Origin of the sequence: Algoriphagus sp. 4150, assembly GCF_031457395.1 — a bacterium.
Taxonomy (GTDB): Bacteria; Bacteroidota; Bacteroidia; order Cytophagales; family Cyclobacteriaceae; genus Algoriphagus.
On record NZ_JAVDWS010000005.1, the window covers coordinates 115343 to 230685 of the forward strand.

The 115343-nt window shown below is 42.5% G+C and carries 97 protein-coding genes, 2 pseudogenes and 1 riboswitch (2 of these 100 running past the window's edge); of the genes and pseudogenes, 55 read left to right on the forward strand and 44 right to left on the reverse strand.

The genetic code is table 11. The features are described 5' to 3' along the window. Together J2X69_RS09330 and J2X69_RS09335 are read left to right on the forward strand one after the other, a co-directional pair. Positions 1-1859: the 3' portion of a hypothetical protein gene (locus J2X69_RS09330; protein WP_310102006.1), read on the forward strand. Its footprint begins 2266 nt before the window's first position; only the last 1859 of its 4125 coding nucleotides appear in the window; its start codon lies beyond the left edge, outside the window; its stop codon occupies positions 1857-1859. A gap of 426 nt (positions 1860-2285) precedes the next feature. Continuing rightward, entirely contained in the window at positions 2286-2942 is a 657-nt protein-coding gene (locus J2X69_RS09335) for a Crp/Fnr family transcriptional regulator (protein WP_310102009.1), read from the forward strand. Here the strand turns inward: J2X69_RS09335 and J2X69_RS09340 are convergent, their stop codons facing one another. Continuing rightward, a complete protein-coding gene (locus J2X69_RS09340; RefSeq protein ID WP_310102012.1) occupies positions 2943-3746 on the reverse strand; it encodes a universal stress protein in 804 nt (267 codons plus the stop codon). 211 nt (positions 3747-3957) lie between these two features. On the opposite strand from J2X69_RS09340, the gene J2X69_RS09345 reads away from it, so the two are divergent. Then, a complete protein-coding gene (locus J2X69_RS09345; protein WP_310102016.1) occupies positions 3958-4764 on the forward strand; it encodes a sulfite exporter TauE/SafE family protein in 807 nt (268 codons plus the stop codon). Between the two features lie 142 nt (positions 4765-4906). Continuing rightward, on the forward strand, positions 4907-6430 hold the full coding sequence (locus J2X69_RS09350) for a DUF4394 domain-containing protein (RefSeq protein WP_310102020.1): 1524 nt from the start codon (positions 4907-4909) through the stop codon (positions 6428-6430). A 289-nt stretch (positions 6431-6719) separates the two neighbouring features. Here J2X69_RS09350 and J2X69_RS09355 read toward each other — a convergent pair whose 3' ends face one another. Beyond that, positions 6720-7370 (reverse strand): sulfate ABC transporter permease, encoded by a 651-nt coding sequence (locus J2X69_RS09355; RefSeq protein WP_310102024.1) that lies wholly within the window; start codon positions 7368-7370, stop codon positions 6720-6722. Between the two features lie 79 nt (positions 7371-7449). On the opposite strand from J2X69_RS09355, the gene J2X69_RS09360 reads away from it, so the two are divergent. From J2X69_RS09360 to J2X69_RS09380, 5 genes are all read left to right on the forward strand, one after another. Then, a complete protein-coding gene (locus tag J2X69_RS09360) occupies positions 7450-8643 on the forward strand; it encodes a tol-pal system protein YbgF (protein WP_310102026.1) in 1194 nt (397 codons plus the stop codon). A 209-nt stretch (positions 8644-8852) separates the two neighbouring features. Then, a complete protein-coding gene (locus J2X69_RS09365; RefSeq protein WP_057936775.1) occupies positions 8853-9335 on the forward strand; it encodes an Lrp/AsnC family transcriptional regulator in 483 nt (160 codons plus the stop codon). Between the two features lie 54 nt (positions 9336-9389). Continuing rightward, complete coding sequence (locus J2X69_RS09370; protein ID WP_310102030.1) at positions 9390-9932, forward strand: NUDIX hydrolase; 543 nt, start codon at positions 9390-9392, stop codon at positions 9930-9932. A 1-nt stretch (position 9933) separates the two neighbouring features. Then, positions 9934-11289: an MATE family efflux transporter gene (locus J2X69_RS09375; protein WP_310102033.1), complete on the forward strand. Its 1356-nt coding sequence runs from the start codon at positions 9934-9936 to the stop codon at positions 11287-11289. A 71-nt stretch (positions 11290-11360) separates the two neighbouring features. Further along, positions 11361-12713, forward strand: a complete 1353-nt coding sequence (locus J2X69_RS09380; protein WP_310102038.1) for a M24 family metallopeptidase — start codon at positions 11361-11363, stop codon at positions 12711-12713. A 129-nt stretch (positions 12714-12842) separates the two neighbouring features. Here the strand turns inward: J2X69_RS09380 and J2X69_RS09385 are convergent, their stop codons facing one another. The 3 genes from J2X69_RS09385 to J2X69_RS09395 all read right to left on the reverse strand — a co-directional run bounded on the left by J2X69_RS09385 (position 12843) and on the right by J2X69_RS09395 (position 15753). Next, positions 12843-14030, reverse strand: coding sequence for an MFS transporter (locus tag J2X69_RS09385; RefSeq protein WP_310102041.1), 1188 nt, complete (start codon positions 14028-14030; stop codon positions 12843-12845). A 48-nt stretch (positions 14031-14078) separates the two neighbouring features. Continuing rightward, positions 14079-15180, reverse strand: a protein-coding gene (prfB, locus tag J2X69_RS09390; RefSeq protein WP_310102044.1) for a peptide chain release factor 2 whose coding sequence is annotated in 2 segments (ribosomal slippage) — positions 14079-15119 and positions 15121-15180 — 1101 coding nt in all. Because the reading frame shifts where the segments join, the coding sequence is not laid out codon by codon here. Positions 15181-15246: 66 nt separating this feature from the next. Then, positions 15247-15753 carry a hypothetical protein gene (locus J2X69_RS09395; RefSeq protein WP_310102048.1) on the reverse strand — a complete coding sequence of 169 codons (507 nt, stop codon included), beginning with the start codon at positions 15751-15753 and terminating at the stop codon, positions 15247-15249. Between the two features lie 589 nt (positions 15754-16342). On the opposite strand from J2X69_RS09395, the gene J2X69_RS09400 reads away from it, so the two are divergent. Beyond that, positions 16343-16726 carry a GreA/GreB family elongation factor gene (locus J2X69_RS09400; protein ID WP_310102049.1) on the forward strand — a complete coding sequence of 128 codons (384 nt, stop codon included), beginning with the start codon at positions 16343-16345 and terminating at the stop codon, positions 16724-16726. Between the two features lie 56 nt (positions 16727-16782). Here J2X69_RS09400 and J2X69_RS09405 read toward each other — a convergent pair whose 3' ends face one another. From J2X69_RS09405 to J2X69_RS09440, 8 genes are all read right to left on the reverse strand, one after another. Continuing rightward, a complete protein-coding gene (locus tag J2X69_RS09405) occupies positions 16783-17850 on the reverse strand; it encodes a branched-chain amino acid aminotransferase (RefSeq protein ID WP_310102052.1) in 1068 nt (355 codons plus the stop codon). Between the two features lie 40 nt (positions 17851-17890). Beyond that, a complete protein-coding gene (locus J2X69_RS09410; protein ID WP_310102055.1) occupies positions 17891-18439 on the reverse strand; it encodes a cob(I)yrinic acid a,c-diamide adenosyltransferase in 549 nt (182 codons plus the stop codon). Positions 18440-18616: 177 nt separating this feature from the next. After that, on the reverse strand, positions 18617-19333 hold the full coding sequence (locus J2X69_RS09415) for an ABC transporter ATP-binding protein (RefSeq protein WP_310102058.1): 717 nt from the start codon (positions 19331-19333) through the stop codon (positions 18617-18619). 76 nt (positions 19334-19409) lie between these two features. Continuing rightward, the gene (locus tag J2X69_RS09420; RefSeq protein WP_310102061.1) at positions 19410-22154 is read right to left on the reverse strand and encodes a hypothetical protein; all 2745 of its coding nucleotides are present in this window, start codon (positions 22152-22154) and stop codon (positions 19410-19412) included. Positions 22155-22199: 45 nt separating this feature from the next. After that, positions 22200-22487: an Asp-tRNA(Asn)/Glu-tRNA(Gln) amidotransferase subunit GatC gene (gene gatC, locus J2X69_RS09425; protein ID WP_310102064.1), complete on the reverse strand. Its 288-nt coding sequence runs from the start codon at positions 22485-22487 to the stop codon at positions 22200-22202. Continuing rightward, positions 22484-23215, reverse strand: coding sequence for a lysophospholipid acyltransferase family protein (locus J2X69_RS09430; protein WP_310102067.1), 732 nt, complete (start codon positions 23213-23215; stop codon positions 22484-22486). The genes gatC and J2X69_RS09430 overlap by 4 nt, the downstream gene beginning before the upstream one ends. Beyond that, positions 23208-23582 carry a cyanoglobin gene (locus tag J2X69_RS09435; protein ID WP_310102072.1) on the reverse strand — a complete coding sequence of 125 codons (375 nt, stop codon included), beginning with the start codon at positions 23580-23582 and terminating at the stop codon, positions 23208-23210. Before J2X69_RS09435 ends, J2X69_RS09430 begins: the two co-directional genes overlap by 8 nt. Before the next feature lie 22 nt (positions 23583-23604). Next, a complete protein-coding gene (locus tag J2X69_RS09440; RefSeq protein ID WP_310102075.1) occupies positions 23605-24960 on the reverse strand; it encodes an NfeD family protein in 1356 nt (451 codons plus the stop codon). A 251-nt stretch (positions 24961-25211) separates the two neighbouring features. Here J2X69_RS09440 and J2X69_RS09445 point away from each other — a divergent pair, with 251 nt between their 5' ends. The 3 genes from J2X69_RS09445 to J2X69_RS09455 all read left to right on the forward strand — a co-directional run bounded on the left by J2X69_RS09445 (position 25212) and on the right by J2X69_RS09455 (position 27840). Further along, on the forward strand, positions 25212-26381 hold the full coding sequence (locus J2X69_RS09445; protein ID WP_310102078.1) for a LysM peptidoglycan-binding domain-containing protein: 1170 nt from the start codon (positions 25212-25214) through the stop codon (positions 26379-26381). A 137-nt stretch (positions 26382-26518) separates the two neighbouring features. Then, positions 26519-27073, forward strand: coding sequence for a hypothetical protein (locus J2X69_RS09450; protein WP_310102081.1), 555 nt, complete (start codon positions 26519-26521; stop codon positions 27071-27073). Further along, positions 27073-27840: a TIGR02757 family protein gene (locus tag J2X69_RS09455; protein ID WP_310102464.1), complete on the forward strand. Its 768-nt coding sequence runs from the start codon at positions 27073-27075 to the stop codon at positions 27838-27840. Before J2X69_RS09450 ends, J2X69_RS09455 begins: the two co-directional genes overlap by 1 nt. A gap of 10 nt (positions 27841-27850) precedes the next feature. Here J2X69_RS09455 and aceK read toward each other — a convergent pair whose 3' ends face one another. Next, complete coding sequence (gene aceK / locus J2X69_RS09460) at positions 27851-29578, reverse strand: bifunctional isocitrate dehydrogenase kinase/phosphatase (RefSeq protein ID WP_310102084.1); 1728 nt, start codon at positions 29576-29578, stop codon at positions 27851-27853. Positions 29579-29894: 316 nt separating this feature from the next. Here aceK and J2X69_RS09465 point away from each other — a divergent pair, with 316 nt between their 5' ends. Genes J2X69_RS09465 through J2X69_RS09480 form a run of 4 tightly spaced genes read left to right on the forward strand, consistent with a single transcriptional unit; the run spans position 29895 to position 32768 of the window. After that, a complete protein-coding gene (locus tag J2X69_RS09465; protein ID WP_310102087.1) occupies positions 29895-30578 on the forward strand; it encodes a hypothetical protein in 684 nt (227 codons plus the stop codon). A gap of 1 nt (position 30579) precedes the next feature. Next, on the forward strand, positions 30580-31218 hold the full coding sequence (locus J2X69_RS09470) for a CoA pyrophosphatase (RefSeq protein ID WP_310102090.1): 639 nt from the start codon (positions 30580-30582) through the stop codon (positions 31216-31218). A gap of 54 nt (positions 31219-31272) precedes the next feature. Next, positions 31273-32526, forward strand: a complete 1254-nt coding sequence (locus J2X69_RS09475) for a DUF819 family protein (protein WP_310102093.1) — start codon at positions 31273-31275, stop codon at positions 32524-32526. Next, positions 32526-32768, forward strand: a complete 243-nt coding sequence (locus J2X69_RS09480; protein ID WP_310102096.1) for a (2Fe-2S) ferredoxin domain-containing protein — start codon at positions 32526-32528, stop codon at positions 32766-32768. The genes J2X69_RS09475 and J2X69_RS09480 overlap by 1 nt, the downstream gene beginning before the upstream one ends. Positions 32769-32785: 17 nt before the next feature. On the opposite strand, the gene J2X69_RS09485 is transcribed toward J2X69_RS09480, so the two are convergent. Beyond that, positions 32786-33106, reverse strand: coding sequence for a YbjQ family protein (locus J2X69_RS09485; RefSeq protein ID WP_310102099.1), 321 nt, complete (start codon positions 33104-33106; stop codon positions 32786-32788). A gap of 322 nt (positions 33107-33428) precedes the next feature. Here J2X69_RS09485 and J2X69_RS09490 point away from each other — a divergent pair, with 322 nt between their 5' ends. The 5 genes from J2X69_RS09490 to metF all read left to right on the forward strand — a co-directional run bounded on the left by J2X69_RS09490 (position 33429) and on the right by metF (position 40169). After that, a complete protein-coding gene (locus J2X69_RS09490) occupies positions 33429-33830 on the forward strand; it encodes a response regulator (protein ID WP_310102102.1) in 402 nt (133 codons plus the stop codon). Between the two features lie 68 nt (positions 33831-33898). Continuing rightward, positions 33899-35215, forward strand: coding sequence for a hypothetical protein (locus J2X69_RS09495; RefSeq protein ID WP_310102105.1), 1317 nt, complete (start codon positions 33899-33901; stop codon positions 35213-35215). A 90-nt stretch (positions 35216-35305) separates the two neighbouring features. After that, positions 35306-35404, forward strand: a riboswitch (SAM riboswitch). 64 nt (positions 35405-35468) lie between these two features. Beyond that, positions 35469-36518 (forward strand): homocysteine S-methyltransferase family protein, encoded by a 1050-nt coding sequence (locus J2X69_RS09500; RefSeq protein ID WP_310102108.1) that lies wholly within the window; start codon positions 35469-35471, stop codon positions 36516-36518. A gap of 4 nt (positions 36519-36522) precedes the next feature. After that, positions 36523-39219 (forward strand): methionine synthase, encoded by a 2697-nt coding sequence (metH, locus tag J2X69_RS09505; RefSeq protein WP_310102111.1) that lies wholly within the window; start codon positions 36523-36525, stop codon positions 39217-39219. Then, complete coding sequence (gene metF, locus J2X69_RS09510; RefSeq protein WP_310102113.1) at positions 39216-40169, forward strand: methylenetetrahydrofolate reductase [NAD(P)H]; 954 nt, start codon at positions 39216-39218, stop codon at positions 40167-40169. Before metH ends, metF begins: the two co-directional genes overlap by 4 nt. Before the next feature lie 77 nt (positions 40170-40246). On the opposite strand, the gene J2X69_RS09515 is transcribed toward metF, so the two are convergent. Continuing rightward, positions 40247-40768 (reverse strand): hypothetical protein, encoded by a 522-nt coding sequence (locus J2X69_RS09515; protein ID WP_310102116.1) that lies wholly within the window; start codon positions 40766-40768, stop codon positions 40247-40249. A 335-nt stretch (positions 40769-41103) separates the two neighbouring features. Here J2X69_RS09515 and J2X69_RS09520 point away from each other — a divergent pair, with 335 nt between their 5' ends. Then, a complete protein-coding gene (locus J2X69_RS09520; protein WP_310102119.1) occupies positions 41104-41955 on the forward strand; it encodes a hydroxymethylglutaryl-CoA lyase in 852 nt (283 codons plus the stop codon). An 11-nt stretch (positions 41956-41966) separates the two neighbouring features. Here J2X69_RS09520 and dprA read toward each other — a convergent pair whose 3' ends face one another. The 9 genes from dprA to J2X69_RS09565 all read right to left on the reverse strand — a co-directional run bounded on the left by dprA (position 41967) and on the right by J2X69_RS09565 (position 50867). Beyond that, on the reverse strand, positions 41967-43085 hold the full coding sequence (gene dprA / locus J2X69_RS09525) for a DNA-processing protein DprA (protein WP_310102122.1): 1119 nt from the start codon (positions 43083-43085) through the stop codon (positions 41967-41969). Further along, positions 43066-43419: a MerR family transcriptional regulator gene (locus J2X69_RS09530; RefSeq protein WP_310102125.1), complete on the reverse strand. Its 354-nt coding sequence runs from the start codon at positions 43417-43419 to the stop codon at positions 43066-43068. The genes dprA and J2X69_RS09530 overlap by 20 nt, the downstream gene beginning before the upstream one ends. Positions 43420-43507: 88 nt before the next feature. Continuing rightward, complete coding sequence (locus J2X69_RS09535; RefSeq protein WP_310102128.1) at positions 43508-44212, reverse strand: RsmE family RNA methyltransferase; 705 nt, start codon at positions 44210-44212, stop codon at positions 43508-43510. Between the two features lie 77 nt (positions 44213-44289). Further along, positions 44290-46056 carry a DEAD/DEAH box helicase gene (locus tag J2X69_RS09540; RefSeq protein WP_310102131.1) on the reverse strand — a complete coding sequence of 589 codons (1767 nt, stop codon included), beginning with the start codon at positions 46054-46056 and terminating at the stop codon, positions 44290-44292. Between the two features lie 419 nt (positions 46057-46475). Beyond that, positions 46476-47267 (reverse strand): queuosine precursor transporter, encoded by a 792-nt coding sequence (locus J2X69_RS09545; RefSeq protein ID WP_310102134.1) that lies wholly within the window; start codon positions 47265-47267, stop codon positions 46476-46478. Continuing rightward, positions 47264-48181, reverse strand: a complete 918-nt coding sequence (locus J2X69_RS09550; RefSeq protein ID WP_310102137.1) for a ribonuclease Z — start codon at positions 48179-48181, stop codon at positions 47264-47266. The genes J2X69_RS09545 and J2X69_RS09550 overlap by 4 nt, the downstream gene beginning before the upstream one ends. Further along, on the reverse strand, positions 48178-48558 hold the full coding sequence (locus J2X69_RS09555) for an STAS domain-containing protein (RefSeq protein WP_310102141.1): 381 nt from the start codon (positions 48556-48558) through the stop codon (positions 48178-48180). Before J2X69_RS09555 ends, J2X69_RS09550 begins: the two co-directional genes overlap by 4 nt. 225 nt (positions 48559-48783) lie before the next feature. Continuing rightward, on the reverse strand, positions 48784-49722 hold the full coding sequence (locus tag J2X69_RS09560; RefSeq protein ID WP_310102146.1) for a phosphoribosylaminoimidazolesuccinocarboxamide synthase: 939 nt from the start codon (positions 49720-49722) through the stop codon (positions 48784-48786). Positions 49723-49781: 59 nt separating this feature from the next. Further along, positions 49782-50867, reverse strand: a complete 1086-nt coding sequence (locus J2X69_RS09565; protein ID WP_310102150.1) for a toxin-antitoxin system YwqK family antitoxin — start codon at positions 50865-50867, stop codon at positions 49782-49784. Between the two features lie 545 nt (positions 50868-51412). On the opposite strand from J2X69_RS09565, the gene J2X69_RS09570 reads away from it, so the two are divergent. The 3 genes from J2X69_RS09570 to J2X69_RS09580 are packed head-to-tail and all read left to right on the forward strand — an operon-like array spanning position 51413 to position 57257. Beyond that, on the forward strand, positions 51413-52807 hold the full coding sequence (locus J2X69_RS09570) for a TolC family protein (RefSeq protein ID WP_310102153.1): 1395 nt from the start codon (positions 51413-51415) through the stop codon (positions 52805-52807). 15 nt (positions 52808-52822) lie between these two features. After that, positions 52823-56092 carry an efflux RND transporter permease subunit gene (locus J2X69_RS09575; protein ID WP_310102156.1) on the forward strand — a complete coding sequence of 1090 codons (3270 nt, stop codon included), beginning with the start codon at positions 52823-52825 and terminating at the stop codon, positions 56090-56092. A gap of 46 nt (positions 56093-56138) precedes the next feature. Next, positions 56139-57257 carry an efflux RND transporter periplasmic adaptor subunit gene (locus J2X69_RS09580; RefSeq protein ID WP_310102159.1) on the forward strand — a complete coding sequence of 373 codons (1119 nt, stop codon included), beginning with the start codon at positions 56139-56141 and terminating at the stop codon, positions 57255-57257. 40 nt (positions 57258-57297) lie between these two features. On the opposite strand, the gene J2X69_RS09585 is transcribed toward J2X69_RS09580, so the two are convergent. From J2X69_RS09585 to J2X69_RS09600, 4 genes are all read right to left on the reverse strand, one after another. After that, complete coding sequence (locus J2X69_RS09585) at positions 57298-58476, reverse strand: acetyl-CoA C-acyltransferase (RefSeq protein WP_310102468.1); 1179 nt, start codon at positions 58474-58476, stop codon at positions 57298-57300. Positions 58477-58690: 214 nt separating this feature from the next. Continuing rightward, positions 58691-59311 (reverse strand): hypothetical protein, encoded by a 621-nt coding sequence (locus J2X69_RS09590; RefSeq protein ID WP_310102162.1) that lies wholly within the window; start codon positions 59309-59311, stop codon positions 58691-58693. Beyond that, positions 59301-59945 carry a hypothetical protein gene (locus J2X69_RS09595; protein WP_310102165.1) on the reverse strand — a complete coding sequence of 215 codons (645 nt, stop codon included), beginning with the start codon at positions 59943-59945 and terminating at the stop codon, positions 59301-59303. The genes J2X69_RS09590 and J2X69_RS09595 overlap by 11 nt, the downstream gene beginning before the upstream one ends. Beyond that, a complete protein-coding gene (locus tag J2X69_RS09600; RefSeq protein WP_310102166.1) occupies positions 59946-60911 on the reverse strand; it encodes a VWA domain-containing protein in 966 nt (321 codons plus the stop codon). It abuts the gene before it with no gap. Positions 60912-61054: 143 nt separating this feature from the next. On the opposite strand from J2X69_RS09600, the gene J2X69_RS09605 reads away from it, so the two are divergent. From J2X69_RS09605 to J2X69_RS09635, 8 genes and pseudogenes are all read left to right on the forward strand, one after another. Further along, entirely contained in the window at positions 61055-63457 is a 2403-nt protein-coding gene (locus J2X69_RS09605; protein WP_310102169.1) for a TonB-dependent receptor, read from the forward strand. Position 63458: 1 nt separating this feature from the next. Continuing rightward, positions 63459-64295, forward strand: coding sequence for a DUF4249 family protein (locus J2X69_RS09610; protein WP_310102174.1), 837 nt, complete (start codon positions 63459-63461; stop codon positions 64293-64295). 179 nt (positions 64296-64474) lie between these two features. Continuing rightward, positions 64475-64849 (forward strand): BlaI/MecI/CopY family transcriptional regulator, encoded by a 375-nt coding sequence (locus J2X69_RS09615; protein ID WP_310102176.1) that lies wholly within the window; start codon positions 64475-64477, stop codon positions 64847-64849. 359 nt (positions 64850-65208) lie between these two features. Next, positions 65209-65583, forward strand: a pseudogene (locus J2X69_RS24835) (M56 family metallopeptidase); the annotation flags it as partial. 210 nt (positions 65584-65793) lie between these two features. After that, positions 65794-66111: pseudogene (locus J2X69_RS24840) on the forward strand (energy transducer TonB); the annotation flags it as partial. A 165-nt stretch (positions 66112-66276) separates the two neighbouring features. Continuing rightward, positions 66277-66702: an energy transducer TonB gene (locus J2X69_RS09625; protein ID WP_310102182.1), complete on the forward strand. Its 426-nt coding sequence runs from the start codon at positions 66277-66279 to the stop codon at positions 66700-66702. 106 nt (positions 66703-66808) lie between these two features. Further along, positions 66809-67243 (forward strand): hypothetical protein, encoded by a 435-nt coding sequence (locus J2X69_RS09630; RefSeq protein ID WP_310102185.1) that lies wholly within the window; start codon positions 66809-66811, stop codon positions 67241-67243. Between the two features lie 78 nt (positions 67244-67321). Continuing rightward, positions 67322-68089 carry a DUF1080 domain-containing protein gene (locus J2X69_RS09635; protein ID WP_310102187.1) on the forward strand — a complete coding sequence of 256 codons (768 nt, stop codon included), beginning with the start codon at positions 67322-67324 and terminating at the stop codon, positions 68087-68089. 236 nt (positions 68090-68325) lie between these two features. Here J2X69_RS09635 and J2X69_RS09640 read toward each other — a convergent pair whose 3' ends face one another. The 3 genes from J2X69_RS09640 to J2X69_RS09650 all read right to left on the reverse strand — a co-directional run bounded on the left by J2X69_RS09640 (position 68326) and on the right by J2X69_RS09650 (position 70224). Beyond that, entirely contained in the window at positions 68326-68727 is a 402-nt protein-coding gene (locus tag J2X69_RS09640; RefSeq protein WP_310102191.1) for a hypothetical protein, read from the reverse strand. 56 nt (positions 68728-68783) lie between these two features. Next, positions 68784-69287 carry a DUF937 domain-containing protein gene (locus J2X69_RS09645; protein ID WP_310102194.1) on the reverse strand — a complete coding sequence of 168 codons (504 nt, stop codon included), beginning with the start codon at positions 69285-69287 and terminating at the stop codon, positions 68784-68786. 187 nt (positions 69288-69474) lie between these two features. Next, positions 69475-70224: a CAP domain-containing protein gene (locus J2X69_RS09650; RefSeq protein ID WP_310102197.1), complete on the reverse strand. Its 750-nt coding sequence runs from the start codon at positions 70222-70224 to the stop codon at positions 69475-69477. Between the two features lie 266 nt (positions 70225-70490). Between J2X69_RS09650 and J2X69_RS09655 the strand changes: the two genes are divergently transcribed. Continuing rightward, positions 70491-73733 carry a PDZ domain-containing protein gene (locus J2X69_RS09655; RefSeq protein WP_310102200.1) on the forward strand — a complete coding sequence of 1081 codons (3243 nt, stop codon included), beginning with the start codon at positions 70491-70493 and terminating at the stop codon, positions 73731-73733. 418 nt (positions 73734-74151) lie between these two features. After that, positions 74152-79536 (forward strand): CHAT domain-containing protein, encoded by a 5385-nt coding sequence (locus J2X69_RS09660; RefSeq protein ID WP_310102204.1) that lies wholly within the window; start codon positions 74152-74154, stop codon positions 79534-79536. A gap of 139 nt (positions 79537-79675) precedes the next feature. Here the strand turns inward: J2X69_RS09660 and J2X69_RS09665 are convergent, their stop codons facing one another. The 12 genes from J2X69_RS09665 to J2X69_RS09720 all read right to left on the reverse strand — a co-directional run bounded on the left by J2X69_RS09665 (position 79676) and on the right by J2X69_RS09720 (position 91170). Beyond that, on the reverse strand, positions 79676-80215 hold the full coding sequence (locus J2X69_RS09665; RefSeq protein WP_310102207.1) for a GNAT family N-acetyltransferase: 540 nt from the start codon (positions 80213-80215) through the stop codon (positions 79676-79678). Between the two features lie 225 nt (positions 80216-80440). Next, on the reverse strand, positions 80441-81409 hold the full coding sequence (locus tag J2X69_RS09670; protein WP_310102210.1) for a transketolase C-terminal domain-containing protein: 969 nt from the start codon (positions 81407-81409) through the stop codon (positions 80441-80443). 36 nt (positions 81410-81445) lie between these two features. Continuing rightward, on the reverse strand, positions 81446-82297 hold the full coding sequence (locus tag J2X69_RS09675; protein ID WP_310102215.1) for a transketolase: 852 nt from the start codon (positions 82295-82297) through the stop codon (positions 81446-81448). A 12-nt stretch (positions 82298-82309) separates the two neighbouring features. Next, a complete protein-coding gene (gene bcp / locus J2X69_RS09680) occupies positions 82310-82759 on the reverse strand; it encodes a thioredoxin-dependent thiol peroxidase (protein WP_310102218.1) in 450 nt (149 codons plus the stop codon). Between the two features lie 109 nt (positions 82760-82868). Then, positions 82869-84743 (reverse strand): M23 family metallopeptidase, encoded by a 1875-nt coding sequence (locus J2X69_RS09685; protein WP_310102222.1) that lies wholly within the window; start codon positions 84741-84743, stop codon positions 82869-82871. Then, entirely contained in the window at positions 84730-85341 is a 612-nt protein-coding gene (locus tag J2X69_RS09690) for a fumarylacetoacetate hydrolase family protein (protein ID WP_310102225.1), read from the reverse strand. Before J2X69_RS09690 ends, J2X69_RS09685 begins: the two co-directional genes overlap by 14 nt. A gap of 8 nt (positions 85342-85349) precedes the next feature. Beyond that, positions 85350-86033: a DUF4377 domain-containing protein gene (locus J2X69_RS09695; protein WP_310102228.1), complete on the reverse strand. Its 684-nt coding sequence runs from the start codon at positions 86031-86033 to the stop codon at positions 85350-85352. Positions 86034-86257: 224 nt separating this feature from the next. Then, on the reverse strand, positions 86258-86995 hold the full coding sequence (locus J2X69_RS09700; RefSeq protein WP_310102231.1) for an SGNH/GDSL hydrolase family protein: 738 nt from the start codon (positions 86993-86995) through the stop codon (positions 86258-86260). A 49-nt stretch (positions 86996-87044) separates the two neighbouring features. Continuing rightward, positions 87045-88085 (reverse strand): LD-carboxypeptidase, encoded by a 1041-nt coding sequence (locus J2X69_RS09705; RefSeq protein ID WP_310102236.1) that lies wholly within the window; start codon positions 88083-88085, stop codon positions 87045-87047. A 310-nt stretch (positions 88086-88395) separates the two neighbouring features. Further along, positions 88396-89688, reverse strand: coding sequence for a D-alanyl-D-alanine carboxypeptidase (locus J2X69_RS09710; RefSeq protein WP_310102239.1), 1293 nt, complete (start codon positions 89686-89688; stop codon positions 88396-88398). Between the two features lie 2 nt (positions 89689-89690). Beyond that, complete coding sequence (locus J2X69_RS09715; RefSeq protein ID WP_310102243.1) at positions 89691-90068, reverse strand: DUF423 domain-containing protein; 378 nt, start codon at positions 90066-90068, stop codon at positions 89691-89693. Between the two features lie 163 nt (positions 90069-90231). Continuing rightward, a complete protein-coding gene (locus tag J2X69_RS09720; protein ID WP_310102247.1) occupies positions 90232-91170 on the reverse strand; it encodes a GNAT family N-acetyltransferase in 939 nt (312 codons plus the stop codon). Positions 91171-91480: 310 nt separating this feature from the next. Between J2X69_RS09720 and J2X69_RS09725 the strand changes: the two genes are divergently transcribed. The 19 genes from J2X69_RS09725 to J2X69_RS09815 form a co-directional block, all read left to right on the forward strand. After that, a complete protein-coding gene (locus J2X69_RS09725; RefSeq protein ID WP_310102250.1) occupies positions 91481-92293 on the forward strand; it encodes a polysaccharide biosynthesis/export family protein in 813 nt (270 codons plus the stop codon). A gap of 5 nt (positions 92294-92298) precedes the next feature. Further along, positions 92299-94758 (forward strand): polysaccharide biosynthesis tyrosine autokinase, encoded by a 2460-nt coding sequence (locus tag J2X69_RS09730; protein ID WP_310102253.1) that lies wholly within the window; start codon positions 92299-92301, stop codon positions 94756-94758. 117 nt (positions 94759-94875) lie between these two features. Then, a complete protein-coding gene (kdsB, locus tag J2X69_RS09735; protein ID WP_310102257.1) occupies positions 94876-95595 on the forward strand; it encodes a 3-deoxy-manno-octulosonate cytidylyltransferase in 720 nt (239 codons plus the stop codon). A gap of 128 nt (positions 95596-95723) precedes the next feature. Further along, the gene (locus tag J2X69_RS09740; RefSeq protein WP_310102260.1) at positions 95724-96533 is read left to right on the forward strand and encodes a polysaccharide biosynthesis/export family protein; all 810 of its coding nucleotides are present in this window, start codon (positions 95724-95726) and stop codon (positions 96531-96533) included. A 9-nt stretch (positions 96534-96542) separates the two neighbouring features. Further along, positions 96543-98993 (forward strand): polysaccharide biosynthesis tyrosine autokinase, encoded by a 2451-nt coding sequence (locus tag J2X69_RS09745; RefSeq protein WP_310102264.1) that lies wholly within the window; start codon positions 96543-96545, stop codon positions 98991-98993. Between the two features lie 336 nt (positions 98994-99329). Beyond that, entirely contained in the window at positions 99330-99890 is a 561-nt protein-coding gene (locus J2X69_RS09750) for a helix-turn-helix domain-containing protein (RefSeq protein WP_310102267.1), read from the forward strand. Between the two features lie 469 nt (positions 99891-100359). After that, positions 100360-100710 carry a cupin domain-containing protein gene (locus J2X69_RS09755; RefSeq protein WP_310102271.1) on the forward strand — a complete coding sequence of 117 codons (351 nt, stop codon included), beginning with the start codon at positions 100360-100362 and terminating at the stop codon, positions 100708-100710. A 19-nt stretch (positions 100711-100729) separates the two neighbouring features. Then, on the forward strand, positions 100730-100909 hold the full coding sequence (locus tag J2X69_RS09760) for a hypothetical protein (protein WP_310102274.1): 180 nt from the start codon (positions 100730-100732) through the stop codon (positions 100907-100909). A gap of 231 nt (positions 100910-101140) precedes the next feature. Then, positions 101141-101326, forward strand: a complete 186-nt coding sequence (locus tag J2X69_RS09765; RefSeq protein WP_310102277.1) for a general stress protein CsbD — start codon at positions 101141-101143, stop codon at positions 101324-101326. Between the two features lie 67 nt (positions 101327-101393). After that, on the forward strand, positions 101394-102473 hold the full coding sequence (locus J2X69_RS09770) for an acyl-CoA desaturase (RefSeq protein ID WP_310102280.1): 1080 nt from the start codon (positions 101394-101396) through the stop codon (positions 102471-102473). A 172-nt stretch (positions 102474-102645) separates the two neighbouring features. Beyond that, positions 102646-103266, forward strand: coding sequence for a sigma-70 family RNA polymerase sigma factor (locus J2X69_RS09775; protein WP_310102283.1), 621 nt, complete (start codon positions 102646-102648; stop codon positions 103264-103266). Positions 103267-103366: 100 nt separating this feature from the next. Continuing rightward, positions 103367-104386, forward strand: coding sequence for a FecR domain-containing protein (locus tag J2X69_RS09780; RefSeq protein ID WP_310102285.1), 1020 nt, complete (start codon positions 103367-103369; stop codon positions 104384-104386). A 150-nt stretch (positions 104387-104536) separates the two neighbouring features. Further along, positions 104537-108016: a TonB-dependent receptor gene (locus J2X69_RS09785; protein WP_310102287.1), complete on the forward strand. Its 3480-nt coding sequence runs from the start codon at positions 104537-104539 to the stop codon at positions 108014-108016. Between the two features lie 10 nt (positions 108017-108026). Further along, positions 108027-109490 carry a RagB/SusD family nutrient uptake outer membrane protein gene (locus J2X69_RS09790; RefSeq protein WP_310102290.1) on the forward strand — a complete coding sequence of 488 codons (1464 nt, stop codon included), beginning with the start codon at positions 108027-108029 and terminating at the stop codon, positions 109488-109490. A gap of 415 nt (positions 109491-109905) precedes the next feature. Further along, positions 109906-111387, forward strand: a complete 1482-nt coding sequence (locus J2X69_RS09795) for a BNR-4 repeat-containing protein (RefSeq protein ID WP_310102294.1) — start codon at positions 109906-109908, stop codon at positions 111385-111387. Continuing rightward, the gene (locus J2X69_RS09800) at positions 111374-112873 is read left to right on the forward strand and encodes a PQQ-dependent sugar dehydrogenase (RefSeq protein WP_310102297.1); all 1500 of its coding nucleotides are present in this window, start codon (positions 111374-111376) and stop codon (positions 112871-112873) included. The genes J2X69_RS09795 and J2X69_RS09800 overlap by 14 nt, the downstream gene beginning before the upstream one ends. Then, a complete protein-coding gene (locus J2X69_RS09805; RefSeq protein ID WP_310102300.1) occupies positions 112870-114081 on the forward strand; it encodes an Nramp family divalent metal transporter in 1212 nt (403 codons plus the stop codon). Before J2X69_RS09800 ends, J2X69_RS09805 begins: the two co-directional genes overlap by 4 nt. 25 nt (positions 114082-114106) lie before the next feature. Then, a complete protein-coding gene (locus tag J2X69_RS09810) occupies positions 114107-115123 on the forward strand; it encodes an NAD-dependent epimerase/dehydratase family protein (protein WP_310102305.1) in 1017 nt (338 codons plus the stop codon). Continuing rightward, positions 115123-115343, forward strand: partial view of a dihydrodipicolinate synthase family protein gene (locus tag J2X69_RS09815; protein WP_310102308.1) — the 5' end (the start) only. Its footprint extends 844 nt past the window's final position; only the first 221 of its 1065 coding nucleotides appear in the window; its start codon is at positions 115123-115125; the stop codon falls past the right edge of the window. The genes J2X69_RS09810 and J2X69_RS09815 overlap by 1 nt, the downstream gene beginning before the upstream one ends.

The window sequence follows — 115343 nt, forward strand, 5'->3', positions numbered from 1 at the left end:
CATTGTTTCTAAAGCCTGACAGTGTTCCGACTATCAAGAAAAATATCTTTTCATCACTACTGCAAAGGGTTTCTGAAGAGCAGCAGTCGGGTGTAGTGGAGCGTCTGGCAAATGCCCTTGGACTGGAAGCCAAAGGGCTCACCCTTGTGGCTCCAAAAGGAGAGCGGGTCGCTATAGGTTGTAGCTCCAGGATCAGGCATACGCTGGCGCCGGACGGAAGTTCTATCACTTTTGCCACCAAGGCTGACCTGTACAATCACTGGCTTGCTACATTGAGCTACAAAGTAAACCGGGATTGGGCATGGGATACCTTACAGGATGTTGCGTTTGTAATTGAAAGAGAATATAAGTTCAGGAAGGATAAAAATACTGAAATCAGGAAAAATACCTACTTGGGAGACATAGAGTTAAAGCATACTGTTTCATTTGAAGCTTTACAGTCGGATCGCTTTGACCGGGTCAATAGAAATTACACTAGGATTGTTTACATAGATGCACTTGACCCAAAGAATGAACTGAAACAGAACAATGGAGATTTGAGGTTTCCTGATGAACTGTGGGCGGAATATAAAATAAAACCTAAAACCAAAGCGGGACATGCTTCGGCTGCAACTGTTGAAACCGAACGGTTAACACTACCTACAGTGCTACCTCCTGTGCAGATACCTAAGTTAGTCAGTGTGGGGATTGCTTTTTCTCCTTATGAGAGAACGGATGATTATAGCTCATCAGAGGCTAGAAAGAGATATTTATGGGTGGAATTTGATCAGCCGGTGGAGAATCCTGATGATACCTATTATTGTAGAATGCTTGGGAATGCCCCTGACCAGTTGATTGCAAGCAATGCCGGTGAGCAGCTTCTTCCTCCGGAGGAAGCCCCGATTAGTTTGGATCCTGAAATTACCCGACAGATCATTCCGGGTCAAAGTGATGATAAAGCCGGAATGGGAGCTATGCAGCCTATGATCCAAGCTACAGACAGTGATCGTCATTATATGATGCCCATACCGCCGGGCTATCATGCAGAAAGTGCAGAGATGTTTGGTTTCTTTACCTATGAATTTAGAGTGGGGCATGGTCATTGGCCTGATCGGGAAGATAATCTATGGTCCACCGCTCAGGGAAGATTCGGAAGACCGTTGAGAGTGACCGGGATTCAACATCCGGCTCCTACTTTGCTTTGCACTCTTAATAGAAATAAGAACCACTTGTATGTGAGCGCTTCTTTTGCAAAAGCAGTTCATAATGGTAAAAATGTAACAGCTAAACCTCCCAGAACAAGTCTTTGGACTATGGTATATGCCCAGGTTTTCCAAGCCGATGGAAGAGACCATAGAAATATTTTGCTTGGTGAGATTGAAATGAAAATAGGAGTGAGGGTCAATACAGATCCTAAGCGCCTAAAAGAAATAAATGAATTGACTCAGCAGGTATATTTCAAACCTACTATCGGAAATTATACTACGGGAAGTATCAAATTAAATGCTACTGCTTTGCAAAAAGGGAATCTTATTGCGAGTATTAAAGATGAGCAACCTGTAGCAACGGCGGTGGTGACTTCTGGGGATATTGCAGAGAAATTAAAATCTTACGGACTACCCGAAGATAGTCCGCTCAGTGTGTTGGTGGTAGAAGTGTTTGGGAATATTACCAATATTCATGACCACGTATCGGAGGTTAGGACTGCTTCTACTCCCGGGGCGTCAGAAAGGATGGCTGAAGGCTTACAGGCAAAAAGAGCAGAAGTGAATTTGATGTCTGAGATTCGTCCACTGAGTAAAGGGTTGGGGCATTTTAGGATTTTGAGAACCTCTCCACTTACTAAAGTTCCATTTGTCTGTTGCCCTACATGTGTGTGAATCGCTGCGGGTTAACTTTGAAAATGTGGTTGTTTCATAAGTAGGTTTTCTTGTCAGGCTGAGTAAGAAAAATTTAGAATTTACAAATGAATAATGACGGAAAGTGATGTAGAAATAAAGTTGTGTCACCCTGAGCGGAGTCGAAGGGTCCTCGACTCCGCTCGGACTGACACAACATTTGCACGCTTTTTTGAATTCCGTCATTGGTAGGGAAGTCGAAGCCTTTTATGCGCTAATTAAGCCCATTTCGACTTCCCGCCAAGGCGAGGCAAGCTGCTCAATGTGACAATTATGAGTTGTGAGACAACCTCATTTTTTAAGAAAATTAGTGTCTAACCACTTTGGACACAGAGATTCCATGAATGTGATGAAAATCACTTTTTAGAAGGCGATTGATGCTTAGCTTTAGCATTTCTTTAACATCATATGACTACAGAAGAATTAAAAGAAGCATTGCCTAATTTCACTGATCCTGCCTTACTGAAACAGCTTCTGACTCAAGGTCAAATCATGAATCTGAAAGCCGGAAAGGTTTTGATGGAGCCGGGCCAGTTTATCAAGATGGTTCCAATTATTCTCAGTGGATCAATCAAAATATCCAGGATGGATGATGAAGGCAGGGAGTTGTTTCTGTATTATTTGGATGCAGGGGAGACATGCGCATTATCTTTGACCTGCTGCTCATCTTCCAAACCCAGTGAGATTAAGGCAGTCGTGGAAGAAGATACTGTGCTTATCGGTATACCTATTACAGCTATTGACCATTTTTCAGATGAGTTCAAGCAATGGAAGGATTTTGTGGCAAATACCTATCAGAGTCGTTTCCAAGAAATGCTGGTTGCCCTGGATGCAGTAGCATTCAAGCGTATGGATGAGCGGCTGATGCAGTACATTGTCACCAAAATGAAGCAGCATAAGACGAATGAGCTTTCTACCACGCATCAGGAAATTGCAAACGAACTCACAACTTCCCGAGAAGTTGTATCCCGGCTTCTAAAGCAATTGGAGAAAAAGAAATGGATAGAGCTGGGTAGAAATGTGATCTATATCCGGGATGATTTTGAAGAATTGATAAGTAAATAGTCAGATCATCACAAGTAGGGGAACTTTGGAGTGGAATACCATTTGTATTGTTTGACTCCTGCTCAGAATCTGTTCCCAAAGATTTTTGTGTTCATGGCACATGACCAGAATCACATTTTCATTTTCTTCTAAAAACTGGTCTAGTCCTTCCACGGGAGTTGGGGCATAGAAAGTATGGATTTTCACCGGTAAACCGGGGTGATGAGAAGCTATGAAGTTTTCTAATTTTTTGATGCCAGGCTGCTCCTCCATGGCATGAGCTGTCTGAACATGGACGAATTCCAATCCCCGTTCCCACCTCTTACTCATATCAATGACCCAATCGATGAATTTCTCTTCATGATTGGCAAACTCTAAGGCCAAAGCTATTTTTTTTATGTATGAAGCATTTGATTCAGAAGGAACCACCAATATGGGAATAGATGATTCTTTGATCACGTTGATTGTAGTGGTGCCAATGAGCGCTGCTTTGATACCGCTTGCGCCTTGCGTGCCCATCACGATAAGAGTTGCCTCTGATTTTCTCGCATATCTCGCTATCGAAATAGATGCGGTTCCCTCCTCGATAATCGTAGTGAATTTTAGATTGGAATCCCGGTATTTTTCCACTGTCGTTTGCATCAGTACTTCAGCGTCCCGATGCATATTCTCCAATGCTACAGCTGCCTGGGAAGCAAAATCAAAAATGGCTTCTATTACATGAATCAAAATAATTTCACCTTCTTTTTTTCCCGCGAGGGCTACAGCAAAATCCAATGCGTTGAAAGAATTATCAGAAAAATCGAGCGGGAGAAGTATTTTCATAGTCTCTGGTTTACAGGCATTAATATAAACATTGCCGGCGAATAAATTAACTATTCTTTCTTCTTGTACTTAATAATTACGGAATCCTATGGTTCTTAATTTTCTAAAGTATTCTGGGGATATTTTACCTTAAAGCAATTAGTGTAACATTTGTCACTTCTTTGGCGAGTGGTCATTGGTACTTTTGTGAGATCAATCTGAGAATTATTTTATGGAGAGCGTAGTACTTATAGGATATTTGGCGGCTGTAATCATCGGGATTAGTTTGGGACTCATAGGGGGAGGCGGGTCTATTCTGACAGTTCCTGTACTGGTTTACATTTTGGGCATTGACCCGATTTTAGCAACGGCATATTCACTTTTTGTGGTAGGTAGTACTTCTTTGGTTGGCTCCCTTGCCTATATGAAAAAGCAGCTAGTAGACTATAAAACCGCATTGGTTTTTGCAGTTCCTTCGTTCATTACTGTTTTTCTGACCCGAAAATTCATCGTGCCGGTTTTGCCTGATCCTTTAATCGTATTGGAAGATGTGGTGATCACCAAAAGTATAGGCATTATGGTGTTTTTTGCTGTAGTGATGCTGGCTGCGTCTTATTCTATGATCAGGGGAAATGGCAAGAATACTCCTGACGAAGATACTATTGTACAATTTAATGTCCCTCTAATTGTAATAGAAGGAATCGTAGTAGGCTTAATAACGGGTTTGGTCGGAGCAGGTGGAGGCTTTTTGATTATTCCGGCACTTGTGCTTTTTGCCAAACTTCCCATGAAAATGGCTGTGGGAACTTCGTTATTGATCATTGCGGCAAAATCTTTAATCGGATTTTTGGGCGATGTGACAAATCAGGTAATTGATTGGAAAATGCTCTTGATTTTCACGGGTCTATCTATTTTAGGAATATTTATTGGGAGTTCCTTGTCCAAAAAAGTGAATGAAACGGTGCTCAAAAAGGGGTTTGGTTGGTTTATCCTGCTGATGGCTGTTTATATTATAGTCAAAGAGGTGACTTTAGTGTGAAAATTGATCCTGATCGATTTAGGAATTTCACCGTCTTGAGATCTGATTACTAAGATTTCTCTATTTTTTTAAAATTTGAGCATGTAAGATGATCCAGTTGAATTGTTGACTTCGTAAATGCGGAAAATCAACTATTCAACCAATGATTAAAACAAACAAATTCCCAGTACTTCTAGCCGGTATGATCTTTTCGCTGGCGATTATCTCCTGTGATGATAAAGATGATGATATGATGTCTGCTCCCGGTACACCGGGTGCAGCCCCTGATGTGAGCTTTACGGCGTTAACCGCAGACAATAAAATTCTCATGTACGACGCCCGAAACTTAACTTCGCCAACTGCCTCGATGGATATTACGGGTCTGGGCTCCGGGGAGATGATCTTATCCATTGATTACAGACCCGCGACCGGTCAGCTTTACGCACTAAGCTCGATGAGTAGGTTATATCATATCAATGAAAACTCAGGAGTAGCTACAGCTTTAGGCGCTGAATCTTTTACTCCCGCGACACAGGGAGCAAACCCTTCGCTGGATTTCAATCCCACAGTAGACAGAATTAGGCTAGTGACTGAGTCCGGTCAAAACCTACGACTGCATCCTGAATTGGGTACCATGGTGGCAACTGATGGATCTATCAATGGTGGCATGAATCCCCGTATAGGAGCAGTGGCGTATACAAACAGTTTTTCAGGAGCTACCTCGACCACTCTGTTTGATATAGATTTTGAGCAAGACAAACTTTACAAGCAAGTGCCTCCAAATGATGGGGGATTAGAAGAAGTGGGTGACTTGGGAGTGGATTTTGAAGGTTTGGGAGATATGGATATCAACCCGGATAACTCTGTTGCCTTAGCTGTCAATAGAAAGGATGATGAATCCAGACTATATACTATTGATTTGGATTCCGGCAAAGCAACATGGGTGGGTACTTTTTCGCAGCCTGTAGTTAGCTTGGCCTTTAAGACCAATCCAATTGCTTATGCAACTGATTCAGAAAATAAACTGTATCGTTTTGACCCTACCAATCCTAGTCCTATAGCTGTTGATATGACAGGGTTGCAAGAGGGAGAGATGATTGTTGGTCTTGATTTTCGCCCGCTAAACGGACAGCTTCTGGCAGTATCCAATATGAGCCGGTTATATAGTGTGAATCCTTCCAATGGAGCTGTTGCTGCTATCGGCGAGCCACTGATGCCTTCAGTGATGGGGGCGTTCGTAGGATTTGATTTTAATCCCACGGTAGATAGGATTCGGTTGGTTACTGATCAGGGTCAAAACCTAAGACTCCACCCTGATCTGGGAACTGTAGTCGCGGTAGATGGAAACCTCAATCCAGGTTCGCCAATAGCTAGCGGGGCAGCTTATTCTGAAAACTATGCCGGAACTACTTCTACAACTCTTTTTGTGATAGATGCCCAGAATAATATGCTGTACCAAGTTTCTCCGCCTAATGATGGTATGCTGGTAGAAATAGGGCCGCTGGGTATTAACCTGACAGATGATAATGGATTTGATATCGGCGGAATGTCAGATATGGCCTATGGCGTATTTACAGTAGATGGCTCTTCGGGAGTTTACTCTGTAAACTTAATGACCGGTGCCGCTTCTAAGGTTTCCGATATTAATTTCACTCCAACTTCCATGGCGCTAGGCTTAGGATTTTAATCCGGAAGTTTAAGATTTTTGAAGGGGTCAGAATTTTATCTGATCCCTTTTTTTTTGAAAATTTGTTTTACACGAATAATAGTAGTTAATGCATAATTCTGGTTTAAGCATACCGGGCACGGACTTTTATGGTAGGTATGGGTTAGAGACATACAGTTCTCAATTTTCAAGAAGAGTGTTGTCCTGCTTTTACAGAAATGGGGTCTAATCTGCACGTTTCGATTTCCGCTTGTGCAGGTAGCCCTGTCTCACCATGCATAAATCCGACCTTATAAAGATGTTCCGCCTATTAAGCTCTATACACCATTATATACCAACCAAGCCAAATGGCCAAAGGAATATAGTAGCTGAGAAAAACAACAATGGTACATTCTCCGAATGGCCTTCTACTGATCATGTGAAACCCATATAACCATACAATTCCATAGATTATCTCGAAGATATTGATGGTAGCCAAAGCATAGTGATACTGCGGGGTTACATTTTCGGAGCCCAGTAAAGACAAGAGTGAGAGAGCCCTGTACTCATCGATTTCCAGATAGGTTACCCCTGTCTGTGGTACAATGTAAACCAGTAGACGAATCAATTCAGGGAATATAAATACCATCTCGGCAATAAGTGCAAACTGCCATAATTCTTTGTAGGGGACTTTGTAGCCGATAAGAAAGGCTCCAAGCCAAAAAAGAAATGCGATTACGGTGAATTTCCAAAGTAGTGCAAAAGGGGTCCAGAGGTAATTAAGCGCATTGAAAATGTGGAAAATCATAAAATCACCCCGAGCCTCCAGATTAGTGTAATCCGGAATGGCTTCAAGAATAAGCGTATTGGTGAGATACCTGATCAGTAAAAACAGAAACACCAAGACTAAAAAATATATGCGCTTGTCGAAATCAATTAGTTCTTTCAGACGTTGTGCTTCTGGAGATAAAGTTTTAGCCATTTTTAAGATGAATCTTATTCAAATCTAAAATTTTGTTTGGGAATACCTCTAATTTTAAGGTCTAAAAAGGAAGAAATATATGTTGAGACGAATCGCTATGATTCTTGGTGTATGGTTAGCGGGATTTGGTATTGCTCAAGCTCAGGAAACGGAAGTTGACTCAATGATCTCTGTGCCCTCCAAGTATTTGTTGCTGGACAGAGGTCTCCAGTTCAGGATTACCAAGTCTATCAACAGCATGTACAATTTTGACTTTCCTGCTGCTGAGCGCGATTTTGCCGTACTTGCCCATCAATATCCGGATCATCCGTTGCCGGAATTTTTGGTCGCACTGGGTTATTGGTGGAGGATTGAAGTAGATGTGGCCAATGAAAAATATGATGCAACCTTCGTCAAGTACCTGGATCGGGCTATTGCAAAAGCAGAGGTAATGCTTAAAGAAGATCAGACAAATAAGGAAGCGGCTTTCTTTTTGGCTGCCGGATATGGATTTCAGTCTCGATTATATTCTGAGAGAAAGAGCTGGACAAAGGCGGCTTTCTCGGGGAAAAATGCACTTAAATATATGAATTTAAGTAGGGGTGAAGAAGAGTTTAATCCTGAATTGCTTCTGGGAGATGCTCTGTTTAATTATTTTTCGGAATGGATTCCTGAGAATTACCCACTTCTAAGACCTGTTATGGCGCTTTTTCCCAAAGGGAATAAAAAGCTGGGGTTGCAGCAGTTGGAGCAGGTGGCAAACAATGCTTTCTACACGCGGGTGGAAGCACAGTATTTTTTATTTAGGCTGTATGCATCTGAAGAGAAGGAGCCATTTAAAGCGCTTCAGATTTCAGATTATTTACATAATAAATTTCCAAATAATCCGTATTTCCATAGATCATATGCTCGACATCTTTATGCAGTGGGGCGATGGTCCGAGTCCGTACAACAATCCACGGAAATTCTGGAACGGATAGATTTAAAAATGCCGGGTTATGAATCTAACAGTGGGAGGTACGCGGCCTTTTTTATAGCCCAGTTCAATGAACGTACGGGGAATTGGGCCGAGGCTAAAAAATACTACCTGAAGACCCTGTCATTCGGCGAGGAATCCGAGTCGCAGGAAAGTGGGTATTACTTACATTCTTTGCTTCAGCTAGGAAAGATGGCGACAGATGAGAAAAACAAACCTTTAGCCAAGAAGTATTTCAAGGAAGTGAAGAAGTATGCCAAGCGTAAACACCCCGCCCATCAAGAAGCCCGGGAATTTATCAAAAAGAATAAACTTTAACTGAAAAAGAGACGTTGCATCAGTTAATAACAGGAGATAATTTGAATTTCGTAGGGAGTGCAAGGGTTTTTGGAAGAATTGTTTGTATAATGGGTAAGAATTATTAAGAAAATTCCGAATTTCCTCTGTAAAATTCTGATGAATGGTTTAAAACAATCATCATTTATATTAACTTTGCACGATATAAAATTTTGTAAATGCAAGAGATCATGGATCATAGCTTAAGAATAAAATTCGATAAAATCGACAGGAAGATTCTGGAAATCCTTCAGGCTAATGCCAAAATAACAAATGCTCAATTGTCAAAAGATATAGGTCTTTCTCCCGCTCCTACGTTGGAGCGTGTGAAGAAATTAGAGCAATCTGGAATCATAAAGAGTTATCACGCGAAGCTAGATCCGGAGAAGATCGGTCTGGGTGTCAGTACTTTTGTGTTGGTAAGCTTAATCGGTCACAATAAAGGCAATATTGATGCGTTTATGCGTGAAATCAATATAATTCCTGAAGTGATAGAATGCCATCACATCACAGGTACAGGTGATTTTATCTTAAAAATCATTGCAAAGGATATTACCTCATATCAGAATCTGATGCTTGAAAAAGTGTCAGAAATCAAAGAAGTAGATTCTATGCAATCCATGGTTATTTTGTCTACTTTCAAGGATTCTAAAGTAATGCCTATCCCGGCTTAATCAGCCTCAATAATTTCTAAAGGGTGGCGTGAGTCACCCTTTTTTTTTAAGCAAATGGAACAAAATCCCTGGACTACCAAAAGAATTAATCCGATTTATGAAAATCCCTGGATTAAGGTCGAGCACCACGATGTGTTAAATCCTGCCGGTAAGGAAGGAGTATACGGCAAAGTATTATTTAAAAATAGGGCGATGGGCATTATTCCCATTGACCAAGATGGTAATACATGGCTTATCGGTCAGTTTCGCTATACAGTGGATGAGTATGCCTGGGAGATTCCCATGGGTGGGGGACCGCTCGATGAGGATAAATTGGCTAGTGCTAAGCGTGAATTAAAGGAAGAAACAGGCTTGACAGCAGAGAAGTGGACAGAAATCATGAAAATCCATACCTCAAATTCAGTGACAGACGAAGTGGGGTATGTGTACTTAGCCGAGGAACTTACTCAGGGAGAAACTGAGTTTGAGGAAACAGAAGTATTGAAAATAAAGAAATTGCCATTCACCAAAGTTGTAGAAATGGTGATGAATGGAGAAATCACTGACGGAATCAGTATTGCAGGAATTCTTAAGGCTGCAAGGATTCTAAACTTATAGTATGACGATCAAGGATCATTTTAAAGTAACCACCAATCTGGCTTTTCCTGTAGTGTTAAGCCAGCTCGGGCAGGTTTTGGTAGGTGTAGCTGACAGTATGATGGTCGGCAGATTAGGAGCAGTACCTTTGGCTGCTGCGTCTTTGGGAAACAGTATATTTTTCGTAATACTGATGTTTGGAATGGGAATTTCCATGGGAATTACTCCTTTGGTTTCAGTGGCAGAAGGCAAAGGCAAATTCAAAAGGATTGGTCACCTTTTTCAGCATGGATTATGGATCAACATAGCCACCGCGTTGATTCTGACGGTGGTGGTAATCGGCTTATCTCAGGGACTTCACTTCTTGAATCAGCCGGAAGAGGTGGTGACTCTTACCATTCCTTACCTCTTCATTATTACCGCTTCACTCTTTCCTTTCATGATTTTCCAGTCGTTCAAGCAACTGGCCGAAGGTGTTTCGCAGACAAAGCAGGCGATGTATGTCACCATCTTTTGCAATCTGGTCAATGTATTCCTAAACTGGGTGCTGATCTATGGCAACCTAGGCGCTCCGGCAATGGGATTGAACGGTGCAGGGCTGGCTACGTTGATTTCCAGGATTTTGATGCCTATCATGATGGGGCTGTACGTGATGCGCTCCAAAAGATACGGAGTCTTCAATTTGCAAATGGGTATAGGCAAACTGAGGTTTCTATTGTTAAATAGAATCTTGAAAATCGGAATTCCCACAGGTTTCCAATACATTTTCGAAGTGAGTGCATTCAGTGCTGCTGCCATAATGATGGGCTGGATAGGGGTAAATGCTCTTGCAGCACATCAGATTGCCATCAATCTGGCGTCGGTAAGTTATATGATGGTGTCGGGCCTCAGCACAGCGGGTATGATTCGAGTCAGTAACCAGATCGGTCGGGGTAATTTCAGAGGCATGAGAGAGGCAGGAATGGTGGTTTTTGGGATGGTGTTGGTTTTTATGACAATTACAGGCATGATATTTATTCTCATGCGATTCTATCTTCCCACACTCTACATTGACAATGAGGAGGTAGTAGCCCTCTCTGCTTCATTACTGATCATAGCAGGTCTGTTCCAGCTTTCGGATGGTATCCAAGTTGCCGGTTTGGGAGTGCTGCGGGGTCTGGAAGATGTGAGGTTTCCTACCTTGATCACGTTGGTAGCTTACTGGGTGATCGGTTTACCGCTTGGATATTTCTTGGCTTTTGAGCTTGGGTTGGCTGAAAAGGGGATATGGTATGGTTTGCTGATAGGGTTAAGTATTACAGCTGTAGTTTTGTTTTACCGCTTTCATAAGTTGAGTAATCGGATGATTGCTGCCAATAAGCCGACTGTCACTACGTAGCTATTCTCAATACAAGTGCTGCTTTCTATTACTGCTTTTTGTCTTATATTCAGGATTAATCTTTCTCCTGTATGATCAAAAAGCTACTTCTCGTATTCTGTGTAATTCTTGTTTCTCCCCTTTGTTTTGGGCAGGAGATGGCTGTTCTGACCCAGCGTCAACAAGCAGATGTAATTGACAACTGGCTTCAGTACCGTATTCAGAACCTGCTTCCCGGCTTAATGACAGAGACAGGAATTGATATGTGGGTGGTGATCTCCAGAGAGTACAATGAGGATCCTGTGATACGGACTATGCTCCCCGCTACGTGGATGGCAGCGAGGAGGAGGACAATTCTGGTGATGTATCAGCCCTCGGCTAATGCCCCTGTGGAAACGTACGCTGTGGCTAGATATGATGTGGGTAGGTCATTCAAGAGGGCCTGGGATCCTGCAGTCCAGCCTGACCAATGGAAGGCCTTGATGGAGTTGATCTCATCAAAAAATCCAAAGAAAATAGGCTTGAATTATGCAAAAGACTATGGGCATGCGGATGGTTTGACTACCAATGAGCATCAGGTTTTCTTAGAATATTTACCTGAAGCACTTCATTCAAAAGTAGTTTCGGCACAGACACTGGCAGTTCGCTGGTTGGAAACTAGAACGGATCCTGAGATGGCCACTTACAAGCATATTCAGGAAATTGCGCATTCCATTGTATCAGAAGGACTTTCCGAAGCAGTGATTACGCCCGGCGTGACTACTACCGAAGACGTGGTCTGGTGGTACAGAGAGAAAATCAAAGAATTGAAATTGGATACTTGGTTTCATCCATCTGTAGATATTCAGCGTGCGGATCCTTCCAATACAGAGCAAAACAGAGACTTTGCTTCCAAATCTCCTGATTCGGTGATTATGCCCGGAGATTTACTCCATGTGGATTTTGGCATCACCTACCTGAGACTGAATACGGATACTCAGGAAATGGCCTATGTCTTGAAAGCCGGAGAAAGTGAAGTGCCGGGATATTTACAGGAAGCATTCAGTCAAGGAAATAGAGTTCAGGATATTCTGACTTCTAATTTTGTAACCCGCAAAAGTGGAAATGAGATTCTTCAAGCTTCCCGAAAAGTTATGGACACTGAAGGAATCAGGGGAAGTATCTATACCCACCCACTTGGCTTCTACGGACATTCTGCGGGTCCTACTATAGGAATGTGGGATAATCAGGAAGATACACCCGGAGCCGGTGATTTTCCGCTTCACTCCAATACCGGCTATGCTATAGAGTTGAATGCAGTGGTGTTTGTGCCGGAGTGGAACAAAGATGTGCGTATTATGCTGGAAGAGGGAGCTTTATTTGACGGGGAAAAAGTGACTTATTTCAATGGTCGCCAAAAGGAAATTTTCTCGATTCCACGAGTGAACGAGTACCTGGGGAATTAATTTTTTTTCCGCAGATTATCGCGGATTTTAAGGAGCAGATTCCCGCCGATTTTTTACGTAATAACTTTATGATCAGTGTAAATCAGCGAATTTATCAGCGGCAATCAGCGGGGAACTTATTAACACCCATTAAATCACCTCTTGATCTATCGCTATGCTCCGATTCTTTCTCACAAAAAGCAAAGCAACAAAAGCAAGCCCTGCAATGCCTGAACTGGTAAGAAATACCAACCTGAAGTTCTCGGGACTATTTGCAAACAAAAAACCTGAGACTAGCGCACCTATTCCTATACCGGCTTCCAAAGCGATATACATCGTCGCCAAGGCACGTCCCCTAAACTGATCCAGCGAAAGATCTACCACCCATGCAGCAGTGGTAGGACTGTACATGCCTACTGCGCATCCAAAAAGAATACCTGAGCCCAATAAAGCAAATTTGCTTTCTGAGAAGGCTATCAAAGCCATCGCGAAGACAAGCGTTGCACTTGCTGCCCGCATTACAGGAACCCGCCCGTATCTGTCGGATGTCTTTCCTGCCAAGAGTCTAATTCCCAATGAGGAAAGGGTAAATACGCCAAAGAAAAGGCCTTTATTTTCGATGCCCAAGTAAGTGGAGAAATCCGGAATAATTGTAAGTACCACTCCAAAAGAAAAAGCACATAGAAAAAAAATTCCAGCCGGCAGAAGCACCCTTTTTTCTATGATTTCATCCCTTTTCAACCGAAGCATGCTCAATGAAATCCGTTGTTTGTTTGGTAGCGTTTCTTTGAGCTTCAATAATATAAGTATTGAAAATATAGCGGTAAAGGCTGAGACATAGAAAACTGCTTCTATGGAAAGTACCGTAGCCAGCCACCCTCCAATAGCTGGTCCAGCAGCCATTCCCATAGAACCGAATAATGAAAATAAGCCCATCGCCTCGCCTCTTTTTTGATACGGGACAATATCTGCGACATATGCTGATGCCCCGGTAGGAGTGAAGCCGGTAGAGAATCCATGTGCGAACCTCAGAAATAGAAATCCGCCTACGAAACTGAGTAAGGGGTAGAGCATGCCAACAACAAAGCAAACACTGGCACCGATCATCATTACGGGGATTCTTCCGATTTTGTCAGCTAGCTTGCCACTGAAAGGTCTTGACAGTCCGGCTGAAAGCGTGAACAGGGCTATGATAAATCCTTTGTAATCTTCTCCACCCAACGAGGTCAGATACGCCGGAAGTTCTGGGATAATCATATTGAAAGAAGAGAAAAACAGAAAGGAGCTCAAACAGAGTATAGAAAAATCTACTGTGAAAAAAGAGGTCTTTGTCTTCATGGGGATCCTAAAAGGAAATGAGGCCAGGATTATAACCCCGGCCTCATCTTACTCTTTGCTTGCCTGCTCTTCACTTTGAGCTAGTAGGAAGGCTTTCATAAACTCATTCAATCCGCCGTCCAGAACATGCTGGGTGTCGGAGGTCTCATGTCCGGTCCGGTTGTCTTTTACCAACTTATACGGATGGAGGACATAATTTCGGATCTGTGATCCAAAATCCACACGCATCTTGGAAGATTCGATCTTTGCGATTTCCGCATTTCTCTTTTCCAATTCCATCTGAAATAAACGGGATTTCAGCATTTGCATTGCCTTTTCTCTATTGGCCAGCTGAGAACGTTCGATCTGACAAACCACCACAATTCCGGTAGGCTTATGAGTCAATTGAACTTTGGTTTCCACCTTGTTTACATTCTGTCCACCTGCTCCACCGGATCTGGAGGTATGCAATTCCACATCTGCCGGATTGATTTCGATCTCAATCGAATCATCCACTTCGGGATAGGCATAGACTGAGGCAAACGAGGTGTGTCTTCTCCCTCCGGAATCAAATGGAGAAATACGAACCAATCGGTGAACACCTGTCTCGGATTTCAAAAATCCATAGGCCAGTGGCCCTTCAAATTCCAGTGTACAGGATTTGATACCGGCTACTTCCCCGGGTTGCATGTCTACTTCCTTCACTTTGTAGCCGTTTTTCTCACCCCACATGATATACATTCTCATGAGGATCGAGGCCCAGTCATTGCTTTCTGTTCCTCCGGCTCCCGGATTGATTTCCAATACTGCATTCAGCTGATCCTCTTCCGAAGAGAGCATTTTCTTCAGTTCCAGCTCTTGCACCTCAGCCTCAGCCTTGATGTACTCAGCTTTGATTTCTTCCTCAGAAACCTCGTCCGCGCTGTAGAACTCAAACAAAACGTCGAGATCCTCGATGATTTTATTGAGAGATTCGAATGCACCGGTCCAAGCCTTACGGGCTTGAATCTGCTTCATGCTTTTTTCTGCCTCTTCCGGGTTGTTCCAAAAATCAGGCTGGGCCGATACGGCCTCTAGGTCTTCTATTTCTGCTTTCTTACGATCGTAGTCAAAGATACCTCCTCAAAGCCGATGTGCGGGCTTTCAAGTCTTTCAGTTGTTCTGAAGTCATCTGTCTAGGTTAAAATTTAAGGTGCAAAAGTCCGAAAAAATATCTGTTTATACCAATAATCCTCCATTATTCCATTCGCATTTGTATAAGCTGGATCTTGTTTCGTCCGGTATTTTTAAATGTTTTGTAGCGTATGGGAAGCATTGCTATTCCTGTTCCCAATATAATCCCTGAAGCAAGCCCCACTCCGCTACTTACCGAGAATTCATTGCCATGGTATATGCTGTTGATAGACTCAGCTCCCAGTAATATTACACCGGCACCAAGGGTTAAAACATTAAGAGCTCTCAAGGTGCCATTTCTACGGTCTTTATCCCGAATGTCTATCTCAGTAATACTCTCCGGAGAAAGGATGTTTTCACTGAGGTAGATGTAGTTCTGGTCTATGCTTTTGATAACATCCGTGACGAAGTAATCAATTTTTGTGCTTTTATAAGTTATTGTTTCTCCGGGGTAAAAGCGAATTTGGGACTTTTGTTTCGCCCCCCTTTTAAGAATGACAAAATCTGTTCCTTGTGCAAGAGAGGAGAATTGTGCGCTAAAAATCAGCAAAAGGGTTATAAGGCTTTTCATCTGTTTATATTTTGTCTTTCAAAGGCCATAACTTGTCCCGTGACGAAGGAAACGGGATGGAATCCCTGCCTGCGGCAGGCAGGTCGCATGCAGGATAATCATCCCAGTGTGCGTCGCCTTCGACATGCTCGATTTCATTAGGCTAAATAAAAACAAATTTGAAAGAATTTTTTCGTTCACTTGTTAAATTTTCAAAGAATACGTGATTTTCTACGCTGTTCCGACTATTGTTATAGATATCACGGGAAAATGGAGTTTAAGTTCCTTAAATCTAAACCATAAAGAACCTAGATGCGTAAAACCTATTTCAATATAAAGGTAAGTAGCAACAATAGCTATCAAGAGTACATTTGCGCAAATTTTTGTTAAATTGATTCTAACTCAATTCCATATCCTCCAGCCGATTTTTCCTGCAGCTCCTGCCGGTAGATTGGAGATATGTGCATTTTGCCAAAAGAATAAGGCCTTTATTTCATAGCCCTCAGTGATTTTTATTATTACGTAAGTAGGGCAATGTTTCCACACTTACTCATTTTCATTTTGCCTGAGCAGGATTTGCTCGGAATCACTTATTTATTTTATAACAACCATGAAGCCAATTCTCACAAAATCAGACTATGAAACAATCAAAGAACTGATTGTAAACACTCCTTCTCATTTAATAACCAAGGAGATTTCTATGCTGGCAAAAGAGATAGAACTAGCCAAAAAAGTACCTGATTCCAAAATTGAACCCCAGGTAATCCGCATTAATTCTCATTTTGAAGTACAGGATGTCGGTTCGGGTAAACTGTTGGATTTTCAGTTGACTTTGCCGATGCATGGTAATCTTGCTGAAAAGAAGCTCTCTATACTTTCCCCTTTAGGAGTTGCGCTTATAGGTTTTCAGGAAGGCATGGAAATAGAATGGGTTATGCCCGGAGGATTGAAAAAACTAAAAATTCTTCGGGTACGTGCTCATGAACATGCATGAAAAAAGGCTGTCTATTTTAAATAGACAGCCTTTTTTCAGTTCAGGTCGAGTGTTTTTTAGATTGAAATAATCCAATTATGAGGATCGACTACTTGACCGTATTTTATTCCATCTAATTCTGCGAGTACTCTGTGCGAGAATGCATCATCAGATTTCGCAGGTAGCATATAATCCTTACCGTTTACGTTGATTCGCTGTACATGGGCGATAGTGGCAGCTGTACCTGTCCCGAAGGCTTCATCAAGAGTTCCGTCTATCAGTGCTGTTTCAAGTTCTGAAACAGTCAGGAATCTTTCTTCCAGAGGTTCATTCCAGTCTTTTGCAAGTTGTATTACTGAATCTCGGGTGATCCCTTTCAATATCGTTCCCGTATTTGTGGGTGCTGTGATCAGTTTTCCGTTGATTTTGAACATGATGTTCATCGTTCCGCTTTCTTCGATTTTGCTGTGGGTCTTTCCATCAGTCCAGAGAAGCTGATCATACCCTGCTTTTTGGGCTTGCAGTGCAGGATAAAGTGAAGCGGCGTAATTGCCCGCAGTTTTTGCAGCTCCTGTTCCTCCTTCAGTCGCCCGCGTGAAGGTGGTCTCTACTTTCACACTGACAGGTTTATTGTAATAGTTGCCTACAGGGCAAGTGAGGATGATGAATTTGTATGTATCGGAAGGTTTTACACCAATGTAATCATCCGTGGCAAACATGTATGGTCTCACGTAAAGAGAAGCGCCCTTTGCCGTTGGTACCCAATCTCTGTCCAGATCAATTAATTGGGTAAGTCCATCCATAAAGATTTCTTCAGGAAGCTGAGGCATGCACATGCGATCGGCAGATTCATTTAGTCTTCTCCAGTTTGCATCAGCCCGAAAAACCAAGATTTTTCCGTCATCGTTTCGATAAGCCTTCATTCCTTCAAAAATTGACTGACCATAGTGCAACGTGGCATTGGCAGGATTTAGGCTCAGCGGACCATAAGGTTCGATCCTAAGGTCAGACCATTCCCCGTCTTTGTAATCCGCAACAAACATGTGATCGCTGATTGTGCGTCCAAAAACTAGGTTGGAAAAATCTGTTTCCGCTAATCTAGAGTTCTGAACTTTAGTTATCGGTAGGGCAAGTTGTGTCTTCATTGGTTTTGCCTTTAGTCTGGCTGAGCCAGGTAGCTAATTATTATTTTCTGGGGTTCCAGGTTACTTCATCCACTTTGAGTTCAAAAGCCATCATTCGGCCCAGTACAAAAAGAAAGTCGGAGAGACGATTTAGATACTGTATGACTAATGCAGATACAGGTTCTAAAGAAGTCAGTTCAACTGCGATTCGTTCTGCCCGACGGCAGACTGTACGCGCAATATGACAAAATGAAACGGATTGATGTCCACCTGGGAGGATAAAAGCCGTGAGAGGAGGGAGCAAGTCTTGCATTTGATCCATTTCCTGCTCCAGCATCTCTATATCTGCTTGGTGTAAATCCGGTTTTTTTACTTTGTCTTTACCCGGGGCAGTGGCCAAGTCTGCGCCAAGTGTAAATAACCTGTCCTGTATTTCTTTCAGGAAATCAGTTCTTTTGTCATTTACAGCCTGATCACGGAGTAAGCCAATATATGAGTTGAGCTCATCTACGGTTCCATAAGCGTCAATTCTCAAGTCAGATTTAGGGACACGTGTTCCTCCCAACAATGATGTGGTTCCTTGATCGCCTGTTTTGGTATAGATTTTCATGTGATTATAATTTGTTCTTCAATAGCCACATGGAATCTCGCATGCATTATAATCATCCCTCTCCCGAAGCAAGTTCGGGACAAGTTGTGTGTCGTATTCGACATGCTCGATTTCATCTCATTGCCCTTGATTCTCGTAGGACAAAAATAAGAATCTATTTGTAATTATAAGGTGTGATTAGACATGCAATGCAACACCGCGGGTAGGATTCGGATTTATTGTGTCCGTTTCCACCAATCCATCACGTAATCTTACGATTCTGTGAGCATAATGGGCGATGTCATCTTCGTGCGTGACCATGATTATGGTGTTGCCTTTGGAGTGTAGTTCATGAAAAAGCTCCATAATATCATAGGAGGTCTTTGAATCCAGATTACCCGTAGGCTCATCCGCAAGAATAATACTTGGCGTATTCACCAAAGCTCTGGCAATAGCAACACGCTGTCTCTGACCTCCGGAAAGCTCATTTGGACGGTGTTTCGTTCTGTCGCCAAGACCCACGTTAGTCAATGCCTGAAAAGCGATTTCCTCCCTATCAGACTTGCTCATGCCTGCATAGACCAATGGAAGTGCTACATTTTCTAAGCAACTTGCTCTAGGTAATAGGTTAAAAGTCTGAAAGACGAATCCGATTTCCTTGTTTCTGATTTCAGCCAACTCATTCTCGGTCATGTCGGAAACATCTTTGTTGTTCAATACATAAGTTCCCGAAGTAGGCGTATCCAGACAGCCGATGATATTCATCAAGGTAGATTTGCCCGAACCTGAAGGTCCCATAAAAGCAACATATTCCCCTTTGTTTACCGAAATGGACACAGACTTAAGAGCTTGAATAATTTCAGAGCCCATTCTGTAGGTTTTGTTGATCTCGTGGGTTTCTATGATTTTCGTCATGGCTGGGGGTTTTGTTAAAGTTACTGTTTTGGTGTGGAAAATTAATTTCCGCCCATACAAAAAACGTTAATGTAAGTCAATAGTTTGCGTTTTGAAGGCTTGTAAGCTCTTCCGGGCTTATCCATTGTTTTAAAAGTTCTAAGGATTCATTGGCATACCTATCGAGTCCACTTTCCCTTGCCGCCTTGATTTTCTTGGTCCATAAGATGGGGTCATGATTAAATTCAGTAGCGGAATTCAAGATTTCATATTGGTCCAATGGATCACTTTTTGTTTCTATTTCACTTATAATCAATGGGCTAAGGTATGGGTTTGCTGTCAGCTTATCACTAGCTTTGATCCAAGAAACAAAGGCGTCTACCGAATTTTTGTTCTTCAGATCAGGGTTGCTTATAAAGGCTTCAAGCTCTGGTTGAGAACCTATTTTATCGGAAATAAAGTTTCCCAATTCTTTCAGATCATCCTGATTCAACCCATGTGCCTTATGGGCTATGATACGGATTGCTATGTCCGTTTTCAGCGCAGATTCCTCAGTTGTACGCCATTGAGACAATAGATTTTGGGCAGAACTTTCGTGAAATCTGCTGATCATTTTCAGATATTCTGGTACAATCGGACCTTCGTCTGTTAGGTATGTTGGGTAGAGGACTTTGTGTTTTTCCCGGATCTCCACTGCTTTGTCTGGCATTCCGGCAAGTCCAAAAATACTCCAGTGATGGGTTTCGAATCCTTGAAAGCCTTTTTCCTCTGCCGCTATAAATTCATTGGCTGCTTTTTGGAAATCCAGATTTTGGGCTAAAATATTTCCGGAGAGTTGCAAATAGTAAGCCGCATCATTTGGGTTTCTAAAGGCCAATCCATTAAGGTTTTTTACTGCTTCAGTTACCCTGCCTGCTGACAAATTTCTAATTACGGCAGTTTCCTGAAGATCCATTAGATACTCTGCCATTTCGGATTTTTGCCCCAGACTATCCAACAGTTTCAAGTCCGCATCCGGGCTATCTCTTTTGATCTCAGACATTAGATTTCTCCATCCGGCATTGATCAGCATAGGGGAGTCTTCAGTCTGCATTTTTTTTCTTATGGATAGCACAAGCTCTTTAGAAGGGACATTGCCTAAAGCATTGGATGCAGAAAGCTCGTTGATCTGAGAGATCAAATCTGAAGGTTGGGTTGGGAATACTTCGGGTTGTCCCAGTTTGGTTTTTAGAGCTGTAAGGTTTGACCTCAAGACTTGGTTTACGCTTTGGGTAGTTTTCATCAGTTCCAATCCGTCCCCCGACTTGTTGGCTTTAACATAAAGCAAACTTAGATTATTGGCCAAATGCGGCTCGTTAGGGAAAATCGAAAGCCCTCTTTCCAAATAATAGATAGCTCCAAAAACGTCGTTTTCCTGATGTAATCTATCGCTTAGGAGTAGGATATTATCCACTTGCGGAGCTTCGGAAAAACTCTCTACCATATGCTGCTTAGCCAAAGTAGGCTGCTTGAGATCCAGCAATAGTTTGGCTGTAAGGAACTTGGCTTTGGGGTTTTTGCGATAGCGCATCCAGGCATTTTCATACAGAATGCTAGCCTCTAGTTTCTTGTCCGTTTGATAGTAATAGTCAGCAAGAATATTGCTGCTCATGGCATTGGCCTGCACTCCGACTATTCCGTCAGTATAGGTGGTGACGACTAGAATTACAATTAAGCCACCCAGTCTAATATGGTAATAGACTAGTGAATAGGGCTTGTAAAGGATTTTTTCTACAGCTTTGCCTGAGTTCATCACAGACATGAAATTCGCCAAAAGGTAAATGTAGAAAAATAAGGAGAAGCCAAGTTGGGAATAGATCAACATATGCTTGAAAAATTCCTCTGCCGGCTGATTTCCTGATAGCTTCAGTTTCCAGACTAACCATAATGCCAGCCCCCATCCAAGTAAATGGAGTGCTTTAAGGACTGTAGAATTTGCAACTAACCCATCGCTTTGTTCTATTTTTTCTCCAATGGAAATCCATCCAAACAATCCAAGAGGTAAAAGTAGGAATAGGGGAGAGAAAACAGGAAGTAGGGAACCTAGCTCCCCTTGTAAGTTTAGAAGGATACAAAAAAGAATCCCTAAGTAGAGGAAGACTAAAAGGCTTATTTGAACGGTGATGTTCAGAGTGAGATTTCGATTGGCTCGGGCAAGTAAAATATAAATTCCGGAAAGTATCCCATGCCCGTTCCAAAAGACCCAGGCAAGTGCAAGTCCAAAGCCAATTGTCAAAGAATGCTCAGCCAGATACATCTCCGGAGCTGGTATTGGACTCTGTGTAATAAGTAGCGCTAAAGCCGAGAATATGACAGCACAGGAAATTAGCCATCTGATCATTAACGGAATTCGCTGGCCCCAGAGGTGAAAATAGATCATGGGGACCAATGTTGCTCCCAATAAAATTAGCAAGGGGTAGTTGGCATTTAAGCCTCCTATATTTAGCCCGTTGAAATTACTAAAGGTGAGCAGCGCAATCCAGACTATACCTCCGACGGTGAAGTACACTTTTTTGAATTCGGTAAGCAAAGTCAGAACAGATACGACCCCTAGCCATACAATAAGGGCATAGATTAGCGATTCGCTCCGGTGAATTTGCGGTGCCAGCGCTTTGAATTCCTGAAAAATGAGGTAATTGTCTACCCGAATCGGAAAAGAAATAGGGCCTATCTGAACCCAGTCAAACGGAATCGGAACAGTGTCCAGAAACGATCCCGCCTTGATATTTACATAGGGCTGAGGATCAAAAATCAGATAATATAGTGCAAAAAGCCCCCCTGAAATGATAAATAGGAGGGGCAAAATTTTTAAAAGGGTTGAGTTGTTCAAAATGTTTTTCAACTAAGTTTACTCCATTACTTTTGGTACACGGAAGTAGTCTGAGTCCCTTTTGGGAGCATTTTTCAGTCCGGATTCATGATCCAGCTGATGTCCTATTTTATCTTCACGCATTACATTTACTTCTGAAGACATGGTGGTTAGCGGTTCTACATGCTCAGTGTCAATTTCATTTAATTGCTCGACCCAGTCGAGGATTTGACTCATGTCCTTTGACATTTTTTCGGCACTGCTTTCGTCAAATTCCAATCTAGCCAAGTGAGCAATTTTTTTGATTGAATTGGTGTCTATTTTCATGTGTTTGAGTTGTCTAGGTCGAGTTGAGACTGAATTACTTGAAAGCACTTTTCTTTCAGTGCTTTTTCAGAATCCCAATCCTCGGGAAGTAGGGGCTCATGGAGAACCATCTTGGCTGATCTCCAGTGAAGCAACAACTTCCCGTCGTCCGGCAAAATTAGATGATTATAGGATAAAGTGACAGGTATAATCGGGATTTGTTTGTCCTTCGCCAGACGGAAAGCTCCATTTTTGAAAGGGATCATCTCAGGGGGACTTTTGGTAAAGATTCCTCCTTCAGGGAAAATGATCACACTGCTACCCGAATTAAGCGCTTCATCAGTGCGTTTCATCGTCTCTGCTCTACTTTTCAGTCTGTCCCGATCCACGGCTATATGAAGGTTTTTGAAGTAATAACCGAACAACGGGGCTTTGCGGATGGAAGCTTTGCCTACAAAAAGCACGTCACCCGGGATCAATCCCATCATGGCGATGTCTAGGTAACTAAAATGATTTGCCAGATAAATATAGGGTTTGTCTTTTTCTATCTTTTCGCTTTTCCTGATTTTTACAGGTAGGAAAATGCAGACGAAGTATCCCTTGGCCCAATATCGGTTGATTTTTCGCCCATATTTTTTCCATCCGGGAATCCAAATACAAATCAGGATAAAGGGGAAAATGACCAGAAAACTTAAAACAAAAATCAGGGCTGCATAGATAGAATACAGTCTGGCAAGGAGGTTAACCATGGTTAATCATGTGATTTGCAGCTTGTACAAAGTATCTTATCATAGCCTCAGAGACAGAAGTCTCAAGATCTAGCTGATCCATGGCTGTTAGCATCGCATTCATCCAATGGTCACGCATAGTTGCATCTATTTTCCACTTGGCATGTCTCATCCTCAGTCTTGGATGACCCCGGTGCTCAGAATAGGTCTGAGGTCCTCCGAATACTTGCAATAAAAATAGGAACAGGCGCTCTTCTGCAGGCTGTAAATCCTCGGGATACAGTTTTTTGAGAGACTCATTTTTTGCCACTTCCTGATAGAAAAACTTAGCGAGTAAGCGGATTTGTTCTTCGCCGACTAGGTCGTATATCGTCTGAGCCGTATTCATGGCGCAAACATACCAAATTCTATCAAGCCTCCCATTTTTTTACTTTCAGCGAAGTACCTTCAGTGGAAATGACGATGATTTTTTCTCCCTGATCAATAAATTCACCTCTGGAATAGGCGTCATAGATGTCTCCGTCTATTTCGATTTTCCCACTGGGTCTGAGTCGTGAATGTACCAGTCCGATTTTGCCTTTGAGCGAATCTGCATAGAAAGAAGACGTATAGCCCTCGCTTCTCTGCTGGGTTGAAGCGAGTGTGATCGTTTTGAACGCCCCCCATTCATTGACTTTTGGCGTTAGCCAGAAGACCAGCCCGACGGAGGCAATAGCAGCCAATATTACCGTGAGCAAGGCCGTAAAGAGATCGGCAGCAGGTACAAAATCAAAGTTGAAATTTTGATTTGGGATCATTCCGAGAACTAAACCTGTGAGAATCCCTATAATTCCCAAGACTCCAAATATTCCAAATCCAGGGATAATAAATAGCTCCACAGCTAACAGAACCACTCCTATCACGAAGACCAAAATTTCCCAGTTGGAAGCAAGTCCATTGAGATAGTATGGGATAAAATAAAGTAGGGCAGCGATCACAGAGGCGAGAATAGGGAATCCGACACCGGGAGTTTGCAATTCAAAATACAGGCCTCCAATAATGATCAGTATTAAAAAACCGCTTACAGCAGGATTTAGGAAGAATGCGATTATCTGTTCTATTTGATCAGGTTCATACACAATAACCTGAGCATCTGCAAGATTTTGAGCGGCTAGAATAGCTTGAATCGAAGCATATTGCCCATCACAAAAGCCATGTTTTATTGCTTCGGTAACAGAAAATGTGATCACAGAGCCGGCTTCAGATACACCCTCAATCTCTATTTTTTCGTCAACCATTGCTTCAGCTATTTTAGGATCTCTTCCTTTGGCTTCGGCTGTACTTCTCATCATGGAGCGCATGTAGGATTGATACTTGTCAGGTGCTGCCGCTCCGTCTGTACCATTTACTACTGTTGCCGCTCCTATGCTGGCACCCGGAGCCATATAGATGCTGTCTGTAGCTATGGAAATCAGTGCACCCGCAGATGCGGCATCCTTATTTATAAAGACATATATGGGAGTTGTTGAATTGAGAATTATTGTCCGTATTTCATCGGCATCATTTACAGCCCCACCATACGTGTCCATTTCAATTATAATCAAATCCACTTTGTCTTGTTCGGCTTTCTCCAGTGCCAATTTTACCCTGCGGGTCATCGCCGGATCAATATCCGTATCGATTTTGAAAGTGAAAACCTTCTTGTCAATTCCGGTATCAGTTTGTCCCAGAACAAGTTGACTGGAAAATAAAAGAAAGATGAGTAGTGTGCTGAAATAGATTTTCATTTGGGATAGCAGATTCGAATGATAAAAGATACGAAATACCTCTAAAAACCGGCTCTTTTCTTTAGATAGCTGTGAATACCGTACGTATTTTTGCAGCGTAAATTCCGATTAGTGGACTATTCCCACGATCTTTGCAGAGATTATATGATCTCCGCTATTCTGTTTCTTTTCTAGCATAATTCTTGCGTCCTAGGACAATGGAAATTAACCTTGTATTTCTAATTCGTTTACTCCCAACTCAGTACATTCCTATGAATAACAGATCACAGTTTTTCTGGTTCTTCCTTGTTTTTGTTCTTTCTTCTTCGTTATCAATGGCTTCAGAGCTTGCTTCTCTCGATTCGGTTGGGGTTCAGCGAATAGGAGATCAGTCGTATATATTACATGAGGTTGATCCGAAAGAGACACTTTTTGGAATTTCCCGTCGGTATAAATCTCCCGTCAGTGATATTATAGAAGCAAACCCGGTGTTGAAGCAAGGACTGAAAATCGGTCAGACGATCAAAGTTCCTTTTGTATCAATGGCTGAACTGCCGGCAGGTTCTGTCCTGCATAATGTAGTTCCCGGAGAAACTCTTTTCTCTATTTCAAAAAAATACGGGGTGGCGGTAGAGCGTGTGATGAAAGACAATGGTTTGAAAGGCAATGACCTGAGCGTAGGCCAGTCCTTGATTATTGAACCTGCTATACCGGTAACTGTGGCAAAAGAGCCGGAGCCCGCAGTTGCAGTTGGTACTACTGAGTCAGCAAGCAAGTCAGCAAATAAAGAGAAGGAAAAAACAGCCAAAAAAGCGGAAGAGGCACCTAAGGTAAGTGAGAAATCAGCAACTGCTTCAAATCCTGAAGCAGCTAAGCAGCCGAACCCTAAGGCAGCTGGAGAAAATAGTAAACCAATGGTGCCGGGTGAATGGAAATCACATTCTGTTCAAGATGGAGAGACACTTTTCTCTATCGCCAGTCAATATTCTGCACGTGTGGAAGATTTGATCACATGGAATGCGCTAACTTCCAATAACCTCCAGAAAGGACAAGTTCTCAAGGTAGGGCGGGGTGCTATGCAGGAATCCACTGTCCCTGTAATAGGGAATCCCAGAGTCGTTTCCAGTGCAGATGAAATGATGGTGGAACCTGCAGATTCAAGTACTTCGGGTGGTTTTAAGAATATAAAGGAAACAGGCCAAGCCGAGTTAATTGAAGGCACGGGCGGACATAAAAAATACTTGGTACTACATAGAACTGCTCCGGTCGGTACAATCATGCGTGTGAAAAACGAAGAAAATGATATAACGATTTTCGCCAGGGTAGTGGGTACACTCCCTGAAACGGGAGACAACAGTAAGTTGGTAATTAAGCTTTCCCAGGCAGCATTCGATCAGCTGAAAGCTGTTAATGGCAGATTTCCGGTGGAAGTGATGTATTGATAGCGCACTATACTCAAGATAAGGGAAGACCGTCAGTGATGACGGTCTTCTTTCGTTATGAACCTATAGCTTGATCCTGAGGTTTTAGAAGCGAATTTTGGTTTCCGCTGAGCCACTGCTAATTTTGCATTCGAGCTATGAATAAAGTCCAACTCATATTCCATCATATTTTCAGGTTCATTTGGAATCTGATATTTATTGTTTCTTATCCGATTTTGGCGAGTTTTGGCTTGCTGTTTATCGGCGTTACCTATGTGTTTTCATTGCTTTCCAGATTTCTGAATAGACTTCGTCCGGAAGGCAAAAAGGTTGTTTTGAAAGAGTCCGAATGGGAAGATTTGCCTTATTCCGGAGAATTGCTGGAAGCCAAATTGGTCAAACATATTGTGTTTGGGCCGTCAGGATATAAGTTTAGAAGGAAAGATGGTGTGCCATCCGTACTTTCTGATTATGTGTTCGGCAAAAAGGTAAGAGTACTCGAAGAAGGTTATATTCTGGAAAAATGGAACAGTACAGAATCCAAAGATTTACCCGATTTTGATATTTGTCTATATAACCCTGATGAAGACTCACTCCGCTCACTTACAAATATCAAATGCTTTGACTGGCATGTCTCTGAGATAGTGGACAATGAGCTTTGCTTCAAATGGTTTGACGGTACGCAGGGCGGTGAGGTTAAAGTTGCGCTATGATGCATAATCTCAAGGACTTTTTAGATGAAAAGGTTGATCAGTATAATCGCCCAGGCTTTATTACACTTGATCCCATTTCTATCCCACATCGATTTTCCAAAAAAGAAGACATAGAGATTTCGGGCTTTTTCGCAGCTATTTTGGCTTGGGGTCAGCGTAAGACTATTATTAACAAATGCGTAGAACTGTTTCAGATGATGGACAATTCCCCGCATGATTTTTTGCTGAATCATCAAGAGGATGATTTGAAGCCTTTCCTGACCTTCAAGCACAGAACCTTCAATGATGTGGATACACTGTATTTTGTCCACTTTTTGAGTTGGTTTTACAAAAAACACACTTCTCTTGAGGAGGCATTTCTTATAGGCCAAACAGGCACGGTGGATGCGATGGAATCGATTTTGACGAAGTTTCAGGAGTTTTTCTTTTCCCTGTCGGATGCTCCTCACCGTACCCGGAAGCATATCGCCACGCCCAGTCGAAAGGCCGCCTGTAAGCGTATCAATATGTACCTGCGATGGATGGTCCGAGAAGATGATAGGGGAGTTGATTTTGGGCTTTGGAAGAAAATCTCGCCTTCTCAGTTGATATGTCCGTGTGATCTGCATGTGGATCGGGTGGGAAGAAAGCTGGGTATAATTACCCGAAAGCAGACTGATTGGCTGACAGCATTGGAATTGACCCAAAAGCTCAGGGAATTTGATTCGGAAGATCCTGTTAAGTATGACTTTGCGTTATTCGGTTTGGGAGTAGAAGAGAAGTTCTGATTAGTTCTCCTTAAATTTTTTCATGAGGCCGAAACCTGATCTCATCGGGATAGGGAAAGGCGTGGATCAGTTCGCCGGATACAATTCTTTGCTGGATTTCCTGCCAATATATAGGGTCAAAAAGATTTTGGTGATAGGAAAGAAAATGTTCTTTGAGATCCTTTCTTCCTATCATCCATCGCTTGAAGTCTTCCGGGAAAACGTCATTTTTAGCAATAGAATACCATGGCTCAGGAGCATAAATCTGCTCGTAAGTTTCCGCTTTTGGTTTGATGCGGAAATTCATATCGGTCAAGAATTCAATTTCATCGTAATCGTAAAAAATTACCCGCTTTTGCCGCGTAAGACCAAAGTTTTTGGTCATCATATCGCCGGGAAAAATATTCGCCTGTGCCAATTGGAGAATTGCTCTTCCATAATCTTCTGTAGCCCTCATTCCTTCCTCTGTACTACAGTGTTCCAAAAACAGATTTAAAGGTTCCATTCTTCTTTCTGTATACAGGTGCTTGACAATTAGGTGAGAATCGGTAATGTTCAAAAGTGAATTGACCGTCTTCCGGAGTTCTATCATCAATGCAGGGCTAATCCGGTCAATCGGAATTTTAAAGTACTCAAATTCATGCGTATCCGCCATTCTGCCCACACGGTCATGAAGAGACACCAGTTTATACTTACCTCTTACTTCTTGTCTGGTCATGGTTTTTGGCGGTTCAAAATGGTCTTTGATCATCTTGAACACGATGTTCAATGACGGCAAAGTGAATACAGTCATCACCATTCCTTTGATCCCTGCGGCCACTTCGAATTGATCTTCACTGGCATCCAAATGGTAAAGAAAGTCCCGATAAAAGAGCGTTTTGCCATGCTTGTTAAAACCTATGGCATTGTAAAGTTCATGGATTTTTTTGTGTGGAATAACAGAGTTGAGAAAGCCCACCACCTGGGAGGGCACTTCTGCTTCGACCATAAAATATGATCGTGTAAAGCTGAACATGCTACTCATTAGATTGGGATCGAAAATCAGGGTATCCACAAATACTCCTTTTTCTCCGTGCAGGACAGGGATAATAAAAGGCATCCACTTATGTCCCAAAAATGTCCTTCCGATCAGATACGCAGCTTTATTTCGATAGAAAACAGATTTTAAGATCTGGGTTTTCGTATCCGGACCTACCCGGTATCTTGTCAAAATCACCTTTCGGACACCCGCTATCAGAAATTTGATGTCTTGCTCTTTGTCCATAAAAGGCGCGCCAAAGTCATAATCATCGAGAATCTGTCGAATGTTTTTTTCCAAACCAAAAAATGAGGGATAGGTTCTTAGGAGGTCATCCGACTCCCTGACCGTGCATGAATCGAACCCTTCCATCACGAACATCAATTCTTCATCGATGGTCAATTTTGGGTAGCTTTTTCGAATGACGGAGTTGAAAAATGTTTCAGCCAATTCGAGATCAGGTCTATTTGCAATCAGTAATTGGTATGCTGACTTTATCTCTTTCCAACTTGAGGAGTCAGTGGCTTTGCTACCCAGCATTTCCGAGCATTCTGCTGCCAGTGGAAAGAGCAGATCTTTGTATAGACGTAGTCGCTGTTTGCTATTGAGGTGAGTGGCATGCCAAGCTTTTTCACTGAAATATTTTGGTGCAAGTCTGGTATAGGTATTGAAAAGCTCCATGTAGGTAATGAAGCCGTTTTCTATTTTATGTGCGAGTTGATATGCGAGTGTAGAAGTCATAAAAGTTTATTCACTCAAACTTAATGAAAAGCTAAAATTTGAACATAAATTTTTTTTGCACTTACTCAAATATAATTTCATTGATTTATAGGGGTTTATCGCGAAAATTCTATGGGGAAATAAAATTTTGAAAATCTTTCGCAATCGATTGTTTGGAGTATATGAAAACATTTTCTAATTTTCGCAGGTATTCATAAAACGAATATCTACAATAGGTTTAATAGGTTTGAGAGCAGGAAAAGGTTGGGTCAATGTCCCAACCTTTTTTGTTTTTTAGTCGTCCTGACTTAGCTTAACCTTCTCAATTAAAATTTCCATGAGGAGTCCGAAAATCATATTTACTTACTTGGCCATCTTTGGCATTGCTTTTTTGGTGTTTTTTTCCTGCGACAGCAAAGAGAAACAGGAAGCTGAACATTCAGGAGATATTTTGGTGGATGAGGAAGAGTTAAGCCGAAATAGAGCCCAGATAGATGCGGCATTAGCTCAAAATGAGCTCTGGTACTCCCACTGGAGCAGTGAAGTTGGGATGTTTGAAGCTTCCCATTTCGAATTGACTATGACGGATTCCATAGATCCTATGGAGATGCCCGAGAAAAACCCCATATTAAAGGGAGATCCCCTCTATCCATACCAATTTCCGCACCCGGAAGGGAATGGCACCATGGATATTTATAGCAGTAAAGTAGAAGCCCATGAAAGTATCGATTCACCTTATTTGAACCCGGACGCGGAGGTTATTTGGTATAGACAGGATGGAATGAAGGAGCGCTTACTATTTATGGGACCTTCAGGAATGTTTGAAGATGGGATGTGGTTAAATGAAAGTGAATTCTTGGTATTGGGATATTTTCAGGGAATAAGTGGTTATAGACCCATGACCTGGCTGATAAATGTGGAAACTCATGTTTTAAAGCAGTTTCAGCTGGCAAAGGAGTCCGAATCCTATGTACCCCAGTCCTATATCAATTCTAAAATCAAACCCTTAGATTTGGTTTAATATGGATTTTGAGAGCGTTTTGAATTTGTTGGAGAAAGGGATGAGGTATCCACTTCCCGGAAAAGAAGCGCAGCTCTTTATGTCTCCAAATCCTGTGGATATGCGAAGATTTGATCCGAAACTTCCGGATAATTATCGCAAAGGCGCCGTCCTGATACTTCTTTATCCCAATGAAAAAAAGGCATTTTTCCCTCTGATCAAAAGGCCTGATTATGAGGGTGTTCATAGTGGACAGATTGCTTTTCCGGGCGGCAAAATGGAAGAAGAAGATGAAGACGAAATAGAAACGGCACTTCGGGAAGCTTGGGAAGAAGTAGGGATTCTTCCAGAGCAGGTTAATCTGATTGGACGGATGAGCACGTTGTTTATCCCTACGAGTAATTTTTTGGTAACACCCATTTTGGGCTATTCGGAAGATATTCCGGAGTTTGTACCCGAAGAAAAAGAAGTAGCTAGAATCATCCAGACTTCTGTCAGTACGCTGTACGAACCTAATTTTCGAAAACAAAAAATATTAGAGTTCAGTGATAATTTCCGTTTGGACACTCCTTATTTTGAGGTAGATAAGGAGATGGTATGGGGAGCGACAGCGATGATTCTCAGTGAATTGCTTCAGATACTAGAAAACGGGAAGAGGTAGACTTTGGGCTTTTGGCCAATTGTTGGTATTGTTGCAATTGATTACCCAAATATAATGAAAGACAATACCCCCTTGCTTACAAATGATGCTGTAGTGTTTGGATTGCTTATGGCCATCCTGGCACTCATTTTTGCCACTTCGGCCAGCGAGAAACCATTTTGGAAGAAATTCTATGGTGTTGTTCCTACGGTTTTACTCTGTTATTTTATTCCGGCACTTGCCAATTCTTTTGGGATTATTTCCGGAGAGACCTCCAATTTATATAGTGTGGCTAGTAGATACCTACTTCCCGCGTCCTTGGTTTTATTTACCATTAGTATTGACATCAAAGGTATCTCGAGATTGGGACCAAAGGCAATCGTAATGTTTCTGTCAGGGACAGTTGGGATTATGCTCGGAGGACCATTGGCCTTGTTTACTGTCGGATTTTTCTTTCCGGAATTGTTGGGTGGAAATGGCCCTGATGAAATATGGAGAGGCTTGTCCACTATCGCAGGATCTTGGATAGGGGGAGGGGCAAATCAGACGGCAATGCTGAGAGTGTTTGAGCCTAGTCCTATATTGTTTAGCCAAATGATCGCAGTGGATGTTTTGGTTGCTAACCTATGGTTGGCGGTACTGTTATATTGGGCTGCCAAGCCTGCTAAAATAGATAAGCTATTCAAAGCAGATAGCACCGCTATTTATGCGTTGAGAGACAAAATCGAAAAATTCAGGGCAGGAATCATGCGAATCCCCAGTTTGACAGATACGATGCTTATTTTGGGGGTAGGGTTTGGGGTTACCGGGGCTGCGCATTTGATTGCTGATTTTGTGGCACCTTACATTGGAGAAAATTATCCGGAATTAGAACAGTATTCCCTTAATTCCACTTTTTTCTGGATAGTGGTAGTAGCGACTACGTTAGGATTAGTACTATCTTTTACCAGAGCCCGGAATCTTGAGGGCGCGGGGGCTTCTCGAATGGGAAGTGTTTTACTTTATGTCTTAATAGCCACGGTAGGTATGCAAATGGATTTGGGAGCTGTATTGGATAATCCTGTGCTGTTTCTAATCGGTATTGTATGGATGTTCTTCCATATTTTGATTATGCTTATCGTAGCCTTTATTATCAAAGCTCCGTTCTTCTATGTGGCAGTAGGATCTCAGGCTAATGTGGGGGGGGCAGCATCAGCTCCGATTGTAGCAGCAGCTTTTGATGCATCACTGGCACCTGTTGGCGTGCTTTTGGCAGTGTTGGGGTATGCGGCAGGTACGTATGGTGCGTACCTTTGTGGATTGATGATGCAGGCTATTTCAGTAGGATAATGAAACACTCCCGAAAACTAATCTTTATATGTAATGGCTCCGATTGTAAAAAAGACGGAGCCAAAAAGCTATTCAAAGAGCTAAAAGACATAGCCGCCGAGGCTCCACTCAGAGGCAGCTGCAAATTCATAAAAACCAAGTGCATGGATATGTGCAAAACAGCTCCAAATGTAATTGTGGGCGATCATTTTTGTAAAAAGACTACCGTTGAAAAAGTCTTGGTGCAATTAAAGAAGTCCTGAAGGTTCAGGACCTCGTTTTAAGTTTTTAGTACTTTTACTGCAGTTCCGCTTGCGGTGACCATCAGCATTCCATCACGGATAGTTTCGTAGTCCAGGTCGATGCCGAGTATCGCATTTGCACCGAAAGCCCGAGCTTGCATTTCCATCTCTGTCATGGCTGTGGCTTTTGCCTCTCTTAGTACACGCTCATAGGAAGAAGACCGTCCGCCGACTATGTCGGTAATGCTTGCCAAGAAATCCTTGAATAAATTGGCTCCAATAATGGTTTCACCTGATACAATTCCCAGGTATTGCTCTACACTGTAGCCATCAAGTGAGTTGGTGGTAGTTACTATCATCGTGTCGATTTAATTAGATTTAGAATGTGAGTTGTTTTCGGAATTCACGAATATATATGGAAAAAGATTTGTGGGGAAAATTTGTATTATTTTCTTTCAATCCATCAAATTGCTGCAGGGAATGTGTTTCACTAAGAACGTGATACTTAAAAAGTATGGAACTGAACTAGGATTAGCAATTGTAAAAAGATTAATAGAACTTCACTGTGCAAAAATTAGGTGACCGAACCCCGAAAGTTGGGCCTTTTTTGATTTTACATTGAAACACTGTATTAGTTTGGAAGAAGACTTTTATACCCATACTCATCACCTTGGATGCAAGATGAATTTTTTGCAAGATGCATCGATTTTGGTGGCTGAGGATAATTTGGTAAATCAAATCCTGATAAAAAAAATCCTGAAAAAATGGCACGTAAGAAACCTTGTGATCGCCTCAGACGGGCAAGAGGCAATTGACGAGTTTGAGCGTGGTGAGTTTGATGTAGTGCTTATAGATATCCAAATGCCGGTGTTCGATGGTTTTACAGTGGCAAAATATATACGCTCGAACAAAGATCCGCACAAAAGAGAAATTCCCATTTTAATTTTTTCTGCCAGTTCTTATCATGAGATCAAGAATGAGATGGATCAAATTGGCATTAATGATTTTGTGGAAAAGCCATTCACACCCGAGGCACTTATTGGGAAATTAACAGAATATCTTAATTCGAAAGATATCAGTTAATACAGGTTTAGCATTAATTTTGCCTATCAGGTCTAAGTCTGCCCAGCTTAATACAAATCCACTATTCAATGCCCCTTTTTAATAGATTCTTACTATTGCTATTTGTTTTTTTCTGTTTTGTTGATGCCCAGGCGCAGCAGTTGATGACAAAACGCTCTACTTTCTATGCGGTGGCGGGTACTTCAGGGGGGCGTCTTAATCAGTTCAACCAAATGTTGGAAGATAGGGGCTTGTCAGGTTTGAGAAATAAGTATCAGACAATAGGACTGGGCTATCAGGCTAGAATCAATGATTTCGTAGTTGGAATGGATGTGCTACACAATAGAGGGGGGGTAAGTGAGTTCGATGATTTTTCAATGAATTACAGGACTTCAAGAGCATTGTTAAATGTGGGCTACGCATTTACCGAAGAGTCAAGATTTCAATTAATCCACTACATGTCCATTGGTGTTGGTTTCCTTAATTTTCAAATGTTGCCCACAGAGCGTACTAGGGATTTGGACGCATTTTTGGCCAAACCGGAGGAGGGATATGTACTTAGAGAAAAAGATATCCAAAAGGGGACTTTACATTACGGGAATTTCCTGACAGAAATCGGTTTTCAGCTCAGCTACGATTTTGACTTACCCGGAAGACGGGAAGCGCTACAGATCATAACCAAAATGGGTTATTCCTTCAGTCCTCTGGAAGGCAAGTGGAATATGCACGGAATCTCCTTTGACAATGCCCAAAGCGGAGCATTTATACGGGTAGGGGCTGGGATTACGCTCCCTGATAGGAATTTCTTTTACAAGGACGCAAGTATCGGTATCTCGATAATTAGAGGTATCCATTTCACCAATGCCAAAGAATTCAATTCCAAGTTGAAAGAAGCGGGTCTAAACCCTTTGAATGGTACTCCGTCTAACTGGGGCTTGCGGATTTTGGGCGACACCGAGCGTATGCTGTATGGAGCAGAACTCTACAACCTTGCCTTGAATGGTAATGCAAACAGCGAGAAGGAACATTCCCTGAACAGTTTGAGGGTTTATGGAAATGTAGGATATAATTTGATTGAATACAGAAATTTTGGTGTGGGAGCATTGGCAGGGCTAGGTTACGGTAATATTCGCTATACACTTATGACAAAGGATAAGCCTGATTTTCCTGAACTATTCGAGCAAAGGGAGTTTGACGGGTATTTGAGAAATAGTGGGTTGATGCTGAAGCCTGAGGTCTTTGCAGAATACGGGATTCCGATGACCAAGCGTAAAATGTTTGACTTGGTATTTACTGCCTCGGCAGGTTATGAGATTCCTTTGGCAAATTATAGACTGGGCAATTTAAGTATGTCAAGTTTTATGGCAGGACCATATTTGAGTTTCGGAGTAGGAGTAAGACCGTAATTTTGCTCTTTTCACAATGTTATTCTGTTTTTAGTGGGGCCTTTTTAGTGATTCTCCTGTTTTATTATCAAAATGCTATTAACTTTGGGTTGCTTATCGAGAAAGACCGAGGGAAGGGCCCAACGACGTCTTAGCAACCTAGAATTAAGGTGCTAACTCCCATCCCGATTTATCGGGAACAGATGAGCGGACTAGTACGCTGTACTTCTATCCGTGTTTTGCTCGACAAGCTTTTTGATTAACAAAAAACAGTATGCAAAACAGAACGGAATCCCTGCTTCAACAACTTTCTCAGCGAATTTTGATACTCGATGGAGCCATGGGAACCATGATTCAACGATATACCTTGACTGAGGAGGATTTTCGAACTCCTGAGCTCGCATCACATCCCAAATCCCTTAAGGGAAACAATGATCTATTGTCTCTAAGCAAACCGCAAATAATCAGGGATATCCATGCTGAATATTTCAAGGCTGGAGCAGATATTATAGAAACCAACACATTTTCTGCCACCACTATTGCCCAGGCGGATTATGAGCTTTCACATTTGGCATACGCCATCAATTTAGAATCCGCAAAGCTCGCCCGAGAGGTAGCAGACGAATATACCGCCAAGAATCCGGATAAACCCCGCTTCGTGGCAGGAGCTATAGGCCCGACCAATAGAACAGCTTCACTGTCACCGGATGTAAATGACCCCGGATATCGTGCAATCACTTTTGATCAACTGGCAGAAGCCTATGCAGAGCAAGTTCGGGGGTTGTTGGATGGTGGAGCAGATATCATATTGGTAGAGACGATTTTTGACACATTAAATGCCAAAGCAGCTCTATATGCGATACAGGATGTGTTTGAAGAAAGAGATATTCCGTTGGATCCGAAAGACGGAGGTGTACCGATCATGGTTTCCGGTACTATTACCGATGCTTCCGGACGTACCCTTTCGGGGCAGACTACAGAAGCGTTTTTGATTTCCATATCGCATGTTCCGCTGCTATCGGTTGGATTGAATTGTGCGTTGGGAGCAAAGGAATTGAGGCCCTATTTGAAAGTACTGGCGCAGGAATCGCCGTTCTATGTGAGTGCTTATCCGAATGCCGGCTTGCCAAATGAATTTGGACAATATGATCAGGGAGCCGGTGAAATGGCGGATCAGATAAGGGACTTTTTGAAAGAAGGAATGCTGAATATTTTGGGAGGTTGCTGCGGCAGCACTCCTGAGCATATTTCAGCTTTGGCACAGATGGCTGCAGGTTTTCAGCCTAGAAAATTACAAGAAGAATTAGAGGAAACGTTGGACTGAGAAGATGGCAAGAAATAATTACATGAAACTATCCGGCTTAGAGCCGCTGGTTTTTACACCCGAAATCAATTTTGTCAATATAGGCGAACGGACGAATATTACCGGCTCGAAGAAATTTGCCCGGTTGATATTGAACGGGAACTATGATGAGGCACTGGAAGTGGCCTTGGATCAGGTACGTGGAGGAGCCCAAGTACTGGATGTCTGTATGGACGAAGGCATGCTTGATGGGGAATTTGCCATGGTCAAATTCCTAAATCTGATTGCTTCAGAACCGGAGATCTCAAGAATCCCGATCATGATCGATAGTTCCAAATGGAAGATTATCGTGGCGGGATTGAAGTGCGTCCAGGGAAAAGGCATTGTCAATTCTATTTCCCTGAAAAACGGGGAAGAAGAATTTATCCAACAAGCCAAAACGGTGAAAAAATTCGGTGCGGCAGTGGTGGTGATGGCTTTCGATGAGTATGGACAGGCCGATACTTATGATAGAAGAGTGGAAATCTGTGGGAGGAGCTATAGGATCCTTGTGGATCAAGTGAAGTTTAATCCCCAGGATATCATTTTTGACCCCAATATTTTCCCGGTCGCCACGGGGATGGATGAGCACCGTAAGAATGCATTAGACTTCTTTAATGCGACCAAATGGATTAAGGAAAATCTTCCAGGGGCCAAGGTAAGTGGTGGAGTCAGTAATGTCAGTTTCTCTTTCAGAGGTAATAATCCCGTGAGAGAAGCTATGCATGCGGCTTTCTTATACCATGCCATCAAGAGCGGGATGGATATGGGGATAGTGAATCCCACTATGCTGGAGATCTATGATGACATTCCGAAGGATTTACTGGAGCGGGTCGAAGACGTACTTTTCGATCGGAGAGAAGATGCTACAGAGCGTATGCTTGATTTTGCGGAAACGGTAAAGTCAGCAGATAAAAAGGCGGTAGTCAATGAAGCTTGGCGCTCTGATTCAGTTTCCAAGCGAATGGAGCATGCACTGGTGAAGGGGATATTGGATTTTATAATAGAAGATACAGAGGAAGCCAGAATTGAGCTTAAAAGCCCGCTGAAGGTGATAGAAGGGCCATTGATGGATGGTATGAACGTGGTGGGAGACCTCTTTGGTGAAGGGAAAATGTTCCTTCCCCAGGTAGTGAAATCTGCCCGTGTGATGAAAAAGGCTGTGGCCTATTTGGAGCCGTTTATGCCACTGCCTGAAGAAGGGCAGGAAGAATCTTCCTTGAAGAAGATACTTTTGGCAACTGTAAAAGGGGATGTGCACGATATAGGCAAGAATATAGTAGGAGTGGTGCTGGCATGCAATAGTTACCAAATCATCGATTTGGGAGTGATGGTGGATGCTCAGAAAATCATAGACGAAGCGGTTAAAAATAAAGTCGATATCATAGGGTTGAGTGGTCTGATTACACCTTCTTTGGACGAGATGGTAAATGTGGCCTCGGAGATGGAACGTCAGGGAATCAAGATCCCTCTACTCATAGGAGGTGCGACTACCTCCAGAATCCATACAGCAGTGAAGATTGATCCTGTTTATAGCGGAACCGTAATCCATGTGATGGATGCAAGTAAGTCTGTGCCGATTGCAGGAGAGGCAATTTCTGAGGAAACAAAAGATGCTTATAGAGTAAAATACAAGGAAATATATCAGCAGCTAAGAGTAGAGCATGAAGCCAAGCAGTCTGTGAAGCAATTGATTTCTTACGAAGAGGCGAAAGCCAATCCTGTAGAGATTGATTGGGATTCATTTGTGCCTGTGGTTCCAAACAAACTTGGTAGGACTGTCCTCAAAGATCTGGATTTGACTGTGGTCCGCAAGTACATTGATTGGACACCCTTCTTCAGTACCTGGATGCTCAGCGGGAAATTTCCCAAGATATTTTCCGATCCCGTAGTTGGGGTTGAGGCAAAGAAAGTCTATGATGAGGCGAATGAAATGCTGGATAAAGCAATAGCTGAGAAGTGGCTTTCTGCCAATGCGGTATTTGGACTGTATCCTGTACAGCGAAAAGACGATGATGCAGTTGTGCTTGATGTAGATGGTAATCATGCTGCATCCTTTCATTTTTTGCGTCAGCAAGGAAGAAAAGGCAAAGGCATTCCAAACCGTTCTTTGGCTGACTATTTACATCCTGACAAAACAGATTATATAGGATGCTTTGCGGTGACTTCAGGCATCGGTATGGAGACCAAACTTGCCGAATTCCAAAAAGCCGGAGATGATTACAATGATATCTTGTTTAAATCTATTGCAGACAGACTTGCAGAAGCTGCTGCAGAATATATCCATGAACTCGTGCGAAAGGAGTATTGGGGCTATTCCAAGGATGAAAACTTGGAAAATGACTCTTTGATACGGGAAGAATATCCCGGTATCAGGCCTGCTCCCGGCTATCCGGCTTGTCCTGAGCATTCGGAGAAGGTCACCATTTCACAACTATTGGATATGGAGCATGAGATCGGAATCGAATTGACTTCAAGCTTTGCGATGTATCCCACTTCCTCCGTATCAGGGTATTTCTTTGGCAATCCCGAAAGTAAATATTTTGGGCTTGGCAAAATAGGAGAGGATCAGGTAGCCAGTTACGCAGAGCGTAAGGGGATTCCTGTTCGGGATGCAGAGCGATTACTTTCTCCTAACCTAGCTTATCAACCTAATTTAACCTTAGTAGAACCTACTTCATGAAAATAACCGAACACTTGGGAAACGCTAAAAGCACCTTGTTTTCCTTTGAAATACTGCCTCCGCTGAAAGGCCAAAGTCTTAAAGAATTACTTGAAGGTATAGCGCCTTTGATGGATTTCAATCCTCCGTTTGTAGATGTGACATATCACCGTGAAGAGTTTATCTATAAGAAGCACCCAAATGGATTACTGGAAAAAATCAGCACTAAAAAGCGGCCGGGAACAGTGGGGATTTGTGCGGCGATCATGAATCGTTTTCAGATTGACGCGGTTCCACATTTGCTTTGTGGTGGATTTACCAGAGAAGAGACAGAAAATGCGCTGATTGATTTGAACTTCATCGGAGTAGAAAATGTACTTGCTCTTCGCGGGGATGCTCCGAAGACTGAAGGAAAGTTCATACCTGAGGCAGAAGGCCATGGCTATGCCAGCGAATTGGTAGAGCAGATTATGAGAATGAATCAGGGGCGTTATTTGCATGAAGAAACTGAAATCGGCTTTCAGACAGATTTTTGTGTGGGAGTAGCCGGTTATCCTGAGAAGCACTTTGAAGCTCCTTCCATGAAATTTGATCTGAAATTCCTGAAGGAAAAAGTAGAGAAAGGAGCGGAGTATATTGTGACCCAGATGTTTTTTGACAACGAAAAATATTTTGAATTTGTAGATCAGGTACGGGCAGCAGGGATTACTATTCCTATCATTCCCGGTATTAAGCCAATCACTACGATGGGTCAAATCACAATGCTTCCCCGTACATTCTTTTTGGACTTACCGGATGCGTTAATGGATGAATTGGAGAAGTGTAAGACCAATGCGGAAGTCAAAGAAGTGGGAATAGAATGGGCTATCCAGCAGTCTAAAGAACTGGTGAAAAAGAATGTACCTTCATTACATTTCTATACGATGAGTAAAGCGGATACAACCTATAAGATTGCCAAAGAAATATTCTAGTTCATCATAGTGTCGTAAAACCAAAAAAGCCTTCTGAATACAAATCAGAAGGCTTTTTTGGTTGATTGGTGGTTTGTTTAATCTCTATGAAGTTCTTTTGTGATTTCTTCATACTTCTTTTTGGATTCGTCTCCTAGTTTGTCAAAGTTTTGCTCCAACCAGGTTAAACTTTCTTGAGTTGCTTCTTCGATATCTTTAGATGTGTTTTTAGCACCTTTTTCCGCATCATCAGTAGTTTTTTTCCACCAAGACTCTACATTTTCCATATGCATGCTTGCTGTCCGTTCGAAATTCTCTGACTCTGCTTTGGCATTTTTCACTACAGTTTCATAACGTTCTTCTATCATTTCAAGGTTGCCATCCTCGATCTGAAGATCTTTGTACACTTTCTCAGCTCTTGAATCCAAGCTGTCATACCGCTCTTCGATTACACTCCAGTTGTGAACAGGCACAATTTTAACTACATTTTCTACACTGTCCACAAAATTTTCCAGATTCTCTGTTACCTGTATTCGATCTTCTTCAGTGTAGTTTTTAGTATCACATGAATACATTGCGACTACTGCTGCTCCAATAATTAAAGTTGCTTTAGTTTTCATTTTCTATATTGATTTGTTTTCAAAAAGGTTTTTTGATGGTTTAATTCCAATCATTCTCTTGCAATACTCTTTCCAAGCTGTCGTTTGTCTAGAACAGTAGGCTTAAAAAGGCCCTATTGCCTTAGATCAACATTCTTGAACAATTTTTTACAACTTTTTTAGATTTAGGTTTTTCCCCGGTTTAGGATAATTATTACCCAATTTTTCCATAATCTGTGCATAATTGGTAAAAATATAGAGAGGACGTTTGTCAGCAAACGGACAAGTTTGGCGTTAGAAACTGTTCTTGCCTGAAAAATCAGTGGTGGAGTAAATGATCTTTGATAACTTGTGACATGATTAAATTGATAGAATGCCCGCGGGATGCGATGCAGGGAATTTCCGGATTTATTGATACCGCTATCAAAGCTGCGTATATCAATCAATTGTTGGAAGTTGGTTTTGATACGATAGATTTCGGGAGTTTTGTAAATCCTAAAGCGATTCCTCAGATGCGTGACACTGCCGAGGTTCTGAGCTTATTGGATTTACATCATGCCAAGAGTAAACTTCTGGCGATAGTAGCCAATGTACGCGGAGCCGAGGATGCGATGGATTTTCCAGAGATCGATTACCTGGGATTCCCACTTTCAGTATCTGAGACTTTTCAGAAGCGCAATACCAATGTCAGCATCAAGCAGGCTTTGAATACGGTAGAAGCGATCCAGAACTTATGTGAAGTTAAGGGCAAGACCCTAGTCACCTACCTCAGTATGGGATTTGGAAATCCCTATGGAGATCCCTATTCACCGGAACTGGTAGCAGGTTTGGTGGAAAAGTTGGATCAGCTGGGAGTGAAAATAATCTCGCTATCAGATACTATTGGAGCAGCGGATCCTGAGTTGATCGGAAGTTTGCTGAGCTTGCAGATCTCTGCTTTCCCCCACATCGAGTTTGGTGCGCATCTACATAGTAGACCGGAGACTATCGCTTCGAAAATACGAGCTGGGGCAAAAGCGGGCTGCAGGCGCTTTGACGGTGCGCTTAAAGGCTTCGGAGGCTGTCCTATGGCTGATGATGAATTGGTCGGAAATATGGCCACTGAGGTAATAATTGACACCTTGGAATCTGCAGGTTTTGATCTCGGAATCAACAAAACAGAGTTTGGGGAGGCTATGAAGCTGGCAAATTTTGTGTTTAATCCTTGAAAAGGGAGTGACTATGCTAGGAGCTTATATTTCTTCCCGGGAAGTGACTTCACTATGCCCTCAAATTCCAATGCCAGCAATTTAGACGAAAGCATACCGAGGGGTATCTCTGTGGCAACACTAAGCGAATCAATTTCTACTTCCTCTTTTTCCATCAAAAGTCCAAGAATAGCCTGATCTTCTTTATCCCGATTGGTCAAATCAAGTTGAGGTTTGTTAGCTTTTACTTCACCGGGTTTGCTCCAAAAAAGTGCTTCCGCTATATCATTTGGACCGGTGTAGATATTAGCCTTCATTTTCTTGATAAGTAGATTGCAACCTTCACTATACTGTGATTGCAGGTTGCCGGGTACGGCAAAAACATCTTTGTCGTAGCTGTAGGCAATTTCCGCGGTGATCAATGCACCTCCTTTTTCAGCTGCTTCCACTACGATCAGTGCGTCTGAGAGGCTCGCTATAATACGGTTTCTTGCGGGGAAATTACCCGGTACCATGGTGCTTCCGGGAGCATATTCACTGACCAAAGTGCCGTTTTTCATAATTGTCTCCGCCGTTTTTTTGTGAACAGCGGGATAAATATGGCCAATAGGAGATCCCATCACGGCGATAGTAGGCAATCCTACTGCTAAGGCTGCCCGGTGCGCTTCAATATCAATTCCATAAGCCAAACCTGAAATAATTGCGGGCTGATAAATGGCTAAGTCTTCTATAATCTTTCGGGTGGCAGATTTCCCGTAAGCAGTCGCACTTCGGGTTCCCACTATTCCTACTGTGCGCTCTAGGTTGAGCAGGTTTTTGCCTTGTGTGAAAATTACAACAGGGCTATCCTCCTGCATTTTGAAACGCTGCGGGAAATCAGGGTGAAGAGGAGTGAGGATCTGAAAATGCTTTTTTTCACATTCATCGATTAGCTCATCGGCTTTGCGAAGCAGTTCTATTTCTTGATTTCGAAGGGCCAGTAATTTCTCACCGACTTTGGGAGTCTTAGCTACCTTTCCTTTAGGTAGTTTGAAAAAATTGTAGGCAGAACCTGAATAAGCCATAATGGCTTTGAAAACTCCAGGCCCAATTTTGGGAGCTAGAGATAGTGCCAAAAGGTATCTTAGATCATCATGCGTCTGATTTTGCATTGAATTCGTCCCTGATATTTATTAAAAAATCTCTGATTTCCTGAAGCTTTTGAACCGCCTCCACCTTGTCAAATCCTTGTTCCTTGCCGGATTTTATCACTTCTTGGGCTCCTTGGAGTGTATACCCTTTTTCCTTAACCAAATGGTAGATGTATTTGATTTTTTGGATATCTACCTTGGTATAACGTCTGTTTCCTTTTCTGTCTTTCTTTGGACGAATGATATCAAACTCACCCTCCCAGTATCTAATCAAGGAAGGCGCCACCTTGAACATCAGGGCTACTTCACCAATGGAATGATATTTCTTTTCTATTTCTCGCTCTTTGTACGGCACGGTAAAAATTTTCTTTGACTCTAAATTAAGGAAAATGCAATAGTTTATTCAACAAGAACTTTAACACATTGTGAAAAAAACGATTATTTTATCGATTTAGTGTTTGTAGCATTTGTATAACTGCCAGACCTGCTGTTTCTGTGCGTAGCCTTGCCTTGCCCAATGATACAGGTTTGAAACCCATATCCAATGCTTTTTGGATTTCGACCGGATCAAAATCGCCTTCCGGGCCTATCAGAACCAGGTACTTTCCCCGTGATTCAGCTATGTCAAACAAATGTTGCTCATGATGCTCATCCACATAAGCGATAAACTTCTGATAATCTTCAAATTCTCCCGAGCCCAGAATTTCATCCAATTTTGCAATTGGATGCAGGGTAGGGATTCGGTACTTCAGGCTTTGCTTACAGGCAGAGATAATTTTTTTCTCCAGGCGATCAGTTTTTAGATAGCTTCTTTCTGAATTCACGGTTTGTAGAAGAGTAAGTTCATGAAAGCCGATTTCAGTGATTTTCTCCACCATCCACTCCATTCTATCGGGGCTTTTGGTAGGAGCGATGGCGAGGTGAATATGAAAGCTGTCTTCTTCCACTTCGGTAGTGTTCAGCACTTTCAGGCTTGTCTTTTTGGGGTTTGCTTCCAGTATCACGCATTCAAAAAGAAGACCTGCTCCATTTGTCACAAATACATGATCCCCTTGCTTTTTGCGAAGCACCCGACATAGATGCTTGGATTCATCCGGTTCCAGTGTGATAAGAGGAGGGGTGATGTTTTCTTGAAAAAAGAGCTGCATATGCAATTTAATAAGACACAAAAAAAGCACATTTCAATGAAGAAATGTGCTTTGAACCATATAAACCTTAAAATCTATTAACCTTTAGAGACTTCCATGCTGACACTCTTGCCTTTGATGGTGTTATTTTTCATTCCTTGGATCACCTGATCAGCGTCTTTGGAAGGAACATCCACGAAAGAGAAGTTGTCATAGATATCGATGCCGCCAATGCTGCGTCCCGGTACTCCGGTTTCACCTGCAATCGCACCTACAATATCATTTGGACGGATTCTGTCTTTTGCACCAAGGTTCAAAAACAGACGGGTCATGTTTGCTTCACGAGCTCTTTCAGGTCTTTTACCACCATCTCTTGATCCACCTTCACGGTTTCCGAATTCTCTTCTTCTCTCACCGCCTCTTTCGTTTCTTCCGCCTCTTTCGCTACGTTCTCCTCTTTCACCGCGTCCACCTCTTTCGAATCTTCCGCCGTCACGTCCACCATCTCTTCTTCTGTCTCCACCGCTGGCATCAATGCTAAAGTTCTGTTCGCTCATTTCTTTCACTGAGTCGCCCATTACGATTTTGATAAGGCCTACTGCCACTTGATCAAGTGTAAGACCTTCAGCAAGCATCTGGCCTATAGTTGCTTCGAAGATTTGGTTGTCTTCTTCTTTCTGAACCTGCTCTGTTACTTTTTGGATGAACTGAGCTTTTTTCAATTCAATCAATTCGGCAGCAGAAGGAGGGGACATCTTCGTGATAGTAGCTTTGGTATATCTTTCCAAATCTCTCATCTTGAAGCTATCTCTTCTACCTGTCACAAAGTTGATCGCTTTACCGTTTTTGCCGGCACGACCTGTACGGCCGATTCGGTGTACGTAATATTCTTCGTCTAATGGAAGGTCGTAATTGAATACAGCCTCTACATTGTCTACGTCAATTCCTCTAGCTGCCACATCTGTAGCAACCAATACTTTGCAATGTCCTTTACGGAATTTGCCCATTACTTTGTCCCGCTGAGCTTGGGATAAGTCTCCGTGAAGTGCATCCGCGGCGATTCCTCTTGCGACTAATCCTTCAGTCACTTCATCCACCATTCTTTTGGTATTACAGAATACCACACTTAGGTTGATGTTGTGAACGTTCATCAAACGAGCCATCAATTCCAATTTCAATGGATTTTTGACTTCGTAATAGGTTTGTTCAATATTGGATACAGTCAATTCCTTTTTGTCAATTTTGACAATTTCTGGATTTGTCTGATATTTTCTGGTCAAGTCCATGATAGGCTTGGCCATAGTAGCGGAGAAGAAGACTGTCTGTCTTTCATCCGGCATTTCCTGAAGGATAGCTTCGATATCATCCCTGAAGCCCATGTCCAGCATCTCATCAGCCTCATCCAATACAAGGATGCCTACTGAATCAAGCTTTAATGTGCCACGGTTGATGTGATCTTGTACACGGCCTGGAGTACCTACTACGATCTGAACGCCTTTACGGAGAACTCTGATCTGACGATCAATAGATTCACCACCGTAGATAGCTACAGAATTGATTGCCCTGTGATATTTGGCAAGTTTTTGAATTTCGCCTTCTACCTGAACAGCAAGTTCACGGGTAGGGCAAAGAATGATTGCTTGCGGCTTGTTGAGATCTGCATCGACCAAATCGATGATTGGGATAGCAAAAGCTGCTGTTTTACCCGTACCTGTTTGAGCTTGTCCTATGACATCTCTTCCTTGCAGGATAAAAGGGATTGATTGAATTTGAATTGGGGAAGGTTGGGTATAGCCCATCTCTTCCACTGACTTAAGAATTTCTGAAGAAATTCCCAAGTCTGAGAACTTGAGTGTTTGATCCATGATGTTTCCTTAATTTCCCTGCCATTCGGTCCTAGTAAATATCCCGACAAGCGACAGTAAGGAATTCACGGCACGAAAAATTTTGTTCTATGTCTTATTGACGGCACAAAAGTAGGATTAATATTTTGTAATACCAAACAGTGGTCGAAAGTTTTTAGAATAATCGTGAAAAAATGACTGCTTTTGGAGATAAATATTTGGTTGGACTAGTGGAATAATGGTTTTACAGGGGATTGTATGGGGTGAAATCAAATTTATAAGTTTCGCCTTTTTTATTCTCACCTTTTAAATATCACCTTTCAGCTTGAGATTTCTCTGAAAAATAATGAATTAGCCTATTTTCCTGCAATTAATCACTTGCTAACTTTTCCTTAATAATAAGTTGAATTTTTTCTTTCCTTCCCTCGATGAGGCAACTATCAAAGGAAGGATTTATCCTCACTCGCTTCCGCTATCATTTCTTCAGCCAGTTTTTTGCCTAGGTAGCGGTCAATCAGCCCATGACCTAGGTAAAGTAACGGTGTAAGCGCAATAGCAACGACCATTTTATAGATGTAATTCATTATTCCCACTGCGATGATCTGGCTTACACTCCAGTTTCCAAACACGTAGAAAGCGATTCCCAGCACTACAAATGAATCGATAAACTGACTGACCAAGGTGGATCCGGTGGCTCTTAGCCAGATTTTGCTTTCACCTGTGATAGCTCTCAACTTTTGAAACACATACACATCGATCAATTGACCTATTAGGAACGCCGTGAGTGAACCGATGATGATACCAAGTCCTTGTCGGAAGATTGTGTTGAAAGCATAGCTGATATTAAAACTATCACCTGTAGGTGTAGTGGCATTCACATCCAGCCAGAAATCCGCCGGTGTCAAAGCGGTGACCACACTGATTACTACAAATGAATAGGCAATCAATCCGGCAGTCAGAAATGAGATTTTTTTTACGCCTTTTTTACCAAAGTACTCATTGATAATATCGGTCGTGATAAAGACCACAGGCCATATTATGGCACCGGCCGTTAGGTTGAAATCCAATAAATATACTTCAAAAAAAGTCCAGTTTACGGGAGCAAACCCCAAGGTTTTCTCTGCGGAAAATATCTTTACACCTATGATCTCCGCAAGAATTGCATTGGTCAGAAAGATGCTGCCCAGAATGATGAAAAGATTGGTCTTGCGGGAATTTTGTGCTTTGTTCATATAGCGTATGTCTGACCTTCCTCACTTAAAATACTAGAAGGAAACACACTTTTTGCTTCCCCTAACATAAGCTCCAGATCCGTATATCGTGAAGAGAAATGACCGAGAAGCAACTTTTTCACGCCACTTATTTTTGCAATTTCTGCGGCTTGCTTTGCGGTGCTGTGAAAAGTCACTGCTGCCCGCTCCCGATTGTCTTCCATAAAAGTGGATTCATGGTAAAGCAGATCTACATTCTCTAGGTATGGTTTCAAATCAGGATTATATATAGTGTCTGAGCAGTAGGCATAGGAGCGAAGCGGAGGCAAAGGATGCGTATAGGCGTTGACTTTGTACTTTTTGCCATTTTCATCTTTATAATCGATTCCCTTGCGAAGGGATTGTATAGCAGCAAAAGATAGATTGTCTTGCTGCAATTTTTCCTTGATCATACTCCTAAGCCCATGTTTTTCTTTGATCAGAAAACCGGTCGTCGGTAATCTATGTTTTAAAGGGAAACTATACACCTGATATCTAGGAGTGTCCAGAAGTAGGTTCAATCCATCGTCATGGGTTTGTACAAAAGTGAGGGGATAACTCAGTTTTGTATTGCTCCAGCGAAAATGCGTAGTGATGATTTCGTCTAGTCCCTGGGGACCAAAGAGGGTTAGCGGACTTGTTCTTTTGGCTAAGTGATAGCTCGAAAGAAGTCCAACCAATCCCAAATAGTGATCTCCGTGAAGATGAGAAATGAAAATAGTATTGATTTTGGAGACTCTGATCTTGAAGGCACGAGCTTGCAACTGCATGGCCTCTCCACAGTCAAGCAGTAAAAAATCCTGCCCAAATCTAACGACTTGGGCAGTATGATGTCTTCCATGCACAGGGATAGAAGAAGTGTTTCCTAATATGGTGACTTCAAACTCCGGTATCAACCTTCCTCCTCCTCTTCTTCTCCGCTTTCAATGGCATGCATGAAGATAGCTTCGCTAGCTTCTTCAAGAGAGTTCACCAGGTTTAATTTTTTGTCCAGCATGGAGATTTTCAAAAGCTTCATCACATGATCCTGAACTCCGGAAATGATGAAAACACCGCCGTTTTTGCCAAATTCTCTATCTCCAACCAGCAAAGCGCTTAGTCCTGATGAATCCACATATTTTACCTCGCTCATGTCCAAAACCAGATTTTCGAAGCCTTCAGCATGAATCGTCAATAATTCAGATTTCATAACCGGGGCAAGCAATGAATCCAATTTCTCTTCCTGTGGAGTGAAGATGACGTACTGTTCTTTTTTATCTATTGAATATTTCATATGATTATAATTGTTTTTCAGTGGTCATATGGAATCTCGCATGTATTATAATCATCCCGGTGTGTGGTCCCGTAGGTACGGGATCATGCTCGATTTCATGTGTTTGTTTTTTAAAGGTAATAACTTGTCCGTGACGAAGGAAACGGGATGTCCGCCTGTTGTCGGACGGGGAATCCCTGCCTACCGCAGGCAAACTCGATTTCATAATATAAGTTAATTGGTCTTTTAGCCTAGATGCGAAAGAATTGCTTTTTCGATTCTAGACTCGATTTCTGTTGTGTTAGCTTTTTGGAATTTCTCTCCTGTTATTTTTTCGAAGAGCTCAATATAGCGATCAGAGATGCTTTCTACAATTTCGTCTGTCATTTCAGGCACAGATTGTCCATCCTTGCCCTGAAAACCATTCGAAATTAACCATTGTCTCACAAATTCTTTGGAAAGTTGCTTTTGAGCGATCCCCTTGGCCTGATTTTCTTCATATCCATCTGCATAGAAATAGCGGGAAGAATCAGGCGTATGGATTTCGTCAATCAGGAGGATTTTATCGCCTACCTTTCCGAATTCATATTTGGTGTCGACCAAGATTAGTCCCATTTCATTGGCCATTTCCTGACCGCGCCGGAACAATGCTCTGGTGTACTTTTCCAGTTGCTCGTAATCTGCAGCACTTACTATTCCCTGTTTCAGAATTTCTTCTCTGGAAATATCTTCGTCATGTCCTTCGTCAGCCTTAGTAGTAGGTGTAATGATTGGCTCAGGGAAAGGGTCATTTTCACGCATGTGCTCAGGCATCGCTACTCCACAGATAGTACGCTTTCCTGCTTTATACTCTCTGGCCGCATGACCGGACATGTATCCCCGAATCACCATTTCTACTTTGAAAGGCTCACACCGGATACCTATAGTTACATTGGGATCGGGGGTGGAAGTGACCCAGTTCGGCACAATATCGGATGTAGCAGCCAAGAATTTGGCGGCGATCTGGTTCAGCACCTGCCCCTTGTAAGGAATCGGTTTGGGCAAAACCACGTCAAATGCTGAAATTCTGTCGGATGCGACTACAACCAATTCTTTGTCAAACATATAGACATCACGAACTTTACCTTTGTAAAATCCCTGTTGTCCCGGAAACTGGAAATGGGTTTCTTTGATTGCGTTACTCATCCTTTTATTGTTTGGGCAAAAATAGAAAAAGCTTTGCCTTTCTTCTCTAGCCTGATCTATTATTTATTGATTTTGTTACCCATTTCGTAGATCTCGGTAGTGATGAGGGCTTCCTTTTCATCAAAAAAATCCCGATTTCCATCCAGTTTTCCGGCTTTAAATCTTCTTATTTCTTCAAGAGATCCGTCTTCTCTGTAGACTCTTACTTCTCCTTCAGGTTTGTTGTCCTGGTAATTGACAGCAAAATTAACTTGGCCATTTTCAAAGTAGTTTATTTCCAATACAGGATTACCCAGCTTGTCAAAGCTCTTTTTTTGCTCAATTGCACCGGAAGGGTAATATTTTTCAGTTGGCTGGGTCGGTATTCCCTTTTTAAAAATTCCCCTTTCTCTGATTTCTCCATTTTGGTAATAGGAAACCAATTCTCCTTCCTCATATCCTTTCTTATAGCTCCCTCTTCGTTTCGGTGATCCATCGGGATAATTGAGCTCATAGATTCCATCCAAAAGCCCTTTTGAGAAGTCAATCACGGAAAGTACCTGTCCATCTTCATAGAATTGAGTTTCTCTGCCGTCCAGTTCTCCGTCTGAATAGATGGCAGAAATGAGAATTTGGCCACTTTCTGTAAATTCTTCGAAAAGACCATCGTATTTACCTTCGAAGAAATGAACTTTGGAAGCTTGTTTTCCCGATTCATAGAATGTTTCGCTCACACCATTTGGCTTGTTGTTTTTGAAGTTGGTTTTATCGCTAATCTGACCGGATTCATAATAGGTGATCACTTCTCCTTCGATCCGGTTAGCTATATAAATGGATGTTTGCTTAAGTTTGCCACCGGGGAAATAGCTTCTGGATTCTCCCGACCGGACATTTTCTACAAAAGGAATGGTTCTCACGGTATCTCCTGTGTCAGGGTCCAAATCCACAAACAGCCCATTTCTTTGGTCATCTTTCAGTTGTCCGATAAGAACAAGGTTTCCCTCTCCGTCAAAGCGCTTGATTTCACCGTTGGCTTTCCCATTCACCACAAAAAACAATTCCTTGATGAGGGTTTCCTCCTCGTCATAGTAGGTACGGATAGTGTCCTGAGCGTAGGAATACTGAGCTAAAATTGTCAAAAGGATAAAGGCAATTGTTTTTCTCACAGTTTTTGGGTTTTGGGAAGATGACCTTGACAAGTTGTCAAATCTCTGGTAAATATTCCATTCATTGGTAAGAGTATAAAAAAATCTTATTCCTGATTGTGTTTTTTTTAGTTGGTTGAATCTATTTCAAGGAGTAATAGAAATATTCGGGCTTACTTTTTTTCGTGTATCCCATTTTCCATTTGTAAAAAAGATTTAAGGAGTCATCAATGAGTCCGCGGTATACTAAGGCCACTGTATTATCATGCAGGAAAATCAGATGTATATACACTAATCGGAAGTAGCACGAAAGTCACCGACCAAGTTAGCGCAATACATCTTGCCGGAATGAGGGACTTTTTTTAAGTCTTGCAAGCGCAATAAACCCACTATGTATTGAATCTGAAGATTTAAAATTCCTGTAATTAACCGGTTGGTAAAGGTTCGGTTAAAAAAAAATGCTTGATCAGGATATTGTCCAATCGAATCACTTTTGAAAAATAAGACAAGGAGTTTGTAAAGAATGCTAGACTGGCTTTTGCCATTAGATGAATAAAATTGGGTTTATGAACAAATCAAAAAGTGAGCTTTTATGCATTTTACTGCTGCTGTTGATATCTGTAGGCAATGTCTATGGTCAGGAAACGCTCACAATCAAAGAGGCTGTGGATATGGCGGTAACCAATTATGGAACCATTCAGGCAAAGGGATATTATGCGGCATCCTCCATTGCGCTGGCAGACAAAGCCAAACGGGAATATCTGCCTGATTTTACACTTTCTGCCCAGCAGGATTACGGAACTGTGAATGGGATAATCAGTCCATTATGGGGATTTGGCGGCTATGGAGTAGCTTCTTCCGGTCTTCCCCGAAGTGAGCAAAACTGGGATGCGGCATTTGGCGCTTCCTACGTTGCCAACATCAACTGGGAGGTTTTTTCGTTTGGAAGGGCTTCCAGAAAAATACTAACTGCTGAGGCTGTTGCTGATCAGGACCAAAAAGACCTGACTCAAGAAATATTCCAGCATCAAGTAAAGGTAGCTAGTGCCTATCTAGACGGAGTAGCTGCACATAAGCTCACGGTTACTTTTGAGAAAAACATGGAAAGAGCAGCGACTTTCCAGCAGATCGTAAAAGCTAAAGCCAGAAACGGTTTGATCGCCGGAGTGGATTCTTCTCAGGCCGATGCGGAGTTTTCCAATGCTAAAATCGCTTACCTGAAATCTCTGGATAGAGAATTGGAAGCTCAAAATACCCTGATGAACCTGATTGGTGTCGACAGCAAGGAATACACACTGGACACCCTGTTTCTCTCTAGGGTTCCGCAAGAATTTGTAGCCGACACGGGCATTTCGAATCACCCACTATTGGAATGGTACCGGGCTAGGGTCAATGTGAATGAGCAGCAGACTGCCTATTTCCGCACCTTCAATTATCCTTCGATTGCTTTGATCGGGATTGTCCAGACGCGTGCTTCCGGTTTTGGGCCTACCTACAATTTGGATGATACGGACTTTTCACATTCCTACTGGGATGGCATCAATCCTACCAGATCAAACTACCTAGTAGGAGTAGGGCTCACGTGGAACCTTTCCCAGATTCTAAGGACTTCCAAGCAGGTTCAGTCTCAGAAATTTATCAATGCCGCGCTTTTGGAAGAATACCGGCAAGCAGAGCTTCAGATTCGTTTACAGGGAAATTTGTCAGATAAAAAGCTGCAAAATGCTTTGGAAAGTGTAAATGAAGCGCCCATTCAGGTCACGGCTGCTTCACAGGCCTACCAGAGACAGCTTGCTTTGTATGAAAACGGCCTGACTGATTTGGTAAATGTCACCCAAACCCTTTACCTCTTAATCAGGGCTGAAACTGATATGGCCATTGCCAATAACAATGTATGGCAAGCTTTGCTCTTTAAGGCTGCTGCAGCCGGAGATTACAGCTTATTCGAAGACCAACTTTAAACCACAGCGATTGAAATGGAATTGATACGTTTTGCATTAAGAAAACCAATTACAATTTTAGTGTTGGTAGTGGGTCTTTTGTTCTTTGGAATAAAGGCTGTGGATACCATCAAAATTGACATTTTTCCCCAATTAGACCTTCCTGTACTTTACTTGTCTCATCCACACGGAGGTTATATGCCTGAGCAGATGGAAGCATTCTATGGGAAAACTTATGTCAATATTTTTCTCTTTGTCAATGGAATAAAGCAGATTACCACAAAAAACATTCAAGGCTTGACCTTGATGAAGATAGAGTTTTATCCGGGTACAGACATGGCTCAGGCAGCTGCAGAGATCAGTGCCTTTTCCAATAGAATTCAGGCCGTATTTCCACCGGGCTCAAATCCACCCTTTATAATCCGCTTTGATGCGTCTACATTGCCTGTAGGACAATTGGTTTTAAGCTCGGATACCAGAGCGAATAATGAGCTTCTCGATATCGCAAATATAAATGTACGCTCGACCTTCACTTCAATTCCCGGATTGGTTTCTTCACCTCCTTTTGGCGGGAGTTCCAGAACTGTAGTGATCAAAGTGGATCCGAAAAAGCTCCGTGACCACAATCTTACCCCTGATCAGCTTGTAGAGGCCATGCGGGTAAATAACATCACTACACCTTCCGGAAATGTACGGATCGGAGATGTAAACTATTTAACTCCTGCTAACACGATTTTAAGTACAGTTCAGGAGTTTGAAGATATTCCGCTGTTCAAAGAAGATGTCCATAATCTCTACATGAAGGATGTGGCTACTGTGGTAGACGGATCGGACATTGCATCTGGTTATGCCTTGGTGAATGGAAGGAGATCTGTTTACTTAAGTATTGCCAAAAGTGCGGATGCATCCACTTGGGAGGTAGTTCAAAACCTAAAGAAATCCATTCCCGATATTCAAAGCCAATTGCCAGAGGATGTCAAACTTACTTTTGAGTTTGACCAGTCCCAGTACGTGATTAATTCAGTGGACAGCTTGATGCATGAGGGGATTATTGGTGCGGTTCTTACAGGTTTGATGGTTTTACTTTTTTTGGGTGATGCCCGCGGAGCTTTGATTGTGATTTTGACTATTCCTGCTTCAATTATTACGTCTGTTTTATTCTTGAATTTGTTTGGTCAGACAATAAACATTATGACTCTGAGCGGTTTGGCTTTGGCGATAGGGATTTTGGTGGATGAGAGCACAGTGACTATAGAAAATATTCACCAGCATTTTGATATGGGCAAACCCAAAGCACTTGCAATTTGGCATGCCTGTGCGGAAATCGCCTACCCTAAATTACTCATTTTGCTTTGTATTTTGGCGGTGTTTGCCCCCGCATTTACCATGGGAGGCATTCCCGGTTCGCTTTTCCTTCCTTTGGCTTTAGCGATTGGATTCAGTATGATCGCATCCTATTTTCTTTCTCAAACCTTCGTCCCTGTCTTGGCAAATTGGCTGATGAAAGTAAAGCATCACACGAAGACGGACGGTAGCCAAATGAATGAACAGGAAGAGCTTAGGTCGGCGGGTGTAGACAGTTCTTTAGAAAGTAGCCATGGACAAAAAGTATTATTGGCACAGCGGGTTGATATCAATCGGGATGGTAAAATCAGTCTATTTGAACGATTCCGTAGACGTTATTTAAACTTGATAGAATCGCTGCTTCCCTACAGTAAACCTGTATTGATCATTTATTTGATCGTCAGTGTAGGGCTGGTGGCATTGATGGTGAACGGGATCGGTAGAGATGTTTTACCCCGGGTAGATGGTAGGCAGTTTCAGTTGAGGATGAAATTACCTGACGGTACCAGGATGGAAACGACCGAGGCGGAAACTATCAAGCTGCTGGCCGGGATTGACGAGATCGTAGGAAAGGAGAATATCTCTGTGACATCCGCTTATGTAGGGCTGCATCCCCAGCTTTATTCCATCAATCCTGTTTTTCTCTGGATGTCGGGTCCGCATGAGGCAGTGCTTCAGGTTGCTTTGAACAGTGATTACGAGGTGAATTTGGATGAACTCAAAGATGCTATCCGTGAGAAAGCCGGCGTAATCAACCCTAGGATGAGTCTGTCCTTTGAACCTATAGAACTGACTGATAAAATCCTCAGTCAAGGCTCTCCTACACCGATTGAAGTTCGTTTTGTAGGCCGTAATAAAGAGTTGAATAGGGAATACGCAAGGAAACTGATCGATAAACTGAAAACAATTGATTACCTCAGAGATATACAGATAGGACAGTCTGTGAATTATCCGACCATAAATATTTCCATCGACAGACTCAGAGCTGCGCAGCTTGGGGTGGATATCAGTGACGTGTCCCGGTCTCTTATTGCATCGACCTCTTCCTCTAGGTTTACCGAGAAAAATGTTTGGGTAGATCAAGCAAACAGTAACAGCTATAGTGTGCAGATCCAAGTACCGGAAGGGCAGATGAACAGTATTGAGGAAATTGGACAAATTCCCATTAAAAGAAATTCTGCAAGGCCTGTGCTTAGTGATATAGCGACGTTTGTGGAAGGCAGGACTGAAGGCGAGATTGACAACTTGGGTGCAAACCCAATGCAAACCGTCACAGCGAATCTAAATGATATGGATTTGGCGACAGCGGCAGCTGATGTAAATGCTGCTATAGCTTCACTTGGCGAACTGCCTAGGGGATTGAAAGTAGAGCTGATAGGCATGAGTGCCACACTTATCGAAACGCTGGATAGCCTAGAGGGAGGCTTATTGGTCGCAATAGTGGTGATTTTTCTGATGCTTGCGGCAAACTTCCAATCGTTCAAAGTATCGGGTGTGGTATTGGTGACCGTACCTGCCGTCTTGATGGGGGCATTGTTGTTACTGATTGCGAGTGGGTCTACACTTAATCTTCAATCTTACATGGGAATCATCATGTCAGTAGGGGTTTCTATTTCCAATGCTGTTCTTCTCATTACCAATGCCGAAGAACTCCGCTTGAAAAATGGAGATGCTACCAAATCTGCGATAGAAGCCGCTTCTCTGCGGGTACGACCGATCGTGATGACTGCGATGGCCATGGTGGTGGGAATGATTCCCATCGCAATCGGAATGGGAGAAGGTTCCGAACAAACATCTCCGCTGGGAAGAGCTGTAATTGGAGGGTTGATTGCCTCTACCATTGCCGCACTTATCATTCTTCCCTTAGCATTCTCTTGGGCCCAGGCCAAAACTACCACGCAAAGTGTCTCTCTTGATCCTGAAGATGAACATAGCATCCATTATATCCCACAATCCAATTAAGCTGTTCACCCAATTGATTATGAGTGATTACCTAACTAGGCAAAAAATGAAAATCAGAGAATATTCAAAGTTTACAATACCTCTTTGTATTGCGGTTGGCATGGCTTTTCAAAGCTGTAAATCTGAAGGAAAGAAATTTTCGGATACCACTGCGGAATCTGTGGTGTTGACCCACGAAGGTTTTCGGTTAAAGAAAGGGGCCGTGTCATCCTCTTTCAGAATTCCGGGTGAACTTATAGCAAATCAGCAGGTGGATATCTATGCCAAGGTGAGCAGTTTTGTGCAGAAACTGCTCGTAGATGTAGGGACGGAAGTGAAGCAGGGACAATTGCTGGTCACGCTGGAAGCTCCGGAAATCAGTTCCCAACTGGCAGGTGCAGAATCCAGACTCAAGTCATTTGAAGCGGTTTATCTGGCAAGTAAATCTCGGTATGACCGGGTTTTGAAAACCAGTGAAACCCCGGGTACCATCTCTCAAAATGATTTGGATATGGCTTTTGCAGCTCAGCAATCAGATCTTGCCAAATGGGAATCTGCCAAAGCGGCTTATCAGGAAGTGATGGATGCCAAGAATTACCTGGAAATAAGGGCTCCGTTTTCAGGAGTAATTACTTCGCGAAATGTGAGCACGGGAGCCTATGTAGGGCCCTCCGGAAGAGGATCGGAGCAACCGCTCTTCACATTGCAGGAACAGAAGAAGCTGAGACTTGTAGTTAACGTGCCTGAATTGTACGCTTATACTATGAAGAAAAGTAATGTCGTAGAATTTACCGTTCGTTCGTTTCCGGGAAAAGTATTCAAAGCGGAGGTTTCCCGATTGGCAGGAGCACTGGATGATCGCTTGCGGGCTGAGCGGGTGGAGATGGATGTGACTAATCCTGATGGTGAATTACTCCCAAAGATGATAGCGGAAGTGACGATTCCGATCAATACTGATGGCAACAGTTATGCAATACCTCAGTCAGCAATTCTGAATTCGACCTTGGGCACATTTGTAATCAAGATGGAAAATGATAGGACACTATGGGTTCCTGTCAATGTGGGAAGAAGCGGTGGAGACATTATTGAAGTTTTCGGAGATCTGAATGATAGCGATATTTTGCTGAAAAGTGTGTCAGAAGAAATAAGAGACAAGTCTCCTGTAAAAGTAGAAATCACTGAATAGATAGTCAGTGATTTCTGCATATTTTATAATTTGATTCTGATTACATTTTCTCAATAACTATCGCCGAGGCTCCACCGCCTCCGTTGCAAATGCCTGCAACACCGATTTTACCATTCCTCTGATGTAGTACAGAGTTCAAGGTGCTGATGATTCTGGCACCCGAAGCTCCAAGCGGATGCCCCAAAGAAACAGCTCCACCAAAGACATTGATTTTGTCATTGTCCAGGTTCAACTCTTTTTGATTGGCTAGTGCCACAGCAGAAAAGGCTTCGTTGATTTCGTAGAAATCAATGTCTTCTGCAGTCAATCCTGCATGCTTTATTGCTTTTGGTATCGCTAGGGCAGGGGCAGTGGTAAACCAAAGCGGATCGGTGGCGGCATCGGCAAATCCCCTGATTTTTGCCAGAGGTGTTAATCCCAATTCCTCCGCTTTTTCCTTGCTGACTAATACCAAAGCTGATGCTCCGTCATTCATAGTGGAAGCATTCGCAGCTGTGACTGTTCCTTCCTTGTCAAATACCGGTCGAAGTGAAGGGATTTTGTCAAACATCACATTCTTATATTCCTCGTCCTCATCGATGAGGATAGTTTCGCCTTTTCTACCTTTGATTTCTACCGGGATGACTTCATCTTTGAAGTAGCCTTTGGCCCAAGAATCAGCCGAGCGTTGGTAGGATTGGATGGCATAGGCATCCTGAGCTTCCCGGGAAATATTCATTTCTTTGGCCGTATTATCTGCACAATTTCCCATCGGGAATTTATAATACACTTCGAAAAGCCCGTCTTTTACCAAGCCGTCTATAAATTCTGCATTACCGTATTTATAGCCAAACCTTGCCTGTGGTACATAGAACGGCACATTTGACATGCTTTCCATTCCTCCTGCCACCACTACATCATTGATCCCAAGCATGATAGACTGTGCGCCAAACATAACGGCCTTCATACCGGAAGCACAGACTTTGTTCACTGTGGTACAAGGAACGTTGTAGCCAATTCCTGCCCCGATAGAAGCCTGTCTGGCCGGAGCTTGCCCCAGGTTAGCGGAAATCACATTTCCCATAAAAACTTCCTGAACCTCCTCCGATTTAACACCGGCTTTGGTGAGCGCTCCCTTAATGGCTGCACTTCCGAGCTCCACTGCTGTAAGTCCGGCTAGCTTACCTCCAAAACTCCCCAAAGGAGTTCTCACGGCTGAAACGATGTATACTTCTTTGATCATGTTTATTTGGGTTTAAAATGAGACGCTAGATTTTAGATACTAGACATTAGATCTAAGAGCCAAGGAACTGAAACATAGAGCCAAGAACTTAGAATCAAGAAATTAGAATAAGATGACCAATTGCATAAATTAAATTCATTGGGTTACAAGACGTTAAATACTCCGGATTTACCAGTCTTGAATCTTGTGTCTAAAATCTTATATCTATCTATTACCAATCAGGAATCCCTCTTTTAGGCCTTTCAGTGGCTTTTTTCTTGTTTTGCTGAATGTAGCGTAGCTCTGCAGCGTTCATGCTTTCGAGTATTTGTGCGGCTTGCTCAGGAGTGAGATTCATTGCTTTTAGCTTTTCTTTAAACTCCTCCATAGCCTTTTGCTTGTCAGCTAGATTGGCATCCATTTGGTCATTGGCATTTTCGCCGGGCTTATCATCACTCTTCTCAGATGGATCGCCGGATTGGGATTCTTTGGCTTTATCCTCATCGGTTTTGTCGCCGTCTTCCTTGGATTCTTGCTGCTCCCCATCTTCACCCTGACTCTGTTGATCTTCCTGCTGTTGCTTCTGTTGTTGATCTTGATTCTGCTGGTTTTGTTGGTCCTGCTTGTCTTGTTCTTCCTGCTCTTTTTCCAGCTTTTCTTTCAAAGCCTGAAGTTTGGCATCACTTGGATATTTGGACAACCCATCATTGACTGTAGCTAAAGCTTGATCCTTTTCAGTTTTTACATAAGAACGGGCAGCACGGTTAAAGTATTCTCCGGAAGTTTGGGCAATACTAGACGCAATGCTAAGAGTAAAAGCCAATCCCAGAAGTATTAGAATTTTATTTTTCATCGATCTCTGTGATTTCTTGAAGACTACTGATAAACTGCTGGTAAGCCGCAACGGTTTCATCTTGTTGCAAAGCTTCATTCATTAGGTTAAACGCATCTTTGAAGCGGAATTGTTCCACCATTCTGTCTGCTTCAGCTTTTTTGCGCTTGGCAAACTCAGAAGGATCAGGCTTGTTTTCATCTTGGTCTTTGCGTTCTTGATCACGTTGTAACCATCTTGCCAGCAATTCATAATTGTGTCGGGCTACCTCATTATTAGGATCTTGGATCAAGGCAGATTTAAATTTGCTCAGTGCTGGTTCGTATTCTTTTTTATTTCCCAGTAATACTCCTCCCTGATTGAAAGCAAAGGAGGCAAGCATCTTGTTTGAGGATACAGAAGCCTTGTCATAAAAAGCACCGGCCTCTTCCGGCTTCTCAGCATATTGATTGCTGAGTCCCAGATTATAATCCAGTTCAGGTGAAGAATATCCGAATTCATCAATTAGAATCTGATGGTTTGTGATTGACTGTTCGTATTCAGCTTTGGCGTAGCTTTCTCCTGCCAGATTTATGGCAGAATTCAATCGGGAAACCCGAGTCCAGGATGCGGGAATCAGAAGAAAAACAGCCAATATTAGCTTACTCCAGCTCATTTACAATTTGATAGTTTTGATTGGTAACATCATGTCCAGCAAAGAAAGGACTAAGCCGGCCAAAAGAAAATAAAAATACTTATTTGCGGAAGCTTCCACAATTCTAGATCCGGTGACTCCGCCCTCTAGCCGTTCTAATGCAGAAATTAAATTTCCGATTTCCTGAACTTCATCAGAAATCTCAAAGTATTGTCCATCTGTCTCGGCAGCGATTTTCTGAAGGGATGAGCGATCAAGAGCAGTTTGTGCAGGTTTGCCTGTCTGAGGATCAATCACCAGACCGTTTCCTCTGGGGATACTGCTTCCACTTGTCGTTCCTATTCCTAATGAGAACACTTTTATTCCTTCATTATTCAATTTGGAGCCAATTTCCCCTAGATCATCGCCGAAATTTTCTCCGTCAGAAATTAGAATGATTGACTTGGCTTTCACTTCCTGGCTTTCATCGTTGAGAAATTTTTGTTCAGCCATTCTCAGTGGTCCATTGAGGTCTGTACCGGAATTGGGAACCAATCCTGTATTCAAACCATCGATATGCAATTGAAGCACACTTTGATCAAAGGTAAGAGGGCACTGAAGAAATGCTTCAGAACTGAAAATAATCAATCCTATTCTATCCGAAGGAAAACTTTTTGTTAGGTTTTTCAACTCAAACTTAATACGCTGAAGCCGGCTAGGTCCTACATCCGTGGCATTCATAGACTGAGATAAATCTATTGCTATAAAGATGTCTTTGCCCTCTTCCTGAATTTCTTTCAGGGTCGTACCTATGGATGGTCCGGCAAATGCAATGAGAAACAGCACAAAATAAACCGTTCTGATTACCACTTTGGTGAACAGTCTGCGCTTTTGTACTTCGAGTCTACTATTGATTTTCCAGTAGCGAAATAGATAAATAAAATACAGCAAGCCGAAAATGCCGGCTAGCAAGAGGGTGAGTTTTACGTCCGGATATGCCCAAATCATGACCTGAAATTATAAAATAAAGATTACTTTGAAAGGAAGAATGGCGTAACTGGCGACCATAAATTCAAATGTTATTAATAATTAACAAACATTAATTTTTTTGAATCGTGTAGCTTTGAATATAGTTTTCAAAAAAACGCAGCATGAAGGCAACTGCCAAACGGAGTAATTTCATTTTCTTTTTCATTTTCTTTTTATCTTTTTTTGAGGTTAACGCTCAAAAAAACGGTTTTTTCACCGCACAAGTACTTGATTCGGGCAACTCCTCTCCACTTCCGGGGGCAAGCGTTTACTGGGAAGGGGATATCTCCACCGGAGTGATTTCTGAAGAGGATGGGACTTTTCGGATAGAAATCAAATCGCTTCCTGCCCGCTTGGTAGTTTCTTTTGTGGGGTTTGAAAGTTCTACACGGGTAATTACAGCAAAAGACCTTGATAAAGCACAGCGTTTTTTCTTAAAAGCTGAAGAAATGTCTCTGGATGAAATTATTATTCAGGAGAGAAGACCGGATGAGCAGGTTCGCAATATTGAAACCGGCAAAGCAACAATTCCCATCGCTACCATTAAAAATATTCCGGCACTGTTTGGTGAAGTAGATCTGCTTAGAAGTTTGCAGCTGCTCCCTGGTGTTCAGACCGCAGGAGAGGGGACTACAGGCCTTTTTGTCCGTGGAGGCTCCGCTGATCAGAATTTGGTGCAGCTGGACGGTGCGCCTGTTTATAATCCTTCACATTTCTTTGGATTTTTCTCTGTGTTCAATCCCGATGCGCTGGCTCAGGTGGAGCTTTACAAGGGTAATATGCCAGCTTCTTTTGGAGGAAGATTATCGTCTTTGATTGATGTTTCATTGCGTGAAGGAAATAACCAACAAATTCACGGAGAGGGAGGGATAGGAACCATTTCGTCCAGATTGACTTTGGATGGACCGTTATTTTCTGACAAATCAACTTTTGTGATTTCTGCACGAAGAACTTACGCAGACCTCTTTCTGAAGCTATCAAACGATAAGGATGTCAATAACAATAAGCTGAACTTTTATGATCTCAGTGGGAAACTGTCTTTTATTCTGGGTGAAAAAGATAAGCTGACTGTTTCAAGTTACCGGGGAAGTGATTTCCTTGGTCTGGATGACCAATTCGGATTAGGTTGGACCAATTGGGTGTCTTCTGCTCAATGGAATAGAAATATCTCGGATAAGCTGTTCTTTGATTTACAAGGATATCATTCCAGGTATGATTACAGTGTGGAATTTGACGAGTCAAGCGCTGGCTTTGAGTGGAAAAATAACCTTTCCGAATCAGGCATGAAAGGCATCTGGACCTACGTTAAAGGTGAATCTTTTCAGACTTATTGGGGTTTTCACAGCCAGTATTACCATTTCGCACCCATAGCCCTGAATCCTGGCAGGGATAGTAATATCCAGCAAATCGATACAAACCCGAAAAATGGATTGCTTAATAATCTGTTTGCGGGACTTACCTATGAGGTTACGCCCAAATTGAGCGCAGAAGCAGGACTTAGATGGGGTTTTTACAATCAAGTAGGCAAAGGAGTGGATTATGCCTATGAAGGTGGTGTACCTACACCCAATGCGCAGATTATAGATACCCTAAATTATAAGAAATTTGAACAGATTAAGTTCTATCAAGGGTTGGAGCCGAGAGTTGCATTTAGATATTTAATCAACGATGAATTTTCTCTCAAGACAGCCTATAACAGAAACTTCCAATACGTTCAGATCGCATCCAATAGCTCTGCAGGATTGCCTATAGACCGATGGATGCTGGCGGGGACATATGTTCCTCCGATAAGGTCGGACCAAGTTTCACTTGGGCTATTTCGGAATTTTGATAATAATCGATGGGAATTCTCTGTAGAAGGATATTATAAGGATTTTAAAAATATAATTGATTTGAGAAATGGTGCCCAAATTCTATTTACTGATCAAATTGAGACAGAAATACTTTCCGGAAACGGTTGGGCTTATGGGGCTGAATTTTTGTTGAGAAAAAATGTAGGAAAAACCACGGGATGGCTGGCCTATACTTGGTCCCGCTCCTGGCGTAAAACCCCCGGAGTCTCTGAAGGATTGAAATACAATCCCCGATATGATCGACCTCATGATATTACTTTAGTTTTAAATCATGAGTTTTCGCCTTCCTGGTCGGCAGGAATGACATTCATATATACCACAGGTCAGGCGGTTTCATTTCCGGTGGGAATTTATTCAGTTGATTTGCAGGCAGTACCGCTTTATTCTAAGTATAGAAATCAAGACAGGTTTCCTGATTACCATAGAATGGATGCATCTGTCACGTGGAAAAATGCCGATAAAGGAAGAAAATGGAGAGGAAGCTGGAATTTTAGCATTTACAACCTATATGGACGAAAAAATCCTTTCTCTTATGAGTTCAGAGAAATCTATAATGATGATATCAAGTATAGCAGAACCGACGATGGTCCTATAGAATCAGTGAGGCAAGGAATTGTGATGACTTACCTATTCACATTTTTGCCTTCTATTACGTATAATTTTGAGTTTTAACATGAAGAAAATTAGCATAGTACTCCTTGCAAGTTTAGCTTTTTCCTGCCAGGAGGAAGTTGAACTGCCTTTGCGTTCAGCTGATTCCAGAATACCTGTGATTGAGGCGACATGGTCAGATAGGCCTTTTTATAATGAGGTGAAGGTGACACTGTCACAGAATTACTTTGATGGTGGAGCGGTGGACGTGATACGGGATGCTCAGGTTTATGTCCTCAATTCAGGAACTAAAGAAACCATCCCTTTTTCTTTTGACCCCCAATCTTCCAGTTATAGACCTGCATCACCTAGCCATGTAGCTCAAATAGGAGAAATGTATCAGTTGTTTGTGAAATGGGAAGAGAACGAATACACCGCAGCTGGTGAGATGCTGGAACCGCCAATTGTAGATAGCGTGACTTACGAATACCAACCGGAAAGACTTTTTAGAGATGAGGGGTATTATATTAAAGTGTATGGGAAAATACCTTTTGAAGATGATAATTACTACAGAATTCGTGTGATACAGAATGATACACTAAAGAATGATCGGGAAGATTACCTGCTTTTTGATGATACATTTGGCCTTACTATTTTTGAAAAGGGACTTGAGTTGGGATACGACTTTGAAGTGGGGGATCAAGTAAGACTGGAGCTGTATAGATTAAACAAGGAACCCTACGATTACCTAGTGCAGTTAGTCAATCTTCTTTACAGTGATGGCGGATTATTTAGCCCTCCTCCTCAGAATCCCGATACGAATATTAGCGTACTAGCCGGGAGTACGGATGTATTGGGTTATTTCAGTGTAACGCCGATTTTAACATCCATAGTGATCATTGAGCCGGAAGATAACTGAGAGAAGATAGAGAACTTCGGGCAATTCATAGTGTATGATTTTACTTAAAGGAGTGCAGACAATGAATTTAAACATGTCTGTGCTCCTGTTTTTTTTAGTCGATTTCTCGGCTTAAGGATTTTTCGTTTTAATACGAAAAAATCGTAGGTTTCTTAAAAAATCGTTTGTACATTAGGGGTATGAACGAATTGAATAACAACGAAGAAAGGATAATGCGGATTTTTTGGAAACTCGAAAAAGCGCTTGTCCGGGATGTACTTGAAGAGCTTCCAGATCCAAAGCCCCCTTACACCACCTTGGCATCTTCTATCAAGCTGCTTGAGAAGAAGGGATATCTGGATCACAAAGCTTACGGCACCACTCACCTTTATTTCCCTCTGATCACACAGGCTGACTACAGCAAAAAAAGTGTGAATCAATTGGTGAAGCATTATTTTGAAGGTTCGGTGGGGAACTTCCTCTCTTTTATGGTGAAGGAAAATAAGATTTCTGACAAGGAAATTGAAGACCTACAGAAGATGATCGATGATATGGACAAACCTACTGAGTCATGAATTCAATCCTAATCTATCTAGCCGAGGCGAGCATCTGTGTTGCCATCACCGTACTTTTCTATCGATTCGTATTGAGTGAATTGACTTTTTTTACACTGAATCGGGTGATTTTACTCAGTATGTTGATGCTGTCGTTTATTATTCCCATGCTGTCTTTTAAGTTGGGAATGGTATCAATTGGGACAGCTGAAGTTTTACTTCCTGAATTTTTGGTAGGTAAGGAAGTCACTCAGCAGGCGGTAAGTTTCTCTTGGCAGCAAATCGTTTTCTACACTTATCTGGCCGGTGTGGTCGTGATGACGGTTCACTTGATCTTGGGATTTTTCACTTCGCAGCGCTTGCTAGGTAAGTCGAAGTTGATGCATTACCAGGATTATTGGATAGCGGTGCATCCCAAGTTTATTCCTGCGTCTTTTTTCAGCTACATATTGCTGCCTGACTTCGATCCAAATAGATCTGAACAGAAGCAGATAGTGCTGCATGAGTCGGTTCATGTGCGCTTGAAGCATAGTTGGGATTTGCTGCTGGTACAGTTCGCCAAAATTATTTTTTGGTTTAATCCACTGATCTATCAGTTTGAGAAATCTCTTCGGGAAGTGCATGAATATCAGGCTGATCAGGGAGTAACTTCCACTTACTCCAAGAAAGAGTATTCCGGGCTTTTACTACAGATGATCACCGGGGGACAAGGCTGGCACTTCATGAACAACTTCAACCAATTTCAAACCAAAAAGCGAATTATTATGATGAGTAAACCACAATCCCAAAAGAGGGAAATGCGTAGATTTCTGCTTGCAATTCCCGTGTTGGCAGCCCTGTTTTTCGTGTTTTCTTGCGAAATGACTCCGGAAGAAGATATAGAAGCACCGACTATGGCCGGAGAATCCTCAACAGTCAAAATAGGTCCTTCTGATATGGCAGCTAGGGTATTAGCTAAGGATGGAGAAGAAATTTTTGATGTAGTACAAGTGCAACCAAATCCTCCTGGAGGTATGGAGAGTTGGAATAATTATCTGGGTAATAATTTGAACTATCCTGCTCAGGCTAGGAGAATGGGAATCGAAGGGACTGTGATTGTAGTCTTTGTGGTCAATGCGGATGGAAGTATTTCAGACGTGGATGTGCTTAGAGGTATTGGGGGTGGTGCTGATGAAGAGGCCATCCGTGTGATAGAAAACGCGCCTGACTGGACACCTGGATCTCAGAGTGGGGTGGCCGTTAATACCCGAATGAGACTTCCAGTACGATTTAAGCTGGGATGAAAAGGAAATGAGGGGTAGATGTCAATGTATCGGCAACAGATGATTTTTCTTTCATCATTGAGATTCCGGCATCCTATTAATCTACCCGGTCAAAAAAGTGACTTCAATACTTCTGAGCACACCGCATTATTGATGCGAATAAAAAATATATCTAAACAACAAACCATGAAACTAACAATCCAAAATCCCCCTATAAAAGCAGCTTCACTTATTCTGATGGCTATGCTTTTAGTTTTTGCTCTGCCTAATCAATCATCTTTTGCCCAGACAGAATCTGGGGAAATCCATCAGGAAGTAGATGAAATGCCCATGCCTTCTGACGGAATTGATGGGTGGAATGACTACTTGGCTAAAAACATGAAGTATCCCAAAGCTGCAAGAAAAGCTAATGTGGAAGGGAGGGTTTTGATCTCTTTTGTAGTGCAGACAACCGGTGAGATCTCCAATGCCGAGATTGTCAGCGGGATAGGCGGAGGCTGTGACGAAGAAGTTCTGCGATTGGTAAAAGAATCTCCTAAATGGAAACCCGGGAAAAAAGACGGGCAAGTAGTGAACACTCAGATGATGCTTCCCGTAAATTTTAGATTATAAGTACGTTAAGTTTATGTTTTAAAAAACACCCGGAGATTCTTCAGGTGTTTTTTTTGTTTCTAGCCAAATGATCTAGTTTAGCAAAATTTATTTAGTAATTCTATCAATGAACAAAACCAATTCAATTTGGACTTTCTCAGTAATGGGGGCTTTACTGATTTTACTGACCTGTTTCTCCTGTTCGGGCAGCATAGAAAAAAAGCTAATCGGGACTTGGGAAGGATCTGATCATTTATTCATTAGAACGGCAGGGCCGGATCTTGTTATTACGGTCAATGGAGGAATACAGCAACATCTTAACAGTAAATTGATTCTAAATGAAGATGGAACTTACGAGAAGTTGGTAGGTGAATATGACAACGGGAAAGGTACGTGGAAGCTGGAAGACGGTCAATTGATCACTCAGGTAGCAGATGGAAATGAGGTGGTTTACAAACTGCTTAAAATCACAGAAAGAGAGTTGATTATTCAGGAAGATGTCACCTTAGAAACTCCAAAAGGAGAGTTGGTGGGTAAAATTACTTTAACCTATTCCAAGTAAAATCCACCAATGGTTTTTTGATTGAGGGCAAATTGGAGTAATTTCCCCCGTAGTTCTTTTCCCTAAATAATCTAATGTATGAAAAAGAGAATCTTCACACTTGCTGTTGTAGCTAGTGCATTGACTTTGAGTTCTGTCGCAAGTGCTCAAGAAAAAACTCCTCCGGCAATGAATCCCGAAGCAACGGAATTTTATACTCCCGTTCCTCCAAAAGTTACTCCCGGAGCTAACAATACCGCTCCTCCTTCAGATGCTATTGTACTTTTTGACGGTACTAGCCTGAATGGATTCGTCAGTGCAAAAGACGGCTCAAGCCCGGCAGAATGGACTATAGAAAATGGTGAATTGGTAGTAGCCAAAGGAAAAGGAGATATACAATCCAAACTGCCTTTTGGAGATGCACAGTATCACGTGGAGTGGTCCGCACCGACTGAAATTGTGGGTGAAGGCCAGGGAAGAGGCAACTCCGGGTTCTTCTTGATGGGTATGTATGAAGTGCAGGTATTGGACAGCTACGAAAGCAAAACCTATACAAATGGACAGGCTGGAAGTATCTACAAGCAGTTTCCTCCATTGGCAATGGCGCTAAGGCCTGCGGGAGAGTGGAATTATTACGACATCATCTTCAAGGCTCCACGCTTCAACAAGGATGGGATTTTAACTTCTCCTGCTACCGTGACAGTCTTGATGAATGGCGTGTTGGTTCAGAATCATGTGATCCTAAAGGGGCCAACTGAATACATCGGCATACCAAATTATAAGGCACATCCTGAGAAATTGCCAATCAAACTTCAGGATCACGGAAACCCTGTAAGATTCAGAAATATCTGGGTGAGGGAGCTTTAATTTTAAAGTCAACAAAAAAAAATAGGCTTGGAAAAACTCCAAGCCTATTTTTTTTATAGAATATGTTTGTATCCGCTTTTCTGCCAGTAAAGAATTTAAAACATTATAGGATTTAGCCAACAACATCAAGGTCACTTCGGCCTGCCCGCTGCGGCGGGTCATCCGTCATCCAGCTTTAAACTAAAGAAAACATGGCTTCCGGCACTATTCCGTCTAATCCCAATAGAGTATTTATCCTAGAATGCCAATGCTGCAAGACCTAATTTGCTTTTCATTGGATTAATGGATTTCAGGATTTGACCTGAATATTTTTTGAACATATCATTTCCCAATAACCCTGTCAAAAACTTGGCTCTGTTATTCTTCAATCCAAGGAAGGCAGTCTTTTTTTCGTCATCAGATTTTCCGCTTTTGTTGATATCCATGAGTTGATTTACAAAACTGGAATTTTCCTGGGTAAGTTTTTCTTTTTGATCGGAGTTCAAATCCAATCCACCGGTAGTATTAAGAATACCCAACAATTGGGTGGAAAGATCCATCTCAGGAAGGTTCATTTTAGACTTGACTGTCTGGGCATTGACAGTTGCCGATAGGACAAGGAGAAGAGCAAAGCTTAAGATAAATTTCAATTTGTTCATAGTAAGTTGAAATTGGTTTGTATGATTAATGTTTTGGTGTCCGGAGTTTGCCCTGATTATTTGAATAGTCCTTTGCCCATACTCATCAAGCCACCCAGATCCATACCTCCATTTCCACCTCCATTCCGCAGAAGAGATCCCAGCAAATCTGAAGTGGCAACTTTTCCCTGACCTCCCTGAAGAGATGAAATGATGGAGGACATGATGTCATTATTGTCCTGCGGGGCATCATTCACCCGTTTATTGAAAAAATTCATAACCATTGGAAGTGCTGCGGCAGCTATACCCATCGCTTGTTCCTTGGTGATCCCCAGTTTGTCCATTAGTCCCTCGGATACATCGCCTTGCAGGTTTTTTATCACAGAACTGGCAGGTGAGGTTTCACTACCGGAAAACATCTCCTTGATTGCAGTCAGGTCTCCTGAGGCTACCTGTTTTTGTACAATTGATAGTATTGTCTCCTTTAATACCGAGGCAGATGCTCCAGCCTGATTCTGATTCATTCCGGCAAGCATTTCCTGAAGAGGTAATTCCGCCATGTTTAACAATTGATCTAGCATGATTTTAAAAATTTGGTTGATCTAATTTCTTCAAATTGATAAAGGAATCCAATTAAAAATCCGGAAAATACGCGGTTGTCCGGTAGGAAGTGAGCCACTTAATCAAAAGAACCTCAGACTTACAATTTCCTGATGGAAGCATACTGAATGATAAACTAATTGGACATCATCATTACAGGTACTTTTACTATTCCTTACTGCCAAAGCATTGGACTCCCATCAAGTAGGGGATATTTTGAGATTCACGGTTGTTGTATACCTGAGAACCGCATCCCAGTTGCTCGAAGTGAGGATTAAGAATACTCTTTCTGTGAGGTGGTGATCCCATCCATAGCTGAACTACTTCTCTCGCATAGCTAAGGTATGTGTGGGGCAGAATTACTTCGCGCCGGTCATTGGCATAGGTGTACATTCCACCGCTATGTGGAATATTTATTTTCCTGCCCGTCTGATATTGCAATCCTATGGATGAACTTATATTTTCCCCTATCAGCATTCGCTTAATTCCTTCATTGGCAAAGCGGTCGCCTATGGTTTTTTTTCCTTTCACTCTACTTACATGGGAATAGAAATTATAATTGACCATGTCATTTGCATGATCGGAAGCCACTTTCTCGATCTGATCAGAATGCTCGAAGGGAGGCAAACCGTATTTGATCCGTTCTTCATTGGTGGCATAGAACATAGCGGCCTGTAGCAGCCCCCTATCTATCTTCTTATAATTGATTGTTTGGTTTACTGCGGCAAGCTCAAAAAACTGTTCAGGTGTGAAGCGGTTGTAGTCTGAGGGAATCCAAGTTTGGGCCGGTAAGGTATGGGTGAAAAGAAATAGGGTAATGGAGAGAAATCGTAAAGTCAATTTGATGATTTTTTTTAAAAGGGTCTCGGAATTAAATCTTTTTTCAAGACGAAAAATCGGCCCAAATATTTTATTCATGCAATAGATTTGTGTGTTATTGAACAAAAATATTGTACGGTTTTGAGACAGTGTTTTTGAATGAAATTATTTAGTATACTTAAGATCAATCACTTAAATTGTGCATTTCGAAATGGTACTGTTTTTTCTGTCTACAGGTAAATACTCCTTGCTATCCATTAATTCTTTAGCAAATATCCCTGTGCTTTTGCAAACTTTGAGCAGAGGATATTAAAGTCCAATTGTAATTTAAACTAGAATATTAAATCCAACTTAGTTACGTAATTATGAGAAAATTCATTTTAGGCTTATCGATTTTGACGGCCCCATTGCTGAGTCAGGCGCAGACAGATGCCAGACTAATGCAGCTGCCTGATGTGTCCGACACGCAGATTACTTTTACATTCGGTGATGATATTTGGGTAGTGCCAAAGCAGGGAGGTGTAGCCCAGCGCCTGACTTCTCCTGCAGGTCCGGAGATGTATCCCCGGTTTTCTCCTGATGGAAAGCAGATCGCATTTTCCGCCAATTACAACGGCAATGTCGATGTGTACGTGATGCCCACCGAGGGAGGAGTTCCAACGCGTCTGACTTATCATGGGATGCCTGATTATGTGCAAGGCTGGTCACCTGATGGCAAATCTGTATTATTTACTTCAGGGAGGGAAAGTGGCAAAGAGCGTTTTTCCCAGTTTTATACTATACCGGCTACAGGAGGTTCTCCTACCAAATTGCCGGTGCCTTATGGGGAATTTGCATCCTATTCTCCTGATGGAAAAACTATTGCTTATACTGATAAAAGTAGGGTAAACAGAAACTGGAAAAGATATAGAGGTGGCACAGCTCCTGATATTTTACTCTTTAACCTGACTGACTTCAAGACAGAAAACATTACCAGTAATGACGCAAATGACGAACTGCCGATGTGGATCGGTGAGGCGGTGTACTACATGTCTGACAATGGCCCGGAGAAACGCAATAACCTCTGGAAATATGACCTAAAAACTAAACAGAATACGCAGCTGACGGAATTCAAAGACTTTGACATCACCTTTCCTTCCAATAGCGAAAAGGAAATAGTTTTCGAAGCAGGAGGAAGTTTATACCTCTACGAAATAGTCTCAGGTGAGACTAAGCGGGTAGAAATTCAGATTATTTCTGATCAAAAGACAATGATTCCCAAAATCGTAAAAGCTGAATCGGACTTGATGTCTGCAAGTATATCTCCGGATGGAAATCGTGTGATGGCAAATGCACGGGGGGAGATTTTTAATTTGCCTGCGAAAAAGGGATTTGTTTCAAATATGACCAATACTTCGGGAGTAGCAGAACGCTATCCGGAGTTTGCCCCGGATGGAAAAAAAATAGCCTACTGGTCTGATGAAACCGGAGAATATCAACTCACAATCAAAAACCTGGATTCTAATTCCCAAACCAAAACACTCACCAAATTCGAGAACGGATTTGGTTACAACATTTTTTGGTCTCCTGACAGCAAATACCTTGTGAGTGTGAATCAGGCAATGGACGTAATGCTGATAAATGCGACCTCGGGTGAAGTAAAGATAATTGATAAGGGAAAGTACATGTTTGAAGGCAATTTGCAGGGTTTTGAAGTAAGTTGGTCTCCTGATAGCAGGTACATTTCTTATAGCCTCTCAAAGAATAACCGTGCCACCTCAGCACTCTATGTGTACGATACTAAGACAAGCAAGTCTTCGCAGATTACTTCAGGTTTTTATACTGATCAGAGACCAACCTTCAGCGAAGATGGAAAATATCTCTTCTTTAAAACGGATCGGAATTTTGACCCTCAATATTCCGATATCGATAATACGTTCATCTACTCCAATACTACCGGTGTAGCAGTAGGTACGCTCAATCCAACAATCACTTCACTTATTTCTCTCAAAAATGATGAGATAAAAGTAGAAGAGGAGAAGCCGGAAAAGGAAGATGACAAAAAAGCGGATAAGAAAGAAGAACCAAAAGGAGTGGATTTCGAATTTTCTTCTTTCGAAAACAGAATCGAAATGCTTGATATTCCGAGCGGGAACATAGGAGGGCTTGCTTCATTGGAAGGAAAGCTTCTCTACGTCCGCCATCCAAATACGGGGGCAAGTGATGATTCCAAGAGTAGTTTGGAATTGTTTGATTTTGAGGAGAAAGAATCCAAGACAGTGATCGAAGGAGTAGGTGGTTTTTCTCTTTCTGCTGATCGCAAAAAAGTAATGGTTTTCTCCAATGGGAAACTAGCTGTAATTGACCCTTCTCCCGGACAGAAAATCGAAGAAACTGTTCCGCTGGGGGATATGCAGATGACCGTAGTGCCCGCTGAAGAGTGGAAACAGATCTTCAACGATGTATGGAGATTTGAACGTGATTATTTCTACGATCCCAATATGCATGGGGTAGACTGGGATCTGATGCGTAAGCGCTATGGAGATTTGGTCGCCCAGGCTGGATCGAGACGGGATGTGAACATCATCATAGGAGATCTAATTGCGGAGTTAAATGCTTCTCACACGTACAATGGCGGAGGAGACATGGAGTCAGGGCCTACTATATCTGTAGGGTATTTGGGAGCCAATTTCAAACTGGAGAATGGTGCCTATAAAATTGAAAAAATAATACAGGGAGCTCCTTGGGATGTTGAGGTCCGTTCTCCTTTGCTCCGAGCAGGTGTGGAAGTGAAAGAGGGAGATTATATTCTGGCTATCAATGGTCAGCCTATTGATGCGGATAAATCAATTTACGCAGCACTTCAGGGGCTGGCAGGCAAGACAGTTCAGCTTACGGTAAATAGCTCCGCTTCAATGACCGGTTCCAAAACGGTTTTGGTGGAACCTCTGGAATCAGAAGCCAGACTGCGGAATCTTGCGTGGATAAATGAATTCCGCAAAAGAGTGGAGGAAGCTACTGATGGACGCATCGGATATATTTTCGTGCCTAGTACAGGAGTAGATGGGCAAAATGAGCTTTTCCGTCAGTTCTATGGGCAGATGGAAAAAGAAGGGATGATTATCGATGAGCGTTTTAACAACGGTGGACAGATTCCTGACCGATTTGTAGAATTGTTGGACCGCAAACCTTTGGCATTCTGGGCAGTCCGTGACGGACAGGACTGGGCTTGGCCTCCCTCAGGCAATTTTGGACCCAAGGTGATGCTGATCAACGGCTTCTCAGGCTCCGGTGGAGATGCTTTTCCTGATTACTTCCGCAAGCGTGAGATAGGTCCGCTGATCGGTACACGTACCTGGGGTGGTTTGATCGGTATATCCGGTGCACCTTCCCTGATAGATGGAGGTTCTGTGACGGTACCGACCTTTAGAATGTATGATCCGGATGGGACTTGGTTCAAGGAAGGATATGGCGTGGATCCGGACATCGAAGTAGTGGAAGACTTCGAAAGTCTTGCAAAAGGCACAGATGCACAGCTGGAGGCGGCTATCAAGGAAGTGATGCGCCTGCTGAACAGCAGTGATAAATTCAATGCTCCTGCACGTCCTGCTTATGAGAATAGATATTAGTCGGCAGCTTTGATTAGACCTCCCAAAAAGGGTCTATTTTATCGGATAGTTTTGATAGCACGGGGAATTTTCCCTGTGCTATTTTTATTTCAGGACATCACAGTTTTAGTCCAAGAAGACAGAATTTAAAGTAAGAACTTAGAAAAACTAGAACAAGTCAAGACGTTAACTTGCATGAATTAGTATCTATGTGTCAGATTTTATGGTGTTTATGACTTTTTTTATCCAATAAATTCTAATTTGTATAGAGTTTTCATATTGCGCAGGATGGCACTTTCATCCTGTTTAACAATCAATTTTTGAAAACCTCAAGATGATTTTTTTTCATCTGTTGCTTATCTATTGGGCTAATTACTTACCAAGTATTGCCTTCGATTGTTGAAAGTGAATTTTACCATTAACCTTATAATTTTTACCTATGGCTATTTTGAAAATCAAGCTTAAAGGACAGGATCATCTACCCTTTGTCGTTGGGGAAGATCAAGGGTTTGACCTGTATCAGCTGGACAGGGCTTATACTGTGCTGAGTCCCACCCGTGGAGACGTGCCTGAGCAAACCGTTGAAGTCGATGAACTGACCGTTATTGAATTGGAATTTGAGGACAGCACGGTTTGGCTTGGAGACAGTGAGTCTCTCCATATACTTTTCCCCAATAGACTAAAAAGATCTGCGGGTGGGGATGAACTTTACCTTCCGGATGAATTGGAGTCTGATCAGCAGGATAGAGGAGTTTTTAAGAAAGTAGCCGTTAAGCTGGTGAAATTTTTTGTCAAGAAAAAAATCATCCAGCCCAAAATGAGGGACATGGCGACCAACCTTGAAAATAAACAGTTGGCTTTTCAGGGTGAACCATACAAGGATGTGAAGTTTGGGGTTTTGGCAAAGTGCTCTACGAATATAGAACTAAGCCCGCTGGAGTTTGATGAATCCTCAGTTGCCAAGATTCAGGTCGATTCTCCCTACTTACTTCTGCTGCATGGAACTGCTTCATCCACCCAGAATTCCTTTGGAGACCTGAAAGATTCAGATAAATGGAAAGCTCTTTTTAATGAATCAAGCAACTCGAAAAAATATAAAGAAGGGAATATTCTGGCTTTCCAGCATAGATCTTTGACGGCAAGTCCCTTGGAAAATATTCTGGACTTAGTGAAAAGCTTACCTGCAAATATTGAATTGGATCTTTTGAGCCAATCCAGAGGTGGGCTTTTGGCTGAGCTTCTTGTGAGGTTTTGTGTCAATCCCGCAGGTTTTGACTCTACTGAAAAGGCGCTTTTACTTAAATCCGACCGGGATCGTGATTTGGAAGTGATCACGCAGATAAAGACTGAAGTAGAGAAGAAAAAAATCACAGTCAGATCAATGGTTCGTGTAGCCGGTCCTGCAAATGGTACAACGTTGGCATCCAGCCGATTGAATATTTATCTGAATGTCATGTTCAATTTGATTGGTTTGGCAGTCGGACATGTGGGCAACCCGATTTTTGTGGCTTTCAAAGAATTCATCATGGAGGCTGTAGCCTGCAAAGATGATGTGGATGTGCTGCCTGGTTTGGAAGCGATGAATCCTAAATCGCCGTTTGTCAAAGTGTTGAATAACCAAGGGTCAGAGATAAAAATTAATTTCCCCCTGCTGGTGGTAGGCGGAAGCGCCGAATTGAGTGTAAGTTTTAAGACTTTGGTGGTGTTGTTGGGTAAGTTTTTCTTCAGAGGAAAAAATGATCTGGTGGTCGATACTGAAAGTATGAAGTGGGGCTCGCGTAGGGATTCAGACCAAGTAGGGATTTATATTGAGCAAAGTGGTAAAATTGATCACTTCAAATATTTTGCTACCGAGAATACGTTAAACGCGGTCATCGCCGGGTTATCTGCCAGCCCAAATGTAATTCCTGCTGTATTTACCTTGAGGAGTAAATCCGGTAAACGTGGAATAGTCGGCATCGAACACGGAACTTATGTGGAAGATAATGTCAGTGGTAAGAAGGCTATCCTGATTCTCATTCCGGGAATCATGGGCTCGAACATCGGCAAGCAAGCACTTGACCCGAAGAAATCAGATGAGTTGGTTTGGATAAATTACCTGGGTTTTTTCAAGGGGAAATTGGCAGAACTGGAACTTGACACAGCGAGTGATGATAAATTGGCAGCCCTTTCTTTGATCAAAACTTCTTATAAAAATTTAGGCGAAAGGCTTTCCAATACCTACGACATAGTTACATTTTATTTTGATTGGAGAAAACCTTTGAAAGATGCAGCAGTAACTTTTGAGGTGAAGATTCGGCAACTTTTGGCCAAAAACCAACCCATCAAAATCGTGGCACATAGCATGGGGGGAGTTTTGGTACGGGATTTTATGGTGTATCATGATACCACTTGGCAAAAGCTGAATAATTCAGTTGGATTCCGCGGCATCTTTTTAGGGTCTCCCTTAGGTGGATCTTTCCGGATTCCGTATGTTCTTTTCGGCAAAGACAGTATTATCAAACTGCTTGGAAAAATTGACATCAAACACTCTACGAAGGAATTGCTGCGGATTTTCTGCAATTTTCCCGGTATTTTGAATTTACTTCCTATTGATCCTGAAGGGAGATATGATTTCGCTGATAGGAAACTCTGGGAGAGAATGAGAACGGCCTTTGGTGATGAGGATTGGCCGATTCCTTCCAAAGAAATACTGGAGGAATTCGGTTCTCATCGACAAAGGATTTGGGAAGCTTCTAGATCTATTGATTTTTCAAATTTCACTTATATCGCAGGACAAAGCGGAAAAAAAAGCTTTACCATTTCCAACATGGAAATAGAGAATGGGGAACTCGTCTTCTATGCGACCAATCAGGGCGATGAAAGCGTGACCTGGGCATCAGGTATTCCAAAAGTGATGGAGGACCGGAATCAAGTGTATTATGCCAATGTCACCCATGGAAGCCTGTCCAAGGAAAAGGATCTCTTCACCGCGATGGAAGAATTGCTGATCTATGGAAGTACCAAGAGGCTGCAAAACAGTCTACCCAAAACTCGGGGGGATGAGAAGGAATTTGAACCTGTAGAGGCTGAAATCTTCGACATCAGTGAGGAAAATCTGCTCACTACCCTCTTGGGAATTGATGAACAGGAGGAAGTTTGGCATAACGAAACACCTATCAGCGTGGTGGTGACTCATGGGGATTTGAAATATGCCAAATATCCGGTACTGGCAGGGCATTTTGAGCAAGATGTTATCTTGAATGCCGAGGCTGCGATAGACAGACAATTGGGAGGAGAATTGAGTCGATTGTATTCGCTTGGATTGTATCCGGGGAAGATAGGTTCTAACCAGATAGTGCTGAATGAATCCAAATCGGATTCATCCTTCAAGGGGGGGATTATTGTAGGCTTGGGTGTGCAGGGAGAATTGTCCGGATATTACCTAATCAATTCGGTGGAAAAGGGAGTCGCCCGCTACCTGACTATCAAAAAAGAGCATGAGTCTGGAGCGACTTCCGGCAAGGAGTTTATGCTCAATGGTATTTCAGTCATTGCAATAGCCAACAACTATGGAGGGCTTTCTACAGATAACTCTATTCGGGCGATTATCGCAGGAGTGCAGCGTGCCAATCGAAATGTGCAGCTCACTTACAAGGGTACGATTAGGGGAATTGAGGAAATAGAAATCATTGAGATTTACAATGACCGTGCACTCTCTATATTGAAAACTGTGCAGCGTCTGAATTCTGATGATCAGAAAGATTTTAATATTCATTTCCAAGGAAATGGGTTGGAATACTGCTTGGGTAAGTTAAAGCGGGTTCCATTTGACTTTTCTTCCGATTGGTGGACTAGAATCAATGTCACTCAGTATAATAAATACACAGAAGAAGAGAACATTGACCTGCTTCGTATGTCTATTACTACTACGGGAGCCAGTGAAAAAGTGGAGACAATTCCCTCTAGTGACCGGACTCTGGATATACTTCTCAGGCAAATGACGGTCAATAACCAATTCTCTCCGGAAATTGCTACAGCGATGTTTGAGTTATTGGTGCCTTTCCAGTTCAAAGAAGAGATAAAGAGACTGAATAATATCAACTGGGTCTTGGATATTTCCTCCGCCGCGTATCCCTGGGAGATGCTCCTGGATAGTGTGAATTCTGATCCGCTGTGTGTTAACATAGGTATGGTGAGGCAATTGGCTACAAGTGATTCCAGAGGAGAAATAGCCAAAGTCACTGAGACCACTGCCTTGATAATAGGAGATCCTTTGCTGGAAGAATACATGCCCCAATTACCCGGAGCAAAACAAGAAGCATTGGCTGTGGGGAATTTACTTAGGGGAGAAGATTATCAGGTAGTCAGCCTGATTAATTCCAGTGCAACCGATATTATTTTAGCCATGTTCTCCAGAAACCATAAAATAATTCATCTAGCAGGACATGGGGTATTCAGGCATGGCTCCAAAAATGCCACGGGAATGGTAATAGGCAACGATACATTCCTAACTCCGGGGCAAATCGCAGGGATGAGTTCTTCTGCAGAATTGATTTTTGTGAACTGTTGCTATCTGGGACAGATGGACAATGCTGCGGAGCTTATGAGTCAGCAGAGTAATAAGTTTGCTGCCAATATCGGGACTCAACTTATCAATAACGGTGCAAGAGCCGTGGTGGTAGCGGGTTGGGCTGTGGATGATGCGGCTGCTTTGGAATTTTCCAGGGAGTTTTATGGAAACATGTTCTCGGGATTTGGTTTTGGTGAAGCCGTAAAACGGGCTAGGAATACGATTTATAAAACCTCAGGAAAAAAAACCAACACATGGGGAGCCTTCCAATGTTATGGAGATCCATATTATAAGCTCACCGAAAAAGGGAAGGGCTCTTATGAGGATGCGGATCTTAGTATTGAGGAAATAGAGATAGAACTGGAGAACATTCGTGAAATGATGTCTGCCCATGAATTTGATTTCGATTACATCAATAAAAGGGTAGAGGTGATTCATAAAATCTCCGAGGAAAAAGCAAGAAGCAATTGTCGCATTTTAGAATTGATAGCAGGGATTTATGGAGGCTTGCAGCATTTTGAAAAGGCATGTGCGAGCTATGAGAAACTGTTTGAATCAGAAAAATCCGCCTACTCTATCAGGGCATTTGAGCAATACTGTAATCTTCGGACAAGACAATGTGTACATGAATTTCTTATTGGCAAATTGGAATCGGTGCCTGCCCAAAATAAGTTGGATAAGGTAATCAAGGATCTGCAGGATATGAACAGGCTACTTGGTGATACCGCCGAACGTCTTTCTCTACTGGGGAGTGCTTATGAAAGTAAATTGCAGCTATCCTTGGCTAGCAAACTTCTAGACCTTGAATCTCTGGAGAATGCCGTGAATTCCTACCAACTTGCCAGTGAAAGAAGTGATATTTTGGATCCATGGCTGCTATCCCATTGGTTGGGATTGCTTCAGTTGAAGCTCTGGCAAGAGGGGAAAACTTATCTGACCAAAGGGCAAAAAGCGGCAATTGCTTCCTTGGGTAAGTTGTGTGAAAATTACGGTAAAGATGTAACAGGTTCTGATGACTATGGGCTGATTTCACAGGTGGCCAAGATGACTTTAGCTTCCTATTTAATCGGGGATTCAACTTTCGATTTCGATAGAGTACAAGAAGCGTATGTTATGCTCTGGGAAAAAGCCGGTCAAAAAAGCCGTAAAGCAGCCGAGTTTGAATACCTCAGTTTGTTGAATTCTATTTTAGGGCAAATAAATAAAGAGAAATTAAACCCGGTGAAAACAAAAATCGCAGAATTAATAAAGGAACTGGATCTTATCTCCTAGGCCAATTATGCAGTAAAGACCTTCAGAATATTCGTTCCTGCAACAGATCATTATCTTATTTCTGTTGCAGGGACGTTATGTCATGAAGATCGTTTGGCAATTTTGCGTTAAGCTTGGCTCTGAAGGAAAATATCAAAAATCATTTAAGGCTTTTCCTAAGGATCTGAATTCCACGATATTTAGGAAGGAGCTTTTCGTAATCTAAATGATAGGTAAATAGCCACTCAAAGCCCATTTTTCTATAGAAGCGTTGTGCCTGAAGCTGAGTGTCCATTACTTCGAGCCACATGAATTTCAGCCCCCGTTCTCTAGCGGTTGACTCTACCATTTTCATGAGTTGAGCAGCAATTCCTTTGCCTTGATATTCTTTACTGATGTAAATTCTGTTTAGGTGTAGGGAATTGGGGAAATCAATCAAATCAGGTGATTCTGGATAGCTATATTTTAGAATCCCTATTTTCCATCCGTCGTAAAGCACGAAATAATAATGGCTTTTTGGATTGTCCAGATCTTTTTGGAAAATATCAGGGTTATACATTTGATCCAAATACCATTCACCGGAGTCAGACCAGATGTGTTTGTATGAGGGGATGTAAATTTCCCGCATCAAATCTATAAGTTCAGGCTGGTCTTCAGCTGTGAGTTTTTGTATACTTAAATCTTCCGAAATTCTAATCATTGGAAAGGCGAGAGGTGGGTGTGTTAGAACGAACGGCAATTTTGGGTGTTTAATCTTGGTTAATTCTTATTCAAAGAAATGTAATTAGACTGTCTTGCCAAAATAAAAGAGAAGAGAAATCGTTGCGGAATCAAAAGAAATTAATAAAACAAAAACCACAGCTCCATTTTAAGCTGTGGTCTTGTAAATGTAATCCACACGTATGAAGTGGATTTTAAGGAATTCTTATTTTCTGGCTAATACTTTTTTGGCTGCCGCGACAATATTTGCTGCATTCAATCCATATTTTTCCAGCAATTGAGTAGGTGTACCGGACTCTCCGAAGCTGTCATTTACGCCTACATATTCCATTGGGGCTGGATTATTTCTTGCCAGAGTTTGCGCTACACTGTCACCTAAGCCACCGTTGTATTGGTGCTCTTCCGCTGCGACTGCACATCCTGTTTTTGCGACAGAATCCAATATTGCTTCTTCGTCCAAAGGTTTGATGGTGTGTATGTTGATCACCTCTGCGGAAATTCCTTCGTTTCTTAGGATCGCCTCAGCGACTACCGCTTCCCATACCAAATGTCCGGTGGCGAAGATAGTCACGTCAGTTCCTTCAATCATTTTCCAGGCTTTTCCGATTTCAAACTTTTGGGCTGCATCAGTAAATATCGGCCAGGATGGACGGCCAAATCTCAGGTAGACAGGGCCTTCGTATTCTGCAATTGCAATGGTAGCTGCTTTCGTTTGATTGTAATCGCAAGGATTGATTACTGTCATGTGCGGAAGCATTTTCATCATGCCTACATCTTCCAAGATCTGGTGCGTAGCACCGTCTTCACCTAGAGTCAAACCGGCGTGGGATGCACAGATTTTCACATTCTTGTCGGAGTAAGCAATTGACTGACGAATCTGATCATATACACGTCCCGTAGAGAAATTGGCAAATGTACCTGTAAAAGGGATTTTACCATTGATAGTCATACCTGCAGCGATGCCCATCATATTTGCTTCGGCGATACCTACCTGGAAGAAACGCTCAGGAAATTCCTTCTGGAATGCTCCCATTTTCAATGAACCGATCAAATCGGCACAAAGCCCTACCACATTGGGATTTTTGCGACCTGCTTCTAGTAAGCCATCGCCAAAACCTGAACGTGTATCTTTTTTTTCTGTATAGTTGAATTTTAAATCCAAGTCTTTTTCCATGATTTCTTTTTGTTGAATGGTCTAAAAATAGCCTGATTAATAATCACCTAGGGTTACCGGTAATTGTTTTAAGGCATCTTCCAATTGCTCGTCACTAGGAGCTACGCCGTGCCATTTATGCGTGCCTACCATGAAATCAACACCATATCCCATTTCAGTATGAAGTAGGTTAAGCACTGGCTTTCCTTGACGGCTCAGTGTTTTGGCTGTTTCCAGTCCATCAATAACAGCCTTCATATTATTTCCCTGAAAAATATCGTTCACTACCCATCCAAAGGATTCATATTTGGCACGAAGATCAATCAGATTCATAATGTCTTTTGTCGCACCATCGATTTGCTGTCTGTTGAGATCAATCGTGGCGATAAGATTATCCACTTTCCAGTGAGCAGCATACATCGCTGCCTCCCATACTTGACCTTCTTCCTGTTCGCCGTCACCCATGAGTACATAGACCGTGCTGTCATCTCCATCGATTTTCTTTGCCTGCGCAGCACCGATAGCTACGGACATTCCTTGTCCTAGCGAGCCGGAGGCGATGCGGATGCCCGGAAGTCCTTCTTCGGTCGCCGGGTGGCCCTGAAGTCTGGAATTCAACTTTCTGAATGTATCCATTTCCTCAGGTGCAAAATATCCTGATCTAGCCAGTACACTGTACCAAACGGGTGAAATATGACCATTGGACAGGAAAAACAGGTCTTCACCTTTCCCTTCCATTTTAAAATTAGGATCGTGATTTAGCTGGTCGAAGTACAGCGCTACAAAGAACTCTGTACAACCCAATGATGCTCCAGGATGACCGGATTGAACACCATGAACCATGCGTAGACAATCTCTTCGTACCTGTACTGCGGTACGCTCGAGTTGTTCGATTGTTTGTTTTTCCATTAGGATATAGGTTTAATTTAGGATTTGTGCTGTGTGTTCTTTTGTGTTTACTTTTTCTATTATCTCAGAGATTTTGCCTTCTTCGTCGATTACAAAGGTCGTCCGGACAGTTCCCATATAGGTTTTGCCAAATGTATTCTTTTCTTGCCAAGTGCCATAAGCTTCATGAACTTTCAGGTCAGTGTCGGCAATCAATGAAAAAGGAAGTGATTGTTTCTCTTTAAACTTTACGTGTGATTTTTCTGCATCTGAGCTGACTCCAAAAACTACATAACCGGCTTTCTGCAAAGCCTCGTAATTATCTCTCAGATTGCATGCCTGGGCGGTGCATCCCGGAGTAGCGTCTTTGGGGTAAAAATAGAGAATAACCTTTTTTCCGCGATAGTCAGAAAGCTTGATCGTTTCTCCTGTTTCAATTTTCGCTTCAAAATCAGGGGCCATTTGGCCTTCTTTTAATGTCATCTGATTATAATTTGATTTTTAAAGGTCATAACTTGTCCCGTGACGAAGGAAACGGGATGCCTACCTGACGGAAGGCTCGGTTTCATATTTTTTGTTTAAGGCTCCTAATTTAACCAATCGTTCCTTTCCATTCAGCAGTATTGCCGGCTTTATCGGTAACTTTTAGCAAAACTTCTCCTTTGAACGGTTCATTTGTTAGTTTTTCGGACCAAATCACGGCTTGTTTGTATTCGTATCGCATCAGCACCCATTTGCCATTGACATAGGCTTCATAGCTGTCAATTCCTGACAAATCATCCCGAATGACAAAGCGCAGTTCCGATGAATTGACCCGAACCACTTTAATGGTAGGCTTGGCATTGTCCTGCAATATGGTGATTTCGCCTAAATATCTTGAACCGAAATTCAACGTGTCACCTTCCCAAGTTCCCCCCAAAAATGATTTGGAGCCACCTGATGTATAATACGCATGAGAACGGTTTTTATTTCCTGAATAGTTCGGAACAGACCAAAGGATATTGATCGGATTCCAAAGATACTCGCGGTTACTGTTCACTATCAAGCGTGGTGATGTAGAAGATGCAGACTGAGAAACTCTCAAAAACAAATCATCAAGAACGGTTTTCTTACTGAAATTCATCTGTACATTTTTGTCGGAATAAGAAATTTCTTTTCCTGCAGGAATCAATGCATTGATACCCGGAATTACCACTTCAGAACAGACGTCGATTTCTTCAGGTATTCCAAAATTCATATCCCAGAGATACGTACGGCTACTCGCATCCTGATAGGCAGGAAGCATTTCAAAAGCATTTGCCCCTACATAAAACTTAGCCAAACCACCTTTTGGAGAAATGGGAGCTTTGATCTTTAGGATATTGTTGATGTAATCTACAGATGCTCTGGAAGGAGCTGTTCCATCGTTTATGTTAGTTTCCAAATCTTGACCTACAAGTGTGAAACTGATCTGACTCTCGTTGCCATAAGCATCACGAAGCTTCAGTCTGTAATCTTTCTTTACACCGGGTTGCAATTCAAGATGGCCGGTGTTTTCTAGACTTGGAGAAATGAATTCGAACTTTAAATTCTTTTGATAGTAGAGTTTGGAATAACGATTTTGATAGGTATGCTGAAGGAATTGCCTGGTGTAATTGAAATCCACCTTGTCCACAGTCAAGTTGAAAATGATGTCTTTCTCATCTGCCAACTCAAAAGTGGGGAAGCCATTTCTATTGTCTGCACCATCAAGCTGGTCAAAGCTGCGGATTTCTATTCCTACTTTCCCTGTGATTTTTATATCAGTTGGCAGTTGATAGTTGGATCCATTGGCTGTTGGAGTGACTTCCAGCCTGTCGAATTTTCCATTTACACGTGAATCTATCTCCAGCGGAACAATTGCTATACTTTGCGGTACCGGAGCTACCTTATCCAAGATTTCAGGGAAGCCAAATAGAAGAGGATCCATTGCCCTGTCCAGACTGTCACGTATTTCAAAATGCAAATGCGGTCCACCCGAGCCTCCGGAATTTCCACTATCAGCAATACGCTGCCCCTGTTTTACCGGCAACTCTCCCGGCTCCGGATACACTTCCAGTTCTATTGCTTTGGCTTCATACATTTTCTTACGCATGTAGCCGTCAAGCTCTTTATTGAAATTGCGTAAGTGACCATAGAGTGTGATTTTGCCGTTTGGATGCTTAAGGTAGATGACATTGCCGTAGCCAAAAGAAGATATTTTGATTCTGTATACCCAGCCATCAGCCGCTGCCAAAATCGGAACTCCTTCCTGACCGCCGGTCTTGAAATCCAAACCGGTGTGGAAGTGATTTGGTCTCAACTCAGCAAAATTACCGGATAAATAATTTCTGGTTCCCGGATTGATGGGATTTATAAAATAGCCTTTGTCCACTTCCTGAGCATTCAGTTTCAGTGAAGTAATCAATCCAAGAAATATCAGGGTGCAGCTTAACTTACTTAACTTCAAAATCCAACAACTTTTCCGTACCTATAAATCCTTCCAACTTGTCTCCGATCTGAACAGGGCCTACTCCGGCAGGAGTACCTGTATAGATGAGGTCACCTGTTTTCAGCATAAAAAATTGCGATACATATGCTATAATAGTTCCAAAATCAAAAAGCATCAAGGACGTATTGCCTTTTTGGCGTATCTCTCCATTGATGGTCAGGTGAAAGTCAATGTTTTTCAGATCTTTAAAATCTTCTACCGGTTTGAAGTCTCCGATCGGAGCAGCTCCATTAAATCCCTTGGCTATTTCCCAAGGCAATCCCTTTGCTTTGCATTGATTTTGCAGATCCCGGGCGGTAAAGTCAATTCCCAAACCTATCTCATCAAAATATCGATGTGCAAATTGTTTCTGTATGTGTTTTCCCTGCTTGGAAATTTTCAGAACGAGCTCAGCCTCGTGATGGATGTTTTTGGAGAAATCAGGGTAGAAAAAGGGAGATCCGTCTTTCAACAGTGCCGTGTCCGGCTTTAGAAAAACAACAGGGTTTCCCGGTGTTTCGTTTTTCAATTCCTCTATATGTGCCGCATAATTCCGGCCAATGCAAATAATTTTCATAGGTGATCTTAATCTACAGCTTGGAAAGTCATCAAGGTTTCCCCAGCTTCATTCAGAAGGTAAAGTTGGTTGTTTTCCAGTTTATATCCATGCGTATTTATGAGAGCTTCGGATATTGCTTGCTCCGGAGCCATATCAGGACAAGCCATCATGGTAGCGGCACCCGGTCCAAGTACTAATTTTTCTCCATCATTTTCTTTGATAGCTCCCCGTATAGAATTGCAGCCCATGTTACCTACATAGGTTTTCTTCGAGGCATCAAACTCAAAGGTCAAGGCTTCTTTATTCTTGAATCCTGTGGGATTTTCAAGGCCGCCAACCTTTGTCACTTTCCAGATGTTTGTCAATCGCAAAGCCGGATCCTGTTCTTTACTCAAGATCTCAACCAGTTCATAATTTTGGGATGAAGCATCTGCAGGTATCGGAGCCTCTTTGTCTGTGATTTTTAGTTTGATTTGGTAGATGTTTCCAGGTTCATAATCAAAGCCTTGAATATCACTGTAGAAAAACTCCCAACCTTCAGGATCTATTTCAGATCCCCTTTGGATTTGAAGGCAGGACATGGGGCCGACTCCCACACAATCTATTTTGGCAGAGTTGATCCACCAAGTTTCTGTTTTCGAATCAGATTGGTTTTCACAGCCGACTACTCCGAGTACTGTGCAGAAGAGAAGAAATAGGATAGTTTTCATCTGTTTATAATTTGATTTTTAATGGCCATATAGCCTGTCCCGATTTTTCATCAGGAGAATCTCGCACGGTTTATAATCATCGCACTGTGTGTTCCCGTAGGTACGGGGTCATGCTCGATTTCATGTGTTTATAATTGTTTTTTAGAGGTCACATGGAATCTCGCACGGTTTATAATCATTCCACTGTGTGTCGCCTTCGACATGCTCGATTTCATATGTTTTATTTAGAAATCCATTGTCTTAAGATGTTCAAATAGCTTTTCTGTCCAAAGGCTATACATTTCGGCACTTGGATGCAATCCATCAGCAGCAAGCATGTCAGGCTGTGAGCCTAAGCTTCTGTATTGGGCTGTGATGTCAATGTATGCAACTTGATGCTTTTCACAGATTTTTGCTTTCAGGCGATTGTATGCATCGATTTCCTCTGCAACCTTTCCTATATCTCTGCCACTTTGCGTGGCAAAAGGAGTAACTCCCCAGTCCGGAATAGACAGCACCACCACGTGAGTAGTATTGACAGCTGCAAAGCTGATAGCCCGGAGCAGCATGTTTTCAAATTCGGTCTCGAATTTCGAAATTGGAAGACCTCTGTATTGATTATTTACCCCAATAGAGAGTGTCACCAGATCGTAGATATTTCTTTCGATATCCGCTCTGTTGATTCCTCTATCCAGTTCATCCACAGTCCAGCCTGTTTGAGCGATCACTTTTGGGGAAGCCCAGGATTTGCCGGTTTCAGCATTCAGTGCTGTGACCAACTGGCTTGGATATCGTCCTGTATCACTAACTCCTTCACCGATAGTGTAGCTATCCCCAAGTGCCAAATAAGTAAGTTGGGCGGTGTTGTCTGTTGGGTTTTCAGTCATAGGTGAATCGGTATCATTTGGAAGCATGTTTTTGGAGCTGTTGCAAGAGAAAAGCACAAGAATGCATAGTGTGAGTAGCTTGAGTTTCGTTTTCAAGTATGCTGCTTTTAAGTCAATATCATGTTACTACACAGCAAGTCCTTTATCATTGGAATACGGACTCAAGCATTGAAATGGTTCCCTTGTCCGCATCCATTGTGATTTTTGCACCTACAGGGATAATAAATTGCTTAGAAATATGTCCGATCATCGCGCCGGAGTAGGCAGGTATATCAAGGGGAAGTACATAATCATCCAGGATCTGATCAAGCGTCAAAGAGCCATATCCGCCACTGGGTTCGCATTCGGAACATTGACCAAAAATAAAGCCTTTGATTTTATCCAATGTGCCATTTAGTTTCAATGTACTCATCATGCGGTCCACTTTGTACGGATCTTCTCCTATGTCTTCGATGAATAGAATGGCATCCTTGAAGTCCGGATAATAGGGAGAACCTGAAATTGCGGTAAGTACAGTTAAATTTCCACCAAGGATTTTTCCTTCTGCTTTTCCACCCTTAAGGGTTTGAATACGATTTGATTTGACTACCAAGTCGTCACTTTCGGCGTGGATATTTTCAAAGGTGACTTTTTCTAGATCGAAGAATACCTTCTCGAATTGACTGACATTAAAGCTATTCCAGTTCCCGGAACCCATAGGGCCATGAAAGGTGATCAAACCCGTTTGAGCCTGAATGGCACAGTGCAAAGCCGTGATGTCTGAGTAACCAAGAAGCGGCTTTGGGTTTCTTGCGATGGTTTTGTAGTCAATCAGGGGTAAAATCCTGGCCGCGCCCGAACCACCGCGGATACTAACTATAGCTTTCACATTATTGTCAGCAAACATCTCATTCAAATCTCCGGCACGTTCATCATCCGTTCCTGCCAGATGGCCTCTTCGGTTCATCAGGTTTTTGCCCGGCTTCACTTCGAAACCCAATGCTTCCAAAGCTTCTTTGGCATAGGTAAACTGCATTCTATCTGCCGTAGCCGCAGAGGGAGAAATAAGTCCGATGGTGTCACCTTTTTTGATCGCCTTCGGCAAAAGAACTTTTGGGTCGTCAGCCAGATGGGCAGAATCCCATGAAGCCAATGGAAGGGAAGCTGAAAGAAGTCCTAGGGATTTGAGGAAAGCGCGTTTTTGCATCAGGGAGCGAAATGTTTTTCTGGAATGTGAAAATAAGGCTTTTTTAATTTCCTTAACCTTTGAGGTTTTAAAAACCTCGAAGGTTTTGTTTTTAGCCCCAAAACACACAAAGGATACGCAAAGAATATTTTACTGCCTTGACAACTGAATCTTCTAACCACAAAGAAAGTAGGGTCGAATAGTCATTCGCAATTATTTTAAACAATTGAGTTCACCAAGGTCTTGCGCAGAGGTTGTATTTGATATTTATCGATGGCTAATGCTTCAACTAATTCGTTTGCTCCGTAAATCGTAAATCGTAAATCGTAAATCAAATCATATCCCTTAGCATAACCATCACTTTCTCCATTTCCCTTCTAACCTCGGAAGCTTTCCAGGGGAAATTGGAGTTCATAAAGGCAAAGCAATAATACTTGCCGCTTTTGCCTTTAATTAGGCCTACGAGACTGTGATTATTGCTCATCGTGCCGGTCTTGGCGAAAATATAAGGTTGTTCAGCCTTGTAGCTGTTTTGTAAGGTTCCTGACCTTCCGCCGGTAGGCAAAAGCTCAAAGAGCTGCTGATCCGGTATCATGCGATAGATCTTTTCGAAAAGTGCAACCATCGTGCGGGGCGTAATCAAGTCATGCCTACTTAAACCGCTTCCATCCACCCATTGGGGTTTATCCGGCAAATCATACAGGTATGTTTTGAGCATGTATTCAATGGCCCGCTCGGTATCCAGTCGCTGAAACAACCGATCCGAGACCATCAGCATAAGTTGCTCAGCCAGAAAGTTGTCACTTTCCAGCATCATTTCCTTTAAGATAGGGAAGAGTGGAGCAGCGCGCCATTCTTGATGGACTGTTGGCAAACTGTCTGGCTGATAAGTCCAGGTTTTCCCTGTTGCGTCTGAGGCTAGCTGGATGAAAAGCTCCGGCGAAGTGATAAAGGGGATGAATTCCTCCTTTGCTCTGAAATTGTTGGAATTGTAATAGAATTTATTGCTGTGAAAATCCCGCTCCAATTCGCGGATTGTACGATTGGTAGGGAATACTGATTCTTGGAAGCTGGGAGGGAAGACAGTAGGGGTATTGCCTATTTTTTTCACCTGAACCATATTTCCATAGATAGGTAAAGAGGTACGCTCTGCAGAATAATTGAAATAATAATCATCCCACTGCCAGCCATAACCAAATGCAGGAGACATTATATTCTCATCTGAAAAAATGACTTGGTCATAGGACTCCAAAAATTTGCGAAAATCAGGTTGGAAAAACTTTTTGTATTTCCAGCTGGGGTCACCGCTTCCCCAAATCTTAATCGTATTTCCTTCGGTGACGTAGCGTAAGGTCTGGGTGCTGTCATTCAGGACTATCAATGATGAGAAGAGCGTAAAAAACTTGGTAGTGGAGGCCGGTACAAAGTGCTGATGGCTATTTTTCTCATACAGTACGGCCTGGGAATCCAAATCGTAAAGCATAAAGCCCGAGAGGTGCCCATTGAAAAAACTGCCTTCTCCCAATGCAGACTCCAGTCTAAGGTGTTGATCTCTGGTGAGTTGGGCAAAAAGAGTAGAAGAAAAAAGAAATGTGAGGAGTACAAGGGTACTGATTTTACGCATAGTTAGTTTTTTGAAGCTGCCAGAAACACCAAAGCCCATCCGGCAATAAAAGCGACTCCTCCGATAGGAGTGATTGCCCCGAGCCAGGTGATTCCCGTAAGGGAAAGTATATACAGCGAGCCTGAGAAAATCAGAATTCCCGCTACCATTAAGATTGCCGCAGTGTTAAGTTTTTTCCATTGGGGTTTTACCAAAGCCAAAATCCCAATTAGAAAAATGGCGAGGGAATGATAGAAGTGGTATTTCACACCGGTTTCAAAAGTTTCTGCTCTGCCGGTTTGGGCCAATATGTCCTTCAGTCCATGTGCTCCGAAAGCGCCGATTCCTACTGCTAGCATTCCTAAAACTGCTGCAGTCTGTATAAGTTGTTTTCCTTTCATTTTATAAATTCTATACTTTTTTAAATTGCCTTAACTTCATTACTTGACTGCCTTAGGCAGGTTCGAAACTCTTCCTTCAGTGCTCAAGAGTAACATTTAAAATTAGCTAGAATTGACAATAACGCCTTTAAGGTTTTCTGTTTCTCCCGAAGCTGCAAGAATCTTAAAAAACTTCCAGATCTCCTAAGCTCCAAGCCCAAGCTTTGGTAAGCAGATCATCGGATAAGCTTACCCTCCGTAGGGTTACTAAAGGACCAATAGACATTACAGGCATGAGTCCCATTTCAATAGGTGAGTCATTGTGATACTGTAACCCTGAAAATGAAGTGAATCTTACACATTCATTTTTCTCAACAGTTTTCAATCGGCTGTTCAGTTGCTTTTTTTCATTCTCACCGAAGCCTGGAAGTTGGAAGAAATCCACAATTCTAAGTTCTCTTCCTATTTTCCCTTCTTTTATTCTATAGATCAACAGGTGAGTATTCCCATCACTGATAAAGTAATAGGGGAATAGGGGACAAGCCGCATAGCGCCACTGCAGATAGCCAGAGACTAAGTTCGTCCGTATGCTGTGGGAGTCGAAGTACAGCTTTTCTATTTTATCAATGAGGGATGCGATACCTGACCAATGACTGGAATGGGAGAGGTTCCCGCTTTTGCCCAAGCTAAGGTTGAAATGGATTTTCAACGGTAGTTTACCCCAATTTTCCCAGCCCATTTTCATATAGCCCGGGGCACTTGCGGAATTGGGTGTGTTATAAATCAGGTCTACTCCCTCTTCCTTAAGTTCATCGATTAGGGATAGTGTAAGGTTTTTGAAAAGCCCCTTGCCCTGATGGTCTGGATGAATAGCTGTATCCACAGCCCTGCAAACGTTGAAGAGTTGCTTGCCTTGCCGAAATTCCCAGCGTAAAAACACCCGGACTCCGCAGATCATATCGCCATCTTCGGCAACTAATACAGGAGAAGCACCAAAGGGATTGGCTATATGCTTCCAGTTCCATAATTCTTCAGATTTAGGAATCAGGCTTTCTCCAAGAGAGGTCTTCAATAGGTCGACAATCGAGGGTAAATCACCGGAATTGGCCTTTCTGATTTGCATGGGATGAAGATAGGAAGATTTTCAATTTTGGTTTATGAGGCCTACTGATGATTTTGTTGAAATATCCACAGATAGAGTAAACCCATCGGCCAGCTTTTACTTCCTGTATGATTATCGTGCTGGTTCAAACGTAGACTTAAGGTTTTTAGCATGACCTCTTTTTCGGATATTATAAGCTTAGCTTATGATTTACAAAATAAGACTTGGTTATGTACTGTCAATTTTCTAAGTTCTGCTTTCAAACTTGCGCCTCCTCCTTAGGGAAGGGATTTTTATATATTTGACTGAAGCTAAATTTCATACTTCTAGAATGAAGAAAATACTGTTTATTGTAAGCTACGTGATATTTGCGACGAGTTGTATCAGTAATAAGCGAATAACTTACCTGCAGAACCTCCCTGATAACACCCCGATAGAATTAGATACCTTTATTCCTTATGCCGAGGTAGATTATGAATATATATTACAGCCTTTTGACATAGTTGAGATAGATTTTGCCACGTCAGATCCTGGGTTGATTGAGGCATTTTCCTTCCAAAACTCCCAAAATATCAGAGGGATAGGAAACGGTATAGGCGGAGGGGGCTCTGATCCTCTATATTTCCAAGGCTATTCTATAGATCAGAAAGGGGATGTGGAGGTGCCAAAATTAGGCAAAATCACCATTGCCGGAATGACTGAGGAGCAGGCAAAAGAAAAAGTACAGACTGAAATCAATAAGTTTTTCAAGGAAGAAATCTACGTCAAATTAAGAATTGCAGGGATCAGATATACCACACTGGGGGAGTTCAATGCGGTAGGAGTCAATGTGATTTATAAGAACCGTGCTACTATTTTTGATGCACTTGCCAATTCCGGCGAGACGACGCTATTAGGCAAGAAAAACAAATTATTTATCATCCGTCAGTACGATGGAGGTACTAAGATTCATCAGGTCAATTTAAATGACCGTACACTATTGGCGAGCCCCTTTTATTTTATCCAGCCAAATGACATCTTGTATATGGAGCCGATGAAGATCAGACAATTTGGTAATGCGGATAATTTGACTGCCTCTTTAGCGCTATTTGCCGGTTTGCTAGCTTCCACACTTTTAATTATTAATTTGGTGACGAGGAACTAGGAGATATGGAGAAGTTAGATTTAAGCCAATTAGACAACGAAGAAAAAGCACTGGAAATCAGGTATGTGATTGCCAAGTACATTCGTTATTGGCCTTGGTATGTGCTTTTTATATCCTTGTTTCTTATAGGCACTTTTCTCTTTCACCGCTATACCGTAGATGAATATGAGGTGACCGGCTCTATGGTGATCAAAACAAATACGTCTCCTGAAGCACGTATATTTGACAGATCAAATATTTTTTCTACCGGTATTAATTTGGAGAATGACATCCTTCGCTTGAGATCCAAAGGATTGGCCCGTGAGGCGTTGAAAAAATTGCACTTCGACGTGGAATATTATGCAAAGACCAACATCAAAGCTATAGAACTTTATGATCGGTCACCGATTCGTATTGAGGTGGATTGGGATCATTTTCAGATGGTGGATGTGCCTATTCGGGTCGAAATACTTACTGAAAAGACGTTTAAACTTGCCAAAGAGGAAGCAGGATTTATGGATTTTAATTCGGTGATGGCTGCGGGAGATGAACCCATATACAACAGGATTTTTACTTTTGGAGAAGAGATAGAGACCACCAAATCGAAGTTTGTTGTACATCTGGTAAATCCGGGCAGGACAAATGAAGAACTGATAGTGAGGTTCAGAAATCCCGGTTCACTTGAAGATAGCTATGCGAAATCCATCCAGGTGAGTTTGCAAAATGAATACAGCTCTGTCCTACGGTTAAGTATTTCTACCAAGGTAGTGGAGAAAGGGAGAGATTACATCAATGCACTGATGGTATCGCATATAGAATTTGATTTAAATGAAAAGAATAAGATTCAAGAGAATACACTGGCTTTTATAGAAGAGCAACTTGGTTTTTTGGAGGATTCACTTCAGAAAAAAGAACGGGAATTACAAGATTTCAAAGTAGCGAACAAGCTTCTGGATGTGTCTGCAGAATTTTCCAACATACTGGGAAAAATGAACAATCTTGATGAAATGAACGCTGAGATTGATTATCAATTGGAGTATTTTGAGCAAATACGGGCCTACATGGAGCGGAAGAGTATGGATTTCTCTGATGTTATCGCCCCTTCGGTAATAGGTGTTCCCGATCCTCTGCTGAATGGTCTTGTTCAAACCTTGGTTACTCTTTCCCAAGACAGAAGGAAATTGCTCGCTACAGTAAATGAAAACCATCCTGAAGTGTTGAAAATCGATGTCCAGATGGAGAAAGTGCAGGATGCTCTTTTTGAAAATGTCGTTAATTTGATTGATAATACAAAGCAGAAGAAGAGTAGCATTCAGCGGGATATCCGTTTTTATGATGCACAATTTTCTACCCTTCCTGAGTCTGAATCTGAGTATTCGGGGATTTTCAGAGAATTTAAATTAAGAGAGTCTCTTTATACTTATTTGTTGGAAAAGCGTGCTGAAGCAGGTATTGCTATGGCCTCAAACGTCTCCGACAATGCCATTTTGGATGCTGCCAGGCGGGGAACATTGATTTTTCCCAAAAAAGAGCAAAACTATGGCTTGGCAATTATTTTGGGCTTCTTGCTGCCTTTTGGCTTTGTGGTGGTGCGTGATATTTTTGATGATACGATTAAGGACCAGCGCGATTTGAAAAAACATTTCATGATTCCGCAGCTGGGAATAGTGGGGTATAGTTCCAAGGAGACCAACAAGGTAGTGCTTGACTTTCCCAAGTCAGCCGTAGCTGAGTCTTTTCGCTCCCTGAGGTCGGCAATTACTTATTTGGCAAGCGGGAAGGATACAAAGAAAATATTGGTTACCTCATCAGTTTCGGGAGAGGGTAAGACTTTCACATCCTTAAATCTAGCTTCAGTCATGGCTTTGGGGTCTAAAAAAACAGTAGTGGTAGGGGGAGATTTGAGAAGACCAAAACTGGCGTCATATTTTGGAGAAGCTGATCGAATTGGATTGTCAACTTATTTAATCGGGAAAGCCGAAGCTGAAGAAATAGTTATGCCATCTTCTCATGAAAATCTCTGGTTTGTTCCTTCAGGAGTAATTCCTCCAAATCCGGCTGAACTCTTGCAGAGTCCGAGGTTGATTGAATTCTTGGACTATTTGGAATCTAGATTTGATGTGGTGATTTTTGATACTCCGCCCATGGGCTTGGTATCTGAGACGATTGACTTAATGAGGCTGTTTGATATTAATCTCTACGTAGTGAGGCAGAATTACACAGTTAAAGATCATTTGGTTATGATCAATGACCTTTTCAACAATAAGCAGGTGAAAAATGTTTATGGGGTTTTCAATGGTATCATGAATTCAGGATACCATTATGAGGGTTATAATTATGGTTATGGCAATACTTATTTGTATTCCCAAAACAACAAGTATATGTACAATTATTATGGTGATGATATAGAAACCAAGAAAAAGAAAATTAAGAAAAGCCAGGAGAATATTTTTCAGAAATTAATAAAGGCTTTTAAAGTAAAGTAGAATGAAGAAGCTTGAAGTATTTGACACAAGATATGCTCAGTTAATTTTAAGTACCTAAAATCTTTTACTTTCATTACCATTTTACCAAAAACGAACAAATTAACACTAGTTTCCTACATGCTTACCATCGCCGCTTTAATACCTGCACGATATGCCTCAACGAGATTGCCTTCCAAACTGGTTCAGGATTTGGGAGGGAAGTCCGTAATTCAGCACACCTATTTGAGTACCTTGAATACAGGGGTATTTGATGAAGTGTGGGTGGTCACGGATCATCAGGAAATTAAGGGGCAAATAGAATTATTAGGAGGTAAGGTATTCATTAGTAAAAAAGACCATCAAAGTGGATCTGACAGAATCGCAGAAGCTATGGAGTCCATAGAAGCAGATCTTATCGTTAATGTACAAGGTGATGAACCGTTTCAGGATAAGCAGTCATTGATGGATTTGGTTTCGGTTTTTGACGATCCCAAAGTTGATGTGGCCTCTCTTAAATCGAGGATATCTGCAAAGGCAGCTGAAAACCCGAATGCTGTAAAAGTGGTCACGGATTTACGGGGGGACGCATTACTTTTTTCCAGATCAATGATACCGTTTAATAGAGAAGATAATGCTGAAGTTTCTTATTGGAAGCATATAGGTGTCTATGCTTATAGGAGACATGTGCTGAGGGAATTTACGGGGTTGCCAAAGAGTGAGCTGGAATCCATAGAAATGCTGGAGCAATTGAGATTACTGGAAAATGGGTACAGAATCAGGATGGTAGATACAGTACATCAGGCAGTTGCAATTGATACATCGGAAGATCTTGAAAAAGCGAGAAGAATGATGGGTTAATTAATTTATCTTAATTTATAGTGATGGATTTCAGTTGTTTATTATCAAAAGCATAAAAAACAGAACAATTTGAGGTTAAATGGTTAAGTTTGCGCAGATTTTGTCAGAGAATTAATAAAAGATTAAATATGAGGAAGTTGTTGAAAGGGGGCTTGTTTTCCCTTATTGTTTTACTGGCCTTTGGCTGCATCTCGAATGAGAAGATCATCTATCTACAAAACCAGGACGGCAACGCGGGTATAGCGGACGGGGAACTGATCACGTACAAAATCCCTGAGTACAGGCTTCAGTACAACGACATCATCGACGTGAACGTGCAGACGGTGGATGACATGGCGCAGTTCGGTTTCAACAACAGGCCCCCCCAGATGAACGCGCAGATGGGAAACGTCTCCTCGCAAAGCGGGGGTGACATTTACTACATGACGGGATATACCGTGGACGAGAAGGGCAACGTGCGTCTTCCGATAGTGGGGGAGGTGTATGTGCGCAACAAGACCCTGGACGAGGCAAGGGTTGACATCGAGCAGAGGCTGCGGGGTTTTGTGAAGTCGGAACTGTATGTGAAGGTGAAGCTGGGCGGTGTGCGTTATTCCGCGTTGGGAGAATTCAAAAGACCGGGGAAGTACGTGGTACTTCAGGACCGGATGACGATTTTTGAGGCGATAGCGAATGCGGGGGATCTGACCACGGTGGCGAAGCGGAGCGACGTGCTGCTGATCAGACAGTATCCCGATGGGACAAAACTCCACCGGATAGATCTGCTGGACAGGCAGATCGTGGAATCCCCGTTTTACTTTATCCAGCCCAACGACCAGCTGTACGCGGAGCCGATGAAGGTGCGGGAAGCGGGTACGGGAGAGAACACCGCGCAGTCGCTGGCCCTGATTTTTTCCGGTATTTCGGCAATGGCGCTGATCCTGAATTTAATTAAATAAGCTTATTATATGTACCCAAATACCCCCAATCCTTCGAATTCCGGGCAGAATCCCTTCACGGTGCAGAAGGAAGACGAAATAGATCTTAAAGTAGTAGTTTTCAATTACCTGCAGTACTGGCTGCTGATCGCGGCGTGCATGTTTGTGGGTGTGGTCGGCGCCTTTCTGTTCAACAGGTATGCGACGAGTATCTTCAGGGTGGAGTCGAGCATCCTTGTGGAAGATGAGGAGCCTGCCCTTGGTATGGACCTTTTCCAGTCCGGCGGTCTGGGAATGCTCAAGGGGAAGAGCAACATAGAGAACGAGATCGGGATCCTGAAGTCCTATACGCTTGCCGAAGAGGCCGTGTCGGCACTGAATCTGAACGTACAGTATTACAGGGAGAACTTCATCACGACCTCGCAGATCTATGAGAAACTTCCGGTGATGGTATCGGTGGACTGGAAGCAGCCGCAGCTGGTTGGCGGCAGGTTCAGGCTGGAAGTGATCAACGGGGAATCGTTTGAACTGAGTGTTGAAGACGATGAATTCAGGATCTACAATCCCCATGACCCCTACTACAAGACCCTTCCCGAAGAATCGGTTTCTCTGGGCAAATCGGTATACAGCTTCGGCCAGGAGATCAAGGGGGAGAATTATTCGTTTACGGTAAACCAGATAGCCTCCCTTCCCGGGGATGTGGTGCTGTTCACGCTGGTGGACACGCCCTCACTGGCGCTGAAATACCGTGAGGAGCTGATTGTAGCCCCGCTCAACAAGCAGTCCTCGATCCTGTCGCTGAGCCTGGAGACTCCCGTCAGGAGACTTGGCGAGGAATACGTCAACAAGCTGATGGAGATGTATCTGGAGCGTGAACTGAACGAGAAGAACCGTGCTGCGGAGAACACGGTAAAATTCATAAACGAGCAGCTGTCGGGGATTTCGGATTCGCTGAGATTTTCGGAGAACAAACTGCAGCAGTACCGTACGGAGAACAAGATTTTCAACCTGTCGGAAGAGGGGTCGGTGATTTTTGAGAGGATGCAGAGACTGGAGACGGAGAAGGGACAGGCGGAGATAAGGCTGAAATACTACCAGACGCTGCGCGGTTACCTGGTGAACGACCATGCGGGCAGTGACATGGTGACCCCGTCGGTGATGGGGGTTACGGATCCGCTGCTGAATTCGCTGGTCCAGGTGTACAGCGAGCTTCAGGCCGAGCAGGTGAGGCTGTCGGCGAATTTCACCGAGCAGGCTCCCGCGGTGAGGGAAAACGCTGCCAGGATCCAGAATATCAGGAAGCAGCTTCAGGAGAACGTAAGTTCTGCTATCGGGAACACGCAGAACGTGATCACGGATCTGATCAGCCAGATCCGGATGCTTGACACGGATGTGAACTCGCTGCCTGAGACCGAGCGGAACCTGCTGGGTATCCAGCGCCAGTTTAGCATCAACGAGAACATCTACATCTACCTTCTGGAAAAGAAGGCGGAGGCGGAGATCACCAAAGCGGCGAACATGCCGAAGAACAGTATCCTTGACTTTGCCAAATCGGGACAGATCCCTGTGGCTCCCAAGCGTACGCTGAACCTGCTGATCGGACTGGTGTTGGGACTGATTGTGCCGATAGGCTTTATTACGGTTAAGGACTTCCTCAACACCAAAATCGAAGATCCGAAAGAACTGGAAAACCAGATCAAAGTGCCTTTGATCGGGATGATCGGAAGGAACAATTCGGATGATGCCATTCCGGTGTTGAACAACCCGCGCTCAACCGTCACGGAGTCTTTCAGGTCGCTGAGGGCTGATATGTCCTATCTGAGTCCGCACCGGGATAATCTGACCATACTCTTTACCTCCTCGATCTCGGGAGAGGGAAAGACCTTCGTGTCTATCAACGTGGCGTCTGTGTATGCCCTTATGGGCAAGAAAACGATCCTGATAGGATTGGATTTGAGAAAGCCGAAGATTGCGGAGGATTTCGGTTTGGCAAACGACAGGGGGATGAGTACCTGTCTCAGCACGGACATCCCGTGGCAGGAAGTGGTGAAACCCACCGGACACAAGGACATGGACGTGATTCTTTCGGGGCCTATTCCCCCCAATCCGGCAGAACTGCTTTTGCAGGATAAGTTCGGTGAAATAGTGAAGGAACTGAAGGCTGCCTACGATGTGGTAATCTTTGACTGTCCCCCTGTGGGACTGGTTTCAGAGACCAAAGAGCTGTTCGGGTTTGCCGATATCAGCTTCTTCGTGTTCCGTCAGGGATATTCCATGAAGGGCAATACCCAAATATTGAACAATCTGGTGGAAAAGGGGGGAGTGTCCAAGATCTACGGGATCCTCAATGATGTCCATATAGACAAAGGCTACGGGTACGGGTACGGCTATGGTTACGGGTACGGCTATGGCAACAATTCCTATGGCTACCATGAAGAGGTGCAGTTGCCGTGGTGGAAACGTGCATTGAGAAGGAAATAAGCCTATAATTCTAATAAGATTTAAGAATCGCAGACGAAAGTTTGCGATTTTTTTATGCAGTTTTTAAAACCTCAGGGTGCACTGAGGATAATACAGTTCAGTGTTATCCCTCATCTTCTATAAACAGGCAACTGCTTATTTAGAAAAGCGTATTCCATTAGGGGAATTTTTTTTCACTTGTCTTGTGAATAAGTAGTAATGGATGCTTTTTTATATTTAATGGGTAACTTGGCATCCTAAGCCTTAGAACCTAATTCGACTCATTTATCTCTCAGAAATGGGATTTCGATTGTTCTTTGCCTCTGTCAATTCCGAATTGAATTCATTTCCCAACTCATGAAGCTATACATCAAATACATGGTCAGTTTGCGCTGCAAAATGATGGTCAAGGAAGAATTGAAAAATCTGGGACTTCATCATGTAATGGTTGACCTGGGAGTAGTAGAAATTCTTGAAAATATCAGTCCGGAACAAAGAGCCTTGTTAAAAAGGAACTTGTTAAAATCAGGATTGCACCTATTGGATGACAAGAGAAGTATCATTATTGAGAGCATCAAAAACCTCATCATCGAGATGATTCATTACTCTGAGGAGTTGCCCAAATTGAATTATTCTGATTATATCAGCGAAAAATTGGGGTATGACTATACTTATTTGGCCAATATTTTCTCTGAAGTGAAAGGCTTAACCATTCAGCAGTTTATCATCATTCATAAAATTGAGCGGGCAAAAGAACTGCTGATCTATGATGAGCTGACTTTGACTGAAATTGCTTACAGGCTGCATTACAGTAGTGTGGCACATTTATCCAATCAATTCAAGAAAATTACGGGTCTTACTCCTACATTTTATAAGCAATTGAAAGATAAGCGTAAGCAAAATCTCGAGGATATATAAAGGCTATAACCTGTTCTGAAAATCGTGATCTGCATACCGTATTTTAGACAGGTGGGATCTCGCATAGTTAATAATAATACCTGATTTCATGTGGTGCTTAGGATTCAATACCTAAAATTGAAAGGCTGATTTTTCATGCTGAAAGCATTTCACTCAACCCAATATAAAATAACGGTTAATGAGGTGATTATACCCCATCTTGCCTAAGATGTGGGATTTATGTAAGCTTTAGCCGGTCTAGTGTAACACATTCCAACTTGATTTATGAGACTTTTGGAAATAGGACTAGAAGTCTTAATTAGCACTAAAAACAAGATCATGTCTAAAGAAAAAGAAGGTAAAAGCAAATCTGATAAAACTGCCCCGTCCAAAAATTTAAAAGAAAAAAGAGCTGCTAAAGCCGCAAAGAAGAAAGATAAAGGAAGTGATGATTAAGGTATTTGGTGTTTTCACCCTTTGATAATTAACTATGGTAAAGGCAGAGTTTGAGAAATCCACTCCACATAGGCTGATCGATTCAGTCGAGTATGTGCCGGGATCAGTGGTAATTAGATCCATTTTGACAAAGCAAACCGGAACGGTTACTGTTTCATCATTTGATGCGGGAGAAGGGATGATGACGAAATCATCTCCATTCGACAACCTCATACAGATACTTGATGGAATTGCTGAGATAATCATCGAAGAGAAATCGAATATGGTAGAAGCGGGTGAGTTGATCATAATTCCTGCTCACTCAAAGAACCGTATTACGGCAAATAGCAAGTTTAAAATGTTGTCCACAGTAATCAAAAGTGGGTATGAGGATGTTAGCATTTAAACTCAAAACCTAAGAAATAATGGACTTACAACAAGGCAGTAATTTCGAGGTAGGTGATTTGGTGTATGATAAGAAAAACCCTGAGACCAAGTTGATCATTAGGAAGTATTATGCAGGAATCTACTACTGTACGTTTGCTGACTTTCCTATGAAAAAGGAATTAGCTCTTTTCGAAAGAGAATTGTTAATCAATAGATAGAAAAATAAACAGCTGATGACTACACAAATGATAGCCTCCAATCCTGTCATTGGCGAATTTGAGCATGGAGGCATTGAATAGTTTAGAAACTGGATTTAGAGGCCTCACGCAATAAATCCAACCCAACGATAATTGACACCTATTTTCTTCCTCAGAACGGTAATCTAGCATCAAAGGAGTCTTCCTTCGATCCGATTGAAGTAATCACTTAGCAATTAATGAACAAATACCATGAATATCACAAGAAGCTGGAGGGAACAAAAAGTAATGCTCAAACAGAGGTATTCGATTTTAAACGATGCTGATTTTGAGTTTCAGGAAGGACAACGGGAAGGAATGCTCGAAAAACTCTCTCAAAAACTCAAAAAGACCAAAGATGAGCTGCAATTGCTATTTGCAGAATTGCAGACTTATTGAGTAGAGCAAAGGCTGAGCATTCGCTCATCCGATAAGGATGGGAAAAGTAACATAACAAACAGTACCAATGAAAAATTTAAAATTTGACAAATCGGGAAGTTCAGAATTCTCAAAAACTTTACGAAATAGAGTAAATGCATATTTCAAAGGGACGAATACTTCCATCTATGGAGATAGGAGCATGGTGATCAAGACCATTATTATGCTTTCGGTATTCTTTGTTCCCTTGATTATTATGAGCACGGGATTGATTTCCAGCCCTGCGCTTATATTTGCGTTTTACATCACCAGTGGTCTTGGGATGGCTGGAGTGGGCATGGGGGTAATGCATGATGCCATTCATGGATCTTATTCTAAGAGTAAGCAGGTGAATAAGTTTGTGGGATATACCATGAATCTCATAGGGGCCAATGCAAGTGTATGGAGAATACAGCATAACGTACTCCACCATACCTATACCAATGTAGATGAAGGGGATGATGATATCAATGCGCCATTTTTCTTGCGCTTTTCTCCAAATGCCAAGCGCTATTGGATTCATCGGTTTCAATACCTCTACATCTGGTTCTTCTATGGCCTTTCTACCGTATCATGGATTACTATGAAGGATTTTGTAAGAGTTAAAAGATACAGGGATATGGGGTTTTTCAACAAGGAAGGTGAATTTGGCAAAGAACTGTTGAAAATCACGGGATGGAAACTTCTCTATTACTCATATGCGCTGGTGCTGCCCTTGATTATGGTGCCACTGCCGGCATGGATTATTGTATTGGCATTTTTCAGTATGCACTTTGTCACGGGTATCTGTATAAGCTTAGTCTTTCAGACAGCCCATATTATACCCGATGCAGTTTTTCCAAAGGCTGATAAGGATGGGCTTATTGCCAATGATTGGACAGTACATCAGCTGGCCACCACAAGTAATTATTCACCTAAGAGTAAAGTTTTCTCTTGGCTAATAGGGGGACTGAATTTTCAGGTAGAGCACCATCTGTTTCCAAATATCTGCCATATACATTACCGTGAATTATCCTTGATTGTGTCCCAAACTGCCAGGGAATACAAAGTGCCGTATATGGTAAAAAAAACATTTGTAGCGGCTCTATGGGATCATATTACGATGCTTAGACAACTTGGAAGGGCTTAAATCTTAAATTGGTTTTTAATACAAAATTTCATTATAATTTAACCTGAATGGGTTGAATATTAACCGATTTTTGTCTTTCAAAGATTATTATCATATAATTAGGTGTTGAAAATAGGTAGTCACGACTGCTCAACATTCTTTACTAGTAGCATTTAATTAAGGTAATCCGATTTTGGAAGCAATAGATTCTCCCTTTTTGAAACAGGTAGTGAACGGGCTTGTCCAAGGTGATGAGGCATGCTTTGAGAAACTATACGGATTGTTTTCCGGGAAAATTTATGCTATATCCAGAAAGATGAGACTTGGGCATGAAGATGCCGAAGGGGTGGTACAGGAAGTCTTTCTGAGAATCTGGAAAAATAGGCAGAAGTTGGATCCTGAGCTTTCTATCAACGCCTATATGATTGCTATCCTTCGATCTTTGGTTATTAAAAAAGTAAGGAAGGAAGCGCGTTTTTTTGCCTTTAAAGAGTACCAGATTCCACTTTTGAAGCCGGTTTCCTCTTACAGTGCAGACGGTGATCTCATCTACTCGGAATTTCATAACCTGTCTTTGGAGATAATCGAAAAACTGCCTCCTGCCCAACGGCAGATATTCAAGTTGAGACATCTGGAGAATCAGTCTATAACGGAGATTTCCGAGGCACTCAATCTTTCCAAACGTACGGTGGAAAACCAAATTTTCAGGGCTACAAAATCCTTTAAAGAAGGACTTGCAAAATTGGAGATTGTTTCCACAGGAGTTTGGGTAATCAGTCTAAAAGCAATACTTGCTTCGTTTTTGGAGGGCTGATCCGACTCCTTTCTAAGGAAAATCTTAAATATTCCAATTTTTTTTGAACTCTATGTGAGTAGATCCCCACTTCTGTGGCTATATATAGTAGAACACAGTCATGATGGATTACACGAAGAAAATAAATGATTTTTTTGAAGGAAAGCTTTCGCAGGAAGAAGCTCAGGAATTGCTTGATTTTCTGGAAAGCCAGGAAGCTGATGAATTTTTATCTGCAGAGATCATTCAACTATGGTCAAGTAAATTAAAAGCAGAAGACTATAATTGGGACAATAAAGCGGTATGGAAAAAACTCAATCATAACAAATCCAACTACGCCCGTCCGTACCTTCATAGGGAAACTCACCACAAAAAGAAGGCTTGGGGCCCATGGCTGAGAGCAGCAGCGGTATTTTTGATTATCGGCTGCTCCACACTCTTTTTTGTCAATCGTGATAAATATAGGACTACACAGGATCAGGAGCAGTTGCTGGATACCAAGATGATCAGCAAATACAATCCGGCTGGCCAGAAAACCAAGGTTATTCTCCCTGACGGCTCCACTGTCTACCTTAACTCAGAAAGCAAGATTGTTTACCCGGCAAATTTTCAACTGGATAGATCAATTTCTTTAGAGGGTGAGGCATTTTTTGAAGTAGCGAAAGATACTAAGCATCCTTTCACGGTAGAGTCTAATGGGATTGTGACCAAAGCACTGGGTACTTCTTTTAATATAAACACATTTGAAACCGATGGTAGAGTAGCTGTCACATTGTTGACCGGGAAGGTGGAACTCAAGCAGCTGGACACAGAAAATATCATTGAACTCAATCCTGGAGAAGGATCTGTATTGTCCAGAAATGATAGCCAACTGAATAAAATGCCTGTTGAGGCAGAAGATATGATTCTGTGGACTAAGGGAGTCTTAAAGTTCAATAACACTACTGTGGACCAGATGGCTGCCAGGCTAGAAAGGTGGTACGGAGTGAAAATAACTGTACAGGGCAATAAGAAGAAACAGCTTGCCAGTGGGACTTTTGATTCTGATGAAAGTCTTCGGAATGTCCTGACTGTGCTGGGTGAATCCTTGGATTTTAGCTATGAATTAAAAGATAAAAAGGTGATAATCAGACTAAATTAGAGGCCTATGGGAAAATCCACTTAAGGACAAAAAAACAGGAACGTACTGCGAATACGCTCCTGCGAAAATTAAAACACTCTACCCCTGAATTCAAGATTTGCATACTGTCGTCTTGGGGAATTATCATGTTTCAACTTATCATCCAAACATATGAAAAAAATATTACCATTAATAGTCATGTCTATTAAGCTACTGGCCAGAGGGCTCGCTATTCTTTGCATTTCTCTCAATCCCTTATTGGCCAATACCTCTAAAGCTCAAGTAAAAAGCATTGATGAAGTCTTTCTGAAATTGGACAAAAAACCAAGATCACTGGTTCAATTTTTTAATGAAATAGAGAAAAAGACTGAATTCAAGTTTTTCTACACACACGCTGCTGTGGATTTAGACTCGGCTATTTCTTATCTAAATGACTCGGAAAGTGTAGAGAAACATCTCTATCACATCGCCACGCAGACTGAACTCAGGTTTAAGCAGGTCAACAATGCAATCAGTGTAGTCAGAAAAGCAAATTTGGCTGACCGCTTAGTAGCAAAAGAAGAATTTGCTGAGAGAATCACGGGAACTGTGAAAGATGCATCCGGAGAACCTATGCCGGGGGTCTCTGTTTTGGTAAAAGGAACCACCACGGGAACAGTAACAGATTTGGACGGAAACTACTCCATCGAAGCCAATCCGGGCCAGACATTGCTATTCTCATTTATTGGGTATGAGCGAAATGAGGTGCTTGTAAGTTCAGATACGGTAATTGACCTGATCCTGACAGAGGAAGAGAATTCTCTGGATGAAGTGGTGGTAGTAGGATATGGGACTGTTAAAAAGAAAGATATAACGGGCGCAGTCAGTGCAATAAACTCTGAGGAACTCAAAGACCAACCCGTAGTCAGCGTAGACCAAGCCATGGCAGGTAAAATGGCAGGGGTTGTGGTCACCCAGGCGACGGGAGCTCCCGGAGGAGGATCTTCTGTGCGTATCAGAGGGGCGGGTTCTCTCAGTGCCGGAAATGAACCGCTATACGTCGTGGACGGATTTCCTGTCACCAATGATTTTGATCAGCGAAACAATCCCCTCAATACGATTAATCCTGCCGATATAGATAATATACAGGTATTGAAAGATGCTTCTGCCACTGCTATTTATGGGTCAAGGGGATCCAATGGAGTAGTGCTGATTACAACTAAATCCGGCAGAGAAGGGATGGCGAAAATCGAGTTTAATGTAAACACAGGTATTCAACAGGTGGAAAAGACCTTGGATGTATTAAATGCATCAGAGTTTGCGTCCTATGTCAATGAAGCAAGAAATAATGCATGGGTAAATTCAGGACCTGGAAGATCAGCTTCTGATCCAAATTCAGAGCGTATCCAGAATGTCATGTATTTGATTCCCGAAGGATTCGAAAATCCGTCGGCATTAGGCAGAGGTACTGATTGGCAGGATGAAATATTCCGTACAGCCCGAATGAGTGATTATCAGCTGAATTTTTCCGGCGGAAATGAGAAAACCAAATATTTTGTTTCAGGTGGATATTTAGAGCAGGAAGGAGTAATCATTAATTCCGACCTCAAGCGCTATTCATTTCGGATAAATGTAGAATCGCAGATGAACGATAGGGTAAAAGTAGGCGCAAATATTACTCCTTCCTATACTTTCTCTAATCAGTCACTGGCCGAAGGGAATTGGCAAGGTGGCGGGATAATCCAGTCTGCTATCACCGCAGGTCCTCATTTGGCACCCTATGATGCAGAAGGTAATTATACCCAAATAACAGGGCTAGGTATAGGTACTTCGGAAGTAGATAATCCGGTGAAAATCGCCAAAGAATATTTTCACCAACAAAAGAACCTACGACTACTGGGTACTGCGTTTACGGAAGTGAAACTGATCGATGAGCTTAAATTTAAAGCATTGGTCGGCACGGATATCAGAAGCTTTAGAGAGGATATTTTCAGTTCTTCTATTATCAACCCCAATAGTGTTAATCCCACCAAGCCTGCGGTAGGCTCCAATAATACTGCACAGACTGTAAACTGGCTATCGGAATTTACCTTGAGCTATGGCAAAACACTTGGCAAACATAACTTTGATGCTGTTCTGGGATACACAGTTCAAAAAGAAACATTGGAAGTCAGCCAGATTACCGGGACTAATTATGCCAATGACAATATTAAAACCACAAATGCCGCGGGGCTGATTACTCAAGCTCTGAACACTCAGGAAGAATGGTCTTTGCTGTCTTTTCTGGCGCGAATAAACTACAACTACGATGATCGCTACCTTCTGACTGCGACTTTCCGTCAAGACGGTTCTTCTAGATTCGGATCGGACAATCGCTGGGGATCATTTCCTTCGGTGTCACTGGGATGGAGGCTATCTGAAGAAAATTTTCTAAAGCAGGTTCCATGGCTATCTGAACTGAGGCTACGGGCAAGTTATGGATTGACGGGAAATAACTTTATAAGTAATTACGGAGCAATAGGATTGACCGGAATAGAAAATTATCCTTTGGGTACAAGCATCAGCAATGGTATAAGGCTGACCAATATCCCAAATTCGGCTTTGGGTTGGGAAAAAAACCGGCAGATGGATTATGGAGTGGAGTTCGGGGTCTTTCGGAATAGGATATACCTGTCTGCTGATTATTACATCAAACGAACTTCAGATCTCTTGCTGAATGTTCCTGTACCTACCTTGACAGGATACACCAATGCGCTTCAGAACATAGGGGAAATAAAAAACAAGGGTTTAGAATTTACCCTCACTAGCAGAAATTTGGTGTCTGATTTCAGTTGGACTACAGATTTTAATATTTCATTCAACCAGATCGAAGTCATGGCATTAGGGCCTGACGGATCTCCAATCATTTCCCGACAGGCAACTTCAGCTTCCTCTCCCACACACATTACTCAAATCGGATCTGTGCCTGGAAGCTTCTATGGCTATCAGGTGATAGGAGTGTATCAGAATCAGGAAGATATAGAGAATAGTGCGGTGGTTATGAATGGAGATGGTACTGTTCAGTCTATTCCGGGAAGATTGAAATTTGCCGATATGAATGGGGACGGTATAATAGATGCAGAAGACAGAACAATTCTAGGCGACCCTTTCCCTGATTTTACGTATGGTATGACCAATAGATTTGCGTATAAGAATATCGATTTTTCTTTTACCCTTCAGGGAGTACAGGGGTTTGAAGTGCTCAATTTGGCCAGAAGATATTATGGAAATTATGCAGGTACCTACAATGTACTAAGCAGCACGGCTAATGGATGGAAATCTGAAGCTGACCCGGGAGATGGGACCAGTCCAATGATAGACAGAAACTTCAATGCTTATGCAGGAAGCAATGTTGTCAACAATGTGACCTCTGCGTTTGTAGAAGACGGTTCTTTCTTAAGAATAAGAAATATCACGTTGGGTTACACCTTTCCTGCCAAGATGTTGGAGCGTATAAAAGTTTCCAATGCCCGCTTGAATTTCACGGTTCAAAATGCTTACACGTTTACTAAGTATGAAGGATTCAATCCGGAAGTATCCGCCCAGGGCGGAAATCCTCTTGTTCCCGGCGTGGATGCAGGGGGATATCCTTTGGCAAGGACATATATGTTGGGTTTAAATGTAGGCTTCTAAACGTATTCTCATGAAAAATATACTAAAATATAGCTCGCTTTGCGCCTTATTGGTGATACTGATGAGCGCATGCAACAGTGATTTTCTGGATTTGGCTCCCATATCCCAAGAGAACAGCACCAATTTTTATAAAACAGCCTCAGATATGGAAAATGCCTTGACGGCAGTGTATGGGTCTTTACAATATGGAGGAACCTATTATTCTTCCATGCACGTGATCGGAGAATTGAGATCAGACAATACCGAAATCACCAATCCCAATGCCGGTGCAAACCTGCAAGCAGTGGATGACTTCACCAATGATGCCGTTAATTCCATCAGTAGCACAACCTGGAATGCCCATTATCAGGGAATTCAGGCTGCAAATATTGTGATCGACAAAATCGTGGAGGTTTCCATGGATGAAGAACTTAAAGCACGCTATGTGGGCGAAGCTAAATTTCTTCGGGCATTGCTGTATTTTAATCTGGTACGGATTTATGGAGATGTCCCCCTTGTACTTCAGATGATTACCAACCCGGAGCAAGGATATGCGTTTACCCGCAATTCCGTAGAGGAAGTCTATGCACAGATTATAGCTGATTTGACTGTCGCTGAAACTGATCTTCCTTATAGCTATGCTAGCGCTGAAGCGGGTAGAGCTACAAAGGGAGCGGCCATGGCGCTGCTGGGCAAAGTATATCTGACCAGAAAAGACTGGCAAGCTGCTTCTCAAAAGCTGAAGGACGTTATTGATGCGTCAGGTCAGACAGGGTACCGGTTGATGGATTCTTATGGTGATATTTTTGGTCCGACTAATGAGAATAATGCCGAATCTATCTTTGAAGTACAGTTCAGTAGCAGCTCAAATGGAGAAGGTAGCCCTTTCACCAATCAATTTGCCCCAATTGGTTCAGGTACCGCTGTAGTAGCTGTGGGTAACCCATTGGGTCAAAATATCCCTACAGGAGATATGGATGCCGCGTATGGGGAGAATGACCTTCGAAAGGAATATTCTATGGCTACTTCTTATCAATTGAACGGCAATGAAGTGATGCATAACTATATCCTAAAGTATTCGGGAACCCCTGCTGCCTACCTTGACAGCGACAATAATTGGATTGTATTGCGCTATGCTGATGTACTGCTGATGTATGCAGAAGCGCTTAATGAGATTTCCTTCCAGCCTGATGGAGAAGCTTTTGTGCTGCTGAACCAAATCAGGTCAAGAGCAGGGCTCCCTGAGATGACAAGTTCTGCCTCCGGTCCTGAATACCTGATTACCTCACAACAGGAATTCAGGGATGCGGTGGCCAAAGAACGGAGAGTGGAACTAGCCTTTGAAGGGCACAGATGGTTTGATCTGATTAGGACTGATGAGGCATTGAATGTATTGTCTGACAAGGGAATGCAGTCCCATCATGTCTTATTCCCTATACCTCAAAGCCAGATAGACATCAATCCGGGAGTGATAGAGCAAAACCCGGGATACTGATTTAGATAAATCTATAGCGTAACAATTGAAGTTTCCTGACCACCCCGATATCCGGGGTGGCTGGAGGCTCTTTTTCAACAATGAAATGGGCTTGGGCACAGAGAAGGTATTCCTGAAGTGGATTTCAAAGTGGGGATGAAAGTGCAAAATATATCCAGCTTCTGGAGAAGCAGGATAACACGGCATCCCCCATCCCCGATAGTGGATGATTTGAGTTATCCGCATCGTGTATGTCGCCATTGGTAGGAGGGGAGAAGAGGCGGTCTAGCTACATTGGGAGAGATTGCTTCGTTCCTCGCAATGACGAATGACGTTCATCCTGCCCATTACCACTAAGCTGTGTCCGCTGTGAAAACTTTCTGGACGCTCTGAGTATTAAACTTTCGAAAAAAGAAGGAATCAATCTAGAATTCAAATGACAACTAATACACATTTTGTGAAGGCTATTTATTTTTTATCAGTACTGATGACGAATAGTACCTCATTCGCCCAAACGGTAACTACTCTTAACCAACAGGATACTGGCTATAGGGGAATCTGGTACAGCAATGAACCCTCAAACGATGAGTTTGTCTACAAGTACAGCGGAGGGCTGGCTACTTATCCGGCAAACCATTACCCGTTTTCAGTCTATTCCAAGAAAGTAAACAAGACTTTTTTTTGCTATGGGGGGGCGGATCCGGGGGGCAACACACTCTATCACATGATTTCATATTTTGACCATAGTACAGGGCAGGTTCCCAGACCGACTATTGTGTTGGACAAGGAAACGGACAATGCTCACGATAATCCTGTCATGAACATTGACAAAGAAGGCTATATCTGGCTTTTCTCCACGGCAAATGGAACTTTGAGTCCTTCCTATGTACATAAAAGCAAAAGGCCATACGATATTTCGGAGTTTGAACAGGTGTTTGCCGACAAAATTGAGCATGGAGAGGCAGTGAAAATGGATAATTTTTCCTACCTCCAAAGTTGGTATCAGCCAAAAAAGGGATTTATCAACTTGTTTACCCACTATCAGACAGGAGTGATCCCCGACCAGCCGGATAAGCCAAGAAGAACGATTGGTTTTATGACCAGCCGGGATGGGGAACATTATTCCTCATGGAAAGATATCGCTGCCATAGAAGAGGGACATTATCAGACTAGTGCACAATCCGGGAAGATACTGGGTACTTCATTTAATTTCCATCCTTACCGCAAAGAAGGTAATGGCCTCAATTTCAGGACGAATCTATATTACCTACAAACAGCTGATTTTGGTAAAAGCTGGACAAATGCGAAAGGGCAAAAGATAGAAATTCCGCTGAGAACCAGTCAAAATGAAGCGCTGGTTAAAGATTACCAGACTGAGGGATTACTGGTTTACATCAATGACTTGGAATATGATGGTCAAGACAGACCTGTCATCTTGTACCTCACCACTAAGGGGTACGAAGCAGGGCCTGAAAATGGCCCAAGAGACTGGTTTACCGCCAGATTTACAGGAGAAGATTGGGAGATTTTGCCTGTAACTTCCTCTGACAACAATTACGACATGGGTTCCCTATACATTGATGAGCAGGGAATATGGCGAATAATTGGGCCTACCGCCTCAGGGCCTCAAAAATTTAACACCGGAGGAGAGATGGTTCTCTGGACTAGCATGGATCAAGGCAAGACCTGGTCAAGCAAGCAACTCACACAAAAAAGTAGATATAATCACTCTTACGCCAGAAAGCCGGTGCATGTAAATGAGGAGTTCTATGCTTTCTGGGCAGATGGCCACGGCCGGGAAAAGTCAGTTTCAAATCTTTATTTCTGTGACCGGGAGGGTAATGTCTACCTGCTGCCTGCAAAAATGGAAGGGCAATTTGCAAAGCCTGAATTAATCTCAGCTCATGATGATAAGTAAAGGAAAACATCTGGGAGCCTTGTTGATACTGGTATCGATACTTGGCTGTGAGCAGCAAAATAGGTATTCCTTGAAGCGGCTCGACAGTGTTCTACTGGATGAATCAAGACTAAAAGTGGAGGTGTTGGCATCGGGTCTGGAAGTTCCGTGGGATTTAGAGATGGATGATACGGGGTTTCTCTGGGTCGCCGAGCAAAAAGGGAAAGTGTCCCGGGTGAATCCGGAAACGGGAGCCCAACAAAACCTTCTACAGTTATCGGATGTCTGGCAAGAACGTACTTCGGGTCTGTTGGGAATGGCAGTACATAAGGACTTTAAGAAATTCCCCTATGTGTATCTCAACTACACTGCGAGAAGCGACAGCGGGATTATTAGCCGTCTTGTTCGCTATACCTACGAAAGTGATTCTTTGGTTCAGCCTTTTCCTTTGCTTGAAATTGAAGGGGGAACATCCCATAATGGGTCAAGATTGGCTTTTGGTCCCGATGGAAAGCTGTATTGGGCTACAGGTGATGTACATGACTTTACTTATGCCCAAGATGCCCGGATCCTGAACGGGAAAATTCTCAGGATGAATGAAGATGGAAGTATTCCGGAAGATAATCCGGATCCTGAAAGCTATGTCTGGGCATTGGGATTTAGAAATATGCAGGGACTTGCTTTTTCGTCAAAGGGGTTCCTGTATACCTCCGAGCATGGAGATGCGATCGAGGATGAAGTAAACTTGATCCAAAAAGGAGGAAATTATGGCTGGCCTCACATAGAAGGTAAACATGACCTCGAAAATGAGCGGGATTTTGCCGAAAACAACAATACGTTGGAGCCCTTAAGATCATGGACACCTGTTATTGCTCCCTCAGGCATTACCTATTATGGTTCTTCTGCTATTCCTGAATGGCGTAATTCTTTGCTGTTGACAACCCTTAAAGGCAAAAGCCTGCGGATTCTATTTCTGAATGGGACCGGGGACGAAATTACAGGCGAAGAAATACTCTTTGAAAACCACTACGGAAGACTTCGTGATGTAGTATCCGGTGCCCATGGCGAAATCTACCTGAGCACCAGTAACCTGGACTGGAATCCCCAGCCTGGATTTCCGCTGGACGGAGATGATAAGGTATTAAAAATCAGCCCTGCCAATGAAGTGTCTTCGACTCCATTAATCCCTGTAAATGCACAGCAGGCTCTAGCTCAGAACGGAAAGGATCTGTACCTCAGCTATTGTGCTTCTTGTCATAAGGAAGATGGGGCGGGCGTACGGGATGTGTTTCCCTCTTTAAAAGCATCGGGATTGATTAATGGAGATCCCGCTAAGTTGATCGATGTGGTGCTTAAAGGATCCGGAAGATCAGAAAGTGGGCAGCAGATGCCAAGTTTTGCTTTTCTGAGCGATAGTGAAGTTGCTGAAATCCTCAACTATATCAGAGATGAATGGGCAAGTAGTCCAACTAGTATTTCCCATGACTTAATCAAACAAAGCAGATGAGTATAGAACAAAATAAACTTAAGCAGGCACTGAAGAGTCTTGGGCCCGGAATAATTACCGCAGCCTTGGTCTTTGGCCCGAGTAAGATGACGATTACCTCCAAGCTGGGGGCTGTATATGGTTATGATACACTATGGCTGGTAGTAGTGGCGATTTTTTTTATGCTTGTGTTTACGGATATGGGAGCGAGAATAGGACTTAGCAGTTCACTTACCTTGCTTACCCAGATCAGACAAAAGTGGGGAAGAACTGTAGGAATCATTATAGGAATGGGGGTTTTTCTGGTAACTACCTCTTTTCAGGCCGGCAATTCAATTGGTGTTGGGATTGCCGTGGCTGAAGCTACACATACTGACAGCTGGATTTGGGTTTTGGTATTTAACCTGGCAGGAATGAGCCTGTTGTTTTTTAGGAGTTTCTATAAAACACTGGAAAAACTGATGATTACCCTTGTTGCATTGATGCTACTGTCTTTCATGACCACATTGGTGCTTATCAAACCTGACTTCACCCAAATTACCTCAGGCTTTGTGCCAAGCATTCCTGCCGGCTCTGAGGCGATTTTAATAGCCTTCGTAGCCTCCTGCTTTTCAATTGTCGGGGCGTTTTACCAGTCATACTTGGTTCAGGAGAGAAATAAAACCAAGACAGATAAGCCCGATAACAATACCAGTATTACAGGCATTCTCATTTTGGGAGTGATGAGTGCGGTGGTCATCATCTGTGCAGCAGCGGTTTTGAATCCACAGGGAATTCAGGTGAACTCCGCTTCTGAAATGTCCAAAGCGCTTGAGCCCTTATTTGGCTCGGCTGCCGCTTATTTGTTTCTAGCGGGACTTTTTGGAGCCTCATTCTCTTCTCTTATCGGTAATGCGACGGTAGGAGGAAGTTTATTGGGAGATGCCATGGGATTTGGAAGCGGCTTGAGTTCGGGGAAAGTCAGAGGTTTGATAGCCTTGGTAATGGCATGTGGGGCAGCTATCTCTCTGTGCTTTGGAAAGCTCCCTTTAGAACTGATCATCTTCGCCCAAAGTGTTACAATTTTTCTTGTTCCATTTATAGGCGTTGCCATGTATGTGGTAGCAAATGACAAGCAATTGATGGGAGAGCGGGTGAACTCCACTTTTTCAAAAGTCACTGGGGCGATAGGCTTGGTGCTTTTGGTGGCTCTTGCAGTATGGAACTTCAATGAGCTTTTTATCAAATAGAATTTAGAACAACTAATCGATAGCAATGACAAATTTAGAAGCATTAGAACAGGAATTGACCGTTCCATCGGAAGCTTTGATTGCGGATATGTCCCGGATAGAGGGGGACATTATGCTGCTGGGTATAGGCGGGAAAATGGGGCCGAGCATGGGTAAGCTGGCTGTAGATTCCATTAAAGCCGCCGGACTGTCCAAACGGGTATATGGGGTCTCCAGATTTTCGGATAGCAAGTCAAAGATTGCTTTGGAAGAGGTGGGGGTAGAAACCATCACCTGCGATCTTCTGGATGATACCGAGCTGCAAAGTTTGCCTCAGGTAGCCAATATTATATACCTGGCAGGAAATAAATTCGGCACTACCGGGAATGAAGGGTTCACTTGGGCCATGAATACATATTTGCCGGGTAGGGTTGCCGAGAAGTTCAAAAACTCCAATCTGGTGGTGTTTTCCTCCGGAAATGTGCTGCCTTATGTTCCAGTAACTTCGGGAGGAGCGACGGAACAAACCGTGCCTGAGCCCTTAGGGGAATATGCCCAGTCCTGCTTGGGAAGGGAAAGAATATTTGAGTATTTCTCCAAAGCCAATCAAACGCCCATGCTTATTTACAGACTGAACTATGCCGTGGACTTTCGGTATGGAATTATGCTGGAACTGGCTAAATCAGTGCTGCACGAAAAGGAGATTGATTTAAGTACCGAAAATGTCAATGTGATCTGGCAGAAAGATGCCAATGAAATAGCCTTGCGGTCACTTCTTCATACAAGCTCACCGGCAAAATTGCTCAATGTCACCGGTCCGGAAATCTTATCCGTGCGTTGGATTGCCTCACAGTTTGGTACACTTTTCAACAAGCGTCCCAAATTCGTCAATGAGCCTGCGGGGACGGCCTTATTGAATAATGCCTCGGAATGCCATCGCCTTTTTGGATACCCCAAAGTGACTCCAAGAGAAATCATTGAAATAACCGCAAGCTGGCTGTTGCAAGGAGGGGATGACTTCGGAAAACCCACCCATTTTCAAGAGAGAGGAGGGAAGTTTTGATGAAATTACTTGATAAGGAATTAAAGCAACATCTGATGCTGGGTACAGTAATCCCTGCACATCCTTTGGCTTTGAAAGAGGATAGAACTATAGATGAGAAAAGGCAAAGAAAACTCACCAGGTACTATGCCGCCAGTGGAGCAGGCGGGGTTGCTGTTGGGGTGCACTCCACCCAATTCGAAATTCGGGAGCCGCAGCACAACCTATACGAAACGGTATT

Excerpts from the sequence above, each read along its gene's own strand:
- J2X69_RS09745 (WP_310102264.1), top strand. The coding sequence starts at position 96,543 with ATGTACCCAAATACCCCCAATCCTTCGAATTCCGGGCAGAATCCCTTC.
- J2X69_RS09345 (WP_310102016.1), top strand. The coding sequence starts at position 3,958 with ATGGAGAGCGTAGTACTTATAGGATATTTGGCGGCTGTAATCATCGGG.
- J2X69_RS09560 (WP_310102146.1), bottom strand. The coding sequence starts at position 49,722 with ATGAGTAACGCAATCAAAGAAACCCATTTCCAGTTTCCGGGACAACAG.
- J2X69_RS09410 (WP_310102055.1), bottom strand. The coding sequence starts at position 18,439 with ATGAAAATCTATACCAAAACAGGCGATCAAGGAACCACATCATTGTTG.
- J2X69_RS09770 (WP_310102280.1), top strand. The coding sequence starts at position 101,394 with ATGAAAAATTTAAAATTTGACAAATCGGGAAGTTCAGAATTCTCAAAA.
- J2X69_RS09465 (WP_310102087.1), top strand. The coding sequence starts at position 29,895 with ATGAGGAGTCCGAAAATCATATTTACTTACTTGGCCATCTTTGGCATT.
- J2X69_RS09765 (WP_310102277.1), top strand. The coding sequence starts at position 101,141 with ATGAATATCACAAGAAGCTGGAGGGAACAAAAAGTAATGCTCAAACAG.
- J2X69_RS09715 (WP_310102243.1), bottom strand. The coding sequence starts at position 90,068 with ATGAAAGGAAAACAACTTATACAGACTGCAGCAGTTTTAGGAATGCTA.
- J2X69_RS09760 (WP_310102274.1), top strand. The coding sequence starts at position 100,730 with ATGGACTTACAACAAGGCAGTAATTTCGAGGTAGGTGATTTGGTGTAT.
- metH (WP_310102111.1), top strand. The coding sequence starts at position 36,523 with ATGGCAAGAAATAATTACATGAAACTATCCGGCTTAGAGCCGCTGGTT.
- metF (WP_310102113.1), top strand. The coding sequence starts at position 39,216 with ATGAAAATAACCGAACACTTGGGAAACGCTAAAAGCACCTTGTTTTCC.
- J2X69_RS09785 (WP_310102287.1), top strand. The coding sequence starts at position 104,537 with ATGAAAAAAATATTACCATTAATAGTCATGTCTATTAAGCTACTGGCC.
- J2X69_RS09690 (WP_310102225.1), bottom strand. The coding sequence starts at position 85,341 with ATGAAAATTATTTGCATTGGCCGGAATTATGCGGCACATATAGAGGAA.
- J2X69_RS09710 (WP_310102239.1), bottom strand. The coding sequence starts at position 89,688 with ATGCGTAAAATCAGTACCCTTGTACTCCTCACATTTCTTTTTTCTTCT.
- J2X69_RS09480 (WP_310102096.1), top strand. The coding sequence starts at position 32,526 with ATGAAACACTCCCGAAAACTAATCTTTATATGTAATGGCTCCGATTGT.
- J2X69_RS09590 (WP_310102162.1), bottom strand. The coding sequence starts at position 59,311 with ATGAAAAATAAAATTCTAATACTTCTGGGATTGGCTTTTACTCTTAGC.
- J2X69_RS09720 (WP_310102247.1), bottom strand. The coding sequence starts at position 91,170 with ATGCAAATCAGAAAGGCCAATTCCGGTGATTTACCCTCGATTGTCGAC.
- J2X69_RS09625 (WP_310102182.1), top strand. The coding sequence starts at position 66,277 with ATGAAACTAACAATCCAAAATCCCCCTATAAAAGCAGCTTCACTTATT.
- J2X69_RS09805 (WP_310102300.1), top strand. The coding sequence starts at position 112,870 with ATGAGTATAGAACAAAATAAACTTAAGCAGGCACTGAAGAGTCTTGGG.
- J2X69_RS09665 (WP_310102207.1), bottom strand. The coding sequence starts at position 80,215 with ATGATTAGAATTTCGGAAGATTTAAGTATACAAAAACTCACAGCTGAA.
- J2X69_RS09670 (WP_310102210.1), bottom strand. The coding sequence starts at position 81,409 with ATGGAAAAAGACTTGGATTTAAAATTCAACTATACAGAAAAAAAAGAT.
- J2X69_RS09385 (WP_310102041.1), bottom strand. The coding sequence starts at position 14,030 with ATGAAGACAAAGACCTCTTTTTTCACAGTAGATTTTTCTATACTCTGT.
- J2X69_RS09635 (WP_310102187.1), top strand. The coding sequence starts at position 67,322 with ATGAAAAAGAGAATCTTCACACTTGCTGTTGTAGCTAGTGCATTGACT.
- J2X69_RS09810 (WP_310102305.1), top strand. The coding sequence starts at position 114,107 with ATGACAAATTTAGAAGCATTAGAACAGGAATTGACCGTTCCATCGGAA.
- J2X69_RS09615 (WP_310102176.1), top strand. The coding sequence starts at position 64,475 with ATGAACGAATTGAATAACAACGAAGAAAGGATAATGCGGATTTTTTGG.
- J2X69_RS09570 (WP_310102153.1), top strand. The coding sequence starts at position 51,413 with ATGAACAAATCAAAAAGTGAGCTTTTATGCATTTTACTGCTGCTGTTG.
- J2X69_RS09725 (WP_310102250.1), top strand. The coding sequence starts at position 91,481 with ATGAAGAAAATACTGTTTATTGTAAGCTACGTGATATTTGCGACGAGT.
- J2X69_RS09450 (WP_310102081.1), top strand. The coding sequence starts at position 26,519 with ATGAATAAAGTCCAACTCATATTCCATCATATTTTCAGGTTCATTTGG.
- J2X69_RS09705 (WP_310102236.1), bottom strand. The coding sequence starts at position 88,085 with ATGCAAAAACGCGCTTTCCTCAAATCCCTAGGACTTCTTTCAGCTTCC.
- J2X69_RS09595 (WP_310102165.1), bottom strand. The coding sequence starts at position 59,945 with ATGAGCTGGAGTAAGCTAATATTGGCTGTTTTTCTTCTGATTCCCGCA.
- J2X69_RS09605 (WP_310102169.1), top strand. The coding sequence starts at position 61,055 with ATGAAGGCAACTGCCAAACGGAGTAATTTCATTTTCTTTTTCATTTTC.
- J2X69_RS09790 (WP_310102290.1), top strand. The coding sequence starts at position 108,027 with ATGAAAAATATACTAAAATATAGCTCGCTTTGCGCCTTATTGGTGATA.
- J2X69_RS09350 (WP_310102020.1), top strand. The coding sequence starts at position 4,907 with ATGATTAAAACAAACAAATTCCCAGTACTTCTAGCCGGTATGATCTTT.
- J2X69_RS09470 (WP_310102090.1), top strand. The coding sequence starts at position 30,580 with ATGGATTTTGAGAGCGTTTTGAATTTGTTGGAGAAAGGGATGAGGTAT.
- J2X69_RS09395 (WP_310102048.1), bottom strand. The coding sequence starts at position 15,753 with ATGAAAAGCCTTATAACCCTTTTGCTGATTTTTAGCGCACAATTCTCC.
- J2X69_RS09660 (WP_310102204.1), top strand. The coding sequence starts at position 74,152 with ATGGCTATTTTGAAAATCAAGCTTAAAGGACAGGATCATCTACCCTTT.
- J2X69_RS09520 (WP_310102119.1), top strand. The coding sequence starts at position 41,104 with ATGATTAAATTGATAGAATGCCCGCGGGATGCGATGCAGGGAATTTCC.
- J2X69_RS09475 (WP_310102093.1), top strand. The coding sequence starts at position 31,273 with ATGAAAGACAATACCCCCTTGCTTACAAATGATGCTGTAGTGTTTGGA.
- J2X69_RS09495 (WP_310102105.1), top strand. The coding sequence starts at position 33,899 with ATGCCCCTTTTTAATAGATTCTTACTATTGCTATTTGTTTTTTTCTGT.
- J2X69_RS09610 (WP_310102174.1), top strand. The coding sequence starts at position 63,459 with ATGAAGAAAATTAGCATAGTACTCCTTGCAAGTTTAGCTTTTTCCTGC.
- J2X69_RS09340 (WP_310102012.1), bottom strand. The coding sequence starts at position 3,746 with ATGAAAATACTTCTCCCGCTCGATTTTTCTGATAATTCTTTCAACGCA.
- J2X69_RS09655 (WP_310102200.1), top strand. The coding sequence starts at position 70,491 with ATGAGAAAATTCATTTTAGGCTTATCGATTTTGACGGCCCCATTGCTG.
- J2X69_RS09600 (WP_310102166.1), bottom strand. The coding sequence starts at position 60,911 with ATGATTTGGGCATATCCGGACGTAAAACTCACCCTCTTGCTAGCCGGC.
- J2X69_RS09370 (WP_310102030.1), top strand. The coding sequence starts at position 9,390 with ATGGAACAAAATCCCTGGACTACCAAAAGAATTAATCCGATTTATGAA.
- J2X69_RS09740 (WP_310102260.1), top strand. The coding sequence starts at position 95,724 with ATGAGGAAGTTGTTGAAAGGGGGCTTGTTTTCCCTTATTGTTTTACTG.
- J2X69_RS09375 (WP_310102033.1), top strand. The coding sequence starts at position 9,934 with ATGACGATCAAGGATCATTTTAAAGTAACCACCAATCTGGCTTTTCCT.
- dprA (WP_310102122.1), bottom strand. The coding sequence starts at position 43,085 with ATGCAAAATCAGACGCATGATGATCTAAGATACCTTTTGGCACTATCT.
- J2X69_RS09400 (WP_310102049.1), top strand. The coding sequence starts at position 16,343 with ATGAAGCCAATTCTCACAAAATCAGACTATGAAACAATCAAAGAACTG.
- J2X69_RS09645 (WP_310102194.1), bottom strand. The coding sequence starts at position 69,287 with ATGCTAGATCAATTGTTAAACATGGCGGAATTACCTCTTCAGGAAATG.
- J2X69_RS09675 (WP_310102215.1), bottom strand. The coding sequence starts at position 82,297 with ATGGAAAAACAAACAATCGAACAACTCGAGCGTACCGCAGTACAGGTA.
- J2X69_RS09365 (WP_057936775.1), top strand. The coding sequence starts at position 8,853 with ATGGATCATAGCTTAAGAATAAAATTCGATAAAATCGACAGGAAGATT.
- J2X69_RS09540 (WP_310102131.1), bottom strand. The coding sequence starts at position 46,056 with ATGGATCAAACACTCAAGTTCTCAGACTTGGGAATTTCTTCAGAAATT.
- J2X69_RS09800 (WP_310102297.1), top strand. The coding sequence starts at position 111,374 with ATGATGATAAGTAAAGGAAAACATCTGGGAGCCTTGTTGATACTGGTA.
- J2X69_RS09545 (WP_310102134.1), bottom strand. The coding sequence starts at position 47,267 with ATGAACAAAGCACAAAATTCCCGCAAGACCAATCTTTTCATCATTCTG.
- J2X69_RS09730 (WP_310102253.1), top strand. The coding sequence starts at position 92,299 with ATGGAGAAGTTAGATTTAAGCCAATTAGACAACGAAGAAAAAGCACTG.
- J2X69_RS09795 (WP_310102294.1), top strand. The coding sequence starts at position 109,906 with ATGACAACTAATACACATTTTGTGAAGGCTATTTATTTTTTATCAGTA.
- J2X69_RS09750 (WP_310102267.1), top strand. The coding sequence starts at position 99,330 with ATGAAGCTATACATCAAATACATGGTCAGTTTGCGCTGCAAAATGATG.
- J2X69_RS09335 (WP_310102009.1), top strand. The coding sequence starts at position 2,286 with ATGACTACAGAAGAATTAAAAGAAGCATTGCCTAATTTCACTGATCCT.
- gatC (WP_310102064.1), bottom strand. The coding sequence starts at position 22,487 with ATGAAAATAGACACCAATTCAATCAAAAAAATTGCTCACTTGGCTAGA.
- J2X69_RS09355 (WP_310102024.1), bottom strand. The coding sequence starts at position 7,370 with ATGGCTAAAACTTTATCTCCAGAAGCACAACGTCTGAAAGAACTAATT.
- J2X69_RS09640 (WP_310102191.1), bottom strand. The coding sequence starts at position 68,727 with ATGAACAAATTGAAATTTATCTTAAGCTTTGCTCTTCTCCTTGTCCTA.
- J2X69_RS09555 (WP_310102141.1), bottom strand. The coding sequence starts at position 48,558 with ATGAAATATTCAATAGATAAAAAAGAACAGTACGTCATCTTCACTCCA.
- J2X69_RS09695 (WP_310102228.1), bottom strand. The coding sequence starts at position 86,033 with ATGAAAACTATCCTATTTCTTCTCTTCTGCACAGTACTCGGAGTAGTC.
- kdsB (WP_310102257.1), top strand. The coding sequence starts at position 94,876 with ATGCTTACCATCGCCGCTTTAATACCTGCACGATATGCCTCAACGAGA.
- J2X69_RS09360 (WP_310102026.1), top strand. The coding sequence starts at position 7,450 with ATGTTGAGACGAATCGCTATGATTCTTGGTGTATGGTTAGCGGGATTT.
- aceK (WP_310102084.1), bottom strand. The coding sequence starts at position 29,578 with ATGACTTCTACACTCGCATATCAACTCGCACATAAAATAGAAAACGGC.
- J2X69_RS09415 (WP_310102058.1), bottom strand. The coding sequence starts at position 19,333 with ATGACGAAAATCATAGAAACCCACGAGATCAACAAAACCTACAGAATG.
- J2X69_RS09490 (WP_310102102.1), top strand. The coding sequence starts at position 33,429 with ATGAATTTTTTGCAAGATGCATCGATTTTGGTGGCTGAGGATAATTTG.
- bcp (WP_310102218.1), bottom strand. The coding sequence starts at position 82,759 with ATGACATTAAAAGAAGGCCAAATGGCCCCTGATTTTGAAGCGAAAATT.
- J2X69_RS09485 (WP_310102099.1), bottom strand. The coding sequence starts at position 33,106 with ATGATAGTAACTACCACCAACTCACTTGATGGCTACAGTGTAGAGCAA.
- J2X69_RS09580 (WP_310102159.1), top strand. The coding sequence starts at position 56,139 with ATGAAAATCAGAGAATATTCAAAGTTTACAATACCTCTTTGTATTGCG.
- J2X69_RS09650 (WP_310102197.1), bottom strand. The coding sequence starts at position 70,224 with ATGAATAAAATATTTGGGCCGATTTTTCGTCTTGAAAAAAGATTTAAT.
- J2X69_RS09445 (WP_310102078.1), top strand. The coding sequence starts at position 25,212 with ATGAATAACAGATCACAGTTTTTCTGGTTCTTCCTTGTTTTTGTTCTT.
- J2X69_RS09515 (WP_310102116.1), bottom strand. The coding sequence starts at position 40,768 with ATGAAAACTAAAGCAACTTTAATTATTGGAGCAGCAGTAGTCGCAATG.
- J2X69_RS09575 (WP_310102156.1), top strand. The coding sequence starts at position 52,823 with ATGGAATTGATACGTTTTGCATTAAGAAAACCAATTACAATTTTAGTG.
- J2X69_RS09780 (WP_310102285.1), top strand. The coding sequence starts at position 103,367 with ATGATGGATTACACGAAGAAAATAAATGATTTTTTTGAAGGAAAGCTT.
- J2X69_RS09380 (WP_310102038.1), top strand. The coding sequence starts at position 11,361 with ATGATCAAAAAGCTACTTCTCGTATTCTGTGTAATTCTTGTTTCTCCC.
- J2X69_RS09405 (WP_310102052.1), bottom strand. The coding sequence starts at position 17,850 with ATGAAGACACAACTTGCCCTACCGATAACTAAAGTTCAGAACTCTAGA.
- J2X69_RS09755 (WP_310102271.1), top strand. The coding sequence starts at position 100,360 with ATGGTAAAGGCAGAGTTTGAGAAATCCACTCCACATAGGCTGATCGAT.
- J2X69_RS09500 (WP_310102108.1), top strand. The coding sequence starts at position 35,469 with ATGCAAAACAGAACGGAATCCCTGCTTCAACAACTTTCTCAGCGAATT.
- J2X69_RS09430 (WP_310102067.1), bottom strand. The coding sequence starts at position 23,215 with ATGGTTAACCTCCTTGCCAGACTGTATTCTATCTATGCAGCCCTGATT.
- J2X69_RS09440 (WP_310102075.1), bottom strand. The coding sequence starts at position 24,960 with ATGAAAATCTATTTCAGCACACTACTCATCTTTCTTTTATTTTCCAGT.
- J2X69_RS09435 (WP_310102072.1), bottom strand. The coding sequence starts at position 23,582 with ATGAATACGGCTCAGACGATATACGACCTAGTCGGCGAAGAACAAATC.
- J2X69_RS09455 (WP_310102464.1), top strand. The coding sequence starts at position 27,073 with ATGCATAATCTCAAGGACTTTTTAGATGAAAAGGTTGATCAGTATAAT.
- J2X69_RS09535 (WP_310102128.1), bottom strand. The coding sequence starts at position 44,212 with ATGCAGCTCTTTTTTCAAGAAAACATCACCCCTCCTCTTATCACACTG.
- J2X69_RS09630 (WP_310102185.1), top strand. The coding sequence starts at position 66,809 with ATGAACAAAACCAATTCAATTTGGACTTTCTCAGTAATGGGGGCTTTA.